At 34.9% G+C, this 115,343-nt stretch carries 99 protein-coding genes, 7 tRNA genes, 3 rRNA genes, 1 other RNA gene and 1 pseudogene (2 of these 111 only partly in view); 61 read left to right on the top strand and 50 right to left on the bottom strand.

Annotated elements, in window-relative coordinates; translation table 11 throughout:
* A protein-coding gene (locus MG292_RS08320) for an OmpA family protein (RefSeq protein ID WP_264533193.1) crosses the window boundary here: on the top strand, positions 1-458 show its end. Its footprint begins 1,462 nt before the window's first position; the window shows 458 of its 1,920 coding nt (coding positions 1,463-1,920); its start codon lies beyond the left edge, outside the window; the stop codon is at positions 456-458.
* Between the two features lie 51 nt (positions 459-509).
* Here the strand turns inward: MG292_RS08320 and MG292_RS08315 are convergent, their stop codons facing one another.
* The 7 genes from MG292_RS08315 to MG292_RS08285 all read right to left on the bottom strand — a co-directional run bounded on the left by MG292_RS08315 (position 510) and on the right by MG292_RS08285 (position 6,613).
* Positions 510-1,013 carry a CAP domain-containing protein gene (locus MG292_RS08315; RefSeq protein WP_264533194.1) on the bottom strand — a complete coding sequence of 168 codons (504 nt, stop codon included), beginning with the start codon at positions 1,011-1,013 and terminating at the stop codon, positions 510-512.
* 165 nt (positions 1,014-1,178) lie between these two features.
* Entirely contained in the window at positions 1,179-1,823 is a 645-nt protein-coding gene (gene pdxH, locus MG292_RS08310) for a pyridoxamine 5'-phosphate oxidase (RefSeq protein ID WP_264533195.1), read from the bottom strand.
* 9 nt (positions 1,824-1,832) lie between these two features.
* Entirely contained in the window at positions 1,833-2,738 is a 906-nt protein-coding gene (locus MG292_RS08305; protein WP_264533196.1) for a ribonuclease Z, read from the bottom strand.
* Positions 2,739-2,967: 229 nt separating this feature from the next.
* Positions 2,968-3,300, bottom strand: coding sequence for a ribonuclease Z (locus MG292_RS08300; RefSeq protein WP_264533197.1), 333 nt, complete (start codon positions 3,298-3,300; stop codon positions 2,968-2,970).
* Between the two features lie 69 nt (positions 3,301-3,369).
* The gene (locus tag MG292_RS08295) at positions 3,370-4,296 is read right to left on the bottom strand and encodes an aspartate carbamoyltransferase catalytic subunit (protein ID WP_264533198.1); all 927 of its coding nucleotides are present in this window, start codon (positions 4,294-4,296) and stop codon (positions 3,370-3,372) included.
* A 42-nt stretch (positions 4,297-4,338) separates the two neighbouring features.
* On the bottom strand, positions 4,339-4,878 hold the full coding sequence (gene pyrR, locus MG292_RS08290) for a bifunctional pyr operon transcriptional regulator/uracil phosphoribosyltransferase PyrR (RefSeq protein ID WP_264533199.1): 540 nt from the start codon (positions 4,876-4,878) through the stop codon (positions 4,339-4,341).
* 118 nt (positions 4,879-4,996) lie between these two features.
* Positions 4,997-6,613: an ABC-F family ATP-binding cassette domain-containing protein gene (locus MG292_RS08285; protein ID WP_264533200.1), complete on the bottom strand. Its 1,617-nt coding sequence runs from the start codon at positions 6,611-6,613 to the stop codon at positions 4,997-4,999.
* Between the two features lie 263 nt (positions 6,614-6,876).
* Between MG292_RS08285 and MG292_RS08280 the strand changes: the two genes are divergently transcribed.
* The 4 genes from MG292_RS08280 to MG292_RS08265 all read left to right on the top strand — a co-directional run bounded on the left by MG292_RS08280 (position 6,877) and on the right by MG292_RS08265 (position 12,282).
* The gene (locus tag MG292_RS08280; protein ID WP_264533201.1) at positions 6,877-8,538 is read left to right on the top strand and encodes an MFS transporter; all 1,662 of its coding nucleotides are present in this window, start codon (positions 6,877-6,879) and stop codon (positions 8,536-8,538) included.
* Between the two features lie 495 nt (positions 8,539-9,033).
* Positions 9,034-10,146, top strand: a complete 1,113-nt coding sequence (locus tag MG292_RS08275; RefSeq protein WP_280157846.1) for a DNA cytosine methyltransferase — start codon at positions 9,034-9,036, stop codon at positions 10,144-10,146.
* Between the two features lie 2 nt (positions 10,147-10,148).
* Positions 10,149-11,228 carry a DNA (cytosine-5-)-methyltransferase gene (dcm, locus tag MG292_RS08270; RefSeq protein ID WP_264533203.1) on the top strand — a complete coding sequence of 360 codons (1,080 nt, stop codon included), beginning with the start codon at positions 10,149-10,151 and terminating at the stop codon, positions 11,226-11,228.
* Positions 11,218-12,282, top strand: a complete 1,065-nt coding sequence (locus MG292_RS08265) for a protein NO VEIN domain-containing protein (protein WP_264533204.1) — start codon at positions 11,218-11,220, stop codon at positions 12,280-12,282. The genes dcm and MG292_RS08265 overlap by 11 nt, the downstream gene beginning before the upstream one ends.
* Positions 12,283-12,484: 202 nt before the next feature.
* Here MG292_RS08265 and fsa read toward each other — a convergent pair whose 3' ends face one another.
* From fsa to ffs, 3 genes are all read right to left on the bottom strand, one after another.
* Complete coding sequence (fsa, locus tag MG292_RS08260; protein WP_264533205.1) at positions 12,485-13,141, bottom strand: fructose-6-phosphate aldolase; 657 nt, start codon at positions 13,139-13,141, stop codon at positions 12,485-12,487.
* A gap of 121 nt (positions 13,142-13,262) precedes the next feature.
* The gene (locus MG292_RS08255; protein WP_264533206.1) at positions 13,263-14,066 is read right to left on the bottom strand and encodes an SDR family oxidoreductase; all 804 of its coding nucleotides are present in this window, start codon (positions 14,064-14,066) and stop codon (positions 13,263-13,265) included.
* A 104-nt stretch (positions 14,067-14,170) separates the two neighbouring features.
* Positions 14,171-14,268: signal recognition particle sRNA small type (gene ffs / locus MG292_RS08250), an RNA gene on the bottom strand.
* An 88-nt stretch (positions 14,269-14,356) separates the two neighbouring features.
* Here ffs and MG292_RS08245 point away from each other — a divergent pair.
* Entirely contained in the window at positions 14,357-15,406 is a 1,050-nt protein-coding gene (locus tag MG292_RS08245; RefSeq protein ID WP_264533207.1) for a glutaminyl-peptide cyclotransferase, read from the top strand.
* A 191-nt stretch (positions 15,407-15,597) separates the two neighbouring features.
* Here MG292_RS08245 and lpdA read toward each other — a convergent pair whose 3' ends face one another.
* The 4 genes from lpdA to nagB all read right to left on the bottom strand — a co-directional run bounded on the left by lpdA (position 15,598) and on the right by nagB (position 24,121).
* Positions 15,598-17,001: a dihydrolipoyl dehydrogenase gene (gene lpdA, locus MG292_RS08240; RefSeq protein ID WP_264533208.1), complete on the bottom strand. Its 1,404-nt coding sequence runs from the start codon at positions 16,999-17,001 to the stop codon at positions 15,598-15,600.
* Positions 17,002-17,181: 180 nt separating this feature from the next.
* On the bottom strand, positions 17,182-19,104 hold the full coding sequence (locus MG292_RS08235) for an amino acid permease (RefSeq protein WP_264533209.1): 1,923 nt from the start codon (positions 19,102-19,104) through the stop codon (positions 17,182-17,184).
* Positions 19,105-19,182: 78 nt separating this feature from the next.
* On the bottom strand, positions 19,183-22,095 hold the full coding sequence (locus tag MG292_RS08230) for an FAD-binding and (Fe-S)-binding domain-containing protein (protein ID WP_264533210.1): 2,913 nt from the start codon (positions 22,093-22,095) through the stop codon (positions 19,183-19,185).
* A 109-nt stretch (positions 22,096-22,204) separates the two neighbouring features.
* The gene (nagB, locus tag MG292_RS08225) at positions 22,205-24,121 is read right to left on the bottom strand and encodes a glucosamine-6-phosphate deaminase (protein WP_264533211.1); all 1,917 of its coding nucleotides are present in this window, start codon (positions 24,119-24,121) and stop codon (positions 22,205-22,207) included.
* 105 nt (positions 24,122-24,226) lie between these two features.
* Between nagB and MG292_RS08220 the strand changes: the two genes are divergently transcribed.
* The 15 genes from MG292_RS08220 to MG292_RS08150 all read left to right on the top strand — a co-directional run bounded on the left by MG292_RS08220 (position 24,227) and on the right by MG292_RS08150 (position 39,966).
* Complete coding sequence (locus MG292_RS08220; RefSeq protein ID WP_264533212.1) at positions 24,227-25,735, top strand: sodium:solute symporter; 1,509 nt, start codon at positions 24,227-24,229, stop codon at positions 25,733-25,735.
* 11 nt (positions 25,736-25,746) lie between these two features.
* Positions 25,747-26,955, top strand: a complete 1,209-nt coding sequence (locus MG292_RS08215; protein WP_264533213.1) for an anhydro-N-acetylmuramic acid kinase — start codon at positions 25,747-25,749, stop codon at positions 26,953-26,955.
* Between the two features lie 76 nt (positions 26,956-27,031).
* Positions 27,032-28,582, top strand: coding sequence for a glycoside hydrolase family 10-like protein (locus tag MG292_RS08210; protein ID WP_280157845.1), 1,551 nt, complete (start codon positions 27,032-27,034; stop codon positions 28,580-28,582).
* Positions 28,583-28,587: 5 nt separating this feature from the next.
* The gene (locus tag MG292_RS08205; RefSeq protein WP_264533215.1) at positions 28,588-29,859 is read left to right on the top strand and encodes an MFS transporter; all 1,272 of its coding nucleotides are present in this window, start codon (positions 28,588-28,590) and stop codon (positions 29,857-29,859) included.
* The gene (locus tag MG292_RS08200) at positions 29,852-31,459 is read left to right on the top strand and encodes a glycoside hydrolase family 3 protein (protein ID WP_264533216.1); all 1,608 of its coding nucleotides are present in this window, start codon (positions 29,852-29,854) and stop codon (positions 31,457-31,459) included. The genes MG292_RS08205 and MG292_RS08200 overlap by 8 nt, the downstream gene beginning before the upstream one ends.
* A 142-nt stretch (positions 31,460-31,601) precedes the next feature.
* Positions 31,602-32,240, top strand: a complete 639-nt coding sequence (locus tag MG292_RS08195) for a peroxiredoxin (RefSeq protein ID WP_264533217.1) — start codon at positions 31,602-31,604, stop codon at positions 32,238-32,240.
* A gap of 98 nt (positions 32,241-32,338) precedes the next feature.
* A complete protein-coding gene (locus MG292_RS08190; RefSeq protein ID WP_264533218.1) occupies positions 32,339-32,647 on the top strand; it encodes a thioredoxin family protein in 309 nt (102 codons plus the stop codon).
* Between the two features lie 19 nt (positions 32,648-32,666).
* On the top strand, positions 32,667-32,924 hold the full coding sequence (locus tag MG292_RS08185; RefSeq protein WP_264533219.1) for a DUF6952 family protein: 258 nt from the start codon (positions 32,667-32,669) through the stop codon (positions 32,922-32,924).
* Between the two features lie 161 nt (positions 32,925-33,085).
* The gene (gene tpx, locus MG292_RS08180; protein WP_264533220.1) at positions 33,086-33,583 is read left to right on the top strand and encodes a thiol peroxidase; all 498 of its coding nucleotides are present in this window, start codon (positions 33,086-33,088) and stop codon (positions 33,581-33,583) included.
* A 10-nt stretch (positions 33,584-33,593) separates the two neighbouring features.
* Entirely contained in the window at positions 33,594-33,965 is a 372-nt protein-coding gene (locus MG292_RS08175) for a diacylglycerol kinase (RefSeq protein WP_264533221.1), read from the top strand.
* Positions 33,966-33,990: 25 nt separating this feature from the next.
* A complete protein-coding gene (locus MG292_RS08170) occupies positions 33,991-36,465 on the top strand; it encodes a DNA translocase FtsK (protein ID WP_264533222.1) in 2,475 nt (824 codons plus the stop codon).
* Between the two features lie 27 nt (positions 36,466-36,492).
* Positions 36,493-37,140: an outer membrane lipoprotein periplasmic chaperone LolA1 gene (gene lolA1, locus MG292_RS08165; RefSeq protein WP_264533223.1), complete on the top strand. Its 648-nt coding sequence runs from the start codon at positions 36,493-36,495 to the stop codon at positions 37,138-37,140.
* A 7-nt stretch (positions 37,141-37,147) separates the two neighbouring features.
* Positions 37,148-38,587, top strand: coding sequence for an LptF/LptG family permease (locus MG292_RS08160; RefSeq protein ID WP_264533224.1), 1,440 nt, complete (start codon positions 37,148-37,150; stop codon positions 38,585-38,587).
* Positions 38,588-38,595: 8 nt separating this feature from the next.
* Positions 38,596-39,729: a 3,4-dihydroxy-2-butanone-4-phosphate synthase gene (gene ribB, locus MG292_RS08155; protein ID WP_264533225.1), complete on the top strand. Its 1,134-nt coding sequence runs from the start codon at positions 38,596-38,598 to the stop codon at positions 39,727-39,729.
* A 152-nt stretch (positions 39,730-39,881) separates the two neighbouring features.
* Positions 39,882-39,966, top strand: a tRNA-Ser gene (locus tag MG292_RS08150).
* 287 nt (positions 39,967-40,253) lie between these two features.
* Here MG292_RS08150 and MG292_RS08145 read toward each other — a convergent pair.
* From MG292_RS08145 to MG292_RS08115, 7 genes are all read right to left on the bottom strand, one after another.
* Positions 40,254-40,520, bottom strand: coding sequence for a hypothetical protein (locus MG292_RS08145; RefSeq protein WP_264533226.1), 267 nt, complete (start codon positions 40,518-40,520; stop codon positions 40,254-40,256).
* A gap of 246 nt (positions 40,521-40,766) precedes the next feature.
* Positions 40,767-41,414, bottom strand: a complete 648-nt coding sequence (locus tag MG292_RS08140; protein WP_264533227.1) for an IS1 family transposase — start codon at positions 41,412-41,414, stop codon at positions 40,767-40,769.
* A 259-nt stretch (positions 41,415-41,673) separates the two neighbouring features.
* A complete protein-coding gene (locus MG292_RS08135) occupies positions 41,674-42,012 on the bottom strand; it encodes a hypothetical protein (RefSeq protein ID WP_264533228.1) in 339 nt (112 codons plus the stop codon).
* Between the two features lie 2 nt (positions 42,013-42,014).
* Positions 42,015-43,694, bottom strand: a complete 1,680-nt coding sequence (locus MG292_RS08130) for an RHS repeat domain-containing protein (protein WP_264533229.1) — start codon at positions 43,692-43,694, stop codon at positions 42,015-42,017.
* A 67-nt stretch (positions 43,695-43,761) separates the two neighbouring features.
* Positions 43,762-43,835 (bottom strand) — tRNA-Arg (locus tag MG292_RS08125).
* Between the two features lie 12 nt (positions 43,836-43,847).
* Positions 43,848-43,922 (bottom strand) — tRNA-Pro (locus MG292_RS08120).
* A gap of 17 nt (positions 43,923-43,939) precedes the next feature.
* Positions 43,940-44,023, bottom strand: a tRNA-Ser gene (locus MG292_RS08115).
* Positions 44,024-44,260: 237 nt separating this feature from the next.
* Between MG292_RS08115 and MG292_RS08110 the strand changes: the two genes are divergently transcribed.
* Positions 44,261-45,439 carry an acetyl-CoA C-acyltransferase gene (locus MG292_RS08110; RefSeq protein WP_264533230.1) on the top strand — a complete coding sequence of 393 codons (1,179 nt, stop codon included), beginning with the start codon at positions 44,261-44,263 and terminating at the stop codon, positions 45,437-45,439.
* A gap of 41 nt (positions 45,440-45,480) precedes the next feature.
* Positions 45,481-46,242, top strand: coding sequence for a C40 family peptidase (locus MG292_RS08105; RefSeq protein ID WP_264533231.1), 762 nt, complete (start codon positions 45,481-45,483; stop codon positions 46,240-46,242).
* Between the two features lie 50 nt (positions 46,243-46,292).
* Here the strand turns inward: MG292_RS08105 and MG292_RS08100 are convergent, their stop codons facing one another.
* Both MG292_RS08100 and gyrA read right to left on the bottom strand, forming a co-directional pair.
* A complete protein-coding gene (locus MG292_RS08100) occupies positions 46,293-47,567 on the bottom strand; it encodes a tetratricopeptide repeat protein (RefSeq protein WP_264533232.1) in 1,275 nt (424 codons plus the stop codon).
* 37 nt (positions 47,568-47,604) lie between these two features.
* Positions 47,605-50,226 carry a DNA gyrase subunit A gene (gyrA, locus tag MG292_RS08095; protein WP_264533233.1) on the bottom strand — a complete coding sequence of 874 codons (2,622 nt, stop codon included), beginning with the start codon at positions 50,224-50,226 and terminating at the stop codon, positions 47,605-47,607.
* Between the two features lie 257 nt (positions 50,227-50,483).
* Between gyrA and MG292_RS08090 the strand changes: the two genes are divergently transcribed.
* Both MG292_RS08090 and MG292_RS08085 read left to right on the top strand, forming a co-directional pair.
* Entirely contained in the window at positions 50,484-53,030 is a 2,547-nt protein-coding gene (locus tag MG292_RS08090) for an ATP-dependent Clp protease ATP-binding subunit (protein WP_264533234.1), read from the top strand.
* A 106-nt stretch (positions 53,031-53,136) separates the two neighbouring features.
* Positions 53,137-53,646 carry a DUF421 domain-containing protein gene (locus tag MG292_RS08085; protein ID WP_264533235.1) on the top strand — a complete coding sequence of 170 codons (510 nt, stop codon included), beginning with the start codon at positions 53,137-53,139 and terminating at the stop codon, positions 53,644-53,646.
* Positions 53,647-53,692: 46 nt separating this feature from the next.
* Here the strand turns inward: MG292_RS08085 and MG292_RS08080 are convergent, their stop codons facing one another.
* Complete coding sequence (locus MG292_RS08080; RefSeq protein WP_264533236.1) at positions 53,693-55,018, bottom strand: inorganic phosphate transporter; 1,326 nt, start codon at positions 55,016-55,018, stop codon at positions 53,693-53,695.
* A gap of 10 nt (positions 55,019-55,028) precedes the next feature.
* Positions 55,029-55,673, bottom strand: a complete 645-nt coding sequence (locus tag MG292_RS08075) for a DUF47 domain-containing protein (RefSeq protein WP_264533237.1) — start codon at positions 55,671-55,673, stop codon at positions 55,029-55,031.
* Positions 55,674-56,322: 649 nt separating this feature from the next.
* Between MG292_RS08075 and thrA the strand changes: the two genes are divergently transcribed.
* The 3 genes from thrA to thrC all read left to right on the top strand — a co-directional run bounded on the left by thrA (position 56,323) and on the right by thrC (position 61,162).
* Entirely contained in the window at positions 56,323-58,770 is a 2,448-nt protein-coding gene (gene thrA, locus MG292_RS08070) for a bifunctional aspartate kinase/homoserine dehydrogenase I (protein ID WP_264533238.1), read from the top strand.
* A 79-nt stretch (positions 58,771-58,849) separates the two neighbouring features.
* Positions 58,850-59,770 (top strand): homoserine kinase, encoded by a 921-nt coding sequence (locus MG292_RS08065; RefSeq protein WP_264533239.1) that lies wholly within the window; start codon positions 58,850-58,852, stop codon positions 59,768-59,770.
* Between the two features lie 102 nt (positions 59,771-59,872).
* Positions 59,873-61,162, top strand: coding sequence for a threonine synthase (gene thrC, locus MG292_RS08060; RefSeq protein WP_264533240.1), 1,290 nt, complete (start codon positions 59,873-59,875; stop codon positions 61,160-61,162).
* 1 nt (position 61,163) lies between these two features.
* Here the strand turns inward: thrC and MG292_RS08055 are convergent, their stop codons facing one another.
* The 7 genes from MG292_RS08055 to MG292_RS08025 all read right to left on the bottom strand — a co-directional run bounded on the left by MG292_RS08055 (position 61,164) and on the right by MG292_RS08025 (position 69,186).
* Entirely contained in the window at positions 61,164-62,009 is an 846-nt protein-coding gene (locus MG292_RS08055; RefSeq protein WP_264533241.1) for an NAD(P)H-hydrate dehydratase, read from the bottom strand.
* Between the two features lie 498 nt (positions 62,010-62,507).
* Positions 62,508-62,617 (bottom strand): 5S ribosomal RNA (gene rrf, locus MG292_RS08050).
* Positions 62,618-62,776: 159 nt separating this feature from the next.
* Positions 62,777-65,658: ribosomal RNA gene (locus MG292_RS08045) — 23S ribosomal RNA — on the bottom strand.
* A 189-nt stretch (positions 65,659-65,847) separates the two neighbouring features.
* Positions 65,848-65,921 (bottom strand) — tRNA-Ala (locus MG292_RS08040).
* An 86-nt stretch (positions 65,922-66,007) separates the two neighbouring features.
* A tRNA-Ile gene (locus tag MG292_RS08035) sits at positions 66,008-66,081 on the bottom strand.
* Between the two features lie 126 nt (positions 66,082-66,207).
* Positions 66,208-67,721 (bottom strand): 16S ribosomal RNA (locus MG292_RS08030).
* The 16S, 23S and 5S rRNA genes sit together here with 2 tRNA genes alongside, the layout of an rRNA operon.
* Positions 67,722-68,508: 787 nt before the next feature.
* Positions 68,509-69,186, bottom strand: coding sequence for a DUF4294 domain-containing protein (locus MG292_RS08025; RefSeq protein WP_264533242.1), 678 nt, complete (start codon positions 69,184-69,186; stop codon positions 68,509-68,511).
* A gap of 82 nt (positions 69,187-69,268) precedes the next feature.
* Here MG292_RS08025 and MG292_RS08020 point away from each other — a divergent pair, with 82 nt between their 5' ends.
* Positions 69,269-70,357 carry a M42 family metallopeptidase gene (locus MG292_RS08020; protein WP_264533243.1) on the top strand — a complete coding sequence of 363 codons (1,089 nt, stop codon included), beginning with the start codon at positions 69,269-69,271 and terminating at the stop codon, positions 70,355-70,357.
* A gap of 139 nt (positions 70,358-70,496) precedes the next feature.
* Here MG292_RS08020 and MG292_RS08015 read toward each other — a convergent pair whose 3' ends face one another.
* The 4 genes from MG292_RS08015 to MG292_RS08000 form a co-directional block, all read right to left on the bottom strand.
* Complete coding sequence (locus MG292_RS08015; protein ID WP_264533244.1) at positions 70,497-71,447, bottom strand: phosphoribosylaminoimidazolesuccinocarboxamide synthase; 951 nt, start codon at positions 71,445-71,447, stop codon at positions 70,497-70,499.
* Positions 71,448-71,516: 69 nt separating this feature from the next.
* Complete coding sequence (locus MG292_RS08010; protein ID WP_264533245.1) at positions 71,517-73,865, bottom strand: S9 family peptidase; 2,349 nt, start codon at positions 73,863-73,865, stop codon at positions 71,517-71,519.
* Positions 73,866-73,884: 19 nt separating this feature from the next.
* Positions 73,885-74,694, bottom strand: a complete 810-nt coding sequence (locus tag MG292_RS08005) for a Cof-type HAD-IIB family hydrolase (RefSeq protein WP_264533246.1) — start codon at positions 74,692-74,694, stop codon at positions 73,885-73,887.
* Between the two features lie 21 nt (positions 74,695-74,715).
* Positions 74,716-75,666: a PhoH family protein gene (locus MG292_RS08000; RefSeq protein ID WP_264533247.1), complete on the bottom strand. Its 951-nt coding sequence runs from the start codon at positions 75,664-75,666 to the stop codon at positions 74,716-74,718.
* A 172-nt stretch (positions 75,667-75,838) separates the two neighbouring features.
* Between MG292_RS08000 and MG292_RS07995 the strand changes: the two genes are divergently transcribed.
* The 5 genes from MG292_RS07995 (at position 75,839) to dnaN (ending at position 80,652) form a co-directional block, all read left to right on the top strand.
* Positions 75,839-76,669: an SAM hydrolase/SAM-dependent halogenase family protein gene (locus tag MG292_RS07995; protein ID WP_264533248.1), complete on the top strand. Its 831-nt coding sequence runs from the start codon at positions 75,839-75,841 to the stop codon at positions 76,667-76,669.
* Between the two features lie 8 nt (positions 76,670-76,677).
* Positions 76,678-76,974 (top strand): putative quinol monooxygenase, encoded by a 297-nt coding sequence (locus MG292_RS07990; RefSeq protein WP_264533249.1) that lies wholly within the window; start codon positions 76,678-76,680, stop codon positions 76,972-76,974.
* A gap of 63 nt (positions 76,975-77,037) precedes the next feature.
* Positions 77,038-77,763 carry a gliding motility-associated ABC transporter permease subunit GldF gene (gene gldF / locus MG292_RS07985; protein WP_264534597.1) on the top strand — a complete coding sequence of 242 codons (726 nt, stop codon included), beginning with the start codon at positions 77,038-77,040 and terminating at the stop codon, positions 77,761-77,763.
* Positions 77,763-79,445, top strand: coding sequence for a gliding motility-associated ABC transporter substrate-binding protein GldG (gldG, locus tag MG292_RS07980; protein ID WP_264533250.1), 1,683 nt, complete (start codon positions 77,763-77,765; stop codon positions 79,443-79,445). The genes gldF and gldG overlap by 1 nt, the downstream gene beginning before the upstream one ends.
* Positions 79,446-79,533: 88 nt before the next feature.
* A complete protein-coding gene (gene dnaN, locus MG292_RS07975; protein ID WP_264533251.1) occupies positions 79,534-80,652 on the top strand; it encodes a DNA polymerase III subunit beta in 1,119 nt (372 codons plus the stop codon).
* A gap of 72 nt (positions 80,653-80,724) precedes the next feature.
* Here the strand turns inward: dnaN and MG292_RS07970 are convergent, their stop codons facing one another.
* On the bottom strand, positions 80,725-81,558 hold the full coding sequence (locus MG292_RS07970; RefSeq protein WP_264533252.1) for a universal stress protein: 834 nt from the start codon (positions 81,556-81,558) through the stop codon (positions 80,725-80,727).
* A 167-nt stretch (positions 81,559-81,725) separates the two neighbouring features.
* Here MG292_RS07970 and mnmE point away from each other — a divergent pair, with 167 nt between their 5' ends.
* Together mnmE and MG292_RS07960 are read left to right on the top strand one after the other, a co-directional pair.
* Entirely contained in the window at positions 81,726-83,138 is a 1,413-nt protein-coding gene (mnmE, locus tag MG292_RS07965; protein WP_264533253.1) for a tRNA uridine-5-carboxymethylaminomethyl(34) synthesis GTPase MnmE, read from the top strand.
* A 14-nt stretch (positions 83,139-83,152) separates the two neighbouring features.
* Positions 83,153-83,863, top strand: a complete 711-nt coding sequence (locus MG292_RS07960) for a DUF4339 domain-containing protein (protein WP_264533254.1) — start codon at positions 83,153-83,155, stop codon at positions 83,861-83,863.
* A 1-nt stretch (position 83,864) separates the two neighbouring features.
* Here the strand turns inward: MG292_RS07960 and MG292_RS07955 are convergent, their stop codons facing one another.
* The 4 genes from MG292_RS07955 to MG292_RS07940 are packed head-to-tail and all read right to left on the bottom strand — an operon-like array spanning position 83,865 to position 85,188.
* Positions 83,865-84,251: a YchJ family protein gene (locus MG292_RS07955; protein ID WP_264533255.1), complete on the bottom strand. Its 387-nt coding sequence runs from the start codon at positions 84,249-84,251 to the stop codon at positions 83,865-83,867.
* Entirely contained in the window at positions 84,251-84,472 is a 222-nt protein-coding gene (locus tag MG292_RS07950; protein ID WP_264533256.1) for a hypothetical protein, read from the bottom strand. Before MG292_RS07950 ends, MG292_RS07955 begins: the two co-directional genes overlap by 1 nt.
* 7 nt (positions 84,473-84,479) lie before the next feature.
* Positions 84,480-84,635 carry a hypothetical protein gene (locus MG292_RS07945; RefSeq protein WP_264533257.1) on the bottom strand — a complete coding sequence of 52 codons (156 nt, stop codon included), beginning with the start codon at positions 84,633-84,635 and terminating at the stop codon, positions 84,480-84,482.
* A gap of 7 nt (positions 84,636-84,642) precedes the next feature.
* Positions 84,643-85,188, bottom strand: coding sequence for a hypothetical protein (locus MG292_RS07940; protein ID WP_264533258.1), 546 nt, complete (start codon positions 85,186-85,188; stop codon positions 84,643-84,645).
* 144 nt (positions 85,189-85,332) lie between these two features.
* On the opposite strand from MG292_RS07940, the gene MG292_RS07935 reads away from it, so the two are divergent.
* From MG292_RS07935 to MG292_RS07920, 4 genes and pseudogenes are all read left to right on the top strand, one after another.
* Positions 85,333-85,773, top strand: coding sequence for a KTSC domain-containing protein (locus MG292_RS07935; protein ID WP_264533259.1), 441 nt, complete (start codon positions 85,333-85,335; stop codon positions 85,771-85,773).
* 164 nt (positions 85,774-85,937) lie between these two features.
* Positions 85,938-86,687 (top strand): DUF4369 domain-containing protein, encoded by a 750-nt coding sequence (locus MG292_RS07930; RefSeq protein WP_264533260.1) that lies wholly within the window; start codon positions 85,938-85,940, stop codon positions 86,685-86,687.
* Between the two features lie 18 nt (positions 86,688-86,705).
* Positions 86,706-87,092: pseudogene (locus MG292_RS07925) on the top strand (peroxiredoxin family protein); the annotation flags it as partial.
* Between the two features lie 174 nt (positions 87,093-87,266).
* Positions 87,267-87,347: transfer RNA gene (locus MG292_RS07920), tRNA-Tyr, on the top strand.
* Between the two features lie 115 nt (positions 87,348-87,462).
* Here the strand turns inward: MG292_RS07920 and MG292_RS07915 are convergent.
* The 7 genes from MG292_RS07915 to MG292_RS07885 all read right to left on the bottom strand — a co-directional run bounded on the left by MG292_RS07915 (position 87,463) and on the right by MG292_RS07885 (position 93,340).
* Positions 87,463-88,500 carry an o-succinylbenzoate synthase gene (locus MG292_RS07915; RefSeq protein ID WP_264533261.1) on the bottom strand — a complete coding sequence of 346 codons (1,038 nt, stop codon included), beginning with the start codon at positions 88,498-88,500 and terminating at the stop codon, positions 87,463-87,465.
* 6 nt (positions 88,501-88,506) lie between these two features.
* Entirely contained in the window at positions 88,507-89,715 is a 1,209-nt protein-coding gene (locus MG292_RS07910) for a tetratricopeptide repeat protein (protein WP_264533262.1), read from the bottom strand.
* Positions 89,716-89,785: 70 nt separating this feature from the next.
* A complete protein-coding gene (menA, locus tag MG292_RS07905) occupies positions 89,786-90,736 on the bottom strand; it encodes a 1,4-dihydroxy-2-naphthoate octaprenyltransferase (protein ID WP_264533263.1) in 951 nt (316 codons plus the stop codon).
* Between the two features lie 69 nt (positions 90,737-90,805).
* On the bottom strand, positions 90,806-91,645 hold the full coding sequence (locus MG292_RS07900; protein ID WP_264533264.1) for a 1,4-dihydroxy-2-naphthoyl-CoA synthase: 840 nt from the start codon (positions 91,643-91,645) through the stop codon (positions 90,806-90,808).
* 137 nt (positions 91,646-91,782) lie between these two features.
* Positions 91,783-92,637, bottom strand: coding sequence for a CvfB family protein (locus MG292_RS07895; RefSeq protein ID WP_264533265.1), 855 nt, complete (start codon positions 92,635-92,637; stop codon positions 91,783-91,785).
* Positions 92,638-92,718: 81 nt separating this feature from the next.
* Positions 92,719-93,063: a HepT-like ribonuclease domain-containing protein gene (locus MG292_RS07890; protein ID WP_264533266.1), complete on the bottom strand. Its 345-nt coding sequence runs from the start codon at positions 93,061-93,063 to the stop codon at positions 92,719-92,721.
* Positions 93,053-93,340: a nucleotidyltransferase family protein gene (locus tag MG292_RS07885; RefSeq protein WP_264533267.1), complete on the bottom strand. Its 288-nt coding sequence runs from the start codon at positions 93,338-93,340 to the stop codon at positions 93,053-93,055. The genes MG292_RS07890 and MG292_RS07885 overlap by 11 nt, the downstream gene beginning before the upstream one ends.
* 136 nt (positions 93,341-93,476) lie before the next feature.
* Between MG292_RS07885 and MG292_RS07880 the strand changes: the two genes are divergently transcribed.
* Positions 93,477-94,364, top strand: a complete 888-nt coding sequence (locus tag MG292_RS07880) for a carbon-nitrogen hydrolase (protein WP_264533268.1) — start codon at positions 93,477-93,479, stop codon at positions 94,362-94,364.
* A gap of 2 nt (positions 94,365-94,366) precedes the next feature.
* The gene (locus MG292_RS07875) at positions 94,367-95,407 is read left to right on the top strand and encodes an agmatine deiminase family protein (protein WP_264533269.1); all 1,041 of its coding nucleotides are present in this window, start codon (positions 94,367-94,369) and stop codon (positions 95,405-95,407) included.
* 70 nt (positions 95,408-95,477) lie between these two features.
* On the opposite strand, the gene MG292_RS07870 is transcribed toward MG292_RS07875, so the two are convergent.
* Positions 95,478-97,739, bottom strand: coding sequence for a M1 family metallopeptidase (locus MG292_RS07870; protein WP_264533270.1), 2,262 nt, complete (start codon positions 97,737-97,739; stop codon positions 95,478-95,480).
* Between the two features lie 142 nt (positions 97,740-97,881).
* On the opposite strand from MG292_RS07870, the gene MG292_RS07865 reads away from it, so the two are divergent.
* From MG292_RS07865 to MG292_RS07850, 4 genes are all read left to right on the top strand, one after another.
* Positions 97,882-98,736, top strand: a complete 855-nt coding sequence (locus MG292_RS07865) for an aldose 1-epimerase family protein (protein ID WP_264533271.1) — start codon at positions 97,882-97,884, stop codon at positions 98,734-98,736.
* Between the two features lie 9 nt (positions 98,737-98,745).
* Positions 98,746-99,300, top strand: coding sequence for a GNAT family N-acetyltransferase (locus tag MG292_RS07860; RefSeq protein ID WP_264533272.1), 555 nt, complete (start codon positions 98,746-98,748; stop codon positions 99,298-99,300).
* Between the two features lie 78 nt (positions 99,301-99,378).
* The gene (smpB, locus tag MG292_RS07855; RefSeq protein ID WP_264533273.1) at positions 99,379-99,831 is read left to right on the top strand and encodes an SsrA-binding protein SmpB; all 453 of its coding nucleotides are present in this window, start codon (positions 99,379-99,381) and stop codon (positions 99,829-99,831) included.
* Between the two features lie 67 nt (positions 99,832-99,898).
* A complete protein-coding gene (locus MG292_RS07850) occupies positions 99,899-100,948 on the top strand; it encodes a Fic family protein (RefSeq protein ID WP_264533274.1) in 1,050 nt (349 codons plus the stop codon).
* A gap of 25 nt (positions 100,949-100,973) precedes the next feature.
* Here MG292_RS07850 and MG292_RS07845 read toward each other — a convergent pair whose 3' ends face one another.
* Positions 100,974-101,615, bottom strand: a complete 642-nt coding sequence (locus MG292_RS07845) for a protein-L-isoaspartate(D-aspartate) O-methyltransferase (protein WP_264533275.1) — start codon at positions 101,613-101,615, stop codon at positions 100,974-100,976.
* A 143-nt stretch (positions 101,616-101,758) separates the two neighbouring features.
* On the opposite strand from MG292_RS07845, the gene MG292_RS07840 reads away from it, so the two are divergent.
* From MG292_RS07840 to MG292_RS07770, 15 genes are all read left to right on the top strand, one after another.
* On the top strand, positions 101,759-102,724 hold the full coding sequence (locus tag MG292_RS07840; protein WP_264533276.1) for a Gfo/Idh/MocA family protein: 966 nt from the start codon (positions 101,759-101,761) through the stop codon (positions 102,722-102,724).
* Positions 102,725-102,735: 11 nt separating this feature from the next.
* The gene (locus tag MG292_RS07835) at positions 102,736-103,623 is read left to right on the top strand and encodes a 3-hydroxyacyl-CoA dehydrogenase family protein (protein ID WP_264533277.1); all 888 of its coding nucleotides are present in this window, start codon (positions 102,736-102,738) and stop codon (positions 103,621-103,623) included.
* 16 nt (positions 103,624-103,639) lie between these two features.
* Complete coding sequence (locus MG292_RS07830; RefSeq protein WP_264533278.1) at positions 103,640-104,308, top strand: YggS family pyridoxal phosphate-dependent enzyme; 669 nt, start codon at positions 103,640-103,642, stop codon at positions 104,306-104,308.
* 30 nt (positions 104,309-104,338) lie between these two features.
* On the top strand, positions 104,339-104,707 hold the full coding sequence (locus MG292_RS07825) for a four helix bundle protein (protein WP_264533279.1): 369 nt from the start codon (positions 104,339-104,341) through the stop codon (positions 104,705-104,707).
* A gap of 101 nt (positions 104,708-104,808) precedes the next feature.
* Positions 104,809-106,170, top strand: a complete 1,362-nt coding sequence (locus MG292_RS07820; protein WP_264533280.1) for an exonuclease domain-containing protein — start codon at positions 104,809-104,811, stop codon at positions 106,168-106,170.
* A gap of 105 nt (positions 106,171-106,275) precedes the next feature.
* A complete protein-coding gene (gene miaA / locus MG292_RS07815) occupies positions 106,276-107,205 on the top strand; it encodes a tRNA (adenosine(37)-N6)-dimethylallyltransferase MiaA (RefSeq protein ID WP_264533281.1) in 930 nt (309 codons plus the stop codon).
* 6 nt (positions 107,206-107,211) lie between these two features.
* A complete protein-coding gene (locus tag MG292_RS07810) occupies positions 107,212-107,952 on the top strand; it encodes an acyl-[acyl-carrier-protein] thioesterase (protein WP_264533282.1) in 741 nt (246 codons plus the stop codon).
* Positions 107,953-108,037: 85 nt separating this feature from the next.
* Positions 108,038-108,631, top strand: a complete 594-nt coding sequence (locus tag MG292_RS07805) for a TetR/AcrR family transcriptional regulator (protein WP_264533283.1) — start codon at positions 108,038-108,040, stop codon at positions 108,629-108,631.
* The gene (locus tag MG292_RS07800; protein WP_264533284.1) at positions 108,628-109,878 is read left to right on the top strand and encodes a TolC family protein; all 1,251 of its coding nucleotides are present in this window, start codon (positions 108,628-108,630) and stop codon (positions 109,876-109,878) included. Before MG292_RS07805 ends, MG292_RS07800 begins: the two co-directional genes overlap by 4 nt.
* A gap of 23 nt (positions 109,879-109,901) precedes the next feature.
* Complete coding sequence (locus MG292_RS07795; protein WP_264533285.1) at positions 109,902-110,777, top strand: HlyD family secretion protein; 876 nt, start codon at positions 109,902-109,904, stop codon at positions 110,775-110,777.
* 3 nt (positions 110,778-110,780) lie between these two features.
* On the top strand, positions 110,781-111,692 hold the full coding sequence (locus MG292_RS07790) for an ABC transporter ATP-binding protein (RefSeq protein WP_264533286.1): 912 nt from the start codon (positions 110,781-110,783) through the stop codon (positions 111,690-111,692).
* Positions 111,693-111,696: 4 nt separating this feature from the next.
* Positions 111,697-112,431 carry an ABC transporter ATP-binding protein gene (locus MG292_RS07785; protein WP_264533287.1) on the top strand — a complete coding sequence of 245 codons (735 nt, stop codon included), beginning with the start codon at positions 111,697-111,699 and terminating at the stop codon, positions 112,429-112,431.
* A 22-nt stretch (positions 112,432-112,453) separates the two neighbouring features.
* Entirely contained in the window at positions 112,454-113,560 is a 1,107-nt protein-coding gene (locus MG292_RS07780) for an ABC transporter permease (RefSeq protein ID WP_264533288.1), read from the top strand.
* Between the two features lie 24 nt (positions 113,561-113,584).
* On the top strand, positions 113,585-114,709 hold the full coding sequence (locus MG292_RS07775) for an ABC transporter permease (RefSeq protein ID WP_264533289.1): 1,125 nt from the start codon (positions 113,585-113,587) through the stop codon (positions 114,707-114,709).
* A gap of 140 nt (positions 114,710-114,849) precedes the next feature.
* Positions 114,850-115,343, top strand: partial view of an LOG family protein gene (locus MG292_RS07770; protein WP_264533290.1) — the 5' portion only. It continues 118 nt past the right edge of the window; only the first 494 of its 612 coding nucleotides appear in the window; it begins with the start codon at positions 114,850-114,852; its stop codon lies off the right edge, out of view.

Raw genomic sequence — 115,343 nt, 5'->3', positions numbered from 1 at the left:
AAGAACAAAAAATCAGTATCTCAAAATTGGACGGAAGAACGTACCTACCTATTGCTTTAGAAAAAACAAAATGTAAAGTAACTATAGGCGATGACTTAGGAAAATGTTTTGGTATAAAAAACATTTACTTTGATTTCGACAAATACACTATTCGTGTGGAAGCTGCTATCGACTTGGAAAAAATACTAATTGTTTTAACCGACAATCCCGGTATGAAACTAGATATTCGTTCCCATACTGATAGTAGAGGTACTTTTAAATACAATGAAGTTTTATCAGGCAATAGAGCCAAAGCTACTATTCAATGGTTAATCAAAAATGGGGTAAATCCCAATCGATTAACAGCCAAAGGCTATGGAGAAAACCAATTGGTGAACCTCTGTTCTGATGGAGTTTCTTGTACAGAAGAGGAGCATCAACTAAATAGACGTAGTGAATTTATTATTACTGCTTTATAAAAAAGGGCGAATTTCTAATGAAATTCGCCCTTTTTATAACTATAAAGTTCTTTAAATTTTAGCAAAAATATTAGTGTAATATTTTTTTCCAGTAGTTGGATTTTCACGAACGGAAAGCCCAAAATGAGTATAATTCCCTTCCAAATTGGCTTTATGTCCTTCACTTGCTAGCCAAGCATCTAAAACAGCTTTTGGAGTAGTATAATTATATGCTACATTTTCGGTAACATATTTAGCATTTAAAGTTTTCATAATATCTTCAGAACGAGCCACAAAATCATTATGATTAACCACATTATTAGCAATCATATAATTATTATGTTCTTCGGCTTTAAAAGAGATATAATCTGACTTGATTAAGGCATTCAAACCAATACTAACTCGGTAATTATTGATTAATGTCAAGGTTTCATTTTCAAAAGTAGTGTACGGATAAGGAACAGTAGTTTGAGAAACGGCAGGTGTTGTAACTGATGCAGGTGCATCTGCAGTACAAGAATTTAGGGTGCCAAGTACAAAAACGAGTACAAGGACACGTAATAAAAATAATTTCATAAAAGTAGGGCAAGCTTAAAGTAGATTGTGGGGCAAACTCCTTTAAAAAATTTAAATTGTTGATGTATTAATTAAGCAGTGCAAATGTACAACATTAACCGACAAAAGTCAAATAAAAACGATTTAAACACCTAATTTTCAAGTATTTACAAATAAATTCTTACATTAAGGAGACAATCTGTCTATCTTCCAACTAAAATCAGACTGAGCACTATATCTAATTCTATCGTGAAGACGATTAGGTCTACCCTGCCAGAACTCAACTTCCAACGGACTAACTAAAAATCCTCCCCAATGTTCTGGTCTTGGAATAACCATGCCTTCAAAATTAGCTTCCAATTGTTTTAAATTTTCTTCTAAATACTCTCTTGAAGGTATCACTTCCGATTGATTCGAAACAATAGCTCCCAATTTACTTCCATCTGGTCGAGAAGCAAAATAATTATCCGAAATGATTTCAGCTGTTTTTTGAGCAATCCCTTTGATAATTACTTGACGTTCCATACTGTGCCAAAAAAATGAAAGACACACGTTAGGATTATTCATAATGGCCTTGCCTTTTTCTGAATTATAATTGGTATAAAAAATAAATCCTTCTTCGTTGAACTTCTTTAATAAAACGACTCTCGATTTTGGGAATCCATCCAAACCAATCGTAGCCACCGTCATTGCATTGACTTCTTCATTTCCGCCAAACTCCTCCACCTCATGAAACCATCTATTGAACAAATTAATTGGATCTTCTGGAATAGCAGATTCTAATAATTCGCTTTTTTCATACGATTTTCTATAATTACTTAAATCCTTCATAATTACTTTCTAAAATTCAAAACTAATTCCATCTTCCGCCAAAAGCACTTCTGGGAAAATGGTTTCAGCTTCTTCTTTAAACAATGTTATACTTTCGTATCGAGTCGAATAATGCCCTAAAATTAATTGTTTTACATTGGCTTTCAAAGCAATTCGTGCTGCTTCTTTTGCTGTGGAATGTAAGGTCTTTTGAGCCAAACTTTCTTCTGATTCTAAAAAAGTGGATTCGTGATACAAAACATCCACGTTTTCAATAATTGGGATGACTGGTTCATGATAGACCGTATCCGAACAAAACGCATAACTTTTGGGTGGAATGGGGTCAAAAGTCAATTCTGAATTGGGAATTATTCTACCGTCTTCTAAGGTAATATCTTTTCCGTTTTTTATCTTTTGATAGTAACAACTCTCTATTTCGTAATTCAAAACTGCATCCATATTCAACTTACGCGTACCTGCTTTCTCTTGAAATAAAAAACCATTCGTGTACACACGATGTTGTAAAGGTATGGTTGTAACCAATACTTTTTCGTCTTCAAAAATAGTCACACTTTCCTCTGAATCCAATTCATGAAAAAACAAACCGTAATTCGTCCACGAATTAGACAACTTCAATTGTAATAAAATGATTTCTTTGATTCCTTTTGGACCATAAACATGCAAATCCGTAGTTCTTCCTAACAAACTAAAAGTCGAAATTAAGCCAATCAAACCAAAAAAATGATCGCCATGCAAATGAGAAATAAAAACCTGATTGATTTTAGAAAATTTGATTTTGTTTTTCCGAAGCTGTACTTGAGTCCCTTCTCCACAATCAATTAAAAACATTCTGTTATTAATCTCTAATAATTGAGCAGTTGGATTAGTAATCGTTCGGGGTGTAGCGGCATAGCAGCCTAAAATGGTTAGTTGCATGTTTTAATTTCTAATTGAAAACTAATCATTTTTTGAATTGGATATTTTACCCAACTTATAAATTTTAAATACAAAGTAACTTACAAAAACAGAATAAACAACTAAACTAATACAATCAAAATGAGTCGTTTTAATTCCGTGAATAATATCTCTAGCTAAAAGAAATGTAAGCAAAAATAGCGCTACAGTATAGAGATAAATAATTGTTTTGATGTTTACTTTCATAACCTTAAAATCCTAAATCACGTTCAATCTCTTCCATTTCAATTATATCGTGTGCTTCTAAATTAGATGGCACTACCACCAATTGAGATGGAACAGCATTAAAATCAATTCCTTCAGCTACCACAACAAATGATTTTTTTGCTTTTTTATGTTGTTTGGATAAAGGTAACAACAATTTTAAATCAGAAAGAGTAACCGATTTATTATGAGACAAATCGATAATTAAATTATGCGTATCAAAGGAAGTATTAGATTGTGACACTTTATCTAAAAATGAAGTAAAATCTCCTTGAGTATCTTTTATTGTTATCGTATGTCCTTTTTGATCTACTTTCATAAATTGGATTTTAACAACTGCATAATACAGTGAATTTGAAACGAACTAATTTACGTAATTCGTATGAAATTATTGGATTTTTGAAGCCAAAAGATAAATAACCGCCATTCGGATGGCTACTCCATTTTCTACTTGGTCCAAAATAACCGATTGTTGAGAATCGGCAACATCACTTGTAATTTCAACTCCACGGTTGATAGGTCCCGGGTGCATAATTACAATCTCTTTATTTAGCGAGTCCAAAAGATTTTTATCTACTCCATATTGCTGTGCATATTCTCTTGTAGAAGGAAAATAATTCACGTCCATGCGTTCGTTTTGTACTCGCAACATATTGGCTACATCACACCATTCAAGCGCTTTACGCAAATTAGATTCAACTGTTACTCCAAGTGATTCGATGTGTTTTGGAATCAATGTTTTTGGACCACATACCTTTACTTCTGCTCCTTGCATTTGCAAAGCATATATATTAGACAAAGCCACACGAGAGTGTAAAATATCACCCACAATTACTACTTTTTTCCCTGCTACATCACCTAATTTCTCACGTATCGAATAACTATCTAACAAGGCTTGGGTAGGATGTTCATGTGCTCCATCTCCTGCATTGACTATGCTTGCATTTACATTTTTTGATAAGAAGTAAGCCGCGCCTGGATTGGCATGACGCATCACCACCATATCTACTTTCATGGAAAGGATATTATTTACGGTGTCAATCAGTGTTTCCCCTTTCTTAACTGAAGATTGGGCTGCCGAAAAACTAATCACGTCAGCAGACAATCGTTTTTGGGCTAATTCAAAAGAAAGTTTGGTTCGGGTACTATTTTCAAAAAAGATGTTGGCAATGGTAATGTCTCGTAAAGAAGGAACTTTCTTAATAGGTCTATTGATAACTTCCTTAAAATGATCAGCGGTTTCAAAAATTAAGTCAATATCATTTTTGTTAATGTATTTTATTCCTAATAAATGATTTACGCTTAATTCTTTCATTTTTCTTTACAATTATATTTTTTTTAATGATTGACTTGCTACTTAATTAGTAATTAAATAAACGCCGTCTTCTCCATCATTTTCTTTCCAACACACTTTTACTTTTTCATTATTGATAGCATCTACCTGTCTGCCTCTATAATCGGGCTGAATAGGCAAATTACGACTAAAACGTCGATCAATTAATACCAACAATTCAATTTCAGAAGGTCTTCCAAAAGATTGAATAGCGGTTAAAGCCGAACGAATACTGCGTCCAGTAAATAAAACATCGTCAATAAAAATGACTTTTTTATTTTCGACTATAAAATTGATATTGGTTTTATTTGCCTCCAAAGGTTTATCGGTTCTTCTGAAATCATCTCTAAAAAAAGTAATGTCCAAATAACCTAAAGTAATTGAGGGTGTTTGGTATTCTTTTTCTAAAATTTCTTTTAAACGTTCTGCCAAGAAAACACCTCTAGGCTGTATTCCAACTAGAATCGTATCCGAGAAATCCAAGTGTTTTTCAATTAATTGACAAGCCAAACGATGCAGTATGATAGTAACTTCTTTTGCAGTAAGTAATACTTTTTGACTCATGGTAAAGTGTAATGTTTGGTTAGGCAAATATACAAATTCTGTTTTATGATTGATAATTAAAAATCACAGAAAAATTAGCTAAAAAAAAGCCTTGAAAATTCAAGGCTTTTTAAACTATTTAAGAATACATTTTCACTCTTAATTCCTGTACTTTTTCATCATCTAAATAATCGTCAAAAGTCATGTAACGATCAATGGCTCCGTTAGGTGTTAACTCCACTACTCTATTACCCACAGTTTGTGCAAACTCATGGTCATGAGTTGTGAATATAACCGAACCTTTGAAATTCTTTAACGAATTATTGAAAGCAGTAATCGACTCCAAATCCAAGTGATTGGTTGGTTCGTCCAACATCAAAATATTAGCGCGCTCCATCATCATACGAGACAACATACAACGTACTTTTTCTCCTCCTGATAATACACGGCTTGTTTTTAAAGCCTCTTCGCCAGAGAAAATCATTTTTCCTAAAAAACCTCTAATATATACTTCGTCTCTTTCTTCTTCTGTTTTTGCCCATTGACGCAACCAATCTACCAAAGTCAAATCATTCTCAAAATACTTATGGTTTTCTGCGGGTAAATAGGCTTGATTGGTTGTAATTCCCCAATCATAGGTTCCTGAATCGGCTTTTTGCTCACCATTCAAGATTTCGTAAAAAGCAGTTGTAGCACGAGAATCTTTAGAGAAAAGAACAATCTTATCTCCTTTTGCCATATTCAAATCCACTCCTTTGAATAAAACTTCTCCATCAATAGAAGCACTTAAGTTTTCTACATTTAGAATTTGGTCACCCGCTTCACGATCTTGGTCAAAAATAATCGCAGGATAACGACGGCTTGAAGGCTTGATTTCAGCAATATTCAATTTAGAAATCATTTTTTTACGAGAAGTAGCTTGTTTTGATTTGGCCACATTCGCAGAAAAACGACGAATAAATTCTTCCAATTCTTGTTTTTTTTCTTCTGCTTTTTTATTTTGTTGCGCACGTTGTTTTGCCGCTAACTGACTTGACTCGTACCAAAAGGTATAGTTTCCTGAATAATGGTTGATTTTTCCAAAATCAATATCTGAAATATGCGTACAAACTGCATCCAAAAAGTGACGATCGTGAGATACCACAATAACCGTATTCTCATAATTAGCCAAGAAATTCTCTAACCAAGCAATGGTTTCAAAGTCCAAATCATTGGTAGGCTCATCCATAATCAATACATCTGGATTACCGAAAAGCGCCTGTGCCAAAAGCACACGAACCTTCATCTTTCCTTCCAAATCGGCCATTACAGTATAATGATTGTCTTCCGAAATACCCAAATTGGACAACATAGACGCTGCATCAGAATCAGCATTCCAACCGTTCATTTCTTCAAATTGCACTTGCAACTCTCCTATTCTATCGGCATTAGCATCATTATAATCTAAATACAATTCATCCATTTCCTTTTTAACGGCATACAAAATTTTATTTCCCATTAAGACGGTTTCTAAAACAGTGTACTCATCAAACATATTATGGTTTTGGTTCAAAACCGACATACGTTTGCCCGGTTCTAAATGAATGTGCCCCGAAGTAGGTTCTAATTCTCCTGATAAGATTTTTAAAAAAGTAGATTTTCCTGCTCCATTGGCACCAATTACACCATAAATATTACCTTGAGTAAAGGTAGTATTTACTTCGTCAAACAAAACTCGCTTACCAAATTGAACGGATAAATTATTAACTGTTAACATCTGTGTTTTTTTTTTGCAAAAGTAGCAAAAAACTAATTATAGAATCATCTTTACATTCTTTAAGTGAATACTGTTCTGTATAATTTAGAAAAACTAGTATTACAATCTAACTAATAGAAAAAAATCAGTGAATGTTATAAAAAATTATTTATTCAATAATTTTAACAATATTTACTTCAAATTATTTTTTTTTAATTTTTGTAACAAATACTTTTACATCTTTACAGCAATTAATTATCACAAACTAAAAAAACCAAAAAAAAATGAATTCAGAACAAACGAAGTCGAATAACTCGGCGCTATCGACCCTAATTACGGTCTTCTTCTTTTGGGGATTTATTGGAGCATCCAACGGTGTTTTCATTCCCTTTTGCAAAGCGAAGTTTGGATTAGATCAATTTCAAAGTCAGCTAATTGACTTTGCTTTTTATGGAGCCTATTACATTGGAGCCTTACTGCTTTTTATTTTTAGTAGTGCTGCAAAAAGAGATATTCTAAACGGATGGGGATTCAAAAAAGGAATCATTTACGGATTATTGATTAGTACGTTTGGTGCTGCTTTGATGATTTTAGCCGTAACACAAGGAAGTTATTTATTTATTTTAGGCGCCTTATTCATTGTTGCTTTAGGGTTTTCATTACAACAAACCTCGGCTCAACCCTTTGCGGCATCATTGGGAGAACCACACACTGCTTCTAGCCGATTAAATTTAGCTGGAGGAATTAACTCTTTAGGAACCACCATTGGGCCTATTGTAGTTTCTTTTGCTTTGTTTGGCGTTATAGCAGGAGTAAATATTGAAGAATTTGCAAAAAAACCAAATTCATTAGACTCGATGATTACGCTATACATGGCTGTTGGAGGACTTTTCCTTCTTGCAGCGGCTTTGTTTCATTTTTCTAAAAAATTGCCTTCAGGAAAAAGTGATGACAGTTTTGAAATTGCGAATAAAGCTTTGAAAACACTTATTACCATTACAGTTCTATTAATAATTGTTTTTGGATACATTTTCTCGCGCTATGAAGATCCAGAATTTATTGAGCGTTTTATTACCAATCACGAGATTGATTATTTAGGATTAGGATTGACCATTTCCACCTTATTGATTGTTGTAGTTGGACTTTTGTTTGCCAACAAAACCGCTCAGAAAAATCCAGAAGGTTGGGGTGCTATGAAATACCCTCAATTAGTACTAGGGATGCTGGCTTTATTTACCTATGTAGGAGTTGAAGTGACTATTGGTAGTAACCTAGGTGAGTTATTAAAAACAGAAGATTTTGGTGCCATTACAGGACCTGCTTTAGCACCCTTCATGTCGATGTATTGGGGAAGTTTAATGATTGGACGTTGGGCAGGAGCCATTTCTGTTTTCAATCCGTCTTCACAAATGAGAAAGATATTGCTTATTGTAGTACCTTATGTTGCTTTTGGAGTGGTTTTAACTGCTAATGCTATTTCTGGACAAGATATCACACCTTTGTATGGCTATGCTTTTGTAATCGTATTCCAAATTGTTGGTTTCTTCCTAGGTAAAGACCAACCATCAAGAACATTGATGATTTTTGGATTATTAGGTGCAATTGCAATGCTAATTGGTTTACTTACAACGGGAACTATTGCTATTTTTGCCTTCATGAGTGGTGGATTGTTCTTAAGTATTATGTGGCCATGTATCTTCTCTTTAGGAATTGCAGGTTTAGGAAAATACACTTCACAAGGAGCCGCTTTCTTAGTTATGATGATTTTAGGAGGAGGAATTATCCCTCCATTGCAAGGTAAACTAGCCGATGTAATTGGAATTCATACTTCATACTTTATTCCTGTATTGTGTTTTGCATTTATTGCATTCTACGGCTGGAAAGTAATTGGAATATTAGAAAAACAAGGTATCGGTCACGATATCGAAGTGGGTGGTGGACACTAAAAATACACAACTAACCAAAACCAAACCTACCTCCAAAGCGCCATCGCAATTTGGAGGTTTTTTTTGAATCATCCCTAAGCTTCAAAATCGTATATCGTAAATCGTATATTAAAACGGAACTATAAGTCTAAACTCCTTTTCATTGCTACATTCTTACATTTTCAAATTGTTACATTATTAAATTAACATTTGCATATTAAAAAACTTTTCTTACATTTGAAATACTCTGTAACTGCACTCGAGCCAAATCATTTTCCTTTACAGATTTAATAAATTAAACAATAACCGACTACAACCGTTTTTGGAATTATTTTTTTGATTTCACAAATCAAAGTTGGTTGAGTATAGCTAGTCGCATTAGGTTGGCTTTGCTCAACAAAAGAGCAAAAAACTGAGCATATAAATAAGTTGTGCGACACCCTTGAAAAACCGCAATACCGATAAAAAACCTTTCATATAAAGACATAATTTTGTACCTTTGCATTTATGAAAAAAATGATTGATTTATTTGCAGGTTGTGGTGGACTTAGTTTGGGAATGGAACAAGCTGGGTTTACAACTATTTTTGCAAATGAAATCAACCAATCCCTTTTTGAAACCTATTTATACAATAGAAATTTATCCGAGGATTCCTATTTTACAGGAGATATAAACGAGTTAAATCAGAATATCAAGGAGTACAAATCAAAGTTTACTGATGTAGATTTAGTTTGTGGTGGACCACCTTGCCAAGGTTTCTCAATGGCAAATAGACAAAGAATTTTAGATGACCCAAGAAACACACTTTATAAAGCATTTTTAGAGTTTTTGAAAGAAGTAAAACCAAAGTTTTTTGTAATGGAAAACGTGAAAGGTATGTCAAAAAAAATAGATGAAATTAAAAATGACTTTAAAGAATATTTGGGAGAAGAATATTCTTTTTCTCATTCATTATTCAACGCTAAAGATTTTGGACTACCTCAAAATAGAGAACGTTTTTTTATTATTGGAAATAGATTAGGAATTGATAACGATAGTATTTTTGACCAAATCAAAAATAATAAACTTAAAAATCCTTTTGTTTTGAAAGACGCAATAAGCGACTTGCCAAAACTTGAACCAAATCGAACAAAGAATAATACTCAAATCGAAAATAAAGAAATTGGTTTTTTTGAAACCGAATATTCTTTCCCAAAATCTACTTATGCGGATTTTGTAAACAATGGCAAAAAAGTAAATAAACTATACAATCATAAAAATCGTTTCAATAACGATAGAGATATTGAAATTTTTTCCTTGCTACCGCAAGGAGGAAATTCACTTCATAAAAGTATTGAGCATATAATGCCGTACAAAAGTAGAAATCACATTTTTAAAGATAAATATTTCAAACTTGATGAAAATGAAGTATGCAAAACAATCACTTCGCATATGAAGCACGATTGCAATATGTACATTCATCCAAATCAGGCAAGAGGTTTGTCACCAAGAGAAGCCGCAAGAATTCAAACATTTCCAGATTATTATGTTTTTAAAGGAACACCAAATTATTGGTATGCACAGATAGGAAATGCTGTTCCCGTAAAACTTGCAGAATTTATTGGTAAGGAAATTATCAAATATTTGTAATTATGAAACACTTAGAATTATTCGCAGGTATTGGAGGATTCAGAAAGGCTTTCGACATTTTTGGAGAAGACCTTAAAATACCTATGCAATGTATCGGTTATTCAGAATTAGATATTTACGCTAATAAAACATATACAGCAAATTATAACACCAAAAACGAAACCGTTTTAGGCGATATAGTAGAGTTTACATCACATAAAAGAAATATTGAAAATCTTGCAGATTTTGATGTTCTAACAGGTGGATTTCCTTGTCAATCATTTAGTATGATGGGAAAACAAAAAGGATTTGAAGACGTTAGAGGGAATGTATTTTTTAATATTATTGAAATTTTAAAAGTTAAAAAGCCTAAATTCATTTTACTTGAAAATGTAAAAAATATTGTTACTCACGACAAAGGAAATACAATTAAAGTTATTGAAGAAGAAATCAGAAAAGTAGGATACAAAAATGTATTTTACAATATTTTCAATACTCAAAATTTTGGATTAGCACAAAAGAGAAATCGTGTTTTTATCTTTGCAACAACAGAAGACTTGCCAAAAGATTTTATTTTCAATGAAAAAGTAGTTATTGACAATTTTAAAAGTATCAAAAAATGTAGCTTACTAAAACAAAAAACAACACTTGATGTACTTGGAAAAGAAGTAGAAGAAAAATATTATCTTTCTGAAACATTAAAACCTACCATTTTATCAAATGGTTCTAAAAATTTTAAGTCAAAATCTGAAATAAACCAACTTGTTGCAAGACCATTAACAGCAACTATGGTAAAAATGCACAGAGCTTGCCAAGATAATTATTTTTCTCACGAATTTTTAAATTCTGAAAAACCTTTAGAATATTTGAAAACCGAATATTCAAAAGAAGAACAGGCTAAACACAGAATAAGAAAACTAACACCTCACGAAGCATTTTTATTACAAGGGTTCAATGGAAGTTTTGTTTCAAATGCAATGAATGTAGGAGTTAGTAATCATCAACTTTATAAACAAGCAGGAAATGCAGTAAGTGTAAACACAGTTTATGCTGTCTTGCATTATCTTTTCATAAAAAACGACCTTATTAAATATGTTCTTTAAATTACATAGCGAACGTAAAATTGGCTTTAAACAGCTATCGTTAGCTGACTTAGGATTAGGCACAAGTCATCAAACTCATATTGGATTATACGGAGATATATTTACATATCTGCAAGATTCGGAAGTAGAAGAAAAAGCTCTTTTGATTTATAACAATAATATTGATAGTGTAGATTGCTATTTTGATAGAATAGAAAATCCAGACGGAACATATAGAAGTCCTAAAATTAGAAAAGGAGAACGTAATTCTGTTTCTGTAGTAACAGTCATAAGAGATAAAGCGGCAGAATATCCTTCTTCATACAGATGGTTTTTAATTTGGTTTGGACTTGAAAATGAAGAAATGGTATTCTATTTTTTCAATGACCAATCTTCTGACTATTCCGAAGTATCTAATATTCTTGATTTATCAAGAGGAGGAAGAATTGATGATTCTGACAATCAATACACACAACTTCTAAATTATCTTGAAAATAAAGTAAATGTTAGTGGAAAAAAAATAATTGAAGAATTAGAAATCGCATCACAGGTTGGAACATCAAAAAAATACAGACCTTTTGATTTAGAAAATGCGAATAATTTATTTAAAGAAACAGGAAAAAAGGGAGAAGAAATAATTGCAAATTATCTTGACTATCAAAAATCAAGAAATCAAATATTTAATTACACTTGGTATAACAGAAGTATGGAAACGGGTCTTCCATACGACTTCAGCATTCAAAAGAATGACCAAAATGTAATATTCATAGATGTAAAATCAACGAACTTTAAATTTGAACAACCTCTAATCTTCAGTAATCAAGAAATTGAATGTATTGCAGACAAAAGCAATTATCATATTTATAGAGTATTTGATTTATCCGAAGATTTAGCAAATCCAAAACTACGAATTTGCGAAAATAGTAGAAATATTGCAACAATAATTCAACCTCAAATATCACAACTATGCACATCTTTAAGCCAACAACAAGTAACCTTACAGATGACAAAAATGGCTATAAAACCAACCAATGAATTACTAACCTTTAATAATGAAATCCTTCTAAACTTCTAAAAAGGGCGATCGCACAACAGCAGTTTGGCAAAATGGCGGGTTCAGTGCTGAATTGAACATTTGGTTTTCAAATGACATTAGTTCCAAACTGAAAATGAGTGCTTCAAAATCCTTCCCGAACACAAAGCCTGAAAACGTCAAAACCAAAAACCAAAAAATCCCATCAATTGATGGGATTTTATAATTTAAACCAAAACTGGTTTTATTTATTTCCTTTCTCAAAATCAGCCACAAACTGCGCTAATCCAATATCAGTCAATGGGTGTTTCAACAAGCCGTAGATAGCCGAAAGAGGTCCTGTCATGACATCGGCACCAATTTTAGCACAATTCATAATGTGCATCGTGTGGCGTACAGAAGCCGCTAAAATTTGCGTTTCAAATCCGTAGTTATCATAAATCTGACGAATTTCTTCAATCAATGCCAATCCATCTGTAGAAACATCATCCAAACGACCAATGAACGGAGAAACATAAGTAGCTCCAGCTTTAGCCGCTAACAACGCTTGTCCTGCAGAGAATACTAAAGTAACATTCGTTCTAATACCTTTGTCCGAAAAATATTTAGCCGCTTGAACTCCCTCTTTAGTCATGGGTAATTTCACTACGATTTGCTCGTGTAAATCAGCTAACTCCTCGCCTTCTTTAATCATTCCTTCAAAATCCAAAGCATTTACTTCAGCACTTACATCGCCGTCAACTAAATTACAAATGTCAACATAATGTTTCAAAATGTTGTTCTTTCCTGTAATTCCTTCTTTTGCCATTAATGACGGATTAGTAGTTACGCCATCTAAAACGCCTAAAGACTGCGCTTCTTTAATTTGAGCTAAATTAGCCGTGTCAATAAAAAATTTCATATCTATCTATTTGTTATGTGTTCTCATTTGGGCGTGACCACAAGGGTCGGGCTTTACGTTGCAATCTTTTTCTTTGAAAAAGGATTTTCACTGCAATCCCTCACGCAAACGCCTTGCAAAATTACAACTTATAATGATTCATCAGCATTTTTTCGTAGACTTTATCAGGCAGAATTCTTTTTAATACAATCGAGAATTTTTGCATAAAAGCGCCTACTTTATAATGAATTTTAGGATTTGGATTTTGAATAATTCGATACACCGCTTCGGCCATTTCATTGGGATTACTACCGCTATCTACGTGTGCATCCATAGTTTGTAAAACTCCCGCATATACTTTCTCGTAAGCCGAACCTTGTACTACTGGCGCATGAAAACGTCCTGCTGCGATATTGGTGGCAAAATCACCTGGAGCCACATTCGTAATTTGAATTCCAAACGACTTCACTTCCATTCGCAACGCTTCCGTGATTAACTCCAAAGCTCCTTTAGAAGCCGAATATACGGAGCGATACGGCAATCCCATATAGCCTGCAATGGAGGTAATATTAATAATCAATCCTGATTGTTGAACGCGCATTTGAGGCAATGCCGCTTTCATTACTTCGATAGGACCAAAGAAATTAGTTTCAAAATTGTTTTTGATTTCATCCATTGGAATTTCTTCCAAAGGTCCTGTAATACCCACCCCGGCATTATTAATCACAATATCTAATCTCCCCGCTTCTTGAATAATTGTAGCTACTGCTGACTGAATTGAAGCAACCTCTCGAACATCTAAAGCAATCAAAGGAAAAAGAGAATTAGACACCTTTTCAGGGTTTCTACTTGTTCCATATACCGTAAAGCCTTTATGAAATAAAAAATCGCCTATAGCCTTCCCTATTCCTGAAGATCCTCCTGTAATTAAAACCACTTTACCCATCTAATTCTGTATTTATTGCATTTGCTTTAAGCCATAAAAATACTCAAAAAGAAGTTCTGAATACCTTTAAAACAAAAAAATCTTCCCAATGGAAGATTCATAAAAAATGGCAAGCGACCTACATCGCACCGCTCAACCGCTTACCCTTGCTATGTTCCCATCCTGGGGGAGTCTGCAGGAGCTGGTCGTGTAGGACTTGCCGTTGCAAATATACAACCTTTTTATATTTTTACAAGTGCATTGCTACTAATAAAATAAGGTTGTATATTCGAGCATTCAAATATTACACTATGAAAAAGTATAACTTCTTATTTATCATTTTATTAGGGCTAATTTTATCCAACTGTGGCGGAGCTAAAAAAGAAAACAACACCCTATTTACTTTTGATAGTAACCAATTTAAAGCACAATACCTACCCCAAGAATCTATCGAATTAAATCTTTTAAATCCCAATTCAAAAACGGTTGATAGTGTGGTGTATTATGTAAACGAAACTAAAATTGGCACCACAAAAGGATTAAGTAAACTGCCTTTTACTTTTAAAGATCAGAAACTTGGCTATCAAAATCTGAAAGCTATTATTTACTTTGAAGGAGAAACTACTGAAGCGACGGACCGAGTAGAATTGGTTTCCAATGTACAGCCCAAATTATTGAAGTATTCAATTGTAAACACTTTTGCTCACGATACAGCTTCTTTCACAGAAGGTCTTGAATTTCATAATGATACTTTATTCGAAAGTACAGGCCAAAAAGGAGCTTCTTATTTTAGAAAATACGATTATAAAACAGGTAAAATCTTCAAACAAAACAATTTAGATGCAAAGTACTTCGGAGAAGGAATCACCTTTGTCAACAATAAATTGTACCAACTTACTTGGCAGGAAAAAACAGGATTCATCTACAATGCGACTACATTGAAATTAGAAAAAACGTTTACTTATGAGAAAGACATTGAAGGTTGGGGAATGACAAATGATGGCAAGTACATTTACCAAACAGACGGCACCGAAAAAATTTGGAAAATGGATCCAAACACTTTGAAAATGGTAGATTATAGTAATGTTTATTCTGGAAATGCTAAAATAAAATCAATCAATGAATTAGAATGGATTGATGGAAAAATTTATGCTAACGTTTGGCAAAAAGATGCTATTGCAGTAGTAAATCCTACAAGTGGATCTGTGGAAGGAATTTTGGATTTATCAGGGCTTAGAAAATTTGTAAAAAACCCAACTGCCGAAGTACTCAACGGAATTGCTTACAATCCTAAAACCAAAACACTATTTGTAACAGGTAAAAATTGGGATAAACTATTTGAAATTAAAGTTTCAGAATAAAAAATAAAACCTGAATTATCTTTAAAAAGATTGACTCTCAAAAATAATTTATTTGTGAAGTCCTCTTTTATATTTGAAAAACTTTCATTGTTGATAGCATACTTAATCTTTAGTTAACTTTTTTAGACAAGACATTCCACAAAAAAGCCCGTTCAATGGAACGGGCTTTTTTTTATTTCAACTTTACAGTATTAAACATGTAATGCTCTATTATCCGTTGCAGCTAAAGCCGCCTCTTTGATAGCTTCAGCAAATGTTGGATGTGCGTGTGACATTCTTGAAATATCTTCAGCAGAAGCTCTAAATTCCATAGCAGTTACTGCTTCTGCAATTAAATCGGCTGTTCTAGCACCAATCATATGTACTCCTAAAACCTCATCGGTTTTAGCATCTGCTAATATTTTCACAAATCCGTCTAAATCGCCACTTGCTCTAGCACGACCTAAGGCTTTGAACGGGAAACTTCCTGATTTAAACTCTACACCAGAAGCTTTCAATTGCTCTTCGGTTTGACCAACAGCAGCTACTTCTGGCCAAGTGTACACCACTCCCGGAATCAAATTGTAATCAATATGTGGTTTTTGACCCGCAATAATTTCAGCTACCATAGTTCCTTCTTCTTCGGCTTTGTGAGCCAACATAGCGCCACGAACTACATCTCCAATAGCATAGATATTAGAAACCGAAGTTTGCAAATGATCGTTTACTTCTACTTGTCCTCTATCTGTAATTTTTACACCCGCTTTGTCTGCATTCAATCCGTCAGTGTATGGACGACGCCCTACAGACACTAATGAATAATCTCCTTCTAAAGTAATAATTTCTCCTTTTGCATTTTCAGCTTTTACAGTCACAACATCTCCTGCTCTTTCCACTGATTGTACTTTGTGAGAAGTATAGAATTTCATTCCTTGTTTTTTCAAGACTTTAGTCAATTCTTTAGACAATGAACTGTCCATTCCAGGAATAATTCGGTCCATGAATTCCACTACAGAAACTTGTGCTCCTAAACGAAGATACACTTGTCCTAATTCAATTCCAATTACACCACCACCAATAATAACTAAGTGTTTTGGTACTTCTTTCAAAGCCAAAGCTTCAGTCGATGTGATGATTCTTTCTTTATCAATTTTGATAAATGGCAAAGAAGATGGTTTTGAACCTGTAGCAATAATGGTATTTTTAGCTTCAATAGTTTCTGAAGTGCCATCCGCTTTAGCAATAGCGATATGAGTAGCATCAACAAACGAACCTAAACCATTAAAAACAGTTATCTTATTTTTGTCCATCAAGTAGTTGATTCCTCCTGAAGTTTGCTCTACCACCGCTTGCTTACGCGCAATCATCTTCTCTAAATTTACTTTAACCTCTCCAGAAAGTTCGATTCCGTGTTCAGCGAAATGAGCAATTTCTGCATAATGATGTGAAGAAGACAATAATGCTTTAGAAGGAATACAACCTACATTCAAGCAAGTACCTCCTAAAGTAGCATATTTTTCAATAATAGCGGTTTTGAAACCCAATTGTGCGCAACGAATTGCTGACACATATCCACCAGGACCAGAACCTATAACGACTACGTCAAATGAACTCATAGTAATAGTATTTATTTTTTAGTGATGCAAACTTAAGAAATTAAGTTTTGTTTATTATTCAAAGTATACGATTTTTTATTGCGAATTGTAACTCTTTTGTGTTTTTATGCCGAATTATTCTTAAAACAAAAACGTTCTGAATACATTCAGAACGTTTTGATATCAATTTTATAACGTAAATTAGTTTTTATTTTGATTCAACTTACTATTTTTTCGGCTAAAGCCAAAATAAATTACCAATCCTAATAGTAACCAAACCGTGAAATAAATCCAATTCCAAACACTCAATTCGGCCATCATGTACAAACAAGAAACTAAGCCTAATAAGGGAATTAAGGATAAATTTTCTTTGTAAGACCAAATCGCTAAGCCGATTAATGTGATTACAAAAATCCACATCGGTATTTTATGTTTGAACAAATCAAAACCGCTTTCGTATTTTATATCATTGGAAATTGGCAAACCAGCTACAATGGCTTCGTATTTTGCATCGTCTTCTTGGTATTGACTCAACAATGCTTCTACATCGTTAGTCGATTGTTTGGTTTCCAATCCAACTAAATATCGATATACTTTATCTGTTTCTGATTGATTTAAAGCCGTCACTATTGTAGATGGTGAATTTACTTGAGTTTCATTCGCAATGAATTTCATCGTAGCCTTACTATTGTAGGTGAACGCAAAAAACACTTCCAACAATAAGGCAATTGGAAAGATATATTTCGCATTGATGTAGGGTGTTTTAAATTTTCCTCTCGGAATATCTTTTTTGTTTTGCAAAACTAAAACTCCTGCACACACCAATACAAATGCGAATAAGGTTCCGATACTACACAAGTCAGTTACCATAGTCAAATTCATAAACAAAGCAGGAATTCCTACTACAAAACCAGTCACTATAGTAGCATACGATGGTGTTTTGAATTTTGGATGTACTCTAGAGAATTTTTGAGGTAATAAACCGTCTCGACTCATACTCATCCAAATACGAGGTTGCCCCATTTGGAAAACCAAAAGCACACTTGCCATGGCAATTACAGCACTCACAGCTATAATGCCCGACATCCATTTTAAATCTAATTTTTCAAATACAAAAGCCAATGGGTCACCCACATTCAATTCATTATAACTTACCATTCCGGTTAAAACCAATGCGATAACAATATACAAAATGGTACAAATAATAATCGCCCACATCATACCTCGAGGTAAATCACGTTGCGGATTTTTACATTCTTCAGCCGTAGTAGAAATGGCATCAAAACCGATATAAGCAAAAAACACTGCCGAAACCCCTTTTAAAACACCACTTACTCCATTAGGCGCAAATGGACTCCAATGTGTGGTATCTACATAAAAAGCCCCAACAGCAATAACTAATAAAATTATACCCAATTTAATAATCACCATTAGATTTCCTGCATTTCTAGATTCTTTCATTCCTCTATACACCAATGCAGTAATCACAATGATAATCAACATAGCCGGAATATCAGCCACAAAATGAAAACTTCCAATTACTGGACAAGTTGTCCAAGCAGTATAGGCATCTTGCAAATTAGCACTTAAATTATCAAATGATTTTCCTCCTTGCATCAAGGCAGTTGCATCTTTGAAACCATTAGATGCCGACAAATAGTCCATTTGAATCCATTGCGGGAGTTCAATATTAGCCGTTCGAAGCAATCCTGTAAAATAATCACTCCACGAAATGGCTACCGTAATATTCCCTACGGCATATTCCATAATCAAAGCCCATCCGATAATCCAAGCGATAATTTCGCCAAAAGCTACGTACGAATACGTGTATGCCGATCCAGAAACGGGTACCATGGAAGCAAACTCAGCATAAGCAAAAGCCGCAAAACCACAGGCCAAGGCAGTGAATAGAAACAGAAAAATTACAGCTGGACCACCATCAGCACTTGCTTTACCAATAGTGCTAAAAATACCTGCCCCAACAATCGCTGCAATCCCAAAGGCTGTTAAATCTCTGGTAGTCAAATGTTTTCCTAAAGCATTATGTCCATCACTTTCATTTTGCTCGACCTGTTTCATGATATCATGAATTGTCTTTTTCCTAAACAAACCCTTTAATGCCATATAATTTGTATTCAAAAAGTAAACTAAAGTATCTTTTATTGTAATGCAAACTTAAAATTTCATTTCCAATAATACCGATTATTTTAAACAAGATTTTAAAATTGTAACTGGATGTTGCGCTTCTCTCGATGTTCCATCAAATATTTGGTGACGGCAACTTGTTCCTGCTGCTGCAATAGCAACAGTACTTTCGGTTGCTCTAATTTTTGGAAACAAAGTATCTTCACCCATTTGCATACTCACTTCATAATGTTCTTTTTCGTAACCAAAAGAACCTGCCATTCCACAACAACCCGAGTTATAAATAGTAACTGTAGTATTTTTAGGTACATTCAACATGGCAAAAGTAGCTTCAACAGTACTCAATGCTTTTTGATGACAATGTCCGTGAATTTTAATTTCTTTTGCTTCATCCGAGAATTGCTCAGAACGAATAGCTCCTTTAGCAATCTCGTTTTTAAAGAACTCTTCTATTGTAAAAACGTGCTTCGCAAGTTGTTCCGCTCCTGCTTTATCTTCTGCCAATCGAATGTATTCATCTCTAAAAGTCAAAATAGCCGAGGGTTCTATTCCAATCAAAGGAATTGCATCGGTAACAATTTCCTTGAAAATATCCACATTAATAGAAGCAATCGCCTTGGCTTGTTCCAAAAATCCTTTAGAAATAAATGCACGCCCACTTTCTTGATGATCTACTACCAAGACTTGATAGCCTAATTTTGTCAAAAGTTCATAAGCATCAATTCCTACCGAAACATCATAAAAATTAGTGAACTCATCACAAAACAATAGAACTTGGCCATTAGGATAGGTTCCTTCTTCGAGTTCTTTATGATTGTTATCCAACCATTTTCGAAAAGTCTTTGGAGCTAAATGTGGTACTACTCGCTGCGGAGCAATTCCCATTTTCTTTTTGACAATAGATAAGTTGGTAAACCAATTGGTCAATTTAGGTGTTAAGCTACCTAAATTATTCAATTTGGCATTATAGGCGAATGTTTTATTTCTAGTAGAGAACCCATTTGCTTTTTGGTATTGATACAAAAACTCGGATTTCAAAGAAGCAACATCTACATTACTCGGACATTCACTTGCACAAGCTTTGCAACTCACACACAATTCAAACACTTGGTATAATTCGTCGTGATCAAATTTATTCTCTTTTTCCGAATCGGTTAAAAATTGTCTTAACGCATTAGCTCTAGCACGAGTCGTATCTTTTTCATTTCGAGTGGCACGGTAACTCGGACACAAAGTGCCTCCTGCCGATGGCAATTTTCTACAATCACCAGAACCGTTACATTTTTCAGCCACGCGCAAAATCCCCATACTGTCTGAGAAATCTTGTATCGTTTCAATTTCCGGTTCTACTCTCCCCGATTCTACCCTAAGATTTTCATCCATTTTAGGTGTATCAGTAATACGACCTCTATTGAAAATAGCATTCGGATCAAATGCTTTTTTGATACGTTTTAGCAATTCATAATTGCTTTCTCCAATCATGTACGGCAAAAACTCACCGCGTACAATTCCGTCCCCGTGTTCTCCACTAAGCGAACCTCTGTATTTTTTGACCAAAACAGCCACTTCAGTTGCAATGGTTCTAAATAATTGTAAATCTTCTTTCTTTTTTAAATTCAAGACAGGTCGCAAATGCAATTCTCCTGCACCTGCATGGGCATAATAAATTGCTTCTTGTCCGTAACTTTTCATCATCGCAGCAAATTCGGCAATATAATTTGGTAAATCGCTCAACTCAACTGCCGTATCTTCAATAGAATCAGCTGCTTTATCATCACCCACTATACTTCCTAAAAGTCCTAAACCTGCTTTTCGTAAGTCATTAATCTTATCTATCTCATCTCCGTATAACTTAGGCAAAGCGTAACCAAAATTATTTTGTTCTAAATCGGCAATTAAAGCATCCGCTTGTCGTTCGGCTTCTTCCAAGGAATCCGAAGCCACTTCTAACATAATCACTGCTTTGGGATCTCCTTGTATGAAGAAACGATTTTTCGCTTGTTCTCTATTGGTTTTGGTACAATTCAAAATTGTATCGTCCATCATTTCGCAAGTGTACAAATGATGTTTCATCGCTATCATTACAGCTTCTAAACTTTCTTGAATGGTGTGAAAATGTGCCGCCACCATAATATTATGTGTAGGAGGCAAATCGTCTACTTTCAGCGTAACTTCTGTAGTAAAAGCTAGAGTTCCTTCACTTCCGCAAAGTAAGGTTCCTAGATTAATTGTGGGTTCGGTACCAGAAAACAAATTCGATTTCAATAATAAATCAACGGCATAGCCTGTATTCCTTCTGTGAATTTCAGGTTTTGGAAATTCTTTTACGATTTCGTTTTGCGTTTCAGAATTGGAAAGTTCTTCATACAATGTTCTGTAAATCTGATTTTCCAAGGAATCTCCTTTTGTTTTCTCGACAAACTCCTCCGAAGTAAGGGATTTAAAAACCGTAGCCGAACCATCACTCAAAATGGCTTTTAGTTCCACAATTTTATCTCGTGTCACTCCATAGCGAATGGAAGTTGTTCCCGACGAATTGTTTCCTACCATTCCCCCTATCATACAACGATTAGACGTAGAAGTATTGGGACCAAAAAACAAACCGTGTGGTTTTAAAAACAAATTCAGCTCATCGCGAATCACACCTGGCTGAACCGTAACCGTTTTATTTTCTTTATCAAAAGAGACAATTTTTGTAAAATATTTGGAGACGTCCACTATAATTCCGCTACCCACCGTTTGACCAGCTAAAGAAGTTCCTGCAGTTCTTGGCGTTAATGGAATTTGGTATTCATTGGCAAATCGAACCAAGGATTGAATATCTGCTACCGATTTTGGCCTAGCTACCGCAATAGGTTTGATTTGGTAAACCGAAGCATCGGTAGAATATATAATTTTATGTAATTCGTCATAGAAAAGATCCCCTTCTAATGCGTTTGACAGTTGTTGTAAAGGTAGTATTTGTGACATTGTATTCGGATGTAATTACTGAGTAGTCAGCATTTGGTTGACAAATATAAAAATTCTAGCGCTTTAAATAGTTATTCATTCGAAGCGCTAGAAATTAAATTATGCTGATTTAGTAATGATACCTTTTGAATGCTTCCATTGCAGCATAACTGGCTAAGCCCAATGCTTTAAATTTTTCTGCAGTATCTTTATTGCGTTCTTCAACGCGAACCCAAAACTCTCTGGAATCATCCCCCTGAAACATAACACCATCTTTTTGCGATTGATGATAAAAAATAGCGGTGCGTTTCTTCAATACTTGATTTGGGCTCATTGGAACAGCCATATCTATTTCATGAATTTCCCATTCGTGCCAAGCACCACGATATAGCCATACCCAACAATCATTCATAAATGGTTGATGTTTGATTTCTTTTAAGGCCATAAACAAGGCGTCTAAACAAACTTTATGTGTACCATGAGGATCTGCTAAATCTCCCGCTGCAAAAATTTGATGAGGACGAATTGCATCGATAATTCCTACCATCAATGCTACATCATTTTTAGACAAAGGGCTCTTTTTTATAGTACCGGTTTCATAAAACGGAAGATTTAGAAAATGTACCTGTTTATCGGGTAAACCTAAATATCGTGTAGCTCCTAACGATTCTTTTTGACGAATTTGCGCTTTTAAATTCCGTAATTCTACAATATCTGAAACACTACTGCTTTTTTTATTAATAAAATCAATAATCTTGATGTAGGATTCATTTGTAGGATTAAAAACCAATCCAATTTCGGCAAATTTCAAGGCTTCATCATTAGAAACGGCAATATTGCCAGAGGTTTGATACACCACATGCACTTCGTGTCCTTGCTCTACTAATCGGTCAAAAGTACCTCCCATTGAAATGACATCATCATCTGGGTGCGGACTAAAGATAATCACTCTTTTTTTCTCCGGACTAGAACGTTCGGGACGCTTTTGAAACTCCGAATTAGGTTTCCCGCCCGGCCATCCCGTTATTGCATGTTGTAATCTATTAAACATTTTTATATTTAAATCGTAGGCTGTGCCTTCAATAGCAAGCAAACTTTCCATACCGTGTTCAAAATAATCTTTATCTGTAAGATGCAAAATGGATTTTTGTGTTTTTTCGCATAACCAAACAATAGCTTTACTAATTAAATCTGGATTCCATTCACAACTGTCTACTACCCATGGCGTATTAATTCGGGTTAATAACGATGCTGCTTCTTGGTCTAAAACAAAAGTAACATTGGGATGATTTTGTAAATACGAAGCGGGTTTCTTTGATGTAACATCGCCTTCGATTGTTTCCTGAACTACTTCGGCTTTGTTTTGTCCCCAAGCCAATAGAACAATTCTTTTGGCTTCCAAAACGGTAGAAATACCCATAGTTACCGCTTTTTTAGGTACATTTTCCATTCCTAAAAACGAACTTGCTGCATCAGACCTTGTGAGATGGTCTAAAGTAACCATACGCGTAGTGGAGTTGAGATGTGACCCGGGCTCATTAAAACCAATATGTGCTGTTCTTCCTATACCCAATAATTGAAAATCCAAACCACCCATACTTTTAATCTTCTCCTCGTATTGAGCGCAAAGAACACTACTTTCTTCAAGGCTACAATTTCCTGTAGGAATATGTACATTTTCTGGCAAGATATCAATATACTTAAATAAATGTTCCTTCATGAAATAATGATAACTTTGAATATCATCATGTTGCATCGGAAAATATTCGTCAAGGTTGAACGTAACGACATTTTTAAAACTTAGATTTTCTTCTTTGTGCAAACGAATTAATTCTTCATACACTTTGATTGGAGAAGAACCTGTTGCCAATCCTAAAACACAAATAGAATTTGTTTTTTGTTTTTCTCTAATTAAAGTAGCTATTTCATTGGCTACAGCTATGGAGCCTAAAACTGAATTATCAAAAATAACATTATGAATCTTTTCAAATCGAGAACTTTCATATTTACCCGGTTTTTCATAAACTAAAGAAGGATTGTTTTTCATAAAATATAGATTTGGATAGTTAAAGTGGTATAAATATAAAAAACAAAATAAGTAGTACGAAAATATTTTAGCATATTTGTCTTTAATTAAAATCAATTTAATAAAATGAGTCCAAACCTTATCCTACTTTTTATTCTATTCTACTTTGGAACTCTTTTTTACATCTCTCATGCTGTGAGTAAAAAAGATAGTGGAAACGATGTGTTTTTTACTGCCAATAAAAACTCCAAATGGTATTTAGTAGCTTTTGGAATGATTGGCACCGCACTTTCTGGAGTAACTTTTATTTCTGTTCCTGGTGAAGTAGGCTCGCCTAATGGAGAACAATTCAAATATTTTCAGTTTATCTTAGGAAATGCTATTGGATTTATTGTTGTAGCTAAATTGCTTTTACCACTTTATTACCGAATGAACTTAACTTCCATATACGGTTATATCGAACAGCGAATGGGATTTTATAGTTACCGAACAGCAGCTTCTATATTTTTGGTAAGTCGTACTATTTCTTCTGCCTTTCGATTGTATTTGGTGGTGATTGTTTTGCAACGATATGTTTTTGATTATTATAACATCCCATTTGCAGCTACGGTATTAATTTCGTTGCTATTGATTTTTTCCTACACTTACAAAGGAGGTTTAAAAACCATCATCATTACTGATACGTTGCAAACATTCTTCTTAGTCGCTTCAGTATTTATGACCATTTTTTTCATTTGTAGTAGCTTAGATTTAAGTGTGGTTAGCGCTTTTGAAGAAGTAAAAAATAGCAACTATTCTAAAATCTTTTTCCTTGAAGATTTTATCGGAAGTAAATTTCATTTTGTAAAACAAATTCTGGGCGGAATGTTTGTAACCATTGCAATGGTGGGATTAGATCAAGATTTGATGCAAAAGAACCTAAGTTGTAAGAACATTGGCGAAGCACAAAAAAACATGTTTAGTTTTACGACAATATTTGTAATCATCAACTTATTTTTCTTAAGTGTTGGTGCTTTGCTTTACATATATGCTACCAAAAATAACATTCAAGTTCCGTTGGATTTGGTTACCAATAAACCGCGAACCGATTTACTTTTTCCTGAAATAGCTTTACACCATTTGGCTACCTTTCCTGCTATTGTTTTCCTATTGGGACTAATTGCTGCCACTTTTGCCACAACCGATTCAGCTTTAACCGCTCTAACCACTTCTTTTTGTGTGGACTTTTTAGGAATGGATAAAGTGGAGAACAGTCAGAAAGAAAATTTAGTTCGAACACGACACATTGTTCATTTTGCTTTTTCAGCTTGTATGTTTTTGGTCATATTAGTTTTTAATGCTATTAATGATAGTTCGGTTGTTGGAATGATTTTTAGAGTGGCATCCTACACCTACGGACCGCTCTTAGGATTATATACTTTTGGTTTATTTATGAAATCTAAAAAAGTGAATGACCGTTTAGTACCTTTCATTTGTTTACTATCTCCTGCATTAACCTTTCTTATCAACGAAAATTCAGTGAATCTTTTAGGGGGTTATGTTTTTGATAACGAATTAATCATTCTCAATACACTCATCACTTTCACAGGATTATTACTAACCAGTAAAACCGTTGCCGATAAATACCATTTTTAAATCCATTTTAAATGAATACCAATATTGAATCGCTTTACAGAATCGCACAAAAACCTACTCGAACTATTATTGGATTGATGTCGGGCACTTCATTGGACGGTTTGGATGTAGCGTTATGTGAAATTTCGGGAGCATCTAAAAGCACAGTAGTTCAACTAAAAAAGTTTAAAACCATACCGTATTCTGAAGCTATAAAAGCTGAAATCCGAAAAGTATTTGCTAAAAAAACAATTGATTTTCAACATTTAGCTTTGTTAAACGAATGGATTGGAATTTTACATGCTAATCTCGTTTTAGATTGCCTAAAAGAATGGAATATTGCTCCTGCTGAAGTTGATTTAATTGCCTCGCATGGACAAACGGTAATGCACGCTCCAAAAATCTTACACCAACAAGTGCAATTTCCTAATGCTACTTTACAAATTGGAGATGGTGATCATATTGCCGTTCGCACTGGAATTATTACTATCTCAGATTTTAGACAAAAGCACGTAGCTGCAGGAGGCGAAGGTGCTCCATTAGCAATTTATGGCGATTATTACCTTTTTGGAAGTGAAAAAGAAAACCGAATCATGCTGAACATAGGTGGTATTGGAAACTTTACTTTTTTGCCCAAAAATCAAAATCCAGAACACGTTTTTGTTACTGATACAGGTACCGGAAATACACTTATTGATGCGTTTGTAAAATTACATTTTCCAAAAATGAGTTACGACAAAGATGCCCAAATAGCCCGAAAAGGAACTATAAATGCAGAATTGTTACAGGCGCTTAAAGACAATTCTTTTTTCAAAGAACCGTTTCCCAAAACTACTGGGCCTGAACTCTTCAATTTAGACTATATTCAGAGCGCAATGACAGAAAGTCAAACGCAACACCTCCCTGTTGAAGATGTTGTAGCGACCCTTACACGCTTTAGTGCCGAAACAGCTGCTGAAGCAATTCTGTATGCAATACAAAATAGTGAAGCAACTACTGATACTATTACGGTCTATGTTTCGGGAGGAGGAATACACAATCCGCTATTAATGGAATATCTAAATGATTTACTGCCTTGTTCTTTTAAAAATACTAACGATTTAGGAATCTCTGCGGATGCGAAAGAAGCAATACTTTTTGCTGTATTGGCTAACGAAACGGTAGCTGGAGGCACTACTCATTTTGGTACTAAAAAAGGAATCCCATCGGTAACAATGGGTAAAATTTCGTTCCCAAATTAAAATTATTTTATGTCTTTTTTAGCACAACAACTGTTCTAAAAAGTCTATTTTTGTATTCTATAAGATGAACCCCATAATGATGAATTACAAGTCCTTTACTTTTGCTTTTTTATTTACGCTACTTTCTATTACCAATAGCACAGCACAAAGTAAAATAATATATCCTAAAAACGAATTTAGAGCAGTTTGGATTGCCACCGTAGCCAATATTGATTGGCCAAAAAACAATACTGATAGTGTTGAAAAAGAAAAAGCCGATTTTATTGAAATTTTAGAATCCTACAAAAAACTCAATTACAATGCCGTGATTGTTCAAATTCGCAGTAATGGTGATGCTTTTTACCCTTCTGAATTAGCGCCTTGGTCACGCAACTTAACTGGAAAAGAAGGCAAAGCACCTTCACCCTATTTTGATACGTTAGAATGGATGATTACTGAAGCTCACAATCGAGGTTTTGAATTTCATGCGTGGTTAAATCCTTTCCGTGCCACCTCAGGTTCTAATACCGAAATATTAAGTAAAAAACACGACTTGATTAAGCATCCCGATTGGATGATTAAATATGCAGGGAAATACTATTACAATCCTGCGCTTCCTGAAGTACAAAATCACTTGACAAAAGTAGTAGAAGAAGTAGTTCAAAAATATGATATCGATGCTATTCATTTTGATGATTACTTTTATCCCTATACTGTTGATGGAGAAAAATTCAATGATACTGCTTCATTCAACAAATATGGTAATGGTCTTACTTTAGCCGATTGGAGACGAAATAATGTGAACACTTTTATTCAACAAATCTCGATAAGCATCAAAAAAATCAAACCTTGGGTACAATTTGGCATTAGTCCATTTGGAGTTTGGCGCAATAAATCAGTAGACCCAAGAGGTTCGGATACACAAGCCGGACAAACCAACTATGACGATTTATTTGCTGATCCTTTGGTTTGGATGGAAAACAACTGGATTGACTACATCCTACCACAATTATATTGGAGCTTGGATCACCCAAAAGCGTCTTATAGTAAATTGCTAAAATGGTGGTCTGAAAATGCTAAAAACACGGCCATTTACGTTGGGAATAGCACCTATAAAATCAAGTCTGACCCAGATAAAAAATGGGATTTACCAACAGAAATCCCAAATCAAATTGAGTACACACGTTCATTTAATAATGTACAAGGAAATGCTTTTTTTAGTGCAAAATGGTTTCTTAACAAAAACCAAGACGTTACTCAATTACTAGCTGAAAATCAATACAAATTCCCAGCAATCCCTGCTTCAGTTCCTAATTTTAAAAAATTAGTATTTGATGTACCCAGAATTACTAGCGTTGTAAAAGATAAAACCGATTTAGTAATTTCGTTACAACCTACACGCAATAACGTGCGCTATGTAGTTTTTTATGGCACTGAAGCCAATTCAATAATTAACAGTGATGACCCTAGTCAAATCATTGATCGTTATTTTGTACACAAAAACAACAATCGCTTATTTATTCGAATACCAATTTCAACTATTGAAAATAAATCTAATTTTGCTTTATCCTACATTGACTATTATGGAAATGAAAGTAAAGAAATCATGACACAATTACCATTAGCTACAATTAAAAACAGTAAATAACCACTATGAAAGCAGAGAAAAACCCTTGGCTTTGGATTCCAATATTGAACTTTGCTTCAGGTTTCCCATATGCTATTATTATTTTAGTATCGGTAATCATGTACAAAAACTTAGGAATCAGCAATGAAGATATCGGTATCTACACTAGTTTACTCTATCTACCTTGGGTGATAAAGCCCTTGTGGAGTCCATTTATTGATTTACATAGTACCAAAAGAAAATGGTTTTTAAGTATGCAATTGCTTATCTCAATTTCTTTTTTAATTGTAGGTCTTTCTCTACCTACTAACCATTTTTTCATCATAACCCTAGCTATTTTTTGGATAGCGGCTTTTGCGTCTGCTTCAAATGACGTAGCATCAGATGGGTTTTATTTATTAGCCCTATCCAAAGACCAACAATCATTTTTTTTAGGAATTAGAAGTACGTTTTACAAACTTTCAATGTTAACTGGAAATGGCTTAATCGTGATCATCGGTGGCTATCTAGAAACAGAATTGGGGGACAAAACAAAAGCATGGTCGTACACTATGATTATTGTTGGACTCCTTATGACAGCAATTACATTGTATAATTTATTTGCTACTCCTATCTCGGAAAACGAAACTAGAACTGAATCTTCGGAACAACAAAAAGATTTTACTACCGTTTTTACCAGTTTTTTCAAAAAAAAACAAATTGGGATTATTTTGGCATTTATTCTTTTATTTCGTTTAGGCGAATCACAATTAATGAAGATGTTGACCCCTTTTTTAATTGACCCTAAAGATGTCGGCGGAATGGGATTAACCACCGAAGATGTTGGAATTATTTATGGAACTTTTGGAGTTATTGCATTACTTATCGGAGGTACTTTGGGAGGAATTGCTATTTCTAAACAAGGATTGGGCAAATGGATGTTGCCCATGATTTTGATTATGCACTTACCTATTATTGGATTTATTCTACTATCTCATTTTCATCCTGAAAATACGTTGTTTATTTATTTGGCAGTAATCATTGAGCAATTTGGCTATGGTTTTGGCTTTGCCGCTTTTATGATGTACTTAATCTATGTTGCCGAAGGCGAATCAAAAACATCGCATTACGCTTTAGCCACAGGTTTTATGGCGTTAGGTATGATGCTACCCGGAATGGTAAGTGGTTACATTCAAGAATACTTAGGATATGGAAATTTCTTTATTTGGGTATTTTGCAGTACGATTCCAGGAATAATCTTGTCGCGATTTTTAGTATTTCCAGCCGACTTTGGAAAGAAATCAGTCAACAATGAATAATTCAACTATGACTTTAGAGCAAAAAATAGGACAATTTTTCTTCCCTGCAGTTTTTATCAACGATACCGAAGAAAATATTCAAGCTACCGAAGCTTTAATTCGCAACCATAACATTGGTGGACTCACTTTCTTTCACAGTCGGGCCAGTGCAGCTACGAATTACGAGAGTAAGCAAAAAGTAGTATTCAATGATGACAGTTATAAAAAACTTAAAGAACTTATTGTACGCTATCAAAAATGTGCACCTACTCCTCTTTTAATGAGTATTGATGCCGAATGGGGTTTGGCCATGCGTATTGAAAAAACACCACAATATCCGTATGCAATAACATTAGGAGCTTTACCTGAATCTGAAATTGATTTGGTGTACGAAGTGGGAAAACAAATAGGTTACGACTTAAAAGCTGCTGGAATTCAGTATAACTTAGCGCCATTGGCAGACATAAATAATAATCCTGACAATCCTGTGATTGGGTACCGTTCTTTTGGAGAAAACAAAGAAAAGGTAGCTCTTTTTGCCAACGCTTATTTAAAAGGAATGTCAGACGCCGGAATTCTGGGCTGTTTGAAACATTTTCCTGGTCACGGAAATACGAATGTGGATTCGCATTTGGGATTGCCTATTTTGAATGAAAATTTAGAGCAATTGATGCACAACGAATTGTATCCGTTCATTAAAGGAATTGAAAACAAGGTAGATTCTATTATGATTGGACATTTGGCTGTACCCGCTTTAAACGATGGAAAAAACACTTCGGCTACTTTATCAAAGAATATTATTGAAAACCTGCTTCGCAATCAGTTGAATTTTGAGGGGTTGATTATTTCCGATGCCTTAAACATGAAAAGTGTTTCTGATTTATATCAAACCAAAGGACAATTAGAATGGGAAGCATTCAATGCTGGTAATGATATTTTATGCTTTGCTGAAAATGTAGCCGAAGGAATTCAGGCCATTTATCAAAATGCGAGTACTGAACGAATTGAGGCAAGTTATTCCCGAATTTTAAAATACAAAGAAAAAGTAGGGCTTTTAGATGATAAATTTATTTTTCCAAATCCAACTTCAGTTGATTTTGATTTTTCAATTAGTGAAAAATTAAATCGAAAAATTGCCGAAAATTGTTTGACAAAAGTTAAATCTGATAGTAGTACTAATTTTATACAACAAGCTGTTCAAAAAAAGAATCTCGCACAACTTAGCATCTACGGCGATGGTTTTGCTAATAAAGTAAGACATTTATTGAATGCGCCAGTTTTCTCAATTTCAAAAGAAAACCCAATTCATTTCAAACCAGAAATTGCCAATTATGAAACCCTTTTAATTTCATTATTCGTACCCAAAGCAAAACCTTTGAATCAATTTGAAATTGAAGCTGAAGTAATTATTTATCTCAACGAACTTCTTGAAACCAAAAAATGCGTGCTATATGTTTTTGGAAATCCGTATGCATTGCAAGTCATCCCTAACTTGGCTTTAGCCAAAGAAATCGTGGTGGTTTATCAGGATTTTGAAGTTTTCCAAGAAGTTGCAGCCCAACAGTTCATTCAAAATTCAGAATGCAAAGGACAACTTCCTGTAACAATTAAAAACATATAAATCAACAACTTACATTTTATTTCAACCAAATTAATAGTAATAAATTATTGCTTAATAAATTTTTATAATTAAAATTTATTTTACTATCTTTATGTGTGGGCTACATTTGCACCAATAAATTTTTAACTTAAAAACAAACAATATGTCATTAGTAGGAAAAAAATTCCCAAACATCACTGTCGATGCTATCTCTGAAATGGGAGATAATTTAAGAATCAACATTTTTGAAGAAGCTACAAAAAACAACAAAAAAGTATTATTATTTTGGTATCCAAAAGATTTCACTTTCGTTTGTCCAACTGAGTTACACGCTTTTCAAGCTGCTTTACCAGAATTCGAAAAAAGAAACACTATTGTAATTGGTGCTTCTTGCGATACTAACGAAGTTCACTTTGCTTGGTTAAATACTCCTAAAAATAATGGTGGTATTGAAGGTGTTACTTATCCATTGTTAGCAGATACTACAAGAAACTTATCTAACATTTTAGGAATTCTTGATGTAGAAAGTGCTGAATATAACGAAGAATTAGACACAGTAATCGTGGAAGGTTCTAATGTAACCTACAGAGCTACTTACTTAATCGATGAAACTGGTAAGATTTTCCACGAAAGTGTAAACGATATGCCATTAGGACGTAATGTAAACGAATATTTACGTTTAGTTGACGCATACACACACGTTCAAGAAAAAGGAGAAGTGTGTCCTGCTAACTGGGAAGCTGGTAAAGAAGCAATGACAGCTGATAGAAACAGTACTGCTGCTTATTTAGGATCTCACTAATAATACAGTTCAATTACAATATCAAGAAACAATAACAATCTCAATAGCTTATTGAGATTGTTAATTGATGTTGCCATTGAAATTAAAAATATAAAGCTATGTTAATCGAATTAAACGAAGACACCTTACAGGACTTAGTATCAAAAAACGAAAAAGTGGTGGTTCAGTTTTCTGCCTCTTGGTGTGGCAATTGCCGAATCATGAAACCAAAATTCAAAAAATTGGCTTCAGAAAATGAGGGATTGACTTTTGTGTTAGTTGATGCCGAAAATTCTCCAGAATCAAGAAAATTAGCTAATGTAAGCAACCTGCCTACGTTTGCTACATTCGTAAATGGAAAATTAGTCAACGAAACACAAACGAACAAACAAGAAGTATTAGCTGATTTAGTAAATGAAATTGCTTAATAAATAAAACCACACACTTATGAAATTACCCGTTATTAAACATTTAACTCAATTCATCGAAGATAACGATCAAGATTATATTATCGAAACTATTGAAGTATTAGAAGCAATGACTGAAATTCCGTCACTAAAAGATGAAGAATTAGATGTTATTGGCGAATTAATTTCAAATATGTATGGTGCTTTAGAAGTACAAAAACTAGTAAAGGATGGTGTGGATAAAAAAGAAGCTCTAAATACTTTTATGAAACGTGTTTTAGGTTCAATTGACAAATAAATGGAATTCACATAAATACAGTATGAACGTACCCAACAGGGTGCGTTTTTTTTATACTTGGATTTCTTATTTTTTATTGTGTTATCCATAGAAAAGTGCCACTTCAATCTAAAATCTGAATTAATTTTCATACTTTTGAAACTCAATTAAAAACACATAGTATGTCAACTATAACATTAGGAGGAAATCCAGTGCACACTTCAGGTGAATTGCCAAAAATTGGTACTCAACTAGCTGATTTTAAGTTAGTAAAAAATGATCTTTCAATTGCTACTCTAGCTGATTTTTCAGGTAAAAGAGTCGTACTAAATATTTTTCCAAGTATTGATACAGGAACTTGCGCTGCATCGGTTAGAAAATTTAACGAAACAGCAGCCAACTTACATAACACTGTTGTACTTTGCATTTCAAGAGATTTGCCATTTGCTCAAAAGCGTTTTTGTGGTGCTGAAGGAATTGAGAATGTAGTCAATCTTTCTGATTTTAAAGATGGAAGCTTTGGTAAAACCAATGGTTTAGAAATTACTGATGGTGTTTTAGCCGGTTTACATTCTAGAGCCGTAATTGTAATTGACGAAAAAGGAACTATTTTACATACAGAACAAGTTCAAGAAATTGCTAACGAACCTAATTACGAAGCAGCATTAGCTGTACTTTAATACTACGTCAATGGAATTTCAAAAAGATAATCGATTTGTTTCAGGACGATTAAAAAGTGTCACTTTTGCTTACAAGGGCGCTTTCAAATTAATTACTACAGAACACAGTGTAATGACACAATTTTCTCTTGGAATCTTGATGACAATTGCTGGTTTTTATTTTAATATTACCCCAACAGAATGGCTTTTCCAAATCTTTGCCATAGGATTAGTAATGAGTATTGAAGGACTCAATACAGCTGTTGAAAAAATAGCCGATTTTATTCATCCAGAATACCATGAACGTATTGGCTTTATCAAAGATATTGCGGCTGGGGCTGTATTTTTTGCAGCAATAACTGCAATAATTATTGGTTTAGTGATATACCTACCAAAATTCTAATTTTAGAACACTTCAATAATTAAGAATGGCAAAGAAAATTAAAAACGAATCTGAAGTTACGGAAAAGAAACCGTGGAAATTATCCAAACAAAATAAAATTGTATTGGGTAGTCTTTTAGTGTTATTTTCAATTGCACTACTAGTAGCTTTCATATCCTTTTATATACATGGCCAAGCCGATCAAAGTGCTGTAGCAAAATTGACAGACAGAAATGTAACTGTTGACAATTGGCTAGGAAAATTTGGAGCTTACTTATCTGATATTTTGGTGTACCAAGGTTTTGGTGTTGCTTCTTTCCTTTTTGTACGCTTATTTTTCCTAACAGGATTGTATTTGTTTTTAGGAATTCCTCTAGGTAAATTGAGAACTACTTGGTTTTGGGATTTATTTGCCATGATTATCGTTTCTATAATCTTTGGATTTTTTGCTACCTCAGCACCTGAGTTAGGTGGTGTTATTGGATACGAAATGAATTTGTTTTTACAAGATTATATCGGTAAAACAGGTACGCTATTAATTCTTATCTTTGGTTTAGTAATTTACCTCATTTTTAAAATCAAAGTTTCTCCAGAGTCTATCCATAATTTTATTGAAAATTCGAAGAAAGAAATCGAATCCAAAATAACTGTTAGTCCTGAGAAATCTACTGAAAGTAGTTATAACTTAGAAGAATATGCTGTTCCAACAGTGGAAGAAGAAAAAGACGAGGAATTAGATGGAATTCATCTAAAAACACCTACTTCACAATTTGAAATCAACAAAGAAGCCCTAAAACCAACCATTAGTTCTTCATCTGAAATCAATTTAGACACTTTGCCAAAACCGATTGTTGAGCCAATTGCAACTCAGCCTTTTACTCCAACACCTCCCCCTATTCACAAAGAGCCTACTATTATTACTACTAATGACGAAGCTTTTGTCATTGAAAAAGCGGAAGAAGAGGATATCGTTGAAGAAAATTTAGCCTCTCGATTAGTAGCTGATTTTGGATTATTTGACCCTACTTTAGAATTATCCAACTATAAATTCCCAACCATTGATTTATTAAAAGAATATTCAAGTGGCGGAATTACAATCAATCAAGAAGAATTAGAAGAAAACAAAAACAAAATTGTAGATACACTTCGCAACTACAAAATTGAAATTGCACAAATCAAAGCTACTGTTGGCCCTTCGGTGACTTTATATGAAATTGTTCCCGAAGCAGGAATTCGTATTTCAAAAATCAAAAGCTTAGAAGACGATATTGCGCTATCACTTTCAGCTTTAGGAATTCGTATCATTGCTCCTATACCAGGAAAAGGAACAATTGGAATCGAGGTGCCTAACAAGAACCCAACTATGGTATCGATGAAAAGTGCTATTGGTTCAACCAAATTTCAAGAAGCCGAAATGGAATTACCTATTGCTTTAGGTAAAACTATTTCGAATGAAACTTTCGTAGTAGATTTGGCCAAAATGCCTCACCTGTTAATGGCTGGAGCAACTGGTCAAGGAAAATCAGTTGGATTGAATGCCGTATTAACTTCGCTTTTGTACAAAAAACACCCTGCTGAAGTGAAATTCGTTTTGGTAGATCCAAAGAAAGTAGAATTAACCCTTTTCAATAAAATTGAAAGACATTATTTAGCTAAATTACCTGATTGTGATGACGCTATTATCACTGATAATGCGAAAGTAGTCAATACATTAAACTCGCTTTGTGTAGAAATGGACAACCGTTATTCTTTGTTGAAAGACGCTATGGTGCGTAACATTAAAGAATACAATGAAAAATTCAAATCCAGAAAATTAAATCCTGAAAACGGCCATCGCTTTTTACCTTACATCGTTTTGGTAGTAGATGAGTTTGCCGATTTGATTATGACCGCTGGTAAAGAAGTGGAAGTGCCTATAGCGCGTTTAGCACAATTAGCGCGTGCGATTGGAATCCACTTAATCATCGCGACACAACGTCCGTCGGTAAACGTAATTACAGGTTTAATTAAAGCCAACTTCCCTGCCCGAATTGCTTTTAGAGTAACTTCAAAAATTGATTCGAGAACTATTTTAGACACGCAAGGGGCTGATCAATTAATTGGACGAGGTGATTTATTATATTCCAACGGGAATGATGTAGTACGTGTACAATGTGCCTTCGTAGATACTCCTGAAGTTGAAAAAATTACAGAATTTATTGGTTCACAAAAAGCATACGCTACAGCTTATTTACTTCCAGAATTCATTGGAGAAGAAACCTCAGGTATAGGACTTGATTTTGATATTTCTGAAAGAGATTCATTATTTAGAGAAGCTGCTGAAATCATTGTTAATGCCCAACAAGGTTCGGCCTCTTTATTACAAAGGAAACTAAAATTAGGATACAACAGAGCTGGTCGTTTGATTGATCAATTAGAAGCAGCTGGAATTGTTGGTCCATTTGAAGGAAGCAAAGCACGTAATGTTAACATTACTGACATAATGGCTTTAGAGGAATTCTTTAATAACGAACAAAATTAACCGATTAAATAACGTAAAGACACATTGATGACTAGTTTTAAAAATATACTTATTACAGGAATTTTAATATTGAGTTGGAACGCTCAAGCGCAAGACAAGAAAGCCAAAGCGCTTTTGGATGAAGTTGCAACAAAAGTGAAAAGCTATACTTCTATTGTAATTGATTTTAAATATTCGCTTTCCAATGCAAAAGAAAATATCAATCAAGATAGTAAAGGAAATGTGATATTAAAAGGCAATCAATATGTTTTAAATTTTATGGGAATCACTAAGTTATTTGATGGTAAAAAAATCTATACTATCGTTCCTGAAGATGAAGAAATTACCATCTCTAAAGTGGATGAAAATGATAACACCACTGTTACCCCTACTAAAATGTTGACCTTTTTTAATTCGGGTTACAAATACACCTTGAACGAAGCTACAACTGTTAAAGGTAAAAAAATTCAATATGTAAAATTAGTTCCAATAAGTTCAAAAGACCAACGAAAAGAAATATTACTTGGAATAGACACTCAAACTAAAAACATATACAACATAATAGAAGTGGGTAAAAAAGGAACTAAAACTACCTTGACTGTTACTTCTTTTAAAACTAACACGCCTTTACCAAAAAATCAATTTACCTTTGCAAAAAATAAATATCCGAACTATTACATCAATACATTAGATTAGTCTCTCGGTGAAAATTCTTGATAAATACATTTTAAAAACCTTTCTGATTACTTTTACAGTAGTATTTGTAATCCTTTTTTTTATATTCATACTCCAAACCGTTTGGCTATTAATTGCAGAACTTGCAGGTAAAGATTTAGACATCTATATGATTCTAAAATTTTTAGTATTCTCCATGCCTCGAATGATTCCGCTAGTACTGCCCTTATCGATCTTATTGGCTTCGATAATGTCGTTTGGGGATTTCTCCGAAAACTATGAATTAGCAGCAATGAAATCAGCAGGGATTTCATTACAAAGAACCTTACGCCCTCTTTTTATTTTAATCAGTTTATTTAGTATTGCTGCCTTCTTTTTTGCTAACAATGTGATTCCCTTTGCAGAATATAAATTCATCAATTTTAGAAAAAATATTGCACAAGCCCAACCTGCTTTGGCAATTGCAGAAGGACAATTTAGCGATGTAGGTAGCTACAACATCAAAGTCAATAAAAAATCTGGAGAAGATGGCAACCTACTATCAGGAATTACCATTCATAAAAAGACAGATTTAGGTGATGGTAGTAGAATTGTAATTAAAGCCAAAGATGGAAAATTAATTAGTAGCAAGGATTCTAACATCCTACAACTAATCCTAAACGATGGCAACTACTACGAAGATATTTTGCCTAAAAATTATGAAGATCGACCTAAAATGCCTTTTGTAAAAAGTGCCTTTAAAAAAGACATTATCAATATTGATTTATCAGAATTAAACAAAGTCGATCTAAACGATGAAAGCGTTACTAATACCAATACTATGTTGAGTGCTAACGAATTGAATTATACGCTTGATTCCTTAAATAAAACATTCAAAACAGAAATCATTTCTTTTTCAGAAAATATCAACCAAAGAGTGGGTATTCAAAAAGCCACACGACCTATTACAATTGCAAAACACCCTAAAAAAGTGGTTCCAAAAAATGTATTAGCATTGTTTACTCCACAACAACAATTAGACTTGCTTAACCTAACCAATAGCAATGTAGAAAGTGTAAAGTATTCTATTGAAAACTCTAATTTGGAATTCAAACGAAAACAAGAAAACATTAACGGACATTTAATTGCTTTGTATGATAAGTTTGTTATCGCTTTTGCATGTTTCTTGATGTTCTTCATAGGGGCCCCTTTAGGCGCTATTATTAGAAAAGGAGGTCTAGGACTTCCGGTGGTATTTGCCGTACTCATTTTTATTTCGTTTCACTTTATTAACACATTTGGAAAACGAATTTCACAAGAAGGTGGACTAACTCCTTTTATTGGGTCCTGGATGTCTTCATTCATTTTAAGTCCATTAGCCATTCTATTAACCTACCGTGCTACAAATGATATTGGATTAGTAAATATTGATATCGTCCTTGCTCCATTTCAAAAAATAGTTAAGAAATTCTTTCCTTCACAAAATTGAACCAACACATGACAACAACTAAAATACAACTCAATACTATTGAAGAAGCCATAGAAGATATTCGACAAGGCAAGGTTATTATTGTAGTAGATGATGAAAATAGAGAAAATGAAGGTGATTTCTTGGCAGCAGCTGAAAAAGTAACTCCTGAAATGATTAACTTCATGGCTACTCATGGAAGAGGCTTAATTTGCGCTCCATTGACTGAAAATCGTTGCAAAGAATTAGGACTACACAGGATGGTAACTAACAATACCGACCCTATGGAAACTGCCTTTACGGTTTCTGTCGATTTGAGAGGGCATGGTGTAACTACTGGAATTTCGGCAGCTGACCGTGCAAAAACTATATTATCCTTTGTTAATCCTGACACTAAACCACATGATTTAGGCCGTCCAGGACATATTTTCCCTTTGATTGCCAAACAAGGTGGCGTATTACGAAGAACAGGACATACAGAAGCCGCTATTGACTTTGCCCGTCTAGCGGGATTCAAACCCGCTGGAGTCATTGTAGAGATAATGAATGAAGATGGTAGTATGGCTCGTCTACCTGAATTATATACAATTGCAAAAAAATTCGATCTGAAATTAGTTTCTATTGAAGATCTAGTAGCTTACCGGGTACAACATGACAGTTTGATTGTCAAAAAAGAAGACTTTGATATTACTACTCGTTTTGGAACCTTCAGATTAAGAGCCTACGAACAAACCACAAATAAACAAGTTCATATCGCTTTGACTAAAGGGACTTGGAATTTAGGAGAGCCTGTATTGACCCGTATCAATTCGTCTCAAGTCAATAATGACTTATTGGGAACTCTAACTCACAATGCCGATCACCAATTGGATAAAATGTTTCAAACCATTAATGAAAAAGGAAAAGGAGCAGTCATATTTATCAATCAAGATATGCAATCTATAAATTTATTAAATAGAATTGCCGAATTGAAACAATTACAAGCCGAGGGAGAAATGGAAGCACCAAAAATTATCATTGACACCAAAGATTTTGGAATTGGTGCACAAATTTTACATGACTTAGACATCTCAAAAATACGACTTGTTACCAATACTAGTCAAAGTAAGCGTGTGGGTATGATTGGTTATGGTTTAGAAATTATAGAACACGTTACTTATTAAAAAACAAATCTTATTTGATCTCTAAAACAAAGAAAATGAAACAATTAAAAAACACGTTCAAAAAATGATGTTTTTTTTATTCAAATAGATTTGCATAACCAAAAAAAGCACTTATATTTGCACTCGCAACTGCAAAACGGATGCGTCTTATTGGAGAAATGGCAGAGTGGTCGATTGCGGCAGTCTTGAAAACTGTTGACTGTAACAGGTCCGGGGGTTCGAATCCCTCTTTCTCCGCAACATAAAACCCGAAACGAGAGTTTCGGGTTTTTTATTTCTTTCAACTCGAAAAGTTAACTTTAGAGAGTAAGGAAGAAATAAATAATCAAACAAAATTTATTTTGGATTGGGTTTTCATTGTAGGACTCTCCCTTTGGGAACATGAAATAATCCTCTTTTTCCGCAGAATTAAAGCCCTAAAAATTGATTATCAATTAGTTATTTTTTTATTTTGATTTATTCCCACAATATCCCCACAATTTACTTAATTTTAAACATAAAAATCACCCTTTTTAAGGCGGTTCTCAAAAACGTCTATGGCGCTCTATGGTGTATTGCACCTGACCCGTAAAAGCATCTACTTTACTGTCAGTGTACGTATATCCGCCCAAATAGTTTTTGTTGTGCGTGCGCACTAGGTGGTATTTAACATCATACAAGGTATGTGCTGTTTCGCCCTTGGTCTCTGCCGTGGTAGTAGCCACTCGTGTCCAAGAACCTGTTGCCAAACCTTTTACTGAAGTTGCCACGGTTTGTCCTTCTATGGTTTTGTTTTTTTTAGCAGCACCCATCGCATCTTCTCAACCCGTACTGTCCCGCTATTCGCTATATCCCCTAGCGGGGGATGCCGCTGCTATCGGGGCTAGAATACCTGTTTATTTTTTTAGTACTCAAAAAAAGCAACCGTAGTTGCTCATTTTAAATTAGATTTTCATCACTAATTTTGATAGATTACTTCGCTAGATACTCACATACCACACGAAAGGATTCGTGCGGGAGCGGGGCAACCGTAGTTGCTCTTTTAAAATTATTTTTAATTAATTTTTATTTCTAGGCACGAGCGAGACGCTCGCGCCAGCTGGGGGGCTCAGATTTTTTCTTTCAATTCTATTGGTTCCAAAGCGAGTGACTTTATGAATAGTGTTGTGAATTAAAAATTTGTAGTGAATCAATCCATCAGTATAAATTCGTTTGGGATTGGAAAGTACTACGGTTTTGATAACTTGATTGAGTGTTTTCTTGGTTCTTGAACCAACAGCAAAACTGATTACATTTTTATTGACTCTATCTAAAGCATATACAATCCAAATTACCTTGCCTTTATGCCTTAAAAAAGTCCTCATTTCGTCTACTTCATAGATTTGACCAGAATAAATGGGTGGCGATTGTACTCCTTTGGCAATAAACAATATGCGTTTTAGTAAAGTGGTGGTAGAAATACATAAAACTCGAGCCATACTTCTAATTCCCATACCCTCTTTAATAAGCATTATGATATGGGCATTGATTTCTTTACCATAGCCATTATTTGTATAAAAATCTATGCAACGTTTCGTACACGTTTTACAATAAAATTGTTGTTTTCGATTAGAAGTAAACCCATTTTTAATGAGTGTAGGAGCAGTACAATGAGGACAAATTTTAGTATCACTAACTTTGACACACGAGGACGTATTAAAAGCCATTTTTAGCGTTTTTAAGAAAAAATAAAAAAAGGGAGACTATAGTCTCCCTTGTTTGAAATAAATTAATTTAAATATTGATTATCAACATGTTAAATTGTGGAATTTGTGTCATCACTAACTTTGATACACGACCAATTTAAATATTGATTATCAACATATTAAATTATGGAATTTGTGTCATCACTAACTTTGATACACTACCTTTATCAGAAACAAATCTTAATTTTATTAAGTTATTTGAATACGTATAAAACATTAATCATTCTTTTCTTAAATAAAACTTTGAATTGACAATTCCTCTTCTTACAGGATAAAGCCTATTGCCTTTAACTTTGAATATTAAAGTATCAGGAGGGAATCCAAATTTTGTTGAGTCTAAATAACAAATTACCTTTTTATCCTTTACTATAAATTTACCATTCGCAGAATTACTTATCGTATGTATCTCAGTTTTTTCAACAGTATTATCAGAATTCAAAGTTATTTGAAAAAATGCACTTTTATCTTTTGAATAATTAGTGTTATACTTCCCATAGATATTTTTATTACAAGAAGCAAATAGTATCAAAATTCCTATAAATAGAATTAATTTTTTCATACTTATCGCGGTTTATATGTTGTAGTTCCAATTCTAAAAGCAGCATTGTAACTATTAGCAAATGATTGAGGATTATTTTTTATAGCTGCTGCATTTGGGTGATTAACAGCATTAATAGGTCCTGAAGGAATCTTGTCGCTATATATTCCTTTTGCCAAAACATCAGATACAGAATTTATATTTTCCCTTTGTCCAAATAATGCCCCTCTTTGATAGGCTTGAACTTCATCTGATAAATCATAAAATAAAAGATTATTCCCTTTTAGACTTATGCCTCCATTATTTTTAGTTAATCCTAATGTGGTTTCTCCTGTTTCAAATTGATACATATGCTTTAATTCGTGGGAAAAAAGCCCTAAATCTGTACCAGAAGAAACAGTTAGTTGAACTCTGTTGTTATCGCTATTAAAGGTTGTTTGGTTGGTAGTTGTAGTATTACCTAATGCGTCTCGTTCTGTACCTGCATTATTGGTTACAACATCGTAAACTTGTGAGGAAGCTGCTAATGTTGCAGTTTCTCCTCTTGTAGTTTCAAGTTCTGCATTATTGGCTGTAAGTGAGTTAATATTTTTATTCCATCTTGCTATCTGTCTGTCACTACCACCTTCTGCAATTTTAGCTTTATAGTCAGCAATACTGCTATTGTTTTTTTCTTGTCTAGAGTTAATATCAGCAATTAATCTATTTACCCATTTCCAAGCATCTTCTGTAAATTCATTACCATCAACATCTAAATATAATATTGGGTTGTTTCCTGCATAGTGATATGGGGATAATGAAACATATTTTTCTGATTTATTATCAATACTTCCCCAACGACCAATATCCGCCATATAATTCCTTGCCCCATAATCGTACAAGTTAAGCCCCAGCTCATCTTGCAGTTCTTTTCCGTTATACTTATACTTATAATCCTGTCCCTGAACAACAGTATTACTAACAGTATGCTTCAACCCAAAAGGATAATAACTATTCTCGTCCAAAATGGTAAGTGTGTTGGTGCTAGGATTTTGAGTGTAACTAATTCTAACATTCCCTAAATGGTCCGTGTAATTAAACACATAACTGTACGAGTTAGTACCACTCACAGAAGTGTTTTTCACATAGCCTTCTACTGTTGGAAAAAACTGCAATACCGTGTTTTGGTAGTGGTAACCCCCTAAATAATCCGTGGTGGTAGTATTGGTTCCCTCTGTTACTATTTTTTGCATTTTCTGTCCACTAGCAGTGTAAGAGTACACAATATTTCCAGTTGGAAAAATTATTTTGGTAGGCAGGTTCAAATGGTTGTACACTATACTGGTAATATTCTTGTTTTTGTCCACCGTCATATTACCGTTAGCATCATATACATAGTCGTCTCCTGTGGTGTTACCATCTTTAAAACCACTGGTATTATTCGAGTTATCCACCACACTCATAAGCTTGTTCGAGTTGGTAGCATAACCATACTGTAAATTATCAATTTGTATCGGCAAATACTGTTCGTCTCGGTCGCCATTACGGCTTAAATTCATAATATTGCCATTCTTATCATAACTTAAGTTCTCGTTATACATACCAGTCACTTGCCCTGACTTTTGGTAGGTAGCGTCTTTCAAACGGTTCAAGTTATCGTATTTATAGCCATAATTTCTAACAAAACCAGCTGCGCAAAGTCTCCTGACTTTGCGTTTAATCAAATATAATAAAAAACTTTGAAATAAAACAGAAACAAAAAAACCCACTGTTTTCAGTGGGTTTATGATGTGAACGCAGAAGGATTCGAACCTTCGACCGCCTGCTTAGAAGGCAGGTGCTCTATCCAGCTGAGCTATGCGTCCAATATTGTTGTGTCGGGGTGGCAGGATTCGAACCTGCGGCCTCCTGCTCCCAAAGCAGGCGCGATAACCGGGCTACGCTACACCCCGAAAAGCAAAATTAAAAGCGGAGAGACAGGGACTCGAACCCTGGCGACGATTGCTCGTCGACAGATTAGCAATCTGCTCCATTACCACTCTGGCACCTCTCCAAGCTCAAAGAACGTGTCCTATTTTGCGGTGGCAAATGTAGCACATCATTGTATTAATAACAACTATTTTATAGCTTTTTTTACTTTTATTTTTAGATTTAAGTTAAATCAGTTCACAATCAAGCGAGTAGCCATCGATAAAATTCCAAAAATAATTCCAAAAACAGAATACTGAAATCAAAATTTGAATTTGCATAAAAAAGAGTAAATTTGCTACATCAACTAATCAGAAGTGCTATGAACAAAAGAGTCGTTATTGTTGCCGCTGCCCGAACTCCTATTGGAAGTTTTATGGGAGGATTATCTACTACTCCTGCCCCACAATTAGGAGCTGTTGCCATTAAAGGCGCGCTAGAAAAAATCAATCTCGACCCTTCCTTAGTTAACGAAGTATTCATGGGCAATGTGGTACAAGCCGGCGTAGGCCAAGCACCTGCCCGACAAGCAGCTCTTTTTGCTGGTTTGCCCAATTCAGTGGCTTGTACAACCATAAATAAAGTATGCGCCTCTGGAATGAAATCAGTGATGTTTGCCGCTCAAGCCATCCAGTCTGGGGACGCCGAAGTAGTAGTGGCAGGCGGAATGGAAAACATGAGTTTGATTCCTCATTATACACACCTAAGAGCTGGGACTAAATTTGGCCCAACTACCCTACTAGATGGAATGCAGAAAGATGGACTAACCGACGCCTATGACAATACCGCTATGGGGGTTAGTGCCGACCTTTGCGCCAGCGAATATAAAATCTCAAGAGATGAACAAGACCAGTTTGCTATTCAATCGTATGAACGAAGTGCGAAAGCCTGGGAATCTGGAAAATTTGACAACGAAATTGTTCCGGTTGCAGTACCACAACGAAAAGGAGAGCCTGTAATCGTATCAAAAGACGAAGAGTATACCAATGTGAAGCTAGACAGAATTAGCGGCTTAAATCCTGCCTTTACCAAAGACGGAACGGTAACTGCCGCCAATGCTTCTACTATTAACGATGGAGCAGCAGCGCTAATTTTAATGAGTGAAGACAAAGCCAAAATTTTAGGATTACAACCTTTAGCTTATATTCTTTCGTATGCCGATGCTGCACAAGAACCAAAATGGTTTACTACAAGTCCCGCATTAGCACTACCTAAAGCTTTAAAAAAAGTAAATCTCACTGTTGAAGATGTGGACTGTTTTGAGTTTAATGAGGCCTTTTCTGTAGTAGGTTTAGTTAATGCGAAACTATTAAATATTGACATTAATAAAATAAATATCAATGGTGGAGCGGTTTCATTAGGCCATCCTCTAGGTTGTTCTGGAGCAAGAATTATCGTTACTTTATTGAATGTTTTACAACAAAATAATGGTAAAATTGGAGCTGCTGCCATCTGCAATGGCGGAGGTGGTGCTTCAGCCATAGTAATTGAGAGAGCCTAAATCATGATCTTGATTTAAATCATAATTATAAAAAGTCTTAGATGTTTGGAATTTGTAATTTAGCCATTATCCCACTTCGATTCGAACCGAGCGACAGAAGCGAAATTGTTTCTCAAGTCTTGTTTGGCGAACATTTTGAAGTGTTAGAAGAGTTAAAACAATGGCGTCGAATTCGCTTACATTATGATAACTATGAAGGTTGGGTAGATTCAAAACAATTTCAAATTATTAGCGAAACTGATTACAAAACACTTTCAAAAGAACCTATTACATTAAATGCAGATTTGATTGATTACATTTCAGCACCAAATAATACCTTGCTTCCTATTCCTTTAGGAGCATCGCTGTCTTTTTTAAATCACAGTAACATCAATTCGGCTCATTTTGAATTTGATGGTACAAAAACCAGCGGAATACAAGACAAAAGTAAATTAATCAATACCGCTTTTATGTATTTGAATGCTCCTTATCTATGGGGAGGAAAAACACCTTTTGGTATTGATTGTTCTGGTTTTACTCAGATGGTATACAAACTCAATGGGCATTACTTACACCGTGATGCCTCACAACAAGCTACTCAAGGAGATGCGTTAAGTTTTATTGAAGAAAGTGAACCTGGAGATTTGGCTTTTTTTGACAATGAAGAAGGAAACATCATTCATGTGGGCATCATTATGGAAAACAATTATATCATTCATGCCAGTGGAAAGGTACGTATTGATCGCTTAGACCATTTGGGTATTTTCAACCCCGAAACCCAAAAACACACCCATAAATTAAGAGTCATCAAAAAAGTGATATAAAAAAAACCGAATTAAAAAATTCGGTTTTTTTTTGTTTACAAAATAGAATGCTATTTTTTCATTTTAGCTTTCAAAGCTTTCGCTTTATCAGTCATTTCTAAAGCTCTATAAACACTTAACAAAGTTGATTTTACTTCTTCATTAGTATCATCTAATTCAGCTGCTTTTTCAAGATAAGGTAATGCCGAAGTAAATACTGCTTCTCTTTGTTTTTTTAGCACTTCATAACGTTTATTATCCTTTTCCGAATTACCTAGTTTTTGAATTTCATCAAATAATTTTTTATCCGCATCTAATTTAAGTATTGCTAAATTCAAATAGGCATTAACATAATCTGGCTTAATTTCAATTGCTTTTTTATAGTACCCTTCTGCTTCTACTAAATTTTTTGCATTGTAGCTAATTACTCCTAAATTAAAAACTAAATCTGCATCATTGGGATTGCTCGCTAATACTTCAGTAATTAATTTTTTGTAGGTATCAAAATCCTTAGTATCCAAATATAAATTAGCTTCAGTAAGGATCAATGATTTATCATCTGGATTAGCTACTCTAGCCTCTGCAACTGCTTTTTTTGCTTCGGCTACTTTACCATTCTGAACTAAAATCAAAGCCATGTTTTTGAAAATCTCACCTCTTTTAGATGGAATTTCTTCTGTTCTAGGTTTTTCGTGAGTCCCTAGTTTAACCATCTGATCTCTCTCTTTTGCAGTGCTAAATTGTTGCTCTTGACCATTAACTTTACTAATTGCAAAATAATTAGTCCCTTTACCAGAGTAATTCAATTTTTTCAATTCCTCATACGCATTATACGCTTTATCATATTCTTTAGCATTTACATAAGTAGAGGCAGCATAATACAAATTGATTGTGTCTTTTTTGTCTAACAAATAAGCATCGTATAATTTTTTAGCCCCTACAGCATGTTTATCTGATTTTGAATCAGCTATAGCGCTGTTAATCAACTTATATTTAATATCAATAATTGATGTTGTTGCTTGAGGAGTATATTTAGACTTTCCAGATACTTTTTCAATTTCTAATAAATCTTGGTAGGCTTTGGCTGCAGCCGAAAGATTTTTATCTGTATCTTCATTTTTATTAGCTAAAGCTAAAAATGCATTTCCTTTCACAAATGAAAATTGTGCTTTTTCTGCATCTGGCGCAGCTGCAGAAGCAGCCTCTGCTCCTTGTAAAATAGTAATTGCTTCTTGAGCATTTCCTGCTTTTAAGGCTTTTTCAGCCGCTTTGATTTGGTCTTTTTGAGCAAAAGTGGCAACTGATAGCAATAATGCTGATGCAAGTAGTACATAGTTACTTTTCATAGTATTCTAAATTTTATTTTTAATGTATTGGTTTTAATTATTCGTCTGAATCATCCTCGTCAGTGTCATCAACATCCTCTTCGTCTTCGATTTCCTCTTCTTCCTCATCGTCTTCGTCAGCAGCTCCATCATCTTCTAGAACTTCTAGAACTGGTTTAACTCTTTCGATAGCTTCCGATTCAATTGGATTTCCATCTTCGTCTAATTCCACTTCAGCGGGGTCATCTTTCATTACTTTGGTAACTGCAGCAATAGAATCGTTTCCTTTGATGTTGATTAATTTAACTCCTTGAGTAGCACGTCCCATTACACGAAGATCCTCAACCGCCATTCTGATAGTCAATCCTGATTTGTTGATAATCATCAAATCGTCATTGTCAGTCACTGCATTAATGGAAATCAACTGACCTGTTTTTTCGGTAATATTCAATGTTTTTACTCCTTTTCCTCCTCTATTGGTAATTCTATAATCATCAAGGCTTGAACGCTTACCGTAACCATTTTCTGCAACAACTAGAATTTCACTGTTCATATCGTTAACCGTTACCATTCCGATTACCTCGTCTGTATCATCTTTTAAAGTAATACCACGAACTCCTGAAGCAGTTCTTCCCATTGGTCGCGTTTTGGTTTCCTCAAAGCGAACTAATTTACCTGATTTAACAGCTATAATTATTTGGCTTTGTCCGTCAGTTAATTGCGCTGCAAGTAATTCGTCTCCTTCTTTAATAGTGATAGCTGCTACTCCATTTACACGAGGTTTAGAATACTTCTCTAAAGAAGTTTTCTTGACCTGTCCTTGCTTAGTTACCATCACCAAATTATGCGTACTTACATAGTCTTTATCTCTTAGGTCTTGTGTACAGATAAATGCTTTCACCTTATCATCAGACTCTATATTAATTAAGTTTTGTAGCGCTCTTCCTTTTGCAGTTTTACTTCCTTCTGGAATTTCGTACACACGCATCCAAAAACATTTTCCTTTTTGAGTAAAGAACATCATATATTGGTGATTTGTAGCAACAAACATATGTTCTAAGAAATCCTGATCACGAGTTCCTGCGCTTTTCTGTCCTACTCCGCCTCTATTTTGAGTTTTGTACTCCGACAAATTCGTGCGTTTGATATATCCTGCATGTGAAATCGTAATCACTACTTTTTCATCAGCAATCAAATCTTCAATACTCACATCTCCTCCTGAATATTCAATTTGAGAACGACGTTCATCGCCATACTTGTCTCTGATTTCAATTAACTCTTCTTTAATTAATGCAATTCTCAAATTCACATCGGCTAATAAAGCTCTTAAATGCTCAATTAACTTCATGATTTCTTCGTATTCAGCACGCAATTTATCTTGCTCTAATCCTGTTAATTGGCGTAAACGCATTTCAACAATAGCACGAGCCTGAATATCTGATAGTTTGAATCTTTCTATTAATTTTTCTTTAGCTTCATCCGTATTTTTAGAAGCTTTGATCAAAGCAATTACTTCGTCAATATTATCAGAAGCAATAATTAATCCTTCTAAAATATGTGCTCTTTCCTCGGCTTTTCGTAATTCGAATTGAGTTCTTCTAATTACCACATCATGACGGTGCTCAACAAAATGATGAATCATATCTTTTAGATTCAATGTTTCTGGACGACCATTTACTAATGCAATATTATTGACACTGAATGATGACTGCAGTTGGGTGAATTTGTACAAGGTATTCAACACTACATTTGGAGTAGCATCACGTTTTAAGATATAAACGATTCGCATACCATTTCTATCCGACTCATCACGAATATTAGCAATACCGTCTATTTTCTTTTCGTTAACCAAATCAGCCGTGCGTTTAATCATATCCGCTTTATTGACTTGGTAAGGAATTTCAGTTACCACAATAGATTCTCTACCGTCTACTTCTTCAAAATTGACTTTAGCACGAATTACAATTCTACCACGACCTGTTTTAAAAGCTTCGCGTACTCCCTCATATCCATAAATAATACCTCCTGTTGGGAAATCAGGTGCCTTAATATGCGACATCAACTCATCTACTTCAATAGCATTATTATCGATGTAAGCTACTGTCCCATTAATAACTTCTGTTAAATTATGTGGAGGCATATTAGTAGCCATCCCTACTGCAATTCCCGTAGCTCCGTTGATCAATAAAGTAGGAACGCGTGTTGGCATTACTTTAGGTTCTTGTAAGGTATCGTCAAAATTCAGTTGAAAGTCAACTGTTTCTTTTTCGATATCTGCCATTATTTCTTCAGAAATCTTACGCATTCTAGCCTCGGTATAACGCATTGCTGCAGGACTATCTCCATCGACAGATCCAAAGTTACCTTGCCCATCTACTAACAAATAACGCATACTCCATTCTTGAGCCATACGAACCATAGCATCATACACTGAAGTATCACCGTGTGGATGGTACTTACCTAAAACTTCCCCTACAATTCTAGCGGATTTCTTGTGGGCTTTATTTGAAAAAACTCCTAAATCATACATTCCGTAAAGTACTCTTCGATGTACCGGTTTTAAACCGTCTCTAACATCTGGAAGCGCTCTTGATACAATTACTGACATCGAATAATCGATGTAAGCTGATTTCATTTCATCTTCTATGTTAATAGGAATTAACTTTTCTCCTTCAGACATAAGTTATTATATTAAAAAATTATATTAGTTTCAAAACGTGCCAATATACGGATATTTGAAATTTTAAAAGCCTTTTTAAACTACTTATTTCAATGATTTATTAACAACTTTTTAAGGGCTTTTAGTTAATAAAATCCTATCTGTTTATGGTTTATTTTACTATTTTTTTTGTCAATTAGCTGACAACACTAGTTACGGGTATGGTATTTGTTTTTCAAAGCTCAATTAACTAAATTTACACTATCAAAAATAAATATATGGATGATAATTTTTCACCAAGAGTAAAAGATGTTATTACGTATAGCAAAGAAGAAGCTTTGCGATTAGGTCATGACTTCATTGGTACAGAACACTTAATGCTAGGCATTCTTAGGGATGGCAATGGCAAAGCTATTCAGATTTTAAACAATTTATCTGTAGATTTAGATCACCTACGAAGAAAGGTAGAAATTTTGAGTCCTGCCAATCCAAGTATTGATGTGAGTGTAGAAAAGAAAAATTTACATCTTACACGACAAGCAGAAAGAGCTTTAAAGACTACTTTTCTAGAAGCAAAAGTATTCCAGAGCCCTTCCATTAGCACCGCACATTTGCTTTTATGCATCTTGCGAAACGAAAATGATCCAACAACCAAACTACTCAATAAGATGAAAATCGATTATGATATAGTAAAAGAACAATATGTAAATATGACTCCAACAGAAGATGATTTCTTAGAAAACTTACCAAAAAACGAGTCGTATAGTGACGATTCAGGACAAGATGACAGTACTAGAGACACAGGATTCAACAATCCAACCAATAAGTCCAACAAAAAATCTAAAACTCCTGTTCTAGATAATTTCGGAAGAGATTTAACCGAGATGGCAGAAGAAGGAAGGCTCGATCCTGTAGTTGGACGTGAAAAAGAAATTGAGCGTGTTTCTCAAATTTTGAGCCGTAGAAAAAAGAATAATCCGTTATTAATTGGTGAACCCGGCGTAGGTAAATCGGCCATTGCTGAAGGTTTAGCTTTGCGAATTATTCAGAAAAAAGTATCTCGTATTCTGTTCAACAAACGAGTAGTAACCCTAGATTTAGCTAGTTTAGTAGCTGGAACTAAATACCGTGGACAGTTTGAAGAACGTATGAAAGCGGTAATGAATGAGTTAGAGAAAAATGACGACATCATTCTTTTTATTGACGAAATCCACACCATTGTAGGTGCTGGAGGAGCAACAGGTTCTTTAGACGCTTCTAATATGTTTAAGCCTGCTTTGGCGCGTGGCGAAATCCAATGTATCGGAGCTACAACCCTTGACGAATACCGCCAATACATTGAAAAAGACGGAGCACTTGAAAGACGTTTTCAAAAAATAATTGTAGAACCTACTTCGGTTCCCGAAACGATTACCATTTTAAACAACATTAAGAATAAATACGAAGACCATCATAACGTAACTTATACCCCTGAAGCAATCGAAGCTTGTGTGAAATTGACCGACCGCTATATGTCGGAACGCTTTTTACCAGACAAAGCAATTGATGCTTTGGACGAAGCTGGTTCGAGAGTTCATATTACTAATATTGAAGTTCCAAAACAGATTTTAGATTTAGAACGTCAATTAGAAGATGTTCGAGTTTTGAAAAATGAAGTTGTTAAGAAACAAAAATACGAAGAGGCAGCTAAACTTCGAGACGACGAAAAACGCATCGAAAAAGATTTGGCTATAGCCCAAGAACAATGGGAAGAAGAGGCGAAGAACAATCGTATTCAGGTTACCGAAGATAATGTGGCTGATGTGGTTTCTATGATGACAGGAATTCCTGTTAATCGAATTGCGCAAACTGAAAGTAATAAATTAGCTAAACTACCTGAACTTATTGAAGGAAAGGTTATTGGACAAAAAGAAGCTGTTACTAAAATTGCGCGTTCAATTCAAAGAAATCGTGCCGGATTAAAAGATCCTAATCGACCTATTGGTTCTTTTATTTTCTTAGGACAAACAGGTGTAGGTAAAACCCAATTAGCCAAAGTAATTGCAAAAGAATTGTTCGACTCAGAAGACGCTTTAGTTCGTATTGACATGAGCGAATACATGGAGAAATTTGCCATTTCAAGATTAGTTGGGGCGCCTCCAGGATATGTTGGTTATGAAGAAGGCGGACAATTAACCGAAAAAGTACGTAGAAAACCATACTGTGTGGTATTGCTTGACGAAATCGAAAAAGCACATCCAGATGTTTTCAACATGCTTCTTCAAGTGTTAGATGACGGATTTTTAACAGATAGTTTAGGACGTAAAATCGATTTCAAAAATACAATTATCATTATGACGTCAAATGTTGGAGCTAGACAATTGAAAGATTTTGGTCAAGGTGTTGGTTTTGGTACAGCAGCAAGAACAGCACAAGTAGATGATAATTCAAAAAGCATTATTGAGAACGCGTTGAAAAAAACATTTGCACCTGAATTTTTAAATAGAATCGATGATGTAATTGTTTTCAATGCTTTAGAGAAACACGACATTGATTTGATTATCGAAATCGAATTGAAAAAATTATACGCTCGTATCGCTGACCTTGGCTACAAATTAAGTCTGTCTGATAACGCAAAAGCTTTCATAGCTGAAAAAGGATTTGACAAACAATTTGGCGCAAGACCTTTAAAAAGAGCCATTCAAAAATATGTCGAAGATTCATTGGCAGAAGAAATTATCACTGCAAAAATTGGATCGGGAGACGAAATTTTCATGGACATTGAAGAAGGAGCTCAAGAATTGACTGTACAGGTTCACAAAGCCGAAGAGCCTACAAATCTATAAATCAATTGTTTTATATTAAATTAACTAACCCGTTATGTATTTTACTTAACGGGTTTATTGTTTACATTTGACAACAATTCAGTTTTCATTTTTAAATTAATTTAGCATGAATCCCTATTTAGATATAGTACTACGAAGTATTTCTGTTTATTTTTTCATGATTATTGCTTTGCGAATTTTTGGCAAAAAAGAATTATCCCAGTTAAATACCGCTGATATTATTTTAATCTTATTGATTAGTAATTCCGTTCAAAACGCAATGGTAGGAAATGACACTAGCTTATGGGGTGGTCTAACTGCTGCAGCAGTACTTTTTGCTTTCAATTTTATTTTAAAAAAACTAATCTACACCTATAAGCCGTTTAGCGATTTTTTACTTGAAAAACCAGAAATTCTAATTCACGACGGGAATTTAGATTTCAAAAAATTAGGTCAATTAAACATCACCTCTGAAGAACTTAAAGAAGCAATGAGAGAACATGGAGTAGAATATTTCAAAGACGTACGATTAGCCATGCTTGAAATAGACGGAAACATAAGTATCGTCTCTGGGAAAGGATATCTTCGCCAGACTCACCACAAAAGAATGAAGAAAACAAAGAAGACCATTAGATAAAAAAAATGCTGACTAAATAGTCAGCATTTTTTTTATCTATATATTGTTACAAAAATAAATTTAAAACATAATATGTTATTCCTGCAAGCAATGCCGAAACTGGAATAGTTAAGACCCAAGCCCATAACAAATTCACCGTTACACCCCATCTTACAGCAGAAACTCTTTTGGTTACTCCTACTCCAATGATTGAACCTGTAATAGTATGTGTAGTTGATACTGGTATTTTAAAATGTTCTGTTAAAAACAAAGTCAACGCACCAGCTGATTCTGCCACAACCCCCTCAAAAGCATTTACTTTAGTAATTTTAGACCCCATTGTTTTCACAATCTTCCATCCACCACTTAATGTCCCTAAAGCAATAACAGTGTAACACGTCAACGGAATCCAACCCGGCATACGAGAGGCAATTCCTTTTTCTTCATCTGGTAAAACTACATTCAAGTCCAACCATCCTACAGATAAATCAGCATGTGGATTCATTCTAACATACACAGCTACAGCTGCTGCAATTATACCCATCACTTTTTGTGAATCGTTACCACCATGACCTAAACTAAACGCAGCAGAAGATAACAATTGCATTTTCTTCAATACCGCTTCAGACTTAGCTGTTGAAAAAGAGCTAAAGAACAAATTGAAAATAGCCAAGCTAAAAAAGATAAAACCTACTAAAAACCACTTAATGTTATGAGGTTCTGTAATGACACTCCAAAATGGGCTATCAAATCGAGGTTTTTCAATTTTATTGTATGGAATCAATACGGATGACAAAAACCAAACAACTAAAGCCATTAATACTAATGTCAATAATTTTGGAAAAATATTTTTCTTAGAAGAATACATCAACCATAGAGAAATAAAATAGGAAATAATCATCCCTAATAAAGGCGCAAAAACAATGAACATAATCACAATCAAAACTCCTGAAGGCAATAATTCCCCTTCTTTAGCCGCTTTGAACCAACTTACAATTTTTAAACCGTAATGTTCAGGATCAGTAACTCCTCTAAAACCATGCGCGATTGCTGCTCCTGCAAATCCTCCAATTAAGGTATGTGATGATGAAGACGGAATTCCTTTCCACCAAGTAAAAAGATTCCAAACAATAGCCGCTATAACTCCAGCTAAAATTACTGAAAGATCAATATAATCTGAATTAGCAGTCTTGGCTACAGTATTAGCAACTCCAAAACCAAAAACCCAATAGGCAAGAAAGTTAAAAAAGGCAGCCCAAAGTACTGCCTGAAAAGGAGTCAAAACCTTAGTAGCAACGATAGTAGCAATTGAGTTTGCCGCATCGTGAAAACCATTGATGTAATCAAAAGCTAATGAAAGAATAATAATAAGAATCAATAATACAAAATCCATATAGATTACATTAAGAATGTTTTACTGCTATCGCTTCTAACACACTGGCTACATTTTTACACTTATCAGTAGCAGACTCCAGAACTGACAATACTTCTTTGTATTTGATAACATTAATTGCGTCTGTTTCGTTTTCGAAAATTTCGAAAACAGCTTTATTGTACACACTATCCGATTTGTTCTCTAATTTGTTAATCTTAGAACAAGCCTCAGTTATATTTTTTACCTTTTTTATATCCTTTAACTCTTTAACCGCAAATTCAATATTCTGACATGCATCTAGATTAATTTCAGTCAATTTTCTAATCGATTTTGTAATTTTATCCACATGATACAAACGCATTCTGCTTGCTGCACCTTGAAGATTCCCAGCTACATTATCAATAGAAGTAATTAATGAATGAATATCTTCTCTATCAAATGGAGTAATAAAATTTCTACTCAATTCTAAATTAGTTTGACGAGCTATATCTTCTCCCTTTTGTTCTAATTCATCTATTTTTTGAAAAAGAACTTCTCTTTCTTTTAAGGGTAAGTTAACCGCTTCATGCAAATGAGACGCTAATTGAACTAAATTTGACGAAGCTTCCTCAAAAAGTGGAAAAAACTTTTTGTCCTTTGGCACTAGAAATTGAAAAATAGTATTTAATGACATCTTATTATATTTTTTTAGGTTACAAAATTAAATGATTATTTCACGATAATGTTAAGCTATTGTTAACAATTGCATATTAACTAAAATAACACATTAGAATAAATTTAGATAAAGTTAAATTAATTTTATCTTTATTAAAGGCTTTAGTTAAAATTAGATATGCCTGCCTAAAAACTATTTGATTAAAACAACTAAAATTCTACAAATTAAGATGTAACAAAATTGTTTTTAGAACAAAATCTACTGTTTATTAAACAAAAATTAAAGAGTAAAGTATGTGGTTTGCACCAAAAATTAAGCTCAAAATACAAAACCACGCAATAAAAGCAGTCTATATTTTACAAAATAAGGAATATCAATAAAATTAACAGTCCATTTTTAAAATATTCGTAAAAAGTATTTTTCAGGTTTTCTTTTTTATAAAAAGATGTACTTTTGGGAAATCAAATGAAAAATAACAGAAATACATATTTGTCATTATTTACAGCTTCAACCGAAGCTGAATTTCCTGTTACATTTACTACTACAACAACTACTACCCCTTAGGGGTATACACTTTTACATATAATCCTACTATATACTTTTCCTAAAAAGGGGAACATCCTTGGATGTATAGAAAACAGTTGCATTTTTAAATAAAACACACACAATGAAAATATTAAAATTTGGCGGAACTTCAGTAGCCAATGCAGACAATATAAAACGCGTTCTTACAATAATTGCTGAAAAAGCAAAAAACGAAAAATTAGTTGTAGTAGTTTCTGCTTTAAGCAAAGTTACCGACTTATTACAATTAGCCTCTCAAAAAGCAGCATCAAATGATGAAAGCTTTAAAGAAATCGTTGCCGAAATTGAAAAAAAACATTTAGATACCTTAAAAGAATTAATTCCTGTTAGTGAACAAAGCAGTTTACTAAGTCACTTAAAACGAATCATAAATCATCTTGAAACTTTACTAGACGGCTGTTTCTTATTAGGCGAACTATCACCAAGAACAGCAGATACTATTCTAGGTTTTGGCGAACTACTGTCTTCTTACATTATAGCCGAAGCACTAAAACAAAACCTAAAAAATAGCGGTTATGCGGATAGCCGTGAATTAATTAAAACCAATGCTAATTTTGGTAAAGCTGTAGTCAATTTTGAGATTTCAAACCAACTTATTGCTGATTACTTTGCTTCTAATGAAAGTCAAGTAGTGGTTCTTCCTGGATTTATTGCTTCAACTACCGATGGAATTCATACCACTTTAGGACGTGGAGGTTCTGATTACACAGCTGCCATCGTAGCAGCTGCCTTGAATGCAAAAGAATTAGAAATTTGGACTGACGTCAACGGCATGTTTACAGCCAATCCAAAAATTGTGAAACAAGCCCAACCTATTGCAACCATTTCGTACCAAGAGGCAATGGAATTGTCACATTTTGGTGCCAAAGTATTGTACCCACCAACTATCCAACCAGTATTAAGAAAGAATATTCCAATTCTAATCAAAAATACGTTTGAACCAGAAGCGGTTGGAACCTATATTTCAAATGATGTGGTTTCGCAAACCAATCCTGCAAAAGGAATTAGTCATATAGACAACATTGCGCTATTGACATTAGAAGGTCCAGGAATGGTGGGAGTTTCAGGTTCATCAAAACGACTATTTGAAGTTTTATCGCAAGAAAACATCAATGTAATTTTTATTACTCAAGCCTCTTCTGAACATTCTATTTGTATCGGAATTTTAAATTCAGATGCTGAAATAGCCGAAATAGCGATCAATAAAGCATTCGAAATTGAAATCGCTCAAAATAAAATCGAACCTTGTATTGTAGAGAACAACTTATGCATCATTGCATTGGTAGGCGAAAACATGAAAAACCACCAAGGGTTGAGCGGAAGAATGTTCAGTACTTTAGGAAAAAACAACGTGAATATTCGCGCTATTGCACAAGGCGCTTCTGAAAGAAATATTTCGGCAGTAATCAATGAGCGTGATGTCAAAAAAGCATTGAATACCTTACACGAAAATTTCTTTGAAGAAAACACCAAACAATTGAACCTATTTGTAATGGGAGTTGGAAATGTAGGAAAAAAATTCATCGAGCAAATTCACCAACAGAAAAAATTTTTAAAAGAAAACCTAAAGATCAACTTACGCGTAATTGCCTTATCTAATTCGCGTAAAATGCATTTTGATGAAGATGGAATTTCTTTGAAAGATTGGCAAACTGTTTTAAACAATGGAGAAACGGCTAACCAAGAACTATTCATTGCTAAAGTAAAAGAATTGAATCTAAGAAATAGCATCTTTGTTGATATTACAGCTAATGAAAGTGTTTCCAAAACCTATGAGCACTACTTAAAACAAAGTGTTGGTGTCGTAACTTGTAACAAAATTGCGTGTTCATCAGCTTATGATAATTACAAACATTTAAAAAATCTATCACGCCAATACAACGCCCCTTTCTTATTTGAAACGAATGTTGGAGCGGGTTTACCTATTATTGACACCGTAAAGAACTTAATTGCTTCAGGTGATAAAGTGAACAAAATTCAAGCCGTATTATCTGGAAGTTTGAATTTTATCTTCAATAACTTTGACGAAAACCATTCGTTTCAAGATGTAGTAAAAGAAGCTGGAGTTCAAGGATTCACTGAACCAGACCCTAAAATCGATTTAAGCGGAATTGACGTAGCTAGAAAAATCCTAATCTTAATTCGCGAAAGCGGCTACCAAATGGATATTGAAGCGATTGCAAACGAATCGTTTATGCCTGCTGAATGTTTAGCAACTACATCAAATGAAGCCTTTTTCGCTTCATTGCAAAAACACGCTGCTCACTTTGACGCATTGTACAATGAAGCTAAAAACAAGGAGTCGCGTTTGAAATATGTTGCTCAATTTGAAAATGGTAAAGCAAGTGTTGGTTTACAATTCATTCCGAAAGACCATCCTTTTTATAATTTAGAAGGAAAAGACAATATCGTATTGTTCTACACTGATTGTTATGTGGATCAGCCTTTATTAATCAAAGGTGCGGGTGCAGGTGCTGCGGTAACGGCTTCAGGGATATTTGCTGATGTAATCCGAATTGGAAACGTATAAATTAGTTGATAGTTATTAGTTGATGGTTGATAGATAAAAACAACCAACAACCAACAACCAACAACCAACAACCAAAATTATGAATGAAATAAAACTATTTTGCCCAGCAACTATTGCCAACCTTTCTTGTGGATTCGATGTTTTAGGACTTTGTCTTGACAATGTAGGTGACGAAATGGTGATTCGGAAATCAACTCAAAAAGGAATTCGGATTACCAAAATTGTTGGAGCTGATTTGCCTTTGGAAACAGAAAACAATGTATCTGGAGTAGCGGGATTGGCATTATTAGAAACCGTAAACGCTGATTTTGGGTTTGAGATTGAAATCTACAAAAAAATCAAAGCGGGAAGCGGAATTGGAAGTAGTGCTGCTAGTTCGGCGGGAGCTGTTTTTGGCATCAATGCCTTATTAGGATATCCGTACCAAACCAAAGATTTAGTACAGTTTGCCATGCAAGGCGAAAAATTAGCTTGTGGGAATGCGCATGCAGATAACGTTGCTCCTGCCCTTTTAGGTGGATTTACCTTGGTAAGAAGTTACAATCCTTTGGATATTATCAAAATAGAAAGCCCTTCTGAATTGTTTGCAACTGTGGTACATCCGCAAATCGAATTAAAGACTTCAGATGCCCGTTCGGTATTGAAACAAACCGTTTCTTTAAAAAGTGCCATCATGCAATGGGGAAATGTAGGCGGATTAATTGCGGGATTATACACCCAAGATTACAATTTAATTGGACGTTCGTTACACGATGAAATTGTAGAACCTTTACGAAGTGTTTTAATTCCAGGGTTTGATTTAATCAAACAAGCGGCTTTAGAAAATGGGGCTTTAGGTTCTGGAATATCAGGTTCAGGTCCTTCCATTTTTGCATTATGCAAAGGAAAGGAAACAGCAGACAAAATTGCCAAAGCCATGAGTGCAGTCTACGAAGCGATTAATTTACCTTATGAAATTCACGTTTCAAAAGTGAATTCTGAAGGAGTTAAAATACTATAAAAATTATTTAAGATTGCAGGTTAACGATTTTTGATTGCAGATGTAATCCAAGTTGCTAAAAAATCAAGAATCGTTAATCCTCAATCTTCAATCTAAAATCAAATGAAATATTACAGTTTAAACCATAACACGCCTAAAGTTTCTTTTGAAGAAGCAGTTATACAAGGATTAGCAACCGATAGAGGATTGTATTTTCCAGAAAGTATTACCCCTTTATCAGCAGTTTTTTTTGATACTATCGAAAACTTAAGTAATGAAGAAATTGCTTTTCAAGCTATCCAACAATTTGTGGGAGATGAAATCCCTGAAACCGAACTTCGAGCTATTATTAAAGAAACTTTGTGTTTTGACTTTCCGGTGGTCGAAGTAGAAAAAGGGATTTATTCCTTAGAATTATTTCACGGCCCAACTATGGCATTCAAGGATGTAGGTGCGCGTTTCATGTCGCGTTGTTTAGGGTATTTCAATCGAAATGACAAAACATCAAAAAATACTGTTTTGGTAGCTACTTCGGGAGATACTGGAGGAGCCGTGGCTAGTGGTTTTCTTGGAGTAGAGGGTGTGGATGTCGTTATCTTGTATCCTTCTGGAAAGGTAAGTGACATTCAAGAAAAACAACTAACTACACTAGGTCAAAATATCAAAGCCTTAGAAGTAGATGGTGTTTTTGACGATTGTCAAGACATGGTGAAAAAAGCCTTTTTGGACGAAAGTCTGAAACATAAAAATTTAACTTCGGCCAATTCAATCAATATTGCCCGTTGGTTACCACAAATGTTTTATTTCTTCTTTGCCTACAAAGCGTTGAAAAGCCAAAACAAACCCTTAGTATTTTCTTGCCCAAGCGGTAATTTTGGAAATATTTGTGCGGGTATCATTGCAAAAAAAATGGGATTGCCAGTACAACATTTTGTAGCTGCTACGAATGTAAACGATACTGTTCCTCGATTTTTAGCAAATGGAATTTACGATCCAAAACCATCTATTGCTACTATTTCTAACGCTATGGATGTGGGTAATCCAAGTAATTTCATCCGAATCCAAGAAATGTATCAAAACGATTTGGAGCAATTTAAAAAAGACTTCTCTTCCTATACTTTTTCAGACGAAGCCACTTTGGAAGCGATGAAAACCATTTACACTACCGATGGGTATATTGCCGAACCGCATGGGGCTGTAGGCTACTTAGGATTGAAAAAAGAATTAGAAAACCATTCGGATGCGATTGGAATATTCTTAGAAACAGCGCATCCTATCAAATTTTTAGATGTAGTAGAACCTGTGCTGAATGTAAAGTTGCCTATTCCAACACAAATAGAAAGTGTATTGGGAAAAGAAAAAGTTAGCACAAAAATCAAAACTTACGAAGAGTTGAAAGCCTTTTTAGGATAACTTATTCTAAAGTCAAAAAAGCTTTTCCTAAATACGAAATAATATCCGAAGCGATAAACGATTGATAGCCTGTTTCAGGCAATGCAATATCGGCCGTCAATCCATGAAGATATACCCCTAAAAGTGCCGCGTTTATTGGTTCATACGACTGAGCCAATAAACTGGTAATCATTCCTGTCAACACATCGCCACTACCCGCCGTGGACAAAGCAGCATTTCCCGTCGTGTTTTTATAAACCAAATCGCCATCTATACAATGCGTTGGCGCCCCTTTCATAACAACAATTAATTGGTGCTTTTTAGAAAAGATAATTGTTTTTTCAAATAGTTCGGCTTCCGAATTCCATTTGCCAATCAAACGTTCCAATTCTTTTACATGCGGAGTTATAATCGTTTTAGGAGGAAGTAAAGCCAACCAATCCGGATGCAGTGCCAAAATATTCAACGCATCCGCATCAAGAACCAGAGGAAAATGGTTTGTTTTTAAAAATTCATACAATCCCTGTTGCGTAGCGGTATCTTGACCCAAACCCGGGCCAATACCGATAGCTTTAGGTATAATATCAAAATAAATTGCCGAAATACAATGGTCTTGAACATCCGTCAACACCATGACTTCAGGTGCCGCAATTTGTACTATATCATAACCACATTTGGGAATAAAAGCAGTGACCAACCCACAGCCCGACTTCAACGCCGCTTTAGCCGACAAACTAACCGAACCCATCTTACCATAACTCCCTCCTATTAACAAAGCATGTCCTTGCAAACCCTTATGCGTAGTCGAAACCATCGGCTGGTAGTGTTTTTGAATTTCTTTTTGATCAACAATAGTGATAGGAATCATAGCATAAATTTAAAACTAAAGTTACAAAACATTCCCCACTCTACGTATAGTATTCAATTGCTTTTTAGGAGCAGAAATTATACTGCTTGAATGCGAGTTGTCCCGCTATCCGCGCTACAAGGTAGCTTGCTACTATCGGGGCTAGAAAAGGCGTTTAGTAGTTCAAAACATTTACCAAATAACACTCCTAACGGAGCTAATAGTCTTATAAATGTCTATTTTACTTTGATTAGTTTACAATAGATAAATCCCTTAGAAATGGCATATTGGTAACAAAAATCTTTTAATGTTGAACTCTTAAATCCCATAGATTTGAGATTAAGAGGAGGAAGCCCAGTGGGCTTCAGGTATAAACAAAAAAACTCTAACTTTTACAAGTTGGAGTTTAAAAAGAAACCTGTCTGCCGACAGGCAGAGGCGACGAACCGAGCCCGAAGGGCGAACACGTCGATCCAATATAAAAAAAGAGCCTTGTCTTTTCAGACAAGGCTCACTAAAGAAAGGCGACGACATACTCTCCCACATAACTGCAGTACCATCTGCGCAGGCGGGCTTAACTTCTCTGTTCGGGATGGGAAGAGGTGAGCCCCGCCGCAATAACCACCTTAAGGTTTTTGTTGGCGGTTGTTGGTTTTTGGTTGTTGGTGTTGCCATCAACTACCAACCATCAACTATCAACTGCAGCTTCGCTGCAAATATCTTAACATACTGAGATAAAGAAAAAAATTAAGAAAGTTTCTCTCTGCCCCTTGCGGGGCAGGAAAAGCGTACATAAGCTTACGGGTTATTAGTACTACTCGACTATGACATTACTGCCTTTACATCTATAGCCTATCAACGTGGTCATCTTCCACGACCCTTAAAAGAAATCTCATCTTGTGGTGGGTTTCGCGCTTATATGCTTTCAGCGCTTATCCCTTCCAAACGTAGCTACTCTGCAGTGCCCCTGGCGGGACAACAGATACACTAGAGGTTTGTCCAATTCGGTCCTCTCGTACTAGAATCAGATCCACTCAAATTTCTAACGCCCACAGTAGATAGAGACCGAACTGTCTCACGACGTTCTGAACCCAGCTCGCGTGCCACTTTAATGGGCGAACAGCCCAACCCTTGGGACCTTCTCCAGCCCCAGGATGTGACGAGCCGACATCGAGGTGCCAAACCCCCCCGTCGATATGAGCTCTTGGGGGAGATCAGCCTGTTATCCCCGGCGTACCTTTTATCCTTTGAGCGATGGCCCTTCCATGCGGAACCACCGGATCACTATGCTCTACTTTCGTACCTGATCGACCTGTATGTCTCTCAGTCAAGCTCCCTTATGCCATTGCACTCTACGCACGGTTACCAAGCGTACTGAGGGAACCTTTAGAAGCCTCCGTTACTCTTTTGGAGGCGACCACCCCAGTCAAACTACCCACCAAGCAATGTCCCCCGCTTAAGCGGGGTTAGGCCTCAGATAAACAAAGGGTTGTATTTCAACAATGACTCCACAACGCCTGGCGACGCCACTTCACAGTCTCCAACCTATCCTACACATCATTTATCCAAGGTCAATACTAAGCTATAGTAAAGGTGCACAGGGTCTTTTCGTCCCACTGCGGGTAAACGGCATCTTCACCGTTACTACAATTTCACCGAGCTCATGGCTGAGACAGTGTCCAGATCGTTACACCATTCGTGCAGGTCGGAACTTACCCGACAAGGAATTTCGCTACCTTAGGACCGTTATAGTTACGGCCGCCGTTTACTGGGGCTTCAATTCAATGCTTCTCGCAAGGATAACATCTCCTCTTAACCTTCCAGCACCGGGCAGGTGTCAGGCCCTATACTTCATCTTACGATTTTGCAGAGCCCTGTGTTTTTGATAAACAGTCGCCTGGACCTCTTCACTGCGGCCAGCTTGCGCTGGCGACCTTTCTCCCGAAGTTACAGGTCTATTTTGCCTAATTCCTTAGCCATGAATCTCTCGAGCACCTTAGGATTCTCTCCTCGACTACCTGTGTCGGTTTACGGTACGGGTACTTATTACCTGAAGTTTAGAGGTTTTTCTTGGAAGCCCTTAGGCGTACTATCTCTTTGACCGAAGTCTCCGAGTACTATCGTATTTCCCCAAAAAGCGTGGATTTGCCTGCGCTTCTTATAGGTAGGTACTTCAACGAACTATTCCGTCAGTTCGCGACGCTTTCATCACTCCGTCACCCCATCACAGTAATAAGTAGTACGGGAATATTAACCCGTTGGCCATCGACTGTCCCTTTCGGGTTCGCCTTAGGTCCCGACTAACCCACAGCTGATTAGCATAGCTGTGGAAACCTTAGTCTTTCGGTGGCGGTGTTTCTCGCACCGCTTATCGTTACTTATGCCTACATTTTCTTTTCCAGCCAGTCCAGCATACCTTACGATACACCTTCAACCCTGCTGGAATGCTCCCCTACCACTTGTATATAATACAAATCCATAGCTTCGGTAGTATGCTTATGCCCGATTATTATCCATGCTCGTCCGCTCGACTAGTGAGCTGTTACGCACTCTTTAAATGAATGGCTGCTTCCAAGCCAACATCCTAGCTGTCTGGGCAGACAAACCTCGTTCTTTCAACTTAGCATACATTTGGGGACCTTAGCTGATGGTCTGGGTTCTTTCCCTCTCGGACTTGGACCTTAGCACCCAAGCCCTCACTGCTGGTAAACATTATATAGCATTCGGAGTTTGTCAGGAATTGGTAGGCGGTGAAGCCCCCGCATCCAATCAGTAGCTCTACCTCTATATAACTTAAATCCAGCGCTGCACCTAAATGCATTTCGGGGAGTACGAGCTATTTCCGAGTTTGATTGGCCTTTCACCCCTACCCACAGGTCATCCGAAGACTTTTCAACGTCAACCGGTTCGGTCCTCCACTGTGTGTTACCACAGCTTCAACCTGCCCATGGGTAGATCACACGGTTTCGCGTCTAACACTACTGACTAAAGCGCCCTATTCAGACTCGCTTTCGCTACGGATCCATGGCTTAACCACTTATCCTTGCCAGCAACGTTAACTCGTAGGCTCATTATGCAAAAGGCACGCCGTCACCCCACGAAAGGGCTCCGACCGCTTGTAAGCGTATGGTTTCAGGATCTATTTCACTCCGTTATTCACGGTTCTTTTCACCTTTCCCTCACGGTACTGGTTCACTATCGGTCTCTCAGGAGTATTTAGCCTTAGCGGATGGTCCCGCCAAATTCAGACAGGGTTTCACGTGCCCCGCCCTACTCAGGATACCACTATCCTTTACACTTGTTACCTATACGAGACTATCACTCTCTAGGGTCCTACTTTCCAGTAGATTCTAGTTCCTTGTGCAAGAAATGTCGTGGTCCTACAACCCCAAAATTGCCGTAACAACTCTGGTTTGGGCTAATCCGCGTTCGCTCGCCACTACTTACGGAATCACTTTTGTTTTCTTCTCCTCCGCCTACTTAGATGTTTCAGTTCAGCGGGTTTGCCCACCTATCGGTGTACTATGTCTTCAACATAGTGGGTTGCCCCATTCAGGTATTTACGGATCAATTCGTGTGTGCCAATCCCCGTAACTTTTCGCAGCTTATCACGCCTTTCTTCGCCTCTGAGAGCCTAGGCATCCCCCATACGCCCTTATTTTGCTTATTGTACCAACCTATTAATTAAAATAGGCCGTTTCTTTTACTTGCCTAATGATAAACAAGTAAAAATGTTTTCTACTTTATTATTTTCTTATCTCAATATGTCAATGAACTTTTTTCTTAGTAATTAGTTACTAGTAATTAGTGATTAGCACAAGGCTAATTACTATTTACTCTTTACTATTCACCAGAATAGTGGAGAATATCGGAGTCGAACCGATGACCTCCTGCGTGCAAGGCAGGCGCTCTAGCCAGCTGAGCTAATCCCCCGTCTTTTAGTTGGCAGTTAACAGTTATCAGTTAACAGTACTTCAAACGGTTACTCAACCTCTAAAATTTCCTTAAGTCTAAAAAAGTAGTCCCGGGCAGACTCGAACTGCCGACCCCTACATTATCAGTGTAGTACTCTAACCAGCTGAGCTACGAGACTCTGTTTTGTTCTTAATTGTATTATTTGAACCAACAGCAAGAGTAATATTATCAAACTATTCTTAACTCTAAATAGTACGTTTTTTTCTTAATCGTGTTGCCTAAGCAACTAACAATTAAGCTCTAGAAAGGAGGTGTTCCAGCCGCACCTTCCGGTACGGCTACCTTGTTACGACTTAGCCCTAGTTACTAGTTTTACCCTAGGCAGCTCCTTGCGGTCACCGACTTCAGGCACCCCCAGCTTCCATGGCTTGACGGGCGGTGTGTACAAGGCCCGGGAACGTATTCACCGGATCATGGCTGATATCCGATTACTAGCGATTCCAGCTTCACGGAGTCGAGTTGCAGACTCCGATCCGAACTGTGACCGGCTTTATAGATTCGCTCCTACTCGCGTAGTGGCTGCTCTCTGTACCGGCCATTGTAGCACGTGTGTAGCCCAAGGCGTAAGGGCCGTGATGATTTGACGTCATCCCCACCTTCCTCACAGTTTACACTGGCAGTCTTGTTAGAGTTCCCGACATCACTCGCTGGCAACTAACAACAGGGGTTGCGCTCGTTATAGGACTTAACCTGACACCTCACGGCACGAGCTGACGACAACCATGCAGCACCTTGTAAATTGTCCGAAGAAAAATCTGTTTCCAAATCTGTCAATCTACATTTAAGCCTTGGTAAGGTTCCTCGCGTATCATCGAATTAAACCACATGCTCCACCGCTTGTGCGGGCCCCCGTCAATTCCTTTGAGTTTCATTCTTGCGAACGTACTCCCCAGGTGGGATACTTATCACTTTCGCTTAGCCACTGAAGTTGCCCCCAACAGCTAGTATCCATCGTTTACGGCGTGGACTACCAGGGTATCTAATCCTGTTCGCTCCCCACGCTTTCGTCCATCAGCGTCAATCCATTAGTAGTAACCTGCCTTCGCAATTGGTATTCCATGTAATCTCTAAGCATTTCACCGCTACACTACATATTCTAGTTACTTCCTAATAATTCAAGCTCTACAGTATCAATGGCCGTTCCATCGTTGAGCGATGGGCTTTCACCACTGACTTATAAAGCCGCCTACGGACCCTTTAAACCCAATGATTCCGGATAACGCTTGGATCCTCCGTATTACCGCGGCTGCTGGCACGGAGTTAGCCGATCCTTATTCTTACAGTACCGTCAAGCTCCCTCACGAGGGAGTGTTTCTTCCTGTACAAAAGCAGTTTACAATCCATAGGACCGTCTTCCTGCACGCGGCATGGCTGGATCAGGCTTGCGCCCATTGTCCAATATTCCTCACTGCTGCCTCCCGTAGGAGTCTGGTCCGTGTCTCAGTACCAGTGTGGGGGATCTCCCTCTCAGGACCCCTACCCATCGTCGCCATGGTAAGCCGTTACCTTACCATCTAGCTAATGGGACGCATGCTCATCTTTTACCGTTGGAACTTTAATGTTAAAATGATGCCACTTTAACATACTATGGGGTATTAATCCAAATTTCTCTGGGCTATCCCCCTGTAAAAGGTAGATTGCATACGCGTTACGCACCCGTGCGCCGGTCTCTAGTTCCGAAGAACTATACCCCTCGACTTGCATGTGTTAAGCCTGCCGCTAGCGTTCATCCTGAGCCAGGATCAAACTCTTCATCGTATATTATTTATATTATAATTAACGACTATCTAGCATTTTTTAGAATCTCTCGAATCTATTACTCTTTATTGTGTTTTGAAATTAATCTCAAAACGGCTGTCAATTCAATATGTCTAGGAACGTATCTTCTTTTTTATTCGCTTATCTCTCAAAGCGGGTGCAAAAGTACAACTTCTTTTTTATCTCACAAGTATATTCAAAAGTTTTTTTAAAGAAAATTTACTTTCGTTTTACTTACTCAATACATTCAAGAACTTGTCCCCTTTTCGGGAGGGCAAAGATAATTACTTTTTTATCTCTAGCAAATTTTTTAAAGTAAAATTTCTTTTATCTTCATTGCCTTGCCTTTCAATAATTAATTAAGAACCTCGCCGTTATTGCGGGTGCAAAAGTACAACCTAATTCCGCTTTTCCAAGATTTTTTTAACCTTATTTTTTTTCTTTTTCTTAACTCGCTGATTACCCGTTTTGTAAATCATAAAGTTTTTTTAGTACAAGGATAGCTGAAAAGGCTTTTTGTTAAAATTTACCGCAGATTCGCAGATTTTTTAAATAGGGTAGATACTAAATAGGATTAGTTTTTTTTAACCATATAAGGAATATAAGAAAAATAAGATTTTGTGAATTTTTAAATTGTTATTGTTCTTGAAGTTCAACCCGCGTTAGGGATAGTAGCGGCATCCTTTTTAAAAGGAGGCTGAGGAACTCAAAGTCCACTTTTAAAAAGATACAGCGGATAGCCCGACCTGTATGGCAAGGCCCAAATTCGATAAAATCAGTGTGAAAACTATTTATTCGCGGCGTTTACTTTGACTTGCCAAGCAGTGCTTAGATCATTAAAATCTACTTTAACGGCTGGAGGTTGATTGGATAAACGGCCCGTTTCAAAAGCATATACTAAAATAGATTCTATAAGGTAATCTTCATTATTTTCGTAAGGGTCGTATTTTGTCTTTAAATTAATATCAAACATTCTAGCAGTTACATTAGACCAAAAGGCTTTCCATCCACTTTTAAGATTGGTTATCAAATCATATGTTGTAGTACCTGTTTGACGATGGATTAATTTGACTAAAATTTGTCCTTGTTTACGGGATAGTTTTTTGAGTTTTGCCTCAAACTCATTCGTTAAATAGTTCTCTACAATTTTAAAATATTTCTTTTTCTCTTTTTCAGATTTAAGATTCTCCATCCCTTTATTTAATGCCGTTAATCTTTCGGAGGTGATTTTAGCATATGGATAGGCTTTATAAACCCGATTTTGGAGCAATAAAAATTGTTTTCTAGCTTCAATATCAAGTTTCTCTTTCCTGATAATTATTTCAGGAAGCTCAATCGTATCATTCAAAATGGTATCGTTTTCTGTTAAAACATATCCCATTTGTTCAGTATCTTTCTTTACAACTTGAGCTTTAACAGCAGTTGATATAAGCAATAAGCAGATGAAAATTTGAATTCTCTTCATAGGTTGAAAAATTTAAACGCAAAATTAGACATTCTACAAACAACTGTAATGCCAAATTTATAATTTAGCAAAAAAATATTTTATGAGTACAAAATCAATATTAAACAACAAGTCAATTACTTTTTTAGAAAGCTACCTTAATAATGCATCTCCAACAGGTTTTGAAGCTGAAGGACAAAAAATCTGGATGGATTATGTGAAACCTTATGTAGACGCCTTTATTACAGATACTTACGGAACTGCCGTAGGAATCATCAATCCAGATGCTCCTTATAAAGTAGTGATTGAAGGTCACGCTGATGAAATTGCTTGGTATGTCAACTATATTACTGATGATGGATTGATTTATGTTATTCGAAATGGTGGTTCCGATCACCAAATTGCACCTTCTAAACGAGTTAATATTCATACCAAAAATGGAATTGTAAAAGGTGTTTTTGGTTGGCCTGCTATTCATACTAGAATGCGTGGAAAAGAAGAAGTAGCAAAAACTGATAATATCTTTATTGACTGTGGCTGTGAAAACAAAGAACAGGTAGAAAAATTAGGTATACACGTAGGTTGTGTAATTACCTATCCTGATGAGTTTATGGTGTTGAACGAAAATAAATTTGTTTGCCGAGCAATAGACAACCGCATGGGCGGATTTATGATTGCCGAAGTAGCTCGATTATTACACGAAAACGGCAAAAAATTACCTTTTGGATTGTACATTACTAACTCTGTTCAGGAAGAAGTAGGATTGCGTGGAGCCGAGATGATTACTCAAACCATCAAACCTAATGTAGCCATTGTAACCGATGTTTGCCACGATTCTACTACTCCAATGATTGACAAAAAAATTGAAGGAGAAACAAAAATCGGTAAAGGTCCAGTTATTACTTACGCTCCTGCAGTACAAAATAATTTAAGAGAATTGATTGTGAATACCGCTACTGAAAAAAATATTCCTTTTCAGCGCCTCGCTTCCTCTCGCGTAACAGGAACTGATACCGATGCATTTGCTTACAGCAATGGCGGCGTGGCTTCAGCTCTGATCTCGCTTCCGTTGCGATACATGCACACGACCGTTGAAATGGTACACCGCGAAGATGTAGAAAATGTAATTCAATTAATTTATGAAACCTTATTAAAAATACAAAACGAGGAAACCTTTTCTTATTTTAAATAATTTAGGAGCTCATCCCGCTATCCGCTTCAATCTTTTCCTTTTTAAAGAAAAAAGAAAAAGGATTTTCTCTACTATCGGGGCTAAAAAAAACGCAATTCTTACGAATTGCGTTTTTTTTGATATCGAATCAGATACTTATCTATTTTTCCAAGAACGCTAAAACGTTCTTTTCGATTCGTTCATTAATATTGGTAATGTCAGCTTTTACAAATTTCTCACCCAAGATATTTTCATATAACTCAATGTATCTTTCTGAAACAGATTCAATATACGTATCAGTCATATCCGGAATTTGCTGGCCTTCTTGTCCTTGAAAACCATTCTCAATTAACCAACGACGTACAAATTCTTTAGACAATTGTTTTTGTTCCTCTCCTCTATCTTGTCTTTCCTGATAACCTTCGGCATAAAAATAACGGGATGAATCAGGAGTGTGAATTTCATCAATTAATACAATTTGACCGTCTTTGGTTTTACCAAACTCATATTTGGTATCTACTAAAATCAATCCGCGACTCGCTGCAATTTCAGTTCCTCTTTGAAACAACTCACGTGTATAGTTTTCTAAAACCAAATAATCTTCTTCAGACACAATTCCCTTTGACAAGATGTCTTCTCTTGAAATATCTTCGTCATGCGAACCGTTATCAGCTTTGGTTGTTGGCGTAATTATCGGCACAGGAAATTTGTCGTTTTCTTTCAATCCTTCGGGCATTGTTACTCCACAAAGCATTCTTTTTCCTGCGGCATATTCTCTAGCTGCATGTCCTGAAACATATCCACGAATTACCATTTCTACTTTGAAAGGTTCACATAAATGACCTACAGCCACATTCGGGTCGGGTGTTGCGATTAACCAATTTGGAACGATGTCTTGCGTCATCTTCATGAATTGCGTGGCTATTTGATTTAAGATTTGTCCTTTGTACGGAATTCCCTTTGGCAAAACCACATCAAAAGCAGACAATCTATCAGTAGCAATCATGACCAATAAATCATCATTTATATTGTACACCTCACGAACTTTTCCGCGATACACTGATTTTTGACCTGGAAAATTAAAGTGTGTAGTTGTTATTGTAGTACTCATTATATAATTGTGTTGTTTGTAATGGCTGCAAATTTAGCATTATTTCGTGGAGAATGGAAGTGAATAAAACTATTTATTTAGTAATGTTGAATTGAATAAATCCAAAATTCTACCATATTCATCCACCCAAGAATACGCTTCTTTAAATCCATGCGACTCCACCGGAAAACTAGCTAAACTCCATTTTTTCTTTCCTAATTCAATAAAACGTTGCGACAAACGAACAATATCCTTGTATTCCACATTGTCATCGACCATACCGTGAAGCATTAATAAATTTCCTTCTAAATTATTCGCAAAATAGATTGGGGAACTTTTTTTGTATGCCTCTGGATCTGTTTCTGGAAAGTTGAGAATATTTCCCGTGTATCCATGATTATAATGTGCCCAATCCGTCACAGAACGCAAAGCAGCACCTGACACAAACTCTTTAGGAACTGTTAGCATTGCCATCAATGTGATAAATCCGCCGTAAGATCCGCCGTAAATCCCAACTCTATTTTCGTCTACATTGCAATTTCGCACTAAGAATTTTTTCCCATCAATTTGATCAGACAAATCTTTTCCTCCCATAAAACGATAAATTCCAGTTCTCACATCACGACCGTAGCCATCACTTCCTCTGTAGTCAATGTCTAAAACGGTATAACCTAAATCAGTTAATAAATTATGGAACATATACTCTCTATGATAGGTACTCCAATAATTATGTGCGTTTTGTAAATACCCTGCTCCGTGAACAAAAATCACAGCTGCTTTATTGGCTTGATTCGCATTTGGCTTGTACAAACGAGCATTTACAGGCGTTCCATCTTGTGCTTTGAAAGTGATTACTTCTGGTGTTCTCCATTTGTACGACTCAAATTCTTTAGTAGTCGAAAATGTAATCTGTTCTAAATTACTCCCTTTTTTATTGGAAGCCCAATACAATTCCCAAGGTTTATTTTTGTACGAATAACGAACTAACAACGTCTTTTCATCTGGCGAAAGACTTACTTCGTGAGCGCCGTCTTTGGTTAAAATAGGTTGTAAAACAGCATCCGAAACATTCATTTTATAAAAACATCTATTACCAGGATGTGTTTGATTAGTGGTTAAATAAAATGCTTTTTTATCTTTCGACAATACAACTCCTCGTACTTCCCAATTCCCATTGGTCAATTGCACTTTCTTGTTGGTTCTCAAATTATAGGTATATAAATGCGAGTAACCCGTTTTTTCTGATTGAAAATAAATGGTTTCATTATCTGCTAAAAAACCTAAAGTACCAGAACTAAATGCATAAGACGGAATTCCAGGCCCACCAATCCAAGCTTCATCATGCTGGTGTTCAATCTCTTTAAAATTACCATTTTCTAGGTTTAAATTAACTAACCAACGGTCTTTATTATCTTGACTTCTAATTTCTACAATAGCATACGAACCATCCTCATTATAGATTGGAGCTTGAGCGACAATTAGTTTGTCTTTTTTATCTGAATTTTTATTCTTTTCATATAACTTAAAATACTCTGGAGTATCTTGAATGTGACTTAAAGACGAAAAATTAACTGTGTAAACCGTATCTTTTGCTACATTAAATATACCCATTTTGGTATTGACAAAATTGTTTGTTGAAACTTTAGATTTGGTATCTTTCGATTTATTATAACCGTCAGTCGTAATAAACACTTCCATTTCTTCCTGCTTCACTTCAGATTCTTCTCTTAAACGAAAAGTAACAAAATCTCCTTTAGGGCTTACTTTAACCGATTCAATTGTATTTTTACCAACGAAATAGGGTTTTGGAAAATCTGATTTTGAATCTTCATTAGCACCATTCCATTTTTCCTTTTCTTCTTGATCTCTCACAAACTGAAATAATTCTTTTTGTTGATCCTTCAAAAAAGATTGTTGGTCCTTTGGTTTTTCTTCTGATTTTCCTTTTTTAAAATTAGTCAACTGCACTAGTGAACCAAGCTTTGTATCGAATTTAAAAATATTATCGCTTTGTTTAAAAAAGACCACCCCATCCTCTTTACCCAACTGTAAGTTTGAAACAGGTAAATTGTTTTGGTATATTTTTTTTACTCTTTTGTCTTTAATTGTATACGAAAAAATTTGTCCTTTGTCCATCCAATAATACATCCCACTTCCTTCTTTTTCGATAAATCTAAGTTTTGAAAATTTAGCCTCTTCTTTTGAAGCTTTTTGTGGGGCTTTCATTCCTTTTTTCCAATAGTAGGTCGAATTTCCCCATTCTTTATTTGGATTCCAATCAAAATAAATTGTGGTTCCGTCCAAAGACCATCTTTCATTTTCAGGTAGATTGCCAATAAAATCATTCCCCTTCATAATTTCTTCTAATTTCAATACTTGAGCTTGAAAAAAAGAAGAAAAGAAAATACAGATAAGTATTAATATGTTTTTTTTCATCATAATGTAGATTGATTTATTACTATTTTAATAATGATTCGGAAAGATATTTTGCCACTCCATCTTCATGATTAGTAGCAATTACTTCTAAATGAGATAATTTATTTTTTAAAGTTTCGGGAGCGTTGCCCATGATCAATCCTTTGCCTGTCGAAGCAAGCATCATTTCGTCATTGAAGCCGTCCCCAAAAGAAATAGCGTGATTAAAATTTAGATTTTCTATTTCTAAAATTTTAGTAATGGCTACACTTTTATCAACCCTTTTATCCATAAATTCCAAACAAATAGGAAGGCTAAAGGCGTGATTAAAACTATCTGGATATTGTTCTAAAATTAAATCTCTTACTTTTTTCAGTTTGTCATGATTTTCATGAGTAAAGAAAATTTTAATTGCCTCGTAATCGTCTAATTTTTTAAAATCAACTAATTGCGGATGATAAGTCACTTCTTTTTGAAAACTATTCAATTTTTCATTGTGTCTGTTTGTTTGCCAAATATCTTCTCGAAACAAAACCGTTGTAATTTCTGGATCAATATCTAACGATAAAATCGATTTTACCGTATCGCTTTCCATATTGATTGAAAAAAGCAATTCTTTTGAAGGAGAATGAATTCTTGCCCCATTGGAAGTCACCAAATACAAAGGCACCCCCAACTTCTCTACTAAAGGCATCGCGTCTAAATGATGGCGACCTGTAGCCACAACAATTAAGTAATTTTGTTGGTGTAATTCTTGAAAAACTGATCTTGTGTAATCAGAAATTACGTGATGTTGATTTAATAAAGTCCCATCCAAGTCACTAATAATAACCTTACAATTTTCTCTTATCATTGTATAACTGCTTCGACTTAATTAATCGTTATTCTCTATTTTTTTATAGGCCTCAATAACTTTTTTAACCAATCGGTGACGCACTACATCTTTATCATCCAAGTAAATGATTCCAATACCTTCAACATCTTTCAAAACCAAAAGCGCTTCTTTTAAACCTGAAATGGTTCGGCTAGGCAAATCGACTTGCCCCGGATCGCCCGTAATCATGAACTTGGCATTTTTCCCCATACGAGTCAAAAACATTTTCATTTGGGAATGGGTCGTGTTTTGTGCTTCGTCTAGAATAACAAACGCATTATCTAAGGTTCGACCGCGCATGAAGGCTAAAGGTGCAATTTGGATGATTCCTTTCAAAATATAATCTTCAATTTTTTCACTAGGTAACATGTCTCGCAACGCATCATACAAAGGTTGCATGTAAGGATCTAGTTTTTCCTTCATGTCTCCAGGTAAAAAACCAAGATTCTCTCCGGCTTCAACTGCTGGGCGAGTTAGAATAATTCTCTTGACTTCTTTTTCTTTCAAGGCTTTAACCGCCATAGCAACTCCAGTATAGGTTTTACCAGTTCCCGCAGGTCCAACAGCAAAAACCATATCGTTTTTCAATAAAGTTTCAACGAGTAATTGTTGATTTGGAGTTAAAGCTTTAATCAATTTTCCGCCTACTCCATGAACTAATATTTTGTCGTGTCCTTGTATTTTTCGTTCATCTTGACCATCTCCCAGAATTACTCGTTCAATTACATTATCATCTATATTATTGTACCTTGAAAAATGGAGCATTAATCGCTGAAATCGTTTCTCAAACTCATCTAAAACTTCTTTTTCGCCAAAAGCTTTTAGAGTTGTTCCTCGAGCTACTATTTTTAATTTGGGATAGTATTTTTTAATAGTTTCCAAATGAGCATCTTGAGCCCCCCAAAACTCCTTTGGAGCAATGTCTACTAATTCAATAATTCTTTCGTTCAAAAGCAGTAATTTTAATTTTATTTTTATTTTGATGCATTACTAAAATAATTAAAGCTATAAATTAGAAAATGTATTTCTTTATTTCGTTTTTGAAATTACTATTATTAGCTTTGCAATTCTCAAATTTAATCAAATTTAGGCTTACCCAACCCCAATAGTTATAAACAAATTTATGTCAATAATTACCCTTACTACCGATTACGGCTTGAGAGATCACTTTGTGGGTGCTTTGAAAGGGAAAATTATATCCGAATTTTCCGAGGTAAACATTATTGATATTTCTCATGATATAGATCCTTTTAACATACTCGAAACAAGCTACATCATTGGAGCCGCTTATAGTAGTTTTCCAAAAGGGACAGTACATATTATTGGTGTGGATAGCGAACGAAATAAAGAAAATCAACACATTGCCATCCAATGGAATGATCACTATTTTATTGGAGCTGACAATGGCGTTTTGAGTATTCTAACACAAAAAGTAGTTCCACAAAAAATGGTTTCCATTACTATTCACGATCGTTTGCACAATGACGCTACTGATTTGGATGTTTTTGTAAAAGTAGCTTGCCATTTAGCAAAAGGTGGATTGCTCAATGTTATTGGTAAAGAAATAACACAATTAAAACCCGTAACTGGCTTACAAGCCACCGTGACCGCTGATCATAAAGCTATCAAAGGGCATGTAATTTACATAGACCATTTTGGTAATGTGGTAACCAATATTTCTAAAAAACAGTTTCTCGATATTGCCAAAGGAAGGCCTTATGAAATTGTTATGAAAACAAAAAATATCAAGACTATTTTACCTAACTATTCTGCAATTGCAACTAATGAAAATTATTCCATGAAAAATTATGAAGGTGAAAAACTAGCCATTTTCAACGAAGCCGGTTTTCTTGAAATTGCCGTTTTTAGAAGCAATCCTTCTAAAGTGGGTTCAGCCAATAGCTTGCTCGGTTTGGGATATAGAGACGTTGTTTTAATTGAATTTAAAAATTAACCTTATCTATGTTGGTACGCATCGTAAAATTGAGCTTTCATGTGGAAAATATTCCTGCATTTCTAGAAAATTTTGAATTATATAAAAATCAAATACGAAATTTTCCTGGCAATCGTTTATTAGAATTGTATCAAGACAAAAATAATGCATCGGTTTTCTTTACTTATAGTTATTGGGAAAGCGAAGAGGATTTAGAAAATTATAGAACATCGGCTCTTTTTAATGAAATTTGGGACTTCACAAAAAAATTATTCAATGACAAACCCGAAGCGTGGAGTGTTGATAAATTAGCAAGTTTAGTATAAAATAATAAGTTTGAGATTACTTCGTTCCTCGCAATGAAAGTATATATCACTCGCAAAGACCATATGAAATCAATTGTATTACGTGAAATAAAATCATTCTTTGGCTCACCAATAGGCTATTTGGTGATTGCTATTTTCCTTATTTTAAACGGACTCTTTCTCTGGGTCTTTGAAGGAGATTACAATATCTTAAATTCGGGATTTGCCGATTTGACTCCATTTTTCACATTGTCACCTTGGATTCTGATTTTCTTAATTCCTGCGGTAACTATGCGCAGTTTTTCAGACGAAAAAAAGCAAGGTACTTTAGAACTTTTACTCACCAAACCCTTAAGTGTTTGGGAAATTGTCAATGGGAAATTTTTAGGTGCTGTGTTTTTAATTTGTATAGCAATTATTCCTACCTTCATTTATGTAAAAGCGATTTCTTTTTTAGGATTACCCGAAGGAAACATTGATATGGGAAGTACAGTAGGTTCGTATTTCGGATTGCTTTTTTTAATTGGAGCTTACGCTGCCATTGGAATCTTCACCTCGACACTTTCAGAGAATCAAATTGTTGCTTTTATAATAGCCGTGTTTTTGTGTTTTCTATTCTTCTTTGGTTTTGAAGGATTAGCTTCACTAACTCCTAGTTTTTCAAATGCAATTGCTTATTTCGGTATGCAAGATCATTTTAAAAGTATGAGCCGTGGCGTATTGGATACGCGAGATATTCTTTATTTTGCAAGTATCATCGTCTTTTTTCTTTCTTTGACTGTTAACCAATTAAAATCGTTTCAATCCTAATGAATACTGCAACCAAAAATAGGCTGAAATCAGTAGGAATTACTATAGTACTACTATTGGTTTTGAATACCATTGGGAGTTTCTTTTTCTATCGATTTGATTTGACCAAAGACAAAAGATACACCCTATCTCCTACTTCTTTACATATTCTTGAACAAGTCAAAAATCCATTATACATCAAAGTGTATATGCAAGGAGAATTACCTTCTGAATTCAAGCGTTTGCAAACAGAAACGCGCCAAATGCTTGAAGAATTTCAAGGTTATAATTCCAATATTGTATTTGAATTTATTGACCCTCTTGAAGATGAAGCAACAAGTATGGACAATATCAAAGAATTGTACCGTAAAGGACTTACTCCCATCAATATTTCAGTTGACGACAAAGGAAAACAGTCGCAAGCGATGGTTTTTCCTTGGGCAATTGCTGTTTATGATAATAACGAAGTCAATATTCCTTTGTTGAAAAACATTATGGGAGCCTCTACTACTGATAAAGTCATTGGTTCGGTACAACATTTGGAATATTCCATTGCCGATGCTCTGAATAAAATAACTACTACTAAACAAAAGAAAATTGCCATTATCAAAGGAAACGGCGAATTGCACGAAGCTTATATTGCTAAATTTTTACTCCAAACCAAAGAAAGCTACCACATTGGTCCCTTTACTTTAGATTCGGTAGCAAAACAGCCTGTCAATACCCTTGAAGCATTAAAAAAATACGATTTAGCTATTATTGCCAAACCTACAGAGGCTTTTTCTGAAAGCGAAAAACAGGTATTAGATCAGTACATTGTCAATGGTGGAAAAACGATTTGGTTAGTGGATCAAGTGGTAGCTGAAATGGATAGTTTATATAATCCTACGGGGAGCACTTTAGCATTCCCAAGAGACTTAAATCTGAATGACTTTTTCTTTAAATACGGAGTCCGAATTTATCCTGATTTAGTCAAAGACGAACAAGGAAGTCCTATAAAATTAGCCTCTGGAGAACAGGGAAGCGCAACTCAATTTCACGATTTCAATTGGAAATTTGCACCTTTAGTACATCCGCAAAGTAACCATCCTATTGTAAAAAATTTAGGAGGAATCAAATTTGATTTTGCCAATGCTATTGACACTTTGAAAAACGGTATCAAAAAAACAGTTTTGTTACAATCTTCACAATATTCTAAACGAATTGGCACACCTTCTGAAATTAATCTAAATAGCGTTAACGAAGAAACTTCGCCAGCGGATTACTTAAACAAAGGTACTATTCCTCTAGCCGTTTTACTCGAAGGTAATTTTCATTCGATGTTTGAAAACCGAGTGTTAGCATTTGATCAAAATCATTTTCAAGCCAAAGGAAAACATGGAAAAATGATTGTTATTTCAGATGGTGATGTCATCAAAAATCAATTGGATAAAAATTTATTTCCAGTAGAATTAGGTTACGATCAACGCACTGGAAATTTATACGATAACAAAGATTTTCTAATGAATTGTGTCAATTATGTATTGGACGATAGCGGACTTATTAACATTCGTTCCAAAGATTTAGATCTACCTTTGCTCGATAAGGAAAGGGTATATGAAAACTATACCAGCATACAATTCATAACAATCGGACTTCCAATGGTTATTTTATTACTATTTGGAATCATTTTTTCTTTTATTAGAAAAAGAAAATACAGCTGATAGATGTTAATAAAAAATTTTCCATACTTAAGTAGTTTAAGATATATTTGTAAAAAAGTATATCCCAAAAAAATATAAAATATAACAAATGAAATTTATAGTATCGAGTTCGTACTTATTAAAACAATTACAGGTTTTAGGGAGTGTTATCAATAGCAACAATACTTTGCCTATTTTAGATAACTTTTTGTTTGATTTGAATAACAATGTATTAACCGTATCTGCTTCTGATTTAGAGACTACCATGTCTGCTACTTTGGATATTGATTCTACAAGTCAAGGAAGTGTTGCAGTTCCTGCAAAATTATTGTTAGAAATTCTTAAAACATTTCCTGAACAACCATTAACATTTACAGTTGAGGAAAATAGCACAATCGAAATTAGCTCAAACTCTGGTAAATATGCCTTGGCCTATGCTCCAGGAGAAGAATTTCCTAAATCAGTCAATTTAGACGACCCTTCTGTAACTTTAGTTCCTGCCGAAGTTTTAGCAACTGCTATAAGCAAAACTATTTTTGCAGCTGGAAATGACGATTTGCGACCAGTGATGTCTGGAGTATTTTTTCAATTTTCACCACAAGGGTTAACTTTTGTTGCTACTGATGCTCATAAATTAGTAAAATATGCACGTACCGATGTAACAGCTTCTCAAGTAGCTGATTTCATTATGCCAAAAAAACCGTTAAACATCTTAAAAAGTATTTTAGGCACTTCAGATGCTGAAGTAAAAATTGAATACAATGATTCTAACGCTACGTTCTCATTCGATAATTATTTGTTGATGTGTCGTTTAATCGATGGAAAATATCCAAACTACGAAGCAGTTATTCCTAAAGAAAATCCAAATAAATTGATGATTGATCGTACTCAATTCTTGAGTTCAGTTCGTCGTGTGGCTATTTTCTCTAACAAAACAACCCACCAAATTCGTTTGAAAATTGCTGGTGCTGAGTTGAACGTTTCTGCTGAAGATATTGATTACTCTAACAAAGCAGAAGAAAGATTGACCTGTGATTATCAAGGAGATGATATGCAAATTGGGTTTAATTCTCGTTTCTTAACCGAAATGTTAACTAACCTACAATCAGACATGATTATGTTAGAAATGTCATTACCTAATCGCGCAGGAATCCTTACTCCAGTAGATGGTTTAGAAGAAGGAGAAACCGTTACAATGTTAGTAATGCCTGTCATGTTAAATGCATAAGATTAACCACCAAAATTGAAATAAAAAACCGCTATTCTTTTTAAGATAGCGGTTTTTGTTTTTTAAAAATTATTATTCCATTGGAATCGACAAAATTGGAATTTCAAAATCGGTTGTTAATTTTTTAGTTAAGCTTGGTTTAAACAACCCCTCAAAGAATCCTCGTTTGTATGGCAACAATGTCAGTACGTCAATATCTTTGTACATAATAAAATCCAAAATTGTAGCTTGAACATCATCACTGTCTATTACAAAAAACTCAATCGGTTCTGATTTGAATTCTTCTTCCCATTTAGCAATAGTAGCTTTTGAAACATCTGAATCCGAGGTTTTAACATACAAACATTTTACTTTTGCTTTAGCTTTATGGGCTAATTCTAAAACCGACTGTAATGCCTTTTTATCTTTGGCTCTAAATCGAGTGGTAAACCCTATTATTTTTATGGCATTAAATGGTGCATTAGATGGCACACAAAATACAGGAACACCAGCCTGAGTAACCACAGAAGCCGTATTGGTTCCTATAAAAAAACTATCCCAACCTGTAGCACCTGAAGTTCCCATAACAATATAGTCTATTTTCTCCTCTTTACTAGTGCCTTTTATATTAGATACTAAATCCCCGTCTTTTAATCGGTGAGACATTTTAATTTTATCCAAATGATGTGCCTCAGCAATTGCTCTCAATTTTGGAATTTCATCTTTAAACATATCAAATTCACTCAATTCAACCGAATCATAAATTGCAGCATAGTTCTCAGGGAAAAACTGATTATCAAAAACGGGAAGTTCAAAGGTATGTAACAAAATAAGCTCTCCATGAACTAATTTTGCAAATTCCAAAGCATGTACAAAAGCATTATTAGCTGCTTCTGAAAAATCGGTGGGAAACAGAATCTTTTTCATTTTTTATAGTATTTATGATTTCTTACCTCTAAGTTACTCATATTAAAAACAATATAACATGATAATTATCAGTAATTTACAATTATTTAACATCTGTAACGACTTCATAAACAATAATAAGATTACCAACGGAGTTTTATTATATTTGTAACATAGAATAATACAAAATGATACACAACGATTCCATCGTAGCTTTAGCAACGCCTTCGGGAGCTGGAGCAATCTCAATAATACGGGTTTCTGGGCAAAATGCTATTGAAATTGGGGCTAGTGTTTTTAAATCAATTAAAAACAAAAACTTAGCGCAACAGAAAACCCACACCCTACATTTAGGTCATATTATTGATGAAGGCAAAACTTTGGATGAAGTTTTGATTTCTATTTTTAAAGGCCCCAACTCCTATACAGGAGAGAACACTATTGAAATTTCCTGCCACGGTTCTACTTATATCCAACAGCAAATTATTCAACTATTACTACGAAAAGGTTGTCGCATCGCTAATGCAGGTGAATTTACTTTAAGAGCCTTCTTAAACGGCAAATTGGATTTGTCACAAGCCGAAGCCGTGGCTGATTTGATTTCGTCAGACAACGAAGCTTCTCACCAAATTGCCATGCAGCAAATGCGTGGCGGATTCTCTAACGAAATTGCCAAACTACGTGAAGAATTATTGAATTTTGCTTCACTAATCGAATTGGAGTTGGACTTTGCTGAAGAAGATGTTGAGTTTGCCGACCGAACTCAATTTCACGAATTGTTAAACCGTATTGAATTTGTTCTCAAAAGATTGATTGACTCTTTTGCAGTGGGAAATGTGATTAAAAATGGTATTCCTGTTGCTATCGTGGGCGAACCTAACGTGGGAAAATCTACTTTATTGAACGCTTTATTGAATGAAGAACGTGCTATTGTTTCGGATATTGCTGGAACTACACGTGATACTATTGAAGACGAATTAGTCATTGGAGGTGTTAGTTTCCGATTCATTGATACTGCTGGAATTCGCGAAACCAAAGATGTTGTGGAGAATATTGGAATCCAAAAAACATTTGAAAAGATAGAGCAAGCTCAAGTAGTGCTCTACTTGGTTGATGGTTTAGAGTTGATGGTTGATGGGGCTTTGGATTCACTAATCATCGCATTGAATAAAACACAAAATCAATATCCTCAAAAGACAATTTTAACTATTATAAATAAAAAAGATTTAATTTCAGATAAAATCATCGTTGCCACCAACGAAAAACTAACAACCAACAACCAACAACTAGCAACCATTTTCATTTCTGCCAAAAATAAAGAAGGTATTGACGAACTCAAAAACAAATTACTTTCCTTTGTAAACACAGGTGCTTTGCGTAATAACGAAACTATTGTGACCAATACCCGTCATTATGATTCATTACTCAAAGCATTGGATGAAATTCAAAAAGTAAAATTTGGATTAGAATCCAACCTGTCTAGTGATCTAATGGCTTTAGATATTAAAGAAGCGTTGTACCATTTTGGTCTTATTACAGGACAAGTGACTAATGATGAATTGCTTGGAAACATATTTGCAAATTTTTGTATCGGAAAATAAACAGATTCACACTCATGAAAAAATATTATTTACATAACGGAACCGAAAGCTCAGGCCCTTTTAGTTTTGAGGAACTTAGAATAATGAAAATCACTAAGACCACTCCTGTTTGGTATGATGGTATGGAAAAATGGAAATATGCTGCAGATATCGAAGAACTGCACGAATTAATTGCTGCTACCCCTCCCCCTTTTCAGGTTGAGGAAGTTTCTACTTCTCATTCCCAAAAAACAATTTCTAATGCTGCTTTTTTAGGACTTTCAAAAAATGGATTTATTGCCGTTATCGTAATTATCTTAATTTTTTCTACTGTTATTTTTAATATTGTTCAAAACAACCGAAGCGAAGAATTAGAAGCGAAAAACAAAAAGACATTACTTGAAAATAGACAATTTTCACTACAGCAAAAAGAAATAGAAGAACAAAAAAGATTAATTGAAGAACAAGAAAAAGCAGAAGCTGAACGTACTGCAAAAGAAAAGAAACAAACTATCACTGACCGCATCTCAGCTATAGAAAATGAAATGGCTGTGACCAAAGACGACCTAGATACGGCGAAAGAAAAATTGGCTAAAGCCAATGAATTCAAAGTATTGCGAACTTCGGCTGAAAAAAGTGAAGAGCTAAAAAAACTAAAACAAGAGATTGAAGATTTAGAAAAAGAATTGGAAGATTTAGAAGCAGAACAAAATCGATTGAATTTAGATCTCGAAAAAATCAAATAGTTTAGTCTTCAAAATAATCACCATCAACATACAACCATTCTCCATTTTCGAATACAAATCGAGAATATTCATGATGCACTTGCAATTGTTTATTAGAGTCTAAATAATAGGCTTTAAACGCTACAGTGGTTGGTGTAACATTTACTATTTCCAGACACTGCCATTGATTTTGAGTCGCCCAACTTAAAATATCTTCCTTTGCATAATATCCTCTATGAGAGGGAGCCGTAGTTGCAATTAAATAATCTGCATCCTGAACTACATAAGCAACATACCGTGAACGCATTAAAGCCTCGGCGGTTGTTGCTTTTTGAATCCCCAACACAATCGGCTGACAACATTTATCAAAAGCAACACCAGAACCACAAAAACAATTTTGAAATACCATTAATTCAGCTCGTTAATTTTTTGGTGCAATTGATTCAATAAAACTTGGTATTTACTAATTTCAATTAAGTCAGCATCATCATCTGAAAAATCAATAAAATCATCCAGTTGTTGACTTATTTGAACCAATTTATTATTGGCTTCTTTTCCGTTTTTAGCCGCAATTAAATCAATTATTTTTTGTACTTCTTGTTGCAATAAATTGAAATCGTTGTGTTCCATGTCGTAATCATTTATTTATTTCATTTTGCTTATTAGCATTGAATTGTTTGGTAATTTGTTTTAGTTTTTCTTTACGAGCCATCGCTGCTTTTTTAGCTTTATCTTGCTCTTTGTGCAATTTATCATTATGCTTTTTGATATTCCTTTCGTTATTTCTGCCCATATTTTTGCTACAGTTGTTCCCTTTTAATTTCCTCCAAAGACTTCTCAGTATAAATAAGTCCATTAATAATATTCATTCGCAATGTATCTAAATCACCGTACTCAAAATACTTTGCCCAAGAAGTTAACTCAAATAGATTCCGAATTTGTTTAATTCGTTTAGCCGTTTCAAAACTCGTTCGAAGTACTGCCTTTTGATCGTAATTAGGATTATTTTTGTGTTGGTAATTTACCGTTTTCTTGTCAAAATTGGCTTCTAGATAATACAACTTATCCGTAGCGTTATCTGGATAAAAACTGGTCCAAAGTGCAAAACCTAGTTTGCATTTTGTAGGCGACTCTGTTTCCATTGGTTCTAATCGCCATTTACTATTAGCGAGCCTACCCCAATGATTTGACAATCGATACATACCTTCTTTGGTATAATAATACAAACTTCCCGCCTTACTTTCATATTGAACCAATAATCCTTCAATAGCAGCAAGTGATACTTCGTTAAAAACACAAAAGGTATTTTTAAAAGTATTAGGCTTGGGACAAAATTGCTTTTCCATGGAGGCAAAAATACATATAAAGGCTATTTTAAAAAAAACAAACTGAAAACTTAAAATAAAATGTACCTTTGCAAAAAAAATCGTTTTTATAGGAAACTAACTCCTCAAAAAACATAAAAGACAACACATTGTTATCTCTAATTTATGAAAAAAATAGTTGAATACCGAAAATTATTAAATGTAGACAAAACTGTCGAACTTAAAGATTTAAAAACCATTTATCGCAATGCGATGAAAGACGCACATCCTGATAAATTTCAAGGTGATGAAGCAGGATTAAAAGCCGCTGAAGAAAATAGCAAAAAAATTATTGAAGCGTATCACTTTTTAGTAAGTATCAATCCTGAAACAATAAAGCAAAATTTACCCGAATACACCGAAACTATAAGTACTTCAACAATTACAGATTATAAATTTGTAGATGGAAGATTAATTATTGATTTTTCAAACGGTAGTGTTTATGAATATATTAGTGTTCCTAAAGCTACTTACATCAAAATGGTAAATGCGGATTCTCCAGGTCGTTTTGCTAAAAGGCATATACTAAATAACTTCACTTGGAGAAAAACCTCCAATCAAGAATAATAATTTGATATCGTATAACAAAGCATCTTACTAAAGGTGCTTTTTTTATATAAAATAAATTTGGAGCATCAACAAAAACTATAACAAAAATTTAAGTCCAAAAAATAGTGATACTATATATTTTTAAATATTTTTGCGAACTTAAATCACTTAACAAAATTATAATGAAAAAAATACTTTTATTACTTTCTGCTACCGTAGTTTTCGTTGCTTGTAGCAAAGTTGGAAACGATGAATACATCATTTCTGGAACTGCAAAAGGAGTTGAGAACGGAAAAACAATTATCCTTGAAACACAAGATGAAACAGGAGTAGTTGCAAAAGATACTGTAAAAGTAGAGAATGGTAAATTTGAAATGAAAGGTAAAATTTCAGAACCTGCTTTCTACACTATCAAATTAGAAGGTATCCCTGCTCCAATTCCATTCATCTTGGAAAATGGTGAAGAAGTAACTATCGAAATCAATAAAGATAGCATCCAAAAATCAAAAGTTTTTGGAACGTATAACAATGATGAATATGTTAAATTCAATGGGGAAATTACTAAAGTTCAAAAGAAATTAGTTGATTTCCAAACTAAAAATACACCAGCAATGCAAGCAGCTCAACAAGCTAAAGATACTGCTGCTATCAAAAAATTAATGCAAGAATTTGGTAAAATCCAACAAGAAGTAGGTATTGCTACAAAATCAAAATACTTAACTTATGCTGAATCTCATCCAAAATCGTTCATCTCTGTACTAATTCTTCAAGGAGTATTAAATGACCCAAGTACTGATATTAAAAAGGCAGAGGCGATGTTCAACAGCTTAGAAGAATCATTACAAAACACCAAACCAGGTAAAGCTGTAAAAGAAGCTTTAGGGAAGTTAAAAGCAGGTCCTGCTGCACCTTCAGTCGGAGGAGCTAAATGAAGAGCTGATTTTTCAGCACCTAATCCAGACGGCAAAGTAGTTTCTTTAAATGAAAGTTTAGGTAAAATCACTATTGTTGATTTTTGGGCTTCATGGTGTGGTCCTTGTCGTAAGGAAAATCCAAATATGGTAGCCATTTACAAAGAGTTTCACTCCAAAGGGCTTAACATCGTTGGCGTTTCTTTAGACAAAGAAGCTAAAGCTTGGAAAGAGGCCATTGCTAAAGATCATTTGGATTGGACTCAGGTTTCTCACCTCAAACATTGGGAAGAGCCTATTGCAAGACAATATAACGTTGAATCTATTCCAGCGACATTCATTTTAGATGCTTCTGGAAAAGTCATTGCAAAAGATTTAAGAGGAGCCGATTTACGCAATAAAATCGCGACACTTTTAGCTAAATAAAGACTTCAATAATTGAAAATAAAAAAATCTCCCAATGGGAGATTTTTTTATTTTATTCAATTCCAACACATTAAAAATAATAGCAAAATTAAGTGCTATTTTAATTTGCAAACATCAAAACAGTTTATATATTTGCAACCGCTTAGACAAACAAAACGGCCTAGTCTAGGAAATGGGGAGATACTCAAGCGGCCAACGAGGGCAGACTGTAAATCTGCTGTGAAAACTTCGCAGGTTCGAATCCTGCTCTCCCCACAAAAAAAGCCTTGTAATTCATTACAAGGCTTTTTTATTCTGTTTTGTTAATTTAAATTGTTTTTTTTAGGACACAATCGAGCCTCTTGCAATGGCGGGAAATCCTCCATTGTAATTACACTAAATCACAATCCCAATCTAAATCGTTATTGTACCACAATTGTCCTTGAGTCACTGCTAAAGGGCAATCAAAATTATTGGTGTACAAAGCGCCTGTTCCTAAGCCTTGTGGCATTAAACTTTGTTGTAAATAAGTCCATTGTGCAATCGCATTTAAGCCAACATTACTTTCCAAAGCCGAAGTAATCCACCATCCTATTTGGTGCTTTTCAGCCAGTGTAATCCACTCTTGTGTACCTCGAAATCCGCCTACAAAACTAGGCTTCAAAATGATGTACTGGGGTTTGATTTTTTGCAGTAGCGCTTCTTTTTCAGCTAGACTAAAAACGCCTATCAGCTCTTCATCTAAAGCAATAGGAAATGGAGCGATTTTACATAGTTCTGACATCCTGTCAGTATTATTTTTTTGAATAGGCTGCTCTATGCTATGTAATTTAAATTCAGATAGTTGAATTAATTTATATAAAGCTTCGTTTTCATTAAAAGCGCCGTTAGCATCTACCCGAATTTCGACTTGTTCCGGACTAAAATTGGCCCGAATATACCGCAATAATTGCAGTTCTTTTTCAAAATCAATAGCGCCAATTTTCAGTTTCACACATTGAAATCCCGCAGCTAGTTTTTCTTCTATTTGCTCCTTCATAAACTCCTGCTCTCCCATCCAAATCAAGCCGTTAATTGGAATTGATTGTTGACCTTCCGTAAAGCCGGAAGGAAAGAGTAAAAAAGGAGTTTCGCTATCCAACGATTGAAATGCCATTTCTACTCCAAATTGTATCGAAGGAAATCCGATTAATGCTTCCCAAAGCACTTCTTTACCCAAATGAATATTCGCACAAGTCCAAGCTAATTTTTCTTCATAATCTGGACGATCATCACAACTGAGTCCGCGAAGGATGCCGCACTCACCTATTCCTTTTTTACCGTCTTTCTCCAAAACGATAAACCAGGTTTCTTTATCCATCAACACACCTCTAGAAGTTCCTGAGGGACGTTTAAAATGCAGTAAATACTTATGATAGGTTGCTTTCAAAGGAGATTATTCTAAAATTTTCAAGATAGCATTGAAGTCGTCATATTGAATTCCTGCTTTTTGGAAAGCATCAAAATCCAATTTTGTTTTTTGTATCCAACTCAAACTATCCGTTACATTTTGATTAAGATACGTTTTATGAATTGCTTTAGCCGCTTTATAATTGCCATTCAACAAATAGGCATGTGCTAAATTCAACTGAATCAACAACTCTGTAGCGTCTAATTTTTCGCCTTCTTGCAATATTTTCAAGGCCTTACCGTATTGTTTCGTAATTAAATAGTAATAGCCAAGGATGTTGTAATCCAACACTGCTGCTTTACCATTATTGATTACTGTATTCATTTTCGCAATTGCAGCACCATAATTGCCTTTTTTAGCCAATACCACTGCTTGTGTTCGTAAATCTGAATTGAATGCGCTAGAAGCACCTGTCTCGTTAAAACAAAGCGCACCAAAATCTTTAAAAGCTTTATTACGTTCTTCGGTTAATAATTTTTGAAACTCCTTAAAGGTATATTTCGCTTGAATTTTATCGGAAACACAAACACAAAAATCACCTGAATTGGTCATTTTTTGAGCCAAATTAGACGTTTTGCATTGATCGATGATTGCTTTGCGATTTTCTTTGGTCCACCCTCGACTCAATTTATAGTCCACCCAAGGCACCACCTCCAATACAATTTTTTGATTCATTATCCAGTTTTTACTCTCAAACCCAAACCACAATATTGCAGAATTGGTATTTGATTTTAAACAAGGAGATTTATCCATAGACAGACGTCTTGCATCTTTACTTACAGGCTCATCCTCTACCAAACAAGCTTCGCTAGTAGCTCCAGTAGTCACATAATTATTAGCCACATCCTGTTTGGAAAATATAGCATATTTACATTTGTCGTCTCTTGATATTTTGGAAACCAAAAACACCGCTCCTGCTGAACCCTGACTAATTCCTGTTGGATCTGGAATCGCTTTCAGCACCGAAACCAAACTATTGGCCATTTGTTGGTTTTTATCCAAAAGTGTAATACGATAAATCAATTCAGTAGTCCCGGTAGGTAAATCATCAATCTTAATCAAAATGCGATCTCGTGCCGATACCACTACTTCTTTGGTGGTTGAGCGTTCTTTGTCCCAATACCCCTCTTTCTGCGCAAAAAGCACCGGAATTGTCACAAAAAAGAAAAAGAATAAACTTAATGTTTTTAACATGTCTGATTTAGCTCTTTATTATACTTTACAAATTATTGATTCTGATATTGATTTTGATATTGATATTGCACTATGAATTGTTTACAATTAAGTCGGAAAAGAAAAAAATCATACACAAAGCTAACAATATCGAAAGCCCAAATGTGCTCAATGCTACTTTTTTTAATTCAGGATCTAATAATTTGTTATTTTGATTTTTATGAACAGTTATTAGATGTTTTACTAAAGGTAAATAAGCAATTAAAAACAAGTATTGATCAAAATGAAAATGACTCAATAGTGCAAATATCAAAACTAAAACCATAGCTCCTACAATCAAAAAGTAATGGTATTTTTTAGCGTTTTCTATTCCCATTTTTACCACCAACGTATTCTTTCCTGATTTTCGATCCGAAGCTTCGTCACGCATATTATTCAAATTCAGCACCGCCACACTCAAAAAACCAATAGCCGTTGCTGGCAAAATTAAAACAGCGTCCAATTGTTTGGAATACAAAAAGTTAACACCTAGCGTACTCACCAATCCAAAAAATACAAATACAAATAGATCGCCATAACCACGGTACCCATAAGCTGAATTGCCCACCGTATAACGAATGGCAGAAGCGATAGCCAAAATTCCCAATACCAAATAAAACAAAGAATACCCTAAATTATGTGCGCCAAAGGCTAGGTAAATTAAATAAATCGCCGATAATAAAATTAATCCTGAAGTCAGAATAATAGCGCGTTTCATAGCCCGAGGAGTAATTACCCCAGATTGAATGGTTCGCTTAGGTCCTACTCGATCTTCGTTATCGGTTCCCTTCATTCCGTCACCATAATCATTGGCAAAATTGGAAAGAATTTGCAATCCCAAAGTGGTTAGAATCGCAAAAGCAAAAAGTTTCCAGTTGAAAACTTCGGTTGGAGTAAGCACATCCTCCGTTGGATTTGCCAACGCATACATGCTTCCCACTATAATTCCAGAAACTGATAAGGGCAAGGTTCTCAATCGAGCGGCTTCTATCCAGTGTTTCATTTTTTAGGTTATGAGTTTAATTAATAGATTTATAAAGTTTAAATATTTAACTCTTTACTTAAAACCCAATTATGGCAACCATTTTTTCTCGAAATTCGGTTTTCTTTTTTCCAAAAAGGCATTTCTACCTTCAGTTGCTTCTTCAGTCATGTACGCCAAGCGGGTAGCTTCGCCTGCAAAAACTTGTTGCCCTACCATACCATCATCCGTGAGATTCATGGCAAATTTCAACATTTTGATAGATGTTGGTGATTTGGCTAAAATTTCTTGCGCCCATTCATAAGCGGTATCTTCTAACTCAGTGTGCGGAATGACAGCATTTACCATTCCCATTTCATATGCCTCTTGAGCCGAATAATTACGACCTAAGAAAAAGATTTCTCGAGCTTTTTTCTGTCCTACCATTTTGGCTAAATATGCCGAACCATAACCACCATCAAAACTGGTTACATCAGCATCAGTCTGTTTAAAAATAGCATGTTCTTTACTCGCTAAAGTCAAATCGCACACCACATGCAAACTATGACCACCGCCTACAGCCCAACCTGGAACTACACAAATGACAGCTTTTGGCATAAAACGAATCAATCGTTGCACATCTAAAATATTCAATCTATGGTAACCGTCTTCACCCACATAGCCTTGGTGACCGCGTGCTTTTTGATCTCCACCACTGCAAAAAGACCAAATTCCGTCTTTAGACGAAGGTCCTTCCGCCGATAATAAGACCACTCCTATCGAAGTATCTTCTTGCGCATCATGAAAAGCTTGTAATAATTCAGATGTTGTTTTAGGACGAAATGCATTACGCACATCAGGGCGATTGAAAGCGATTCGTGCTACTCCGTTGCATTTTTTATAGGTAATATCTTCAAATTCTCGGACTGTTTTCCAATCTATCTTGCTCATAATTCTTTGATTTGAGTGTAAAAATAAGTCATTTTTTAGATTCTCTCCTAAAAAGAAAACCTAAAGTTAGCGGTTCAACACAAAAAAAGGCAACTCAATAAAATGAATTGCCTTTTGTTACTGATATAAATTTAGAATTACTCTTTAACCAAGTAAATTCCGTCGTCTTTAATTTCGATTAATTTCTCTTTATACAAAGCGCCAATGGCTTTCTTAAAAGTCTTTTTACTCATTTTAAGCACTGTTTTAATATCTTCTGGATGCGAATTATCATTCAGACGTAAAAAACCACGACTCGCACTCAATTCATTCAGAATTTTCTCTGCATTAGGTTCGATACTTTGATATCCTTGCACTTGCAGCGCCACATCAATCTTATTATCAGGACGAATGTTTTTGATGTACCCTTTCATTCTGTCTCCTGTACGAATCGAATCATCATACACCTCGTCTTTATACACCAAGCCTTTGTGTTGTTCATTGATAATTACATTGATACCAATCTCGGTGATATGCGAAACAATCAAATCGACTTCCTCGCCTTTTTCAACTGTCAAATGATCGTTACTCAAAAACTGATTGATTTTACTCGAAGCCACCAAACGATTCGTTTTTTCGTCCATATACAAGTACACCAAATAGCGTTTTCCTTTTTCCATTGGGCGTGCTTGTTCTTTGAACGGAACCAGAATGTCTTTTTCCATTCCCCAATCCATAAAAGCCCCTATTTGATTGGTATAATTCACACGCAAAAGCGCAAATTCATTCAACAAAATATACGGTGCTAAAGTGGTGGCTACTGGGCGTTCTTCGTGATCCAAATACACAAAAACAATTAACTCTTCTCCTATTTCAAATTCGTTTGGAACGTATTTATTAGGCAAGAGCACATCGTGAATACCTTCAGGATCTTTTTCGGGATTCCCTAAAAATAAACCTACTTTAGTATCTCGTAATATGGTAAGCGTATTGTATTTTCCTATTGCTAACATTTCTTCAATTCTAAAGTGCAAAGGTACAGCACAATGTTTGTAATTCCTAAACAATAATGGGGACGTCTAGTAAATAAAAAATTAAGAAAGTGTATTCAAAATAGTGTTGACTTGAATCTTAAAGCTGGGTATCGTTTCAAAAATGGTTTCCCAGACAAAACTATTATCTACCGAAAAGTACTCATGTACAATAAAATTACGCATGGACTTTGCTCCTCGCCAATCTACCTCAGGAAAATTTTGTTTAATTTCTTCGTCAATTTGTGAGATAGCTTCTCCAATCACTATAAAATTTTTCAAGACAGCATCTTGTTTCAACCAATCTGACAAAAATTCTTCTTTCGTTGTAGTGGCAGCAATTAATTCTAATTTTTCAATTGCCTCAATAATATGGAAAAAGTAAATTTTATATTTCTCAGTTTTCATAAATATAGCGCACTTCATTTAGAACTTTATCTTTGATGAATTTATTCAATCCACCTTCTGATACTAAATCTACTTTTTTGTGTAATTTTTCTTCTAATTCAAAATGAATTTTAGACAACGTAAACAAACCTATGGGTTCATATAATGAAAATAAAATATCTATATCGCTATTGTTATTTTCTTCATCTCGAGCAACAGACCCAAACAAACCGATACTTTTTGGATGGTATGGTTTCAATGTCTCAATAATGATATGTAATTGACTTTTTGATAACATATTACAAATGTAAATAAAAATTAAGTTGTTTCTGTAAATAATTCTTCAAAACAAAATCAACGCTTTAATTTTTCTAAATTCCTTTTCGTGTACTCTTTATAAAAATAACTATTTTTGCGGTCTAATTTTTACAGCTATGCCAAATAAAAAATACAAAATCGCGGTTATTCAATTGAATCTGAATGATGTTGCCGAAAACAACTTAAAGAAATGTTTGAGTTGGGTTCGTGATGCAGCTAGTCAGGGTGCCGAAGTAATTTCGCTACCCGAATTGTACAGCAGTCATTATTTTTGTCAAAGTGAAGATGTCGATAATTTTGCTTTAGCAGAACCATTGTACAGCACTTCTTTTATTGCTTTTAGTGCATTAGCCAAAGAATTAGGCGTGGTAATCATTGTTCCTTTTTTCGAAAAAAGAATGGCGGGAATTTACCATAACAGTGCTTACATTATTGACACAGATGGCTCTGAAGCTGGTTTGTACCGAAAAATGCACATTCCAGACGACCCACACTTTTACGAGAAATTCTATTTCACTCCAGGTGATTTAGGTTTTAAAGCATTCCCTACTAATAAAGGAAAAATTGGCACCTTAATTTGTTGGGACCAATGGTATCCTGAAGGAGCGCGTTTAACCGCTTTACAAGGTGCTGAAGTTTTATTTTACCCAACAGCTATCGGTTGGCATCCTTTAGAAAAAGAAGAATACGGAGTCAATCAACACGGCGCTTGGATGAACGTGATGAAAGGTCACGCTGTTGCGAATGGAGTTTATGTAGCCGCTGCTAACCGTATTGGATTGGAAAAATATTTACCTAATACTTCTGGGATCGAGTTTTGGGGGTCGTCTTTCATAGCTGGACCACAAGGCGAAATTTTGGCGCAAGCCTCACACGACAAAGAAGAAATCTTAATTGCCGAAGTCGATTTGGATTTACAAGAAAATGTTCGCCAAAACTGGCCATTCTTTAGAGACCGCCGTATTGACGCGTTTGGAGATATCACAAAAATAGCAATAGACTAATAATGAGTACTCCAAAAAGACGATTCCCTGCCGAATGGGAAAAACAAGAAGGAATTTTACTTTGTTTTCCGCATAATGGAAACGATTGGCCTGGCAAATACGAAGCCGTTCAATGGGCTTTTGTCGAATTCATCAAAAAAGTAACTGCTGTAGAAAAAGTATTTTTAGTAGTGGCTGATGAAAAATTGAAAACAAAAGTAGCTGAAATGCTCAAAAGAGCGCATGTTCAGCTTACCAATGTTTCGTACATCATTCATAAAACGAATCGTTCTTGGATGCGCGATTCAGGACCAATCATCGTGAAAAATGGCTCCAAAAGAGAAGCCTTGAATTTCAACTTTAATGGTTGGGCAAAATATGCTAATTTCCAATTAGACAAACACGTTCCAAGTAAAGTGGCTGATTTCTTGAAGTTGCCTCTAACTCAGGTAACTTACAACGGAAAACCTGTTATAGTTGAAGGTGGCGCTATTGATGTGAATGGAAAAGGAACGTTATTAACTTCGGAAGAATGTTTGATGCATCCTTCGATTCAAGTGCGCAATGCTACTTTTACTAAAGCCGATTACGAGGCTGTTTTTAAAGAATATTTAGGAATCACCAACGTAATTTGGGTAGGTGACGGAATCGAGGGCGACGATACCCACGGACATATTGATGATTTATGTCGTTTTGTAAACGAAGATACCATTGTAACTATTGTTGAGGAAGATAAAACCGATGCAAATTACCAACCGCTTCAAGATAATTTAAAGCGTTTGCAAAATGCTAAATTGGAAAACGGACAAACTCCAAAAATTGTTTGCTTGCCGATGCCAAAGCGTTTGGATTTTGAAGATTTACGTTTGCCAGCTAGTTATGCTAATTTCTTGATTTTAAATCATTGTGTTTTAGTACCTACTTTTAACGATAGTAAAGACCGAATTGCATTAAATATCTTAGCAGATTGTTTTCCTGACAGAGAAATCATAGGAATTAGTGCTACTGACTTTATATGGGGTTTTGGAACATTACATTGTTTGAGCCAACAAATTCCAGCATAAAATCGAAACTTTATAACATAAAAAAACGACTGATTGCTCAGTCGTTTTTTTTTATGTATAACAGAATCAATTATTGTTTTGTAAACGGGATTTTTCTACCATCTCCTAAAATCATCTCAAATCCAGTTTGCGCTTCATTAAATTCCAATTGCAATCCTGCGCGTTTAGATTCAAATTTGTTTTTACCAATTGGTGTTAAATTGAATTTTGGATAACCCGTAATTTCTACGTTTAAAGCTCCATTCTTTTCAGTTAAGGTAAATTTAATTGGTGCTTGTGGATTGGTATAAACTCCAAGGTAACCATCTAAAATTACATCTTCTTCAACTTTTCCTTTTTCAGCTGTCCAAACATTATTAGATGAATTTACATCTGGAAACACATGGTCTGGATCTAAAGTAATACTTTCAATTGGCTCGGTAGAATTGTGTTTGAATGACCAATCTACATTTCTTTGCCAAATTTCAACTGGTAATTTCACACGTGTTACTTTTCCGCTTTTTGTTTTAACATCTAAAACAATTGGCATTGCCATTTTTTCAAAATTCTCAATATTGATAATAATTCCTTTAGCTGGATCATTTTTAATGTATTTAATTGAATTGATTCCTTGGTCTAATCGCCAATTATATTGAAACCATCCTCTCCAAAACCAACATAAGTCTTCTCCAGCAACATTTTCAATCGTTCTGAAAAAATCATCCGGAGTTGGGTGTTTGAATGCCCAGCGCTCTACATAAGTTCTAAAAGCCAAATCAAAACGCTCTGGTCCTAATACTTGCTCTCTCAAAATTACCAAACCAGCACTTGGCTTAGAATAACATAATGTCCCAATATTAGCCTCTTTCATATTATCAGGAGAACTCATAATTGTTTCTAATGCAGTATTCGTATATCGCTCAGCATCTTGATGTAAATCAGCTTTCTCTTCTTTGTATTCTCCATTATTAAAATCAACAGAACTTAATGAATTGATAAACGTATTAAACCCTTCGTCCATCCATCCAAATAATCGTTCATTTGATCCTACAATCATTGGAAACCAGTTGTGACCGAATTCATGATCTGTTACTCCCCAAAGGCTTTCACCTTTAGACTCCCAACCACAGAAAACAATTCCAGGATATTCCATTCCACCTTCATTACCTGCTACGTTAGTAGCTACAGGATACGAATATTCAAACCATCTTTTGGAATAATTTTCAATAGATGTTTTAGTATATTCAGTAGAACGTCCCCAAGCTGCTTTTCCATCACTTTCTACTGGATATGCTGATAAAGCCAATGCTTTTTTACCACTTGGCAAATTGATTTTGGCACCATCCAAAATAAAAGCCGCCGAAGAAGCCCAAGATAAATCACGCGCATTTTTAATTTTATAATGCCAAGTCTTGGTTGAAGTAACTGTTTTTGGCAATTGATTTACTTCATCTGCCGAACGAATGATAACAGTTGCGTCGCTTATTTTAGCTTGAGCAAAACGTTTTAGTTCTTCTGAAGAATACACTTCGGTTGGATTTAATAATTCTCCTGAACACACCACGATATGATTGGATGGCGCAGTAATGTTTACTTCTAAATCTCCATACTCTAAATAGAATTCGGATGCTCCTAAATACGGATTGGTGTTCCAACCACGTACATCATCATAAACACACATTCTTGGGAACCACTGTGCAATAGTAAAAATTTTACCGTTTTTTGTTGGCAAAACTCCCATACGGTCTGATCCTTCAAATGGAGCAATGAAAGAGAAATCAATTTTGATTTTTACCACTCCGCCTTTTGGATTCAATCCTTGCGGAAGAAATACTTGCATTCTGGTATCTGAAATTAAGTACTTAGCTTCTACTTCTGTTGATTTTCCTTTGGAAGTAGTAACTATTTTAACCGATTTAACTTTATGACCTCCGTCAAAGATTTGACCTTGTGCTCCATTACGGCTTCCTGAAATGGGCACTACTGCATTTCCACGAGAATCGGCTTGAAATAAATTTTGATCTAAATTCATCCAAACAAAATTCATTTTATCTGGACTATTATTAGTGTAAGTAATCACTCCAGAACCTGTAATTTCATTTTTTTGTTCGTCTAGCTTTGCCGTCAATTGATAATCCGCTCTGTTTTGCCAATATTCATGACCCGGCTGTCCATTAGCTGAACGCGTACTTGTTCCATTTTTCGAATAGAAAAAAGGTGCAAAAGCATCGTGATAATTGTAATTGGATTTAGGTTTAACTAAATCAGAAGCAGCTTGATCTTGAGACCAAAGCGCACAAACACTCGTTAATAATGCCATCACTACAATGACATTGCTTTGTATATTTTTCATATTTAAACTATTTTTATCACAAATAAATGAAAAAAAAGCAAATTGTAAACTAAGCCAAAGCAAATATGTTTGAAAAACAAAATAACTATTCGAGTTTTATAATTTATCCTTTTTATATTTACCATTATAAAATAAAAACTAGATGTCAATTATAACCCTATCGAATTCTATAATCATTGCTCAAATTAAAACTCTTGGGGCCGAATTATGTTCACTAAAAGACAACACAAAAAGAGACTATATTTGGGAAGGAAATCCTGCTTTTTGGGGTAAACATTCGCCCGTATTGTTTCCAATTGTGGGTACACTAAAAAACAATGTATTTTACCATAACGATACAGAATACACCCTTTCTAGACATGGATTTGCAAGGGATATGGAATTCCAATTAGTCGAAAAAACAGACAATAGCGCTACTTTTTCACTTCAATCCAATTCGGAAACCTTAAAAAATTATCCTTTCAAATTTGAATTGCAAATTCAGTACATCTTAATTGGTACTACATTAGAATTAACTTATAGAGTAATAAATAAAGACAACACCGATATCCCATTTTCTATTGGTGCGCATCCAGCCTTTGCATTACCTAGTAATTTTGAAGAGTACTCTCTTGTTTTTGAAGAAGTAGAACCATTAGAATACACCTTACTAGAAAATGATTTGGTTTCAAAACAGACCGAAAAAATAAAAACCAATTCCAATACCGTTCCTCTTACTTATGAATTATTTGAAAGAGACGCTTTGATATTCAAGACATTAAAATCCAATTCACTCACTATTGTTGAGAAGGAAAATCCAATCTTAAAAGTACGTTTTGAGGACTTTCCTAATCTAGGTATTTGGACAAAAGTAGGCGCGCCATTTATTTGTATAGAGCCTTGGTTTGGTTACTCTGATACGACAGAAAATACAGGCAACCTTTTTGAAAAAGAAGGTATCATCGTTTTGAAAACAGACACTACTTTTCAAGCAAAATTTAGTATAGAAATCCTTTAAGAACCTTTCATGTTAGTATTTAATTTTTCTCCATTCCCGAATCTCGAAACCAATCGGTTGAATTTAAGACGTCTTACTTCTGAAGATGTTGATGAAATTCTTGTGTTGCGTTCTAATCCAGAAATTATGCAATTTATTCCACGGCCTTTAATCAAATCTAAAGAAGAGGCTCTTGAATTTATCACTACAATGAATGCTGCCGTTGATTCTAATACAGTAATTAATTGGGCAATTACTACCAAAGAAAATGACGAATTAATCGGTATGATTGGCTTTTACCGAATTAAACCCGAAAATTACAGAGCCGAAGTTGGTTATATTTTATCTGCAGCATATCATGGGCAAGGAATCATTACTGAAGCTCTGCAACGAGTTATTCAGTTTGGATTTGAGGAAATGGGATTAAATTCAATTGAAGCGGTAATTGATCCTGAAAATTTTGGTTCTGAAAAAGTACTCTTGAAAAATAATTTTGTTAAAGAAGGGCATTTTAAAGAACATACTTTTTTTGAGGGAAAATTTCTAGATAGTGTTTTTTACTCTCTGCTAAAGAAAAACTATTAGGTTACATTAAGTTTCGGAATAAGTATTTCTACAAAAACAATTGGTGTTTCTTAGATTTGTTTTTACCTTTGTACAACTATGCTAAAAACAGTCAACATACTTAACAAACGTGCTCGTTTTGATTATGAAATAATCGAAACCTATACCGCTGGAATAGTTTTGGCTGGTACCGAAATTAAATCCATTCGTTTAGGCAAAGCAAATATTACAGAGAGTTTTTGCGAATTTAGTAACAATGAACTTTTTGCCATCAATACTTATATTGAAGAATACGCATTTGGAAATCAATTCAATCATAAATCACGAAGTGAACGTAAACTACTTTTAAACAAAAGAGAACTAAAAAGTTTAGCTCGTAGTGTACAAGCCAAAGGATTAACTATTGTTCCTCTAAAATTATTTACCAATGAAAAAGGGATGGCAAAATTAGAAATAGGACTTTGCCGTGGGAAGAAAACCTATGACAAACGAGAATCTTTAAAAGAACAAGATACCAAAAGAGATTTGGATAGAATTAAGAAAGCTTTTTGATAAAAAGTTTTTTTTACCAAAAAAATATGACTAATTTTGTCTTGACAAATAAAATCATAAAAACAAAATGAAAACACTAATCAAAAACGCAAGAGAAAAAAAAGGACTCAAAACAAGAGAACTAGCTCAGTTATTGGGCATTGATCAAGCCTTGATTAGCAAGTTTGAAGCTGGTACCAGAAAACCTACCAAAGAACAAGTGGCTAAAATAGCTTCTATTTTAGAGTTGGATTACGAAACTTTAATGGTGGCTTGGCTTAAAGAAAAAATACTATATGAAATTGGTCAAGATGATTTGGCTCTAAAAGCCTTACTAGTTGCCGAAGAGGAAATACGATATGTTGCAAAAAACACTGCCGAAAAAGTATCCAAAACATTAACCTCAATATTAACTCAAATTGACGAACTAAAAGCTAAATTAGACCAGTACAGACAATTTGATAGTTATAGAATTTCTCAGGCTTTAGAACTAGAGTATACCTTTGAAAGCAACAGAATTGAAGGAAATACTATGACTCTCCGTGAAACAGATTTAGTTATTAATGAGGGTTTAACCATTTCTGGAAAAAGTATGCGCGAGCATTTAGAAGCTATAAACCATCAAGAAGCGATTGCTTTTATTAAAGATTTAATGAATAAAAATACTTCTCTGATAGAAAGAGAAGTATTGTCCATTCACAATCTCATTTTAAGAGGAATTCATCCTGAAGATGCGGGACGTTATCGAAAAGTTCAGGTAATGATTAAAGGCAGTACCCATATGCCACCACAACCTTTTTTGGTAGCTAAAGAAATGGAAGATTATTTTATTTGGTATGAAACCAATAAAAATAAATTACATCCTGTTGTTTTGGCTGCTGAAATGCACGAGCGTTTGGTTACCATTCACCCATTTATTGATGGAAATGGTAGAACGTCTCGTTTAGTAATGAATTTAATTTTGTTGCAACATGGTTATGTAATTGCCAATATCAAAGGGGATTATGATAATAGAATGCGCTATTACCAAGCCTTAGAAACGGCTCAAACCGAAAACAACAAGGAAGATTTCCTTTTATTCGTTGCTCAAATTGAAAAAGAGAGTTTAGAACGTTACCTAGACATTATTGGTCAATAAAAAACCCGCTAACGCGGGTTTTCTTTTAATTTTTATCTTCTAATAAAGGAACAAATCGAAATTCGCCAAATTCGTGCTTTTCAAATTGAGTTTCATTTTTACGGATTAGCAAAGTCATAATTTGCACGTCCTCACCCAACGGAATAACTAATCTTCCTCCTATTTTTAATTGTGCCATCAACGGCTTGGGGATTATTGGAGCTCCTGCTGTTACTAGTATACTATCATAGGGAGCATGTAACTCCAATCCTTTATACCCATCTCCCGAGGCAAAGTATTTTGGACGAATTCCTAGTTTGCGAAATAAAACAGATGTTTTTTTGAACAGCTCGATTTGGCGCTCTACCGTATACACTTTAGCTCCCATAGCACATAATACCGCTGTTTGATAGCCTGATCCTGTACCGATCTCTAAAATTTTGTGTTCTTTTTTTACTTCTAACAATTGGGACTGAAATGCTACAGTATAAGGCTGAGAAATCGTTTGTCCAGCTCCTATAGGAAAGGCTTTATCTTGATAAGCATAGTCTTCAAAACTAGAATTTAAAAACAAATGTCTTGGTATTTTTTTAATCGCCTCAAGCACATTTTTATCCGTAATACCTTTTTGTTCCAAAAGGCTTACTAACTGATTACGAAGTCCTTGATGTTTGGCTGTATCTTTCAAAGTTTGGGTTTTAATTTTGGTAAAAATAACAAAGAATTTCTAATTCCAAAGAACGAATTTTAAATTAAAAACCAACAAATAATTGTCTTTTTAACGTAATTAATTAATCAATTTATTGCTATTTTTGTACAAACTACATACTTATGCTAAAAATTGGAGTGCTAGGCGCTGGTCACCTAGGTAAAATACATTTACGTCTACTACAACAATCAGAAAAATACGAATTAGTTGGTTTTTACGACGAAAATCAAGAAAACGGAGCTAAAATTGCCGCCGAATTTGGATACAAACAATTTGACACTATTGCTAAATTAATCCATGCTGTGGATGTAATTGACATTGTAACTCCTACCCTTTCTCATTATAAATGCGCCAAAGTTTCCATCAAATCAGGAAAACACGTTTTTATTGAGAAGCCAATTGCAACCACTGTTGAAGAAGCCGAAGAAATTATAGCATTAGCTAAAGAATACAAAGTCAAAGGTCAGGTAGGACATGTAGAGCGTTTCAATCCCGCCTTTATTGCTACCAAAAATACGATTGAAAACCCGATGTTTATTGAAACACATCGTTTGGCTGAATTTAACCCAAGAGGCACTGACGTTCCCGTAGTTTTAGATTTAATGATTCACGATATTGATGCTATTTTGAGCGTGGTGAATTCGAAGGTTAAAAATATCAATGCTAGTGGGGTTTCTGTTATTAGCGAAACTCCAGATATTGCCAATGCCCGAATTGAATTTGAAAATGGTTGTGTAGCCAATTTGACCTCTAGCCGAATTTCGATGAAAAACATGCGTAAAACACGTTTCTTTCAAAAGGATGCTTACATCTCGGTAGATTTTCTTGAAAAAAAATGTGAAGTAGTCAAAATGAAGGACGCTCCAGAAGTTCCAGGTGACTTTGATATGATTTTACAAAATGCCGAAGGAGTGAAAAAACAAATCTATTTTTCTAATCCTGAAGTACACCAAAATAACGCCATTTTAGACGAATTAGAATCTTTTGCTGACGCTATCAACAACGACACTACTCCTATAGTTACTTTGGAACAAGCCACCAATGCTTTGCGTGTAGCCTATCAGATTATTGAATCAATGAAAAAATAATAACATACCAAATGAAAACAATCGCTGTTATTGGAGCTGGAACAATGGGTAATGGAATTGCTCATACTTTTGCTCAAAATGGTTTTACCGTAAAATTGATTGATGTTTCTGAAAAGGCATTGGACAAAGGCATGAACACTATCGCCAATAATTTGGATAGAATGTTAGCCAAAGGAACCATTACACAAGAAGATGTTGCTAAAACTATAACGAATATTATTACCTACACCGATATAAAAGACGGTGTCGTTGGAGTTGATTTAGTCATAGAAGCTGCTACTGAAAATGTCGATTTAAAACTTTCTATTTTCAAGCAATTGAACGAAGTTTGTTCTCATAACACGATTTTAGCCACCAATACATCTTCTATTTCTATTACTCAGATTGGAGCTGTGGTAGCGCATCCTGATCGCGTTATTGGGATGCATTTTATGAATCCGGTGCCCATTATGCAATTAGTGGAAGTCATTAGAGGATATAACACTAGCGATGAAGTGACACAAATCATCATGCAGCTTTCTGAAAAATTAGGAAAAACACCTGTTGAAGTAAATGACTATCCAGGATTTGTAGCCAATCGAATTTTGATGCCCATGATTAATGAAGCTATCGAAACTTTGTACAATCAAGTGGCTGGAGTGTATGAAATAGATACTGTAATGAAATTAGGGATGGCGCACCCAATGGGACCATTACAATTAGCTGATTTTATTGGACTTGATGTTTGTCTATCTATATTAAATGTAATGTATGACGGTTATAAAAATCCAAAATATGCCCCTTGTCCTTTATTAGTTAATATGGTTCGCGCTGGAAAATTAGGTGTAAAATCGGGAGAAGGTTTTTATGATTATTCAGCGATTAAAAAAGCAGAAAAAGTAGCTGCTCAATTCATTTAAAAATTAAAGACTAACCATGTCAATTCAAGATAATTTGCATTCTATTAAAGCTAAACTCCCTGAAAACATTACTCTTGTAGCCGTTTCCAAAACCAAACCTGTATCGGATTTAATGGAAGCGTATGAAGCTGGACAACGCATTTTTGGTGAAAACAAAATCCAAGAAATGACTGAGAAATGGGAAGTAATGCCCAAAGACATTCAATGGCATATGATTGGGCATGTTCAAACTAACAAAGTCAAGTACATGGCGCCTTTTGTAAGTTTAATTCACGGTGTTGATAGTTTGAAATTGTTGCAAGAAATTAACAAACAAGCACAAAAAAACAACCGAATTATAGATTGTTTACTGCAAGTGTATATTGCCGAGGAAGAGTCCAAATTTGGTTTGGACGAAAAAGAATTGAATGAAATTTTTGAATTTGTCCAAGATGCCAAAAATGAGATGAACCACATCCGAATCGTCGGTTTAATGGGTATGGCAACCTTTACCAATAATCAAATTCAAGTGAAAAAAGAATTCAGTCGTTTGAAAACCATTTTTGATAAATATAGTCAACTTGAAACTTCAAACTTGAAACTTCAAACCCTTTCAATGGGAATGTCTGGCGACTATGCACTTGCTATTGAATGTGGAAGTACCATGGTACGAATTGGAAGTAGTATCTTTGGCAATCGCAATTAGCAATTGCAATATCAAAAGTCAAATTAAAAAATGGAAGACAATTCTATATTTAGCGAAAAAATATTCAATTTTGAAGATAGATTGGTTCGTTTTGCCGGGGAATGTGTTTTCTTTACACGAAATTTAGATAAATCTTTTGAAAATGAATATTATAAAAATCAATTAATTCGATCCTCTGGAAGTTCTTCATTAAATTTTGGAGAAGCTCAAGGAACAATAACTGATAAAGATTTTATATTTAAACTTACATTAGTAGTTAAAGAATTGAAAGAATCGGGAAATTCTTTAAAAATATTGAATTACATCAAAGAAGGAAATGAAGTTAGTAGAGATTCACTATTGATTGAAGTTGAAGAATTAATTGCTATTGCTTCTAAAATGATTATAAATAAAAAATAACTTTCAATATCAATTACAATTTCAAAACTCAATATTTAAACCTTTTATGATTGAATTTTGAATTTGAATTTTGAATTTGAATTTTGATATTGATATTGAAAATGTACGCAATTCTCGACATAGAAACCACAGGAGGTCAGTTCAACGAAGAAGGAATTACCGAAATTGCCATTTATAAATTTGATGGTCGCGAAGTGGTGGATCAATTCATCAGTTTAGTCAATCCAGAAATCCCTATTCAACCGTTTGTAGTCAAGTTAACTGGAATTAATAATGCAATGTTGCGCTCCGCACCCAAGTTTTTTGAAGTAGCCAAACGCATTATCGAAATCACTTCAGATTGTATTATTGTGGCTCACAATGCCTCGTTTGATTACCGTATTTTAAGAACTGAATTCAAGCGTTTAGGCTATGATTTTCAAGCCAAGACTCTCTGTACAGTGGAGTTATCCAAAAAATTAATTCCTGAACAACCTTCGTATAGTTTAGGTAAGTTAGTCCGTGCCTTAGGTATCCCGATGGCAGACCGACACCGAGCTAGCGGTGATGCCATGGCAACAACCAAATTGTTTAAAATGCTTTTGGAAAAAGATGTCGAAAAGCAAATTTTGAATGACTTTATCAAACACGAAATTCAAAAAGGCATCGCACCAAAACTGTTGGATATTATAGAAAAATTACCTTCTAAAACAGGTGTTTATTATATTCATAACGAAAAAGGAAATTTGATTTACATTGGCAAAAGCCGTAACATCAAAAAGCGCATCAACCAGCATTTTACAGGTACTTCTACCAAATCTAAAAAGATTCAAAGAGAAGTATTTACCGTTACTTATGAAGAAACGGGTAGCGAACTGATTGCTCTTTTGAAAGAAAGCGAAGCCATTAAAATCAATAAACCTATTTTTAACAGAGCACAACGAAAAAGTATTTTTGAGTGGGCTTTATATACAGAAAAAGACAACAACGGTTACCTGAACTTACGTTTACAAAAAGCCGATGGCCGTAAAAAAGAAATCACCTCTTTTACTACGCTACAAGAAGGAAAAAACGCACTGTTCCGCATTACAGAAAAGTACCAATTGTGCCAAAAACTAACCGGTTTATACCAGACCAATTCAGAATGTTTTCAATACAAAATCAAAGAATGTGATGGCGCTTGTATTGGCAAAATAACTTCCAAAGAATACAATATTCGTGTAGCTAATTTCATTGCCGACAACAGTTTTGAAAACCAAAATATGATTTTAATTGACCGTGGGCGCACTCTCAACGAGCGCGCTGCCATTCTGATTGAAAACGGTATTTATAGGGGGTATACTTTTTATGAGTTGAATTACCAAATCACCAATATTGATGTGCTAAAAACCATTTTGATTCCGATGCAACACAACCGCGATGCCAAAACAATTATTCAAGGACAAATTAGGAAAAGTAAAACACTAAAAGTAATTTCGTTTTAATTTTTAGGAGCTATTTCCCGCTATTCGTTGCAATCTTTGCCTTTTTTAAAGAAAAAAATCAAAGGATTTGCACTACTATCGGGGCTAAAACACGTTTAGAGACAGATGAAATACCTCATTACAATCATTGGACCTACTGCCATAGGAAAAACTTCCTTGAGTATTGCTTTGGCACAGCAGTTTCAATGTGAGATTATTTCGTGCGACAGTCGACAATTTTTCAAAGAAATGCGAATTGGCACTGCCGTTCCTAGTCCAAATGAATTAGCTGGCGCACCGCATCATTTCATTCAAAACAAATCCATTTTCGAAAATTATACTGTAGGCGATTTTGAAAAAGAAGCCATTGCAAAACTTAACGAATTACATCTAACAAATGATTTTGTCATTTTAGTAGGTGGTTCCGGTTTGTATGTTGATGCTATTTTAAAAGGATTTGATTCCTTTCCAGATATTGACACCTCTGTTCGTAAAGAAGTGAATACTGCTTATGAAAAATTAGGCATTACGTACTTACAAGAACAATTAAAACAACTAGACCCTGTCTATTTTGAAAAAATAAACCTTGAGAATCCGCAAACGCTACAAAACCCTCAACGCATGATGCGATTTGTAGAAGTGTGTATTGGAACAGGTCTACCTTACTCCTCTTTCCTCAATCAAACTAAAAATAATCGTGATTTTACACCTATTATTATTGGTTTAGAAGCGGAACGCAGCGTGATGTACGACCGCATCAATCAACGAGTAGATATCATGCTCAACGAAGGTCTTTTGGCGGAAGCCAAAGAATTATACCCACACAAGGAATTAAACGCATTACAAACCGTAGGCTATCGCGAGTTATTCCGCTATTTTGATGGGCATGATAGTTTGGAATTTGCCATTGAAGAAATCAAAAAAAATACCCGCCGTTTCTCCAAACGCCAATTAACTTGGTTTAAAAGAACCGAAAATGCCAAATGGTTTGATTATTTAACCGACAGAAAGGAAATTATAGACCATATAAAATCATTCATAACTCATAATTCCTAATTTTATATGCCTATCTCCCCTAACTTCACCTCTATTTTTAGCAAAGACTGGGAAATTAATTTTACCCAATGTGCACCCAACGGCTACTTGAAATACACCGAATTGTGTAATTTATTGCAAATGACGGCTGCGGCACATTCTGAAGTGGGAGGCATTAGTTTTACAGATATGCAGGAGTTTCACCAAGCCTGGGTTTTGAGTAGAATGCGTGTAGAAATCAGCGAATTGCCCAAATGGCGCGATGTGGTGACGATCAAAACTTGGATAAATTCGTTAGAAAATTCCCGATCGGTTCGTGCTTTAGAAATGTATATCAATGGAAAAAAAAATGTGGGTTCTGAAACCTTTTGGGCGGTTTTCAATACCCAACTTCGTCGACCAGAAGCCTTAGCTTTGCCCTACGAACATTTTGAATTGTTCCCCGATGACAAAGCCACACGAGAAACTTTTTCAAAAATAAATCTCAATCACGACAAAGAAATGGTATTTGAAAAAACAGTTCGCTTATCCGATTTGGATATTGTCAATCATGCCAATAATGTCAAATATTTAGAATGGTGTTTGGATTTAGCCGATGAAAACAAAATTGTAAACCAAGAAATTGAAAGTTTTGAAATGAATTTCATGAAGGAACTTTCACTAAAAGACCAAATAGTCGTTCACGAAAATAACGAACAAGATACCTCTATTTTTAGCATTACCAAAGAAGATAAAACCTGCTTTGCGCTACAATTGAATTGGAAATAAAAAAATAATTTAAAGTATTTCATCCTGAAATATTTTTTTTAATACCTTTGTTAACCATTTGGTTAAACCATTTAGTTAAATTAAAATGACTACTGAAGAAAAAATATTTGATGCCGCCCGAATCGTATTCCAAAAAAAGGGATTTGCAGGTGCTAGAATGCAAGAGATTGCAGATGAAGCTGGAATTAACAAAGCGATGTTACATTATTGTTTTAAAAACAAACAATCTCTTTTTGAAGCAGTTTTAATGAAGGCTTTTAGTCAATTAGCACCACAAGTCAATTTGATTTTTAGTTCTAACGAAAGTATTTTTGACAAAATCAGACAATTTACACACAGTTACATCACGTTTGTGATTGAACACCCATTTTTACCACAATTTGTCATTCAAGAAATGAATAACAATCCGGAATTTGTAATGCAATTTTTGAATCACGAAAAACGACCAAATCCAAATTTAATGATTGCTCAAATAGAAGCCGAGATGGCAGCTGGAATTATTAAACCTTTGCCTCCAAAACAATTACTGTTGGATATTTTTTCGCTTACGATATTTCCTTTTGCAGCTCAAACCATGGTAAAAGGTATGTTTCAAATTTCGAATGATGAATTCGAGCAAATGATGGAAGAACGTAAAACAACTATTGCAGAACACATTATTAATTCAATAAAAAGATGAGAAAAAAACTTCCCATTTTAGTGCTTTTAGTAGTCCAATTTTCTTACGCGCAGCAATCTCTTACGCTAGAGAATTGTTATGAATTGGCGAACAAAAATTACCCATTAGCAAAACAATCGGAATTGTTCGCACAGAAATCAGCTTATGAAACGGCTTCGCTGAATACTGCTAAACTACCTAAAATTGATTTGAATGTTCAAACTACTTATCAATCAGATGTTACGGGTTTACCTATTCCGTTGCCGAATGTAAGTCCTTTAAACAAGGATCAATACAGAGCCACTTTAGATGTTAACCAATTGATTTACAATGGCGGACTTATTGATTCGAATGTCAAATTAAAAGAAATTCAAACCCAAACGCAGCAACAACAACTTGCTGTCAATTTGTACTCTGTTAAGACTAGGGTTAACCAATTGTATTTCTCCATTCTTTTGACACAAGAACGAAAATTAATTTTGACTTCTAAACAAGAGCAACTACTGTCTAAAATTAAAGAAGTGAAATCGGGAATTAAATTTGGTGTACTACTTCCTGCTTCTGAACAGGTATTGGAGGCTGAAAATCTAAAAATCAAACAACAATTGCGAGAAAATGAATTGGATAGAATTAGACTGTTGAATAATTTATCAGCGCTTATTTTTACTCCATTGAACGACAATACTGTTTTAGAAAAACCAGTAATTTCAATTGCTAAGGATGCCACAGTTTTACGCCCAGAGATGCAACTATTTGATTTACAAAACCAACAAATTCTTAGTTCTAAAGAAATTATTGCAAAAAACAAACTCCCAAAAGTCAATGCTTTTGGAACTGCCGGCTATGGAAATCCAGGATTAAACATGTTGAATAATTCCTTTCAAACTTTTTATATGGTGGGACTGAAAGCCAATTGGAATGTTTGGGATTGGGACAAAACCAAAAAAGACAAAGCCGCGCTTTCAGTTTCGGAATCCATCATTGCCACTGAAAAAGAAACTTTCTTACTCAACACTCATTTGCAACTGCAAGAAATTCAAACCGAAATTGACAAATTAAATGAAGCGATTCAAACCGACCAAGAAATTACTAATTTACGAGAATCTATTGCCCAATCTTCGGATGCACAATTAAAAAATGGAGTAATTACTTCTTCTGATTATTTAGTGGAATTTAGTAATTTATACGAATCCAAAATTAATCAAAAAACACATCAAATCCAATTAGCTTTGGCGAAAGCCAATTATCAAATTATCAAAGGAAATTAACAATCTCAAATAAACGAATTGAAATGAAACAAGTATTTGCATTTTTAGCTTTAATCAATTTAGTAGCCTGTAGCAAAAGTAGCGACAAAGCAGATGGTTACGGAAATTTTGAAGCCACAGAAGTAACTATCTCGGCAGAAGCCAATGGAAAAATTGAATATTTAAACCTTGAAGAAGGAGCCATTTTAGCACCCAATACACCCGTAGGATTAATTGATACTACCCAATTGTATTTGTCTAAACAACAGCTAATTGCTTCCAAAAAGACTATTGCGTCTAAATCTCAAAACGTGTTGTCTCAAACGGCAGTTTTAAAGGAGCAATTGAAAACTACTTTAATAGACCAAAAAAGAATCCAAAATATGTTTGCCGAAAATGCTGCAACCAAACGTCAGGTGGATGAAATCAACGGAAAAGTCAATGTATTGAACGAGCAAATTAAAAGTGTTAAAACACAAGAAGCTCCCATCAACAATGAAGTAAATTCCATCGACGTACAAATTGAAAAGATAAACGACCAAATCAATAAGAGTAAAATTATCAATCCTATAAAAGGAACTGTTTTATCCAAATACAGCGATACAAATGAGATCACTAGTTTTGGAAAACCATTGTACAAAATAGCCAATCTTGACGCTATGACCTTGCGTGTTTACATTAGCGAAAAACAATTAAACCAAATTAAAATAGGTCAAAAAGTTACAGTTAAAATTGATTCCCAAGAAGAAATGAAATCGTACCCTGGAACTATTGCTTGGATTGCTTCATCAGCAGAATTTACACCCAAAATAATTCAAACGAAGGAAGAGCGTGCTAATTTAGTTTATGCTGTAAAAGTAACTGTAAAAAATGATGGTAGTCTAAAAATTGGAATGCCTGCCGAAATGTGGATTCAATAAACAATGAGCATTCTTGTTACTAACATATCCAAATTTTATAAAAACTTCAAGGCCATTGAAGCCATTTCTTTTGAAGTAAAAGAAGGAGAATTATTTGGTCTAATTGGTCCAGACGGAGCAGGAAAGACAACAATTTTCAGAATTCTAACCACCTTACTCCTTCCTGATGAAGGCTCTGCTACTGTGGCTGGATTTGATATTGTACAAGAGTACAAATCCATACGTAATTCTGTAGGTTATATGCCAGGTAAATTTTCGCTCTACCAAGATTTATCTGTGGAGGAGAATCTTCGATTTTTTGCCACCATTTTTGGAACCACTATTGAAGAAAATTACGACTTGATTCGGGATATTTACATTCAAATTGAACCTTTTAAAAAACGACGTGCTGGAGCGCTTTCAGGGGGAATGAAACAAAAACTAGCCTTATGTTGTGCTTTGATTCACAAACCTAAAGTATTATTTCTTGACGAACCCACAACGGGGGTAGATCCCGTTTCACGGAAAGAATTTTGGGAAATGTTAAAGCGATTACAACAAAAAGGAATTACTATTTTGGTTTCGACACCCTATATGGACGAAGCGGCTTTGTGTGACCGAATTGCCTTAATTCAAAAAGGGAGAATCTTTGAAATTGATAGTCCGCAAAACATCATTTCTAATTATTCGAAAACTATCTATGCCGTTACTACCAAAAACACCCACCAATTGTTAATTGATTTAAAACAATTTCCAAGTCAATACAGTGTTTTTGCCTTTGGAAAATTCATTCATTATATTGATCAAAAAGCTGATTTTACATCGCAGGATTTACACCGTTATTTAGAAAGTAAGGATCATTCAGCAATAGAAATTCATACTGCTACCCCAACAATTGAGGATGTTTTTATGGATTTAACCACTTTAGAACACTAGGAAATTGGAACAATCAGCTATCATATCAGTACGTAATCTCACTAAAACCTTTGGTGATTTTATAGCCGTCAATAATATTTCGTTTGAGGTTGCCAAAGGTGAAATTTTTGGCTTTTTAGGAGCCAATGGTGCCGGAAAAACTACCGCGATGAAAATGTTAATTGGAATATCCAAACCTAGTTCAGGACAAGCATCTGTTGCGGGATTTGATGTCAGTCATGAATCAGAAATGGTCAAGAAAAACATTGGCTATATGAGTCAAAAATTTTCGTTGTACGATGATTTAACCATCAAAGAAAACATCACTTTTTTTGGAGGTATTTATGGGTTAAGTCGAAAACAAATTAAAGAAAAAACTGCGCTCTTAGTTCAAGAATTAGAACTAGAAGAAGTCATCAATCAATTAGTTAGTGCTTTGCCTTTAGGCTGGAAACAAAAATTAGCTTTTTCGGTGGCGTTATTACATGAACCTAAAATCATTTTTCTTGACGAACCCACTGGAGGGGTTGATCCCATTACTCGAAGGCAATTTTGGGAAATGATTTATGCCCAAGCACATAAAGGTACCACCATTTTTGTTACCACACATTACATGGATGAAGCTGAATATTGTGACCGTGTTTCGATTATGGTGGAGGGAAAAATTGAAGCATTGGATTCTCCAAAAAACTTAAAAAAACATTTCAAAGTCGATTCTATGAATGAAGTTTTCTTGAAATTGGCTCGAAATATCGAATAGGAATTTGCTAAAAAAACAACTGATGAAACGATTTATAGGTTTTGTAACCAAAGAATTCTACCACATTTTCAGGGATAAACGCACCATGTTTATTCTCTTTGGTATGCCTATTGCCCAAATTATGTTATTTGGCTTTGCCATTACAAACGAAATCAATAAAGTTACTATTGCTATTTTGGATCTATCAAAGGATGCCGAAACCCAACAAATAATTACTACCATTAATGCGTCTAAATATTTTGACATCAAACAGGAAATAAGCAATGAAAACGAAATTGAAAATGTCTTTAAAAAAGGAAAAATTAAAGCCGTTCTTGTTTTTGAAAATCATTTTATCAAAAATTTAGAAACCAAAAAACAAGCTAAAGTTCAAGTAATTACTGATGCCACTGACCCTAATATTGCCAATACAATCACGAACTATGTTAATGCAATTTTACAAAACTATGCCCAAAAAATCAATGAAAATCAGCTCCCCCCTTTTTCTATCCAAACTCAAACACAATTGTATTACAATCCTGAATTAAAGAGTGTGTTTAATTTTGTTCCCGGAGTAATGACCGTCATCTTGATGCTTGTTTCGGCCATGATGACCTCCATTTCTATTACAAGAGAAAAGGAATTAGGCACTATGGAAGTCCTTTTAGTTTCGCCACTAAAACCTTTTCAAGTTATTATTGGCAAAGTATTTCCGTATATTTTTCTGTCTATTATTAATGCTACGGTGATTGTACTTTTAGGTTATTTTGTTTTCAAAATGCCGATTGTAGGAAGTGTATTTTTGGTAGCTTTTGAGAGCATCTTATTTATCATTACGGCACTTTCTTTGGGAATTTTAATTTCAACTTTGGCCAATTCGCAACAAACAGCCATGATGTTTTCACTTTTTGCTTTAATGCTTCCCGTGATCATTTTGTCAGGTTTTATTTTCCCAATTTCGAGTATGCCATTGCCGCTGCAAATCATCAGTAATATTATTCCCGCAAAATGGTTTATCATTATTATTAAAGCTGTTTTACTGAAGGGAGCTAGCTTTGAGGTCATTTGGAAAGAAACAGCAATTTTGATTGGGATGACTGCTTTTTTCATTTTTTTAAGTACCAAAAAATATAAAAAGAGACTTGAATAGCGTTTAATATAGTACTACTAACAAATGAAAACCATCTTATTCATCATACAAAAAGAGTTTCGACAAATTTTTAGAAATAGAGGAATGCTTCCTATTATTTTTGTTTTGCCATTGTTACAACTCTTAATTCTGTCCAATGCAGCAAGTTTTGAGGTAAAAAACATTAAATTTTCTTATGTCGATCATGATCACTCCACTGCCTCAAGAGAATTGATTTCAAAATTTGCAGCCTCTAATTATTTCAAAATCATAACCCAATTTGAATCAAAAGACATGGCTAACGAAGCCATGCAAAAAGGGAATGTAGACGTTATACTCGAAATTCCAAATCATTTTGAACGCAATATTCTTAAAAATAAAATAACCGATTTAGCTGTAAGTATCAATGCTATTGATGGTGCTTCGGCAGGAATTGAAAATGTATATATCAATCAGATAATAACCCAATTTAATCAAAATTTACAGAGTCAGTTCCTATCGTTTAATGATGGAAATAGGGTTATTCCTCAAAACATTATTACAAATCCTTCCTTTTGGTACAACAACACCTTGAATTATAAAACCTTTATGGTTCCAGGTATTTTAGTGCTTTTAGTAACTATGCTTACCTTGTTTTTATCTTCAATGAATATTGTTCGAGAAAAAGAAATTGGTACACTAGAACAAATTAATGTGACTCCTATAAAAAAACATCAATTTATCATTGGAAAATTATTTCCTTTCTGGGTTCTAGGCTTGTTTATTCTTAGCATTGGTTTAACCATTGCTAAACTTGTTTTCAATATCCCCATTTTGGGAAATATCGGTTTGATTTATTTGTTTACTTCGGTCTATTCATTTGTTATTTTGGGTATTGGACTAATAATATCCAATTTTACAGAAACCCAACAACAAGCAATGTTTATTGCATGGTTTTTCACGGTGATTTTCATTTTGATGAGCGGATTGTTTACTCCTATCGAAAGTATGCCACAATGGGCTCAAAACATCACTTTGTTCAATCCTATTCGGTATTTTGTTGAAATCGTTCGAATGGTACTGCTTAAAGGTGCTACATTTTCGGATATTTCATTTCAATTTTTAGTAATTGCTGGCTATGCAGTTATTTTAAACGGTATTGCTGTTTGGACTTACAAAAAAGTTAGTTAATTTTATGCCTTATGAAAAACAATCAACATTACAGATTATCCAATTCTGAGTCACTATTCGTAAGGGAACCATTGACACGTCTCAAAAATTTAATTTTTACATTCAAAGTACAATATCATTTCATTAGGGCGTTCCGAAAAATGCATTTTATAGGGCCTTGTGTTACCATTTTTGGTTCTGCTCGATTTGGACCAGAAACCACTCATTATAAAAATGCAGAAAAAATAGGTGCTGCAATGGCTCAATTAGGATTCACTGTAATGACTGGTGGAGGACCTGGAATAATGGAAGCAGCTAACAAAGGTGCTTTTGAAGCAGGAGGCTATTCTGTAGGTTGTAATATTGTCCTTCCTGTAGAACAAAATCCGAATCCGTATCTTAATAAGTGGATTTATATTCCCTATTTTTTTGTTCGAAAAGTAATTTTGGTAAAATACTCGTATGCCTTTGTTGTAATGCCGGGAGGTATGGGAACATTAGATGAATTATTTGAAGCCCTTACTTTAATTCAAACTAAAATGATTAGTGGCTTTCCTGTGGTTATCTTTGACACCGAATACCACAAAGAATTGTGTCATCATATCAAAATCATGGCCGAAAATGAAAGCATTAGTCCTGAGGATATGAATTTACT

This window comes from Flavobacterium keumense, from assembly GCF_029866485.1.
In the GTDB taxonomy this organism is placed as follows: Bacteria; Bacteroidota; Bacteroidia; order Flavobacteriales; family Flavobacteriaceae; genus Flavobacterium; species Flavobacterium keumense.
The sequence above is the reverse complement of the archived record's forward strand: the minus strand, read 5'-3'. Positions and strand labels throughout refer to the sequence as shown.

Excerpts from the sequence above, each read along its gene's own strand:
- MG292_RS08315 (WP_264533194.1), bottom strand. The coding sequence starts at position 1,013 with ATGAAATTATTTTTATTACGTGTCCTTGTACTCGTTTTTGTACTTGGC.
- pdxH (WP_264533195.1), bottom strand. The coding sequence starts at position 1,823 with ATGAAGGATTTAAGTAATTATAGAAAATCGTATGAAAAAAGCGAATTA.
- MG292_RS08305 (WP_264533196.1), bottom strand. The coding sequence starts at position 2,738 with ATGCAACTAACCATTTTAGGCTGCTATGCCGCTACACCCCGAACGATT.
- MG292_RS08300 (WP_264533197.1), bottom strand. The coding sequence starts at position 3,300 with ATGAAAGTAGATCAAAAAGGACATACGATAACAATAAAAGATACTCAA.
- MG292_RS08295 (WP_264533198.1), bottom strand. The coding sequence starts at position 4,296 with ATGAAAGAATTAAGCGTAAATCATTTATTAGGAATAAAATACATTAAC.
- pyrR (WP_264533199.1), bottom strand. The coding sequence starts at position 4,878 with ATGAGTCAAAAAGTATTACTTACTGCAAAAGAAGTTACTATCATACTG.
- MG292_RS08285 (WP_264533200.1), bottom strand. The coding sequence starts at position 6,613 with ATGTTAACAGTTAATAATTTATCCGTTCAATTTGGTAAGCGAGTTTTG.
- MG292_RS08280 (WP_264533201.1), top strand. The coding sequence starts at position 6,877 with ATGAATTCAGAACAAACGAAGTCGAATAACTCGGCGCTATCGACCCTA.
- MG292_RS08275 (WP_280157846.1), top strand. The coding sequence starts at position 9,034 with ATGATTGATTTATTTGCAGGTTGTGGTGGACTTAGTTTGGGAATGGAA.
- dcm (WP_264533203.1), top strand. The coding sequence starts at position 10,149 with ATGAAACACTTAGAATTATTCGCAGGTATTGGAGGATTCAGAAAGGCT.
- MG292_RS08265 (WP_264533204.1), top strand. The coding sequence starts at position 11,218 with ATGTTCTTTAAATTACATAGCGAACGTAAAATTGGCTTTAAACAGCTA.
- fsa (WP_264533205.1), bottom strand. The coding sequence starts at position 13,141 with ATGAAATTTTTTATTGACACGGCTAATTTAGCTCAAATTAAAGAAGCG.
- MG292_RS08255 (WP_264533206.1), bottom strand. The coding sequence starts at position 14,066 with ATGGGTAAAGTGGTTTTAATTACAGGAGGATCTTCAGGAATAGGGAAG.
- MG292_RS08245 (WP_264533207.1), top strand. The coding sequence starts at position 14,357 with ATGAAAAAGTATAACTTCTTATTTATCATTTTATTAGGGCTAATTTTA.
- lpdA (WP_264533208.1), bottom strand. The coding sequence starts at position 17,001 with ATGAGTTCATTTGACGTAGTCGTTATAGGTTCTGGTCCTGGTGGATAT.
- MG292_RS08235 (WP_264533209.1), bottom strand. The coding sequence starts at position 19,104 with ATGGCATTAAAGGGTTTGTTTAGGAAAAAGACAATTCATGATATCATG.
- MG292_RS08230 (WP_264533210.1), bottom strand. The coding sequence starts at position 22,095 with ATGTCACAAATACTACCTTTACAACAACTGTCAAACGCATTAGAAGGG.
- nagB (WP_264533211.1), bottom strand. The coding sequence starts at position 24,121 with ATGAAAAACAATCCTTCTTTAGTTTATGAAAAACCGGGTAAATATGAA.
- MG292_RS08220 (WP_264533212.1), top strand. The coding sequence starts at position 24,227 with ATGAGTCCAAACCTTATCCTACTTTTTATTCTATTCTACTTTGGAACT.
- MG292_RS08215 (WP_264533213.1), top strand. The coding sequence starts at position 25,747 with ATGAATACCAATATTGAATCGCTTTACAGAATCGCACAAAAACCTACT.
- MG292_RS08210 (WP_280157845.1), top strand. The coding sequence starts at position 27,032 with ATGATGAATTACAAGTCCTTTACTTTTGCTTTTTTATTTACGCTACTT.
- MG292_RS08205 (WP_264533215.1), top strand. The coding sequence starts at position 28,588 with ATGAAAGCAGAGAAAAACCCTTGGCTTTGGATTCCAATATTGAACTTT.
- MG292_RS08200 (WP_264533216.1), top strand. The coding sequence starts at position 29,852 with ATGAATAATTCAACTATGACTTTAGAGCAAAAAATAGGACAATTTTTC.
- MG292_RS08195 (WP_264533217.1), top strand. The coding sequence starts at position 31,602 with ATGTCATTAGTAGGAAAAAAATTCCCAAACATCACTGTCGATGCTATC.
- MG292_RS08190 (WP_264533218.1), top strand. The coding sequence starts at position 32,339 with ATGTTAATCGAATTAAACGAAGACACCTTACAGGACTTAGTATCAAAA.
- MG292_RS08185 (WP_264533219.1), top strand. The coding sequence starts at position 32,667 with ATGAAATTACCCGTTATTAAACATTTAACTCAATTCATCGAAGATAAC.
- tpx (WP_264533220.1), top strand. The coding sequence starts at position 33,086 with ATGTCAACTATAACATTAGGAGGAAATCCAGTGCACACTTCAGGTGAA.
- MG292_RS08175 (WP_264533221.1), top strand. The coding sequence starts at position 33,594 with ATGGAATTTCAAAAAGATAATCGATTTGTTTCAGGACGATTAAAAAGT.
- MG292_RS08170 (WP_264533222.1), top strand. The coding sequence starts at position 33,991 with ATGGCAAAGAAAATTAAAAACGAATCTGAAGTTACGGAAAAGAAACCG.
- lolA1 (WP_264533223.1), top strand. The coding sequence starts at position 36,493 with ATGACTAGTTTTAAAAATATACTTATTACAGGAATTTTAATATTGAGT.
- ribB (WP_264533225.1), top strand. The coding sequence starts at position 38,596 with ATGACAACAACTAAAATACAACTCAATACTATTGAAGAAGCCATAGAA.
- MG292_RS08145 (WP_264533226.1), bottom strand. The coding sequence starts at position 40,520 with ATGGGTGCTGCTAAAAAAAACAAAACCATAGAAGGACAAACCGTGGCA.
- MG292_RS08140 (WP_264533227.1), bottom strand. The coding sequence starts at position 41,414 with ATGGCTTTTAATACGTCCTCGTGTGTCAAAGTTAGTGATACTAAAATT.
- MG292_RS08135 (WP_264533228.1), bottom strand. The coding sequence starts at position 42,012 with ATGAAAAAATTAATTCTATTTATAGGAATTTTGATACTATTTGCTTCT.
- MG292_RS08110 (WP_264533230.1), top strand. The coding sequence starts at position 44,261 with ATGAACAAAAGAGTCGTTATTGTTGCCGCTGCCCGAACTCCTATTGGA.
- MG292_RS08105 (WP_264533231.1), top strand. The coding sequence starts at position 45,481 with ATGTTTGGAATTTGTAATTTAGCCATTATCCCACTTCGATTCGAACCG.
- MG292_RS08100 (WP_264533232.1), bottom strand. The coding sequence starts at position 47,567 with ATGAAAAGTAACTATGTACTACTTGCATCAGCATTATTGCTATCAGTT.
- gyrA (WP_264533233.1), bottom strand. The coding sequence starts at position 50,226 with ATGTCTGAAGGAGAAAAGTTAATTCCTATTAACATAGAAGATGAAATG.
- MG292_RS08090 (WP_264533234.1), top strand. The coding sequence starts at position 50,484 with ATGGATGATAATTTTTCACCAAGAGTAAAAGATGTTATTACGTATAGC.
- MG292_RS08085 (WP_264533235.1), top strand. The coding sequence starts at position 53,137 with ATGAATCCCTATTTAGATATAGTACTACGAAGTATTTCTGTTTATTTT.
- MG292_RS08080 (WP_264533236.1), bottom strand. The coding sequence starts at position 55,018 with ATGGATTTTGTATTATTGATTCTTATTATTATTCTTTCATTAGCTTTT.
- MG292_RS08075 (WP_264533237.1), bottom strand. The coding sequence starts at position 55,673 with ATGTCATTAAATACTATTTTTCAATTTCTAGTGCCAAAGGACAAAAAG.
- thrA (WP_264533238.1), top strand. The coding sequence starts at position 56,323 with ATGAAAATATTAAAATTTGGCGGAACTTCAGTAGCCAATGCAGACAAT.
- MG292_RS08065 (WP_264533239.1), top strand. The coding sequence starts at position 58,850 with ATGAATGAAATAAAACTATTTTGCCCAGCAACTATTGCCAACCTTTCT.
- thrC (WP_264533240.1), top strand. The coding sequence starts at position 59,873 with ATGAAATATTACAGTTTAAACCATAACACGCCTAAAGTTTCTTTTGAA.
- MG292_RS08055 (WP_264533241.1), bottom strand. The coding sequence starts at position 62,009 with ATGATTCCTATCACTATTGTTGATCAAAAAGAAATTCAAAAACACTAC.
- MG292_RS08025 (WP_264533242.1), bottom strand. The coding sequence starts at position 69,186 with ATGAAGAGAATTCAAATTTTCATCTGCTTATTGCTTATATCAACTGCT.
- MG292_RS08020 (WP_264533243.1), top strand. The coding sequence starts at position 69,269 with ATGAGTACAAAATCAATATTAAACAACAAGTCAATTACTTTTTTAGAA.
- MG292_RS08015 (WP_264533244.1), bottom strand. The coding sequence starts at position 71,447 with ATGAGTACTACAATAACAACTACACACTTTAATTTTCCAGGTCAAAAA.
- MG292_RS08010 (WP_264533245.1), bottom strand. The coding sequence starts at position 73,865 with ATGATGAAAAAAAACATATTAATACTTATCTGTATTTTCTTTTCTTCT.
- MG292_RS08005 (WP_264533246.1), bottom strand. The coding sequence starts at position 74,694 with ATGATAAGAGAAAATTGTAAGGTTATTATTAGTGACTTGGATGGGACT.
- MG292_RS07995 (WP_264533248.1), top strand. The coding sequence starts at position 75,839 with ATGTCAATAATTACCCTTACTACCGATTACGGCTTGAGAGATCACTTT.
- MG292_RS07990 (WP_264533249.1), top strand. The coding sequence starts at position 76,678 with ATGTTGGTACGCATCGTAAAATTGAGCTTTCATGTGGAAAATATTCCT.
- gldF (WP_264534597.1), top strand. The coding sequence starts at position 77,038 with ATGAAATCAATTGTATTACGTGAAATAAAATCATTCTTTGGCTCACCA.
- gldG (WP_264533250.1), top strand. The coding sequence starts at position 77,763 with ATGAATACTGCAACCAAAAATAGGCTGAAATCAGTAGGAATTACTATA.
- dnaN (WP_264533251.1), top strand. The coding sequence starts at position 79,534 with ATGAAATTTATAGTATCGAGTTCGTACTTATTAAAACAATTACAGGTT.
- MG292_RS07970 (WP_264533252.1), bottom strand. The coding sequence starts at position 81,558 with ATGAAAAAGATTCTGTTTCCCACCGATTTTTCAGAAGCAGCTAATAAT.
- mnmE (WP_264533253.1), top strand. The coding sequence starts at position 81,726 with ATGATACACAACGATTCCATCGTAGCTTTAGCAACGCCTTCGGGAGCT.
- MG292_RS07960 (WP_264533254.1), top strand. The coding sequence starts at position 83,153 with ATGAAAAAATATTATTTACATAACGGAACCGAAAGCTCAGGCCCTTTT.
- MG292_RS07955 (WP_264533255.1), bottom strand. The coding sequence starts at position 84,251 with ATGGTATTTCAAAATTGTTTTTGTGGTTCTGGTGTTGCTTTTGATAAA.
- MG292_RS07950 (WP_264533256.1), bottom strand. The coding sequence starts at position 84,472 with ATGGAACACAACGATTTCAATTTATTGCAACAAGAAGTACAAAAAATA.
- MG292_RS07945 (WP_264533257.1), bottom strand. The coding sequence starts at position 84,635 with ATGGGCAGAAATAACGAAAGGAATATCAAAAAGCATAATGATAAATTG.
- MG292_RS07940 (WP_264533258.1), bottom strand. The coding sequence starts at position 85,188 with ATGGAAAAGCAATTTTGTCCCAAGCCTAATACTTTTAAAAATACCTTT.
- MG292_RS07935 (WP_264533259.1), top strand. The coding sequence starts at position 85,333 with ATGAAAAAAATAGTTGAATACCGAAAATTATTAAATGTAGACAAAACT.
- MG292_RS07930 (WP_264533260.1), top strand. The coding sequence starts at position 85,938 with ATGAAAAAAATACTTTTATTACTTTCTGCTACCGTAGTTTTCGTTGCT.
- MG292_RS07910 (WP_264533262.1), bottom strand. The coding sequence starts at position 89,715 with ATGTTAAAAACATTAAGTTTATTCTTTTTCTTTTTTGTGACAATTCCG.
- menA (WP_264533263.1), bottom strand. The coding sequence starts at position 90,736 with ATGAAACACTGGATAGAAGCCGCTCGATTGAGAACCTTGCCCTTATCA.
- MG292_RS07900 (WP_264533264.1), bottom strand. The coding sequence starts at position 91,645 with ATGAGCAAGATAGATTGGAAAACAGTCCGAGAATTTGAAGATATTACC.
- MG292_RS07895 (WP_264533265.1), bottom strand. The coding sequence starts at position 92,637 with ATGTTAGCAATAGGAAAATACAATACGCTTACCATATTACGAGATACT.
- MG292_RS07890 (WP_264533266.1), bottom strand. The coding sequence starts at position 93,063 with ATGAAAACTGAGAAATATAAAATTTACTTTTTCCATATTATTGAGGCA.
- MG292_RS07885 (WP_264533267.1), bottom strand. The coding sequence starts at position 93,340 with ATGTTATCAAAAAGTCAATTACATATCATTATTGAGACATTGAAACCA.
- MG292_RS07880 (WP_264533268.1), top strand. The coding sequence starts at position 93,477 with ATGCCAAATAAAAAATACAAAATCGCGGTTATTCAATTGAATCTGAAT.
- MG292_RS07875 (WP_264533269.1), top strand. The coding sequence starts at position 94,367 with ATGAGTACTCCAAAAAGACGATTCCCTGCCGAATGGGAAAAACAAGAA.
- MG292_RS07870 (WP_264533270.1), bottom strand. The coding sequence starts at position 97,739 with ATGAAAAATATACAAAGCAATGTCATTGTAGTGATGGCATTATTAACG.
- MG292_RS07865 (WP_264533271.1), top strand. The coding sequence starts at position 97,882 with ATGTCAATTATAACCCTATCGAATTCTATAATCATTGCTCAAATTAAA.
- MG292_RS07860 (WP_264533272.1), top strand. The coding sequence starts at position 98,746 with ATGTTAGTATTTAATTTTTCTCCATTCCCGAATCTCGAAACCAATCGG.
- smpB (WP_264533273.1), top strand. The coding sequence starts at position 99,379 with ATGCTAAAAACAGTCAACATACTTAACAAACGTGCTCGTTTTGATTAT.
- MG292_RS07850 (WP_264533274.1), top strand. The coding sequence starts at position 99,899 with ATGAAAACACTAATCAAAAACGCAAGAGAAAAAAAAGGACTCAAAACA.
- MG292_RS07840 (WP_264533276.1), top strand. The coding sequence starts at position 101,759 with ATGCTAAAAATTGGAGTGCTAGGCGCTGGTCACCTAGGTAAAATACAT.
- MG292_RS07835 (WP_264533277.1), top strand. The coding sequence starts at position 102,736 with ATGAAAACAATCGCTGTTATTGGAGCTGGAACAATGGGTAATGGAATT.
- MG292_RS07830 (WP_264533278.1), top strand. The coding sequence starts at position 103,640 with ATGTCAATTCAAGATAATTTGCATTCTATTAAAGCTAAACTCCCTGAA.
- MG292_RS07825 (WP_264533279.1), top strand. The coding sequence starts at position 104,339 with ATGGAAGACAATTCTATATTTAGCGAAAAAATATTCAATTTTGAAGAT.
- MG292_RS07820 (WP_264533280.1), top strand. The coding sequence starts at position 104,809 with ATGTACGCAATTCTCGACATAGAAACCACAGGAGGTCAGTTCAACGAA.
- miaA (WP_264533281.1), top strand. The coding sequence starts at position 106,276 with ATGAAATACCTCATTACAATCATTGGACCTACTGCCATAGGAAAAACT.
- MG292_RS07810 (WP_264533282.1), top strand. The coding sequence starts at position 107,212 with ATGCCTATCTCCCCTAACTTCACCTCTATTTTTAGCAAAGACTGGGAA.
- MG292_RS07805 (WP_264533283.1), top strand. The coding sequence starts at position 108,038 with ATGACTACTGAAGAAAAAATATTTGATGCCGCCCGAATCGTATTCCAA.
- MG292_RS07800 (WP_264533284.1), top strand. The coding sequence starts at position 108,628 with ATGAGAAAAAAACTTCCCATTTTAGTGCTTTTAGTAGTCCAATTTTCT.
- MG292_RS07795 (WP_264533285.1), top strand. The coding sequence starts at position 109,902 with ATGAAACAAGTATTTGCATTTTTAGCTTTAATCAATTTAGTAGCCTGT.
- MG292_RS07790 (WP_264533286.1), top strand. The coding sequence starts at position 110,781 with ATGAGCATTCTTGTTACTAACATATCCAAATTTTATAAAAACTTCAAG.
- MG292_RS07780 (WP_264533288.1), top strand. The coding sequence starts at position 112,454 with ATGAAACGATTTATAGGTTTTGTAACCAAAGAATTCTACCACATTTTC.
- MG292_RS07775 (WP_264533289.1), top strand. The coding sequence starts at position 113,585 with ATGAAAACCATCTTATTCATCATACAAAAAGAGTTTCGACAAATTTTT.